The organism is Rhodopseudomonas sp., from assembly GCF_013377015.1.
Classification (GTDB): Bacteria; Pseudomonadota; Alphaproteobacteria; order Rhizobiales; family Xanthobacteraceae; genus JARJEH01.
Map to the genome: position 1 here is coordinate 57,672 of NZ_JACABA010000001.1, position 87,872 is coordinate 145,543.

Annotated in this window: 83 protein-coding genes and 2 pseudogenes (1 of these 85 only partly in view); 36 read left to right on the forward strand and 49 right to left on the reverse strand. The window is 64.5% G+C overall.

From position 1 onward, the window contains the following. On the reverse strand, nt 1–779 hold the 5' portion of the coding sequence (locus HXX15_RS00235) for a tartrate dehydrogenase (RefSeq protein ID WP_296514732.1). Its footprint begins 235 nt before the window's first position; only the first 779 of its 1,014 coding nucleotides appear in the window; it begins with the start codon at nt 777–779; the stop codon falls past the left edge of the window. A gap of 291 nt (nt 780–1,070) precedes the next feature. Between HXX15_RS00235 and HXX15_RS00240 the strand changes: the two genes are divergently transcribed. The 6 genes from HXX15_RS00240 (at nt 1,071) to HXX15_RS00265 (ending at nt 8,187) form a co-directional block, all read left to right on the forward strand. Beyond that, the gene (locus HXX15_RS00240) at nt 1,071–2,321 is read left to right on the forward strand and encodes an ABC transporter substrate-binding protein (RefSeq protein WP_296511435.1); all 1,251 of its coding nucleotides are present in this window, start codon (nt 1,071–1,073) and stop codon (nt 2,319–2,321) included. A gap of 150 nt (nt 2,322–2,471) precedes the next feature. Then, a complete protein-coding gene (locus HXX15_RS00245; RefSeq protein WP_296511437.1) occupies nt 2,472–3,347 on the forward strand; it encodes a branched-chain amino acid ABC transporter permease in 876 nt (291 codons plus the stop codon). A gap of 2 nt (nt 3,348–3,349) precedes the next feature. Continuing rightward, nucleotides 3,350–4,273 (forward strand): branched-chain amino acid ABC transporter permease, encoded by a 924-nt coding sequence (locus tag HXX15_RS00250; RefSeq protein WP_296511439.1) that lies wholly within the window; start codon nt 3,350–3,352, stop codon nt 4,271–4,273. After that, nucleotides 4,273–5,754: an ATP-binding cassette domain-containing protein gene (locus HXX15_RS00255; protein ID WP_296511441.1), complete on the forward strand. Its 1,482-nt coding sequence runs from the start codon at nt 4,273–4,275 to the stop codon at nt 5,752–5,754. Before HXX15_RS00250 ends, HXX15_RS00255 begins: the two co-directional genes overlap by 1 nt. Before the next feature lie 164 nt (nt 5,755–5,918). Beyond that, nucleotides 5,919–6,698, forward strand: coding sequence for an SDR family oxidoreductase (locus HXX15_RS00260; protein WP_296511443.1), 780 nt, complete (start codon nt 5,919–5,921; stop codon nt 6,696–6,698). Between the two features lie 100 nt (nt 6,699–6,798). Beyond that, nucleotides 6,799–8,187 carry a GH1 family beta-glucosidase gene (locus tag HXX15_RS00265; RefSeq protein ID WP_296511445.1) on the forward strand — a complete coding sequence of 463 codons (1,389 nt, stop codon included), beginning with the start codon at nt 6,799–6,801 and terminating at the stop codon, nt 8,185–8,187. Here the strand turns inward: HXX15_RS00265 and HXX15_RS00270 are convergent. Further along, nucleotides 8,184–9,296: an SbmA/BacA-like family transporter gene (locus HXX15_RS00270; RefSeq protein WP_296511447.1), complete on the reverse strand. Its 1,113-nt coding sequence runs from the start codon at nt 9,294–9,296 to the stop codon at nt 8,184–8,186. The two genes, HXX15_RS00265 and HXX15_RS00270, sit on opposite strands and share 4 nt — an antisense overlap. Before the next feature lie 119 nt (nt 9,297–9,415). Between HXX15_RS00270 and HXX15_RS00275 the strand changes: the two genes are divergently transcribed. From HXX15_RS00275 to HXX15_RS00300, 6 genes are all read left to right on the forward strand, one after another. Beyond that, nucleotides 9,416–10,840: an amidase family protein gene (locus tag HXX15_RS00275; protein ID WP_296511449.1), complete on the forward strand. Its 1,425-nt coding sequence runs from the start codon at nt 9,416–9,418 to the stop codon at nt 10,838–10,840. Nucleotides 10,841–10,982: 142 nt separating this feature from the next. Continuing rightward, the gene (locus HXX15_RS00280; RefSeq protein ID WP_296511451.1) at nt 10,983–11,192 is read left to right on the forward strand and encodes a ferredoxin; all 210 of its coding nucleotides are present in this window, start codon (nt 10,983–10,985) and stop codon (nt 11,190–11,192) included. A 76-nt stretch (nt 11,193–11,268) separates the two neighbouring features. Next, nucleotides 11,269–12,468, forward strand: a complete 1,200-nt coding sequence (locus HXX15_RS00285) for a cytochrome P450 (protein ID WP_296511454.1) — start codon at nt 11,269–11,271, stop codon at nt 12,466–12,468. A 111-nt stretch (nt 12,469–12,579) separates the two neighbouring features. Further along, nucleotides 12,580–13,245 carry a sulfite oxidase-like oxidoreductase gene (locus HXX15_RS00290; protein WP_296511456.1) on the forward strand — a complete coding sequence of 222 codons (666 nt, stop codon included), beginning with the start codon at nt 12,580–12,582 and terminating at the stop codon, nt 13,243–13,245. A gap of 118 nt (nt 13,246–13,363) precedes the next feature. Beyond that, the gene (locus HXX15_RS00295) at nt 13,364–13,642 is read left to right on the forward strand and encodes a hypothetical protein (RefSeq protein ID WP_296511458.1); all 279 of its coding nucleotides are present in this window, start codon (nt 13,364–13,366) and stop codon (nt 13,640–13,642) included. A gap of 15 nt (nt 13,643–13,657) precedes the next feature. Continuing rightward, nucleotides 13,658–14,311 carry a fatty acid desaturase gene (locus HXX15_RS00300; protein ID WP_296511460.1) on the forward strand — a complete coding sequence of 218 codons (654 nt, stop codon included), beginning with the start codon at nt 13,658–13,660 and terminating at the stop codon, nt 14,309–14,311. Nucleotides 14,312–14,480: 169 nt separating this feature from the next. Here the strand turns inward: HXX15_RS00300 and HXX15_RS00305 are convergent, their stop codons facing one another. Both HXX15_RS00305 and paaZ read right to left on the reverse strand, forming a co-directional pair. Next, a complete protein-coding gene (locus tag HXX15_RS00305; protein ID WP_296511462.1) occupies nt 14,481–15,503 on the reverse strand; it encodes a zinc-binding alcohol dehydrogenase family protein in 1,023 nt (340 codons plus the stop codon). Between the two features lie 75 nt (nt 15,504–15,578). Next, nucleotides 15,579–17,615 carry a phenylacetic acid degradation bifunctional protein PaaZ gene (gene paaZ, locus HXX15_RS00310; protein WP_296511464.1) on the reverse strand — a complete coding sequence of 679 codons (2,037 nt, stop codon included), beginning with the start codon at nt 17,613–17,615 and terminating at the stop codon, nt 15,579–15,581. Between the two features lie 153 nt (nt 17,616–17,768). On the opposite strand from paaZ, the gene paaG reads away from it, so the two are divergent. The 3 genes from paaG to paaK are packed head-to-tail and all read left to right on the forward strand — an operon-like array spanning nt 17,769 to nt 20,358. Continuing rightward, entirely contained in the window at nt 17,769–18,554 is a 786-nt protein-coding gene (gene paaG, locus HXX15_RS00315; RefSeq protein ID WP_296511465.1) for a 2-(1,2-epoxy-1,2-dihydrophenyl)acetyl-CoA isomerase PaaG, read from the forward strand. Then, on the forward strand, nt 18,551–19,000 hold the full coding sequence (gene paaI / locus HXX15_RS00320; RefSeq protein ID WP_296511467.1) for a hydroxyphenylacetyl-CoA thioesterase PaaI: 450 nt from the start codon (nt 18,551–18,553) through the stop codon (nt 18,998–19,000). The genes paaG and paaI overlap by 4 nt, the downstream gene beginning before the upstream one ends. 23 nt (nt 19,001–19,023) lie before the next feature. Further along, entirely contained in the window at nt 19,024–20,358 is a 1,335-nt protein-coding gene (paaK, locus tag HXX15_RS00325) for a phenylacetate--CoA ligase PaaK (protein ID WP_296511470.1), read from the forward strand. 254 nt (nt 20,359–20,612) lie between these two features. On the opposite strand, the gene paaE is transcribed toward paaK, so the two are convergent. The 5 genes from paaE to paaA all read right to left on the reverse strand — a co-directional run bounded on the left by paaE (nt 20,613) and on the right by paaA (nt 24,445). Further along, nucleotides 20,613–21,701: a 1,2-phenylacetyl-CoA epoxidase subunit PaaE gene (paaE, locus tag HXX15_RS00330; protein ID WP_296511472.1), complete on the reverse strand. Its 1,089-nt coding sequence runs from the start codon at nt 21,699–21,701 to the stop codon at nt 20,613–20,615. A 2-nt stretch (nt 21,702–21,703) separates the two neighbouring features. Continuing rightward, complete coding sequence (gene paaD, locus HXX15_RS00335; protein WP_296511474.1) at nt 21,704–22,207, reverse strand: 1,2-phenylacetyl-CoA epoxidase subunit PaaD; 504 nt, start codon at nt 22,205–22,207, stop codon at nt 21,704–21,706. Then, complete coding sequence (paaC, locus tag HXX15_RS00340) at nt 22,201–22,977, reverse strand: 1,2-phenylacetyl-CoA epoxidase subunit PaaC (RefSeq protein WP_296511476.1); 777 nt, start codon at nt 22,975–22,977, stop codon at nt 22,201–22,203. The genes paaD and paaC overlap by 7 nt, the downstream gene beginning before the upstream one ends. 164 nt (nt 22,978–23,141) lie before the next feature. Then, nucleotides 23,142–23,429, reverse strand: coding sequence for a 1,2-phenylacetyl-CoA epoxidase subunit PaaB (gene paaB, locus HXX15_RS00345; protein WP_296511478.1), 288 nt, complete (start codon nt 23,427–23,429; stop codon nt 23,142–23,144). Between the two features lie 32 nt (nt 23,430–23,461). Then, nucleotides 23,462–24,445 (reverse strand): 1,2-phenylacetyl-CoA epoxidase subunit PaaA, encoded by a 984-nt coding sequence (gene paaA, locus HXX15_RS00350; RefSeq protein ID WP_296511480.1) that lies wholly within the window; start codon nt 24,443–24,445, stop codon nt 23,462–23,464. Nucleotides 24,446–24,576: 131 nt separating this feature from the next. On the opposite strand from paaA, the gene HXX15_RS00355 reads away from it, so the two are divergent. After that, entirely contained in the window at nt 24,577–25,263 is a 687-nt protein-coding gene (locus HXX15_RS00355; RefSeq protein WP_296511482.1) for a TetR/AcrR family transcriptional regulator, read from the forward strand. A gap of 76 nt (nt 25,264–25,339) precedes the next feature. Here the strand turns inward: HXX15_RS00355 and HXX15_RS00360 are convergent, their stop codons facing one another. The 6 genes from HXX15_RS00360 to HXX15_RS00385 all read right to left on the reverse strand — a co-directional run bounded on the left by HXX15_RS00360 (nt 25,340) and on the right by HXX15_RS00385 (nt 30,574). Then, nucleotides 25,340–26,110: an alpha/beta hydrolase gene (locus tag HXX15_RS00360; protein ID WP_296511484.1), complete on the reverse strand. Its 771-nt coding sequence runs from the start codon at nt 26,108–26,110 to the stop codon at nt 25,340–25,342. A gap of 186 nt (nt 26,111–26,296) precedes the next feature. Then, nucleotides 26,297–27,580, reverse strand: coding sequence for a DUF445 domain-containing protein (locus HXX15_RS00365; RefSeq protein WP_296511486.1), 1,284 nt, complete (start codon nt 27,578–27,580; stop codon nt 26,297–26,299). 243 nt (nt 27,581–27,823) lie between these two features. Beyond that, nucleotides 27,824–28,330 (reverse strand): phasin, encoded by a 507-nt coding sequence (locus HXX15_RS00370; RefSeq protein ID WP_296511489.1) that lies wholly within the window; start codon nt 28,328–28,330, stop codon nt 27,824–27,826. A gap of 158 nt (nt 28,331–28,488) precedes the next feature. Further along, nucleotides 28,489–29,088, reverse strand: coding sequence for a GNAT family N-acetyltransferase (locus HXX15_RS00375; protein ID WP_296511491.1), 600 nt, complete (start codon nt 29,086–29,088; stop codon nt 28,489–28,491). Beyond that, nucleotides 29,085–30,167 (reverse strand): alpha/beta fold hydrolase, encoded by a 1,083-nt coding sequence (locus HXX15_RS00380; RefSeq protein ID WP_296511493.1) that lies wholly within the window; start codon nt 30,165–30,167, stop codon nt 29,085–29,087. The genes HXX15_RS00375 and HXX15_RS00380 overlap by 4 nt, the downstream gene beginning before the upstream one ends. Continuing rightward, entirely contained in the window at nt 30,164–30,574 is a 411-nt protein-coding gene (locus HXX15_RS00385) for a hypothetical protein (protein ID WP_296511494.1), read from the reverse strand. The genes HXX15_RS00380 and HXX15_RS00385 overlap by 4 nt, the downstream gene beginning before the upstream one ends. Nucleotides 30,575–30,765: 191 nt before the next feature. Here HXX15_RS00385 and HXX15_RS00390 point away from each other — a divergent pair, with 191 nt between their 5' ends. Next, nucleotides 30,766–31,695 carry an alpha/beta hydrolase gene (locus HXX15_RS00390; protein ID WP_296511497.1) on the forward strand — a complete coding sequence of 310 codons (930 nt, stop codon included), beginning with the start codon at nt 30,766–30,768 and terminating at the stop codon, nt 31,693–31,695. 153 nt (nt 31,696–31,848) lie between these two features. On the opposite strand, the gene HXX15_RS00395 is transcribed toward HXX15_RS00390, so the two are convergent. From HXX15_RS00395 to HXX15_RS00420, 6 genes are all read right to left on the reverse strand, one after another. Beyond that, on the reverse strand, nt 31,849–35,070 hold the full coding sequence (locus HXX15_RS00395; RefSeq protein ID WP_296511498.1) for a cytochrome P450: 3,222 nt from the start codon (nt 35,068–35,070) through the stop codon (nt 31,849–31,851). Between the two features lie 99 nt (nt 35,071–35,169). Beyond that, nucleotides 35,170–36,162: an alpha/beta hydrolase gene (locus HXX15_RS00400; RefSeq protein WP_296511500.1), complete on the reverse strand. Its 993-nt coding sequence runs from the start codon at nt 36,160–36,162 to the stop codon at nt 35,170–35,172. A 132-nt stretch (nt 36,163–36,294) separates the two neighbouring features. Continuing rightward, the gene (locus HXX15_RS00405) at nt 36,295–37,845 is read right to left on the reverse strand and encodes a wax ester/triacylglycerol synthase family O-acyltransferase (RefSeq protein ID WP_296511503.1); all 1,551 of its coding nucleotides are present in this window, start codon (nt 37,843–37,845) and stop codon (nt 36,295–36,297) included. A gap of 61 nt (nt 37,846–37,906) precedes the next feature. Continuing rightward, nucleotides 37,907–38,701: an alpha/beta hydrolase gene (locus HXX15_RS00410; protein ID WP_296511505.1), complete on the reverse strand. Its 795-nt coding sequence runs from the start codon at nt 38,699–38,701 to the stop codon at nt 37,907–37,909. Nucleotides 38,702–38,722: 21 nt separating this feature from the next. Next, nucleotides 38,723–38,980: a DUF6489 family protein gene (locus tag HXX15_RS00415; RefSeq protein WP_296511507.1), complete on the reverse strand. Its 258-nt coding sequence runs from the start codon at nt 38,978–38,980 to the stop codon at nt 38,723–38,725. Nucleotides 38,981–39,098: 118 nt separating this feature from the next. Next, nucleotides 39,099–40,352, reverse strand: coding sequence for an FAD-dependent oxidoreductase (locus tag HXX15_RS00420; protein ID WP_296511509.1), 1,254 nt, complete (start codon nt 40,350–40,352; stop codon nt 39,099–39,101). A gap of 168 nt (nt 40,353–40,520) precedes the next feature. Between HXX15_RS00420 and HXX15_RS00425 the strand changes: the two genes are divergently transcribed. From HXX15_RS00425 to HXX15_RS00445, 5 genes are all read left to right on the forward strand, one after another. After that, nucleotides 40,521–42,119: an ABC transporter substrate-binding protein gene (locus tag HXX15_RS00425; RefSeq protein WP_296511511.1), complete on the forward strand. Its 1,599-nt coding sequence runs from the start codon at nt 40,521–40,523 to the stop codon at nt 42,117–42,119. 186 nt (nt 42,120–42,305) lie between these two features. Continuing rightward, on the forward strand, nt 42,306–43,286 hold the full coding sequence (locus HXX15_RS00430) for an ABC transporter permease (RefSeq protein ID WP_296511513.1): 981 nt from the start codon (nt 42,306–42,308) through the stop codon (nt 43,284–43,286). Between the two features lie 13 nt (nt 43,287–43,299). After that, nucleotides 43,300–44,271: an ABC transporter permease gene (locus HXX15_RS00435; RefSeq protein ID WP_296511515.1), complete on the forward strand. Its 972-nt coding sequence runs from the start codon at nt 43,300–43,302 to the stop codon at nt 44,269–44,271. A 25-nt stretch (nt 44,272–44,296) separates the two neighbouring features. Beyond that, entirely contained in the window at nt 44,297–45,283 is a 987-nt protein-coding gene (locus HXX15_RS00440; RefSeq protein ID WP_296511517.1) for an ABC transporter ATP-binding protein, read from the forward strand. 32 nt (nt 45,284–45,315) lie between these two features. Beyond that, nucleotides 45,316–46,254, forward strand: coding sequence for an oligopeptide/dipeptide ABC transporter ATP-binding protein (locus tag HXX15_RS00445; RefSeq protein WP_296514734.1), 939 nt, complete (start codon nt 45,316–45,318; stop codon nt 46,252–46,254). A gap of 137 nt (nt 46,255–46,391) precedes the next feature. On the opposite strand, the gene HXX15_RS00450 is transcribed toward HXX15_RS00445, so the two are convergent. From HXX15_RS00450 to HXX15_RS00460, 3 genes are all read right to left on the reverse strand, one after another. Continuing rightward, entirely contained in the window at nt 46,392–49,493 is a 3,102-nt protein-coding gene (locus HXX15_RS00450; RefSeq protein ID WP_296511519.1) for a MexW/MexI family multidrug efflux RND transporter permease subunit, read from the reverse strand. A gap of 160 nt (nt 49,494–49,653) precedes the next feature. Then, on the reverse strand, nt 49,654–50,847 hold the full coding sequence (locus HXX15_RS00455; protein WP_296511520.1) for an efflux RND transporter periplasmic adaptor subunit: 1,194 nt from the start codon (nt 50,845–50,847) through the stop codon (nt 49,654–49,656). 1 nt (nt 50,848) lies between these two features. After that, a complete protein-coding gene (locus HXX15_RS00460) occupies nt 50,849–51,550 on the reverse strand; it encodes a TetR/AcrR family transcriptional regulator (protein WP_296511522.1) in 702 nt (233 codons plus the stop codon). Between the two features lie 226 nt (nt 51,551–51,776). Between HXX15_RS00460 and HXX15_RS00465 the strand changes: the two genes are divergently transcribed. After that, on the forward strand, nt 51,777–52,997 hold the full coding sequence (locus HXX15_RS00465; protein ID WP_296511525.1) for a cytochrome P450: 1,221 nt from the start codon (nt 51,777–51,779) through the stop codon (nt 52,995–52,997). On the opposite strand, the gene HXX15_RS00470 is transcribed toward HXX15_RS00465, so the two are convergent. From HXX15_RS00470 to HXX15_RS00490, 5 genes are all read right to left on the reverse strand, one after another. Then, nucleotides 52,998–53,315, reverse strand: a complete 318-nt coding sequence (locus HXX15_RS00470) for a hypothetical protein (RefSeq protein WP_296511527.1) — start codon at nt 53,313–53,315, stop codon at nt 52,998–53,000. A gap of 99 nt (nt 53,316–53,414) precedes the next feature. Beyond that, a complete protein-coding gene (locus HXX15_RS00475; protein WP_296511530.1) occupies nt 53,415–54,260 on the reverse strand; it encodes a VOC family protein in 846 nt (281 codons plus the stop codon). Nucleotides 54,261–54,374: 114 nt separating this feature from the next. Further along, nucleotides 54,375–55,706 (reverse strand): phosphopyruvate hydratase, encoded by a 1,332-nt coding sequence (eno, locus tag HXX15_RS00480; RefSeq protein WP_296511531.1) that lies wholly within the window; start codon nt 55,704–55,706, stop codon nt 54,375–54,377. After that, on the reverse strand, nt 55,703–56,716 hold the full coding sequence (locus HXX15_RS00485; protein ID WP_296511533.1) for a phosphotransferase: 1,014 nt from the start codon (nt 56,714–56,716) through the stop codon (nt 55,703–55,705). The genes eno and HXX15_RS00485 overlap by 4 nt, the downstream gene beginning before the upstream one ends. Continuing rightward, nucleotides 56,713–57,972: a Glu/Leu/Phe/Val dehydrogenase gene (locus HXX15_RS00490; protein WP_296511535.1), complete on the reverse strand. Its 1,260-nt coding sequence runs from the start codon at nt 57,970–57,972 to the stop codon at nt 56,713–56,715. Before HXX15_RS00490 ends, HXX15_RS00485 begins: the two co-directional genes overlap by 4 nt. 163 nt (nt 57,973–58,135) lie before the next feature. Here HXX15_RS00490 and HXX15_RS00495 point away from each other — a divergent pair, with 163 nt between their 5' ends. Continuing rightward, on the forward strand, nt 58,136–59,029 hold the full coding sequence (locus HXX15_RS00495) for a sugar kinase (RefSeq protein WP_296511537.1): 894 nt from the start codon (nt 58,136–58,138) through the stop codon (nt 59,027–59,029). A 167-nt stretch (nt 59,030–59,196) separates the two neighbouring features. Here HXX15_RS00495 and HXX15_RS00500 read toward each other — a convergent pair whose 3' ends face one another. The 6 genes from HXX15_RS00500 to HXX15_RS00525 all read right to left on the reverse strand — a co-directional run bounded on the left by HXX15_RS00500 (nt 59,197) and on the right by HXX15_RS00525 (nt 66,339). Beyond that, nucleotides 59,197–60,477: a TRAP transporter large permease gene (locus HXX15_RS00500; RefSeq protein ID WP_296511539.1), complete on the reverse strand. Its 1,281-nt coding sequence runs from the start codon at nt 60,475–60,477 to the stop codon at nt 59,197–59,199. A 16-nt stretch (nt 60,478–60,493) separates the two neighbouring features. After that, nucleotides 60,494–61,063 carry a TRAP transporter small permease gene (locus HXX15_RS00505; protein ID WP_296511540.1) on the reverse strand — a complete coding sequence of 190 codons (570 nt, stop codon included), beginning with the start codon at nt 61,061–61,063 and terminating at the stop codon, nt 60,494–60,496. A gap of 188 nt (nt 61,064–61,251) precedes the next feature. Continuing rightward, nucleotides 61,252–62,235 (reverse strand): sialic acid TRAP transporter substrate-binding protein SiaP, encoded by a 984-nt coding sequence (locus HXX15_RS00510; RefSeq protein WP_296511542.1) that lies wholly within the window; start codon nt 62,233–62,235, stop codon nt 61,252–61,254. A gap of 105 nt (nt 62,236–62,340) precedes the next feature. Then, nucleotides 62,341–63,561: an FAD-dependent oxidoreductase gene (locus HXX15_RS00515; RefSeq protein ID WP_296511543.1), complete on the reverse strand. Its 1,221-nt coding sequence runs from the start codon at nt 63,559–63,561 to the stop codon at nt 62,341–62,343. 143 nt (nt 63,562–63,704) lie between these two features. After that, complete coding sequence (locus tag HXX15_RS00520; protein ID WP_296511545.1) at nt 63,705–65,201, reverse strand: glycosyltransferase family 39 protein; 1,497 nt, start codon at nt 65,199–65,201, stop codon at nt 63,705–63,707. A gap of 7 nt (nt 65,202–65,208) precedes the next feature. Then, entirely contained in the window at nt 65,209–66,339 is a 1,131-nt protein-coding gene (locus tag HXX15_RS00525) for a glycosyltransferase family 2 protein (RefSeq protein ID WP_296511547.1), read from the reverse strand. Nucleotides 66,340–66,595: 256 nt separating this feature from the next. Here HXX15_RS00525 and HXX15_RS00530 point away from each other — a divergent pair, with 256 nt between their 5' ends. The 4 genes from HXX15_RS00530 (at nt 66,596) to bcsS (ending at nt 69,107) form a co-directional block, all read left to right on the forward strand. Beyond that, nucleotides 66,596–67,399, forward strand: coding sequence for a DUF72 domain-containing protein (locus HXX15_RS00530; RefSeq protein WP_296511549.1), 804 nt, complete (start codon nt 66,596–66,598; stop codon nt 67,397–67,399). 45 nt (nt 67,400–67,444) lie between these two features. After that, nucleotides 67,445–67,906 carry a DUF488 family protein gene (locus HXX15_RS00535; RefSeq protein ID WP_296511551.1) on the forward strand — a complete coding sequence of 154 codons (462 nt, stop codon included), beginning with the start codon at nt 67,445–67,447 and terminating at the stop codon, nt 67,904–67,906. Between the two features lie 96 nt (nt 67,907–68,002). Further along, complete coding sequence (locus tag HXX15_RS00540; RefSeq protein ID WP_296511553.1) at nt 68,003–68,260, forward strand: hypothetical protein; 258 nt, start codon at nt 68,003–68,005, stop codon at nt 68,258–68,260. Nucleotides 68,261–68,384: 124 nt separating this feature from the next. Beyond that, the gene (gene bcsS, locus HXX15_RS00545) at nt 68,385–69,107 is read left to right on the forward strand and encodes a cellulose biosynthesis protein BcsS (protein WP_296511554.1); all 723 of its coding nucleotides are present in this window, start codon (nt 68,385–68,387) and stop codon (nt 69,105–69,107) included. A gap of 24 nt (nt 69,108–69,131) precedes the next feature. Here the strand turns inward: bcsS and HXX15_RS00550 are convergent. Together HXX15_RS00550 and HXX15_RS00555 are read right to left on the reverse strand one after the other, a co-directional pair. Then, a pseudogene (locus HXX15_RS00550) lies at nt 69,132–69,279 on the reverse strand (ABC transporter permease); the annotation flags it as partial. 55 nt (nt 69,280–69,334) lie between these two features. Then, nucleotides 69,335–69,775, reverse strand: coding sequence for a DoxX family protein (locus HXX15_RS00555; RefSeq protein ID WP_296511556.1), 441 nt, complete (start codon nt 69,773–69,775; stop codon nt 69,335–69,337). Nucleotides 69,776–69,877: 102 nt separating this feature from the next. On the opposite strand from HXX15_RS00555, the gene HXX15_RS00560 reads away from it, so the two are divergent. Beyond that, nucleotides 69,878–70,810, forward strand: coding sequence for a LysR family transcriptional regulator (locus HXX15_RS00560; protein ID WP_296511558.1), 933 nt, complete (start codon nt 69,878–69,880; stop codon nt 70,808–70,810). Here HXX15_RS00560 and HXX15_RS00565 read toward each other — a convergent pair. Further along, complete coding sequence (locus tag HXX15_RS00565; RefSeq protein WP_296511559.1) at nt 70,807–71,217, reverse strand: DUF2000 family protein; 411 nt, start codon at nt 71,215–71,217, stop codon at nt 70,807–70,809. The two genes, HXX15_RS00560 and HXX15_RS00565, sit on opposite strands and share 4 nt — an antisense overlap. Nucleotides 71,218–71,248: 31 nt before the next feature. Further along, on the reverse strand, nt 71,249–71,578 hold the full coding sequence (locus HXX15_RS00570) for a DUF4189 domain-containing protein (protein WP_296514736.1): 330 nt from the start codon (nt 71,576–71,578) through the stop codon (nt 71,249–71,251). A 236-nt stretch (nt 71,579–71,814) separates the two neighbouring features. Between HXX15_RS00570 and HXX15_RS00575 the strand changes: the two genes are divergently transcribed. Further along, nucleotides 71,815–72,894 (forward strand): tetratricopeptide repeat protein, encoded by a 1,080-nt coding sequence (locus HXX15_RS00575; RefSeq protein ID WP_296511560.1) that lies wholly within the window; start codon nt 71,815–71,817, stop codon nt 72,892–72,894. Between the two features lie 35 nt (nt 72,895–72,929). Here HXX15_RS00575 and HXX15_RS00580 read toward each other — a convergent pair whose 3' ends face one another. The 9 genes from HXX15_RS00580 to HXX15_RS00620 all read right to left on the reverse strand — a co-directional run bounded on the left by HXX15_RS00580 (nt 72,930) and on the right by HXX15_RS00620 (nt 80,562). Beyond that, the gene (locus tag HXX15_RS00580; RefSeq protein ID WP_296511562.1) at nt 72,930–74,534 is read right to left on the reverse strand and encodes a molybdopterin-binding/glycosyltransferase family 2 protein; all 1,605 of its coding nucleotides are present in this window, start codon (nt 74,532–74,534) and stop codon (nt 72,930–72,932) included. Next, a complete protein-coding gene (locus HXX15_RS00585; RefSeq protein WP_296511564.1) occupies nt 74,531–75,220 on the reverse strand; it encodes an XdhC family protein in 690 nt (229 codons plus the stop codon). The genes HXX15_RS00580 and HXX15_RS00585 overlap by 4 nt, the downstream gene beginning before the upstream one ends. Continuing rightward, on the reverse strand, nt 75,217–75,543 hold the full coding sequence (locus HXX15_RS00590; RefSeq protein ID WP_296511566.1) for an XdhC family protein: 327 nt from the start codon (nt 75,541–75,543) through the stop codon (nt 75,217–75,219). The genes HXX15_RS00585 and HXX15_RS00590 overlap by 4 nt, the downstream gene beginning before the upstream one ends. 25 nt (nt 75,544–75,568) lie before the next feature. Beyond that, nucleotides 75,569–76,771 (reverse strand): VWA domain-containing protein, encoded by a 1,203-nt coding sequence (locus HXX15_RS00595; protein WP_296511568.1) that lies wholly within the window; start codon nt 76,769–76,771, stop codon nt 75,569–75,571. Between the two features lie 198 nt (nt 76,772–76,969). Continuing rightward, a complete protein-coding gene (locus tag HXX15_RS00600; RefSeq protein WP_296511570.1) occupies nt 76,970–77,875 on the reverse strand; it encodes a MoxR family ATPase in 906 nt (301 codons plus the stop codon). A gap of 19 nt (nt 77,876–77,894) precedes the next feature. Next, a complete protein-coding gene (locus HXX15_RS00605) occupies nt 77,895–78,701 on the reverse strand; it encodes a xanthine dehydrogenase family protein subunit M (protein ID WP_296511572.1) in 807 nt (268 codons plus the stop codon). A gap of 47 nt (nt 78,702–78,748) precedes the next feature. Beyond that, nucleotides 78,749–79,234 (reverse strand): (2Fe-2S)-binding protein, encoded by a 486-nt coding sequence (locus HXX15_RS00610; RefSeq protein ID WP_296511574.1) that lies wholly within the window; start codon nt 79,232–79,234, stop codon nt 78,749–78,751. Between the two features lie 141 nt (nt 79,235–79,375). Next, nucleotides 79,376–79,849: a carbon monoxide dehydrogenase subunit G gene (locus tag HXX15_RS00615; protein WP_296511576.1), complete on the reverse strand. Its 474-nt coding sequence runs from the start codon at nt 79,847–79,849 to the stop codon at nt 79,376–79,378. A gap of 173 nt (nt 79,850–80,022) precedes the next feature. Continuing rightward, nucleotides 80,023–80,562, reverse strand: coding sequence for a hypothetical protein (locus HXX15_RS00620; protein WP_296511578.1), 540 nt, complete (start codon nt 80,560–80,562; stop codon nt 80,023–80,025). 437 nt (nt 80,563–80,999) lie between these two features. On the opposite strand from HXX15_RS00620, the gene HXX15_RS00625 reads away from it, so the two are divergent. The 5 genes from HXX15_RS00625 (at nt 81,000) to HXX15_RS00645 (ending at nt 86,265) form a co-directional block, all read left to right on the forward strand. After that, a complete protein-coding gene (locus HXX15_RS00625; protein ID WP_296511579.1) occupies nt 81,000–81,914 on the forward strand; it encodes a branched-chain amino acid ABC transporter permease LivH in 915 nt (304 codons plus the stop codon). A 6-nt stretch (nt 81,915–81,920) separates the two neighbouring features. Continuing rightward, nucleotides 81,921–83,252 (forward strand): high-affinity branched-chain amino acid ABC transporter permease LivM, encoded by a 1,332-nt coding sequence (livM, locus tag HXX15_RS00630; RefSeq protein ID WP_296511581.1) that lies wholly within the window; start codon nt 81,921–81,923, stop codon nt 83,250–83,252. Beyond that, complete coding sequence (locus HXX15_RS00635) at nt 83,252–84,088, forward strand: ABC transporter ATP-binding protein (protein WP_296511584.1); 837 nt, start codon at nt 83,252–83,254, stop codon at nt 84,086–84,088. The genes livM and HXX15_RS00635 overlap by 1 nt, the downstream gene beginning before the upstream one ends. Beyond that, nucleotides 84,085–84,822 carry an ABC transporter ATP-binding protein gene (locus tag HXX15_RS00640; protein WP_296511586.1) on the forward strand — a complete coding sequence of 246 codons (738 nt, stop codon included), beginning with the start codon at nt 84,085–84,087 and terminating at the stop codon, nt 84,820–84,822. The genes HXX15_RS00635 and HXX15_RS00640 overlap by 4 nt, the downstream gene beginning before the upstream one ends. A gap of 324 nt (nt 84,823–85,146) precedes the next feature. Next, nucleotides 85,147–86,265 carry a branched-chain amino acid ABC transporter substrate-binding protein gene (locus HXX15_RS00645; RefSeq protein WP_296511588.1) on the forward strand — a complete coding sequence of 373 codons (1,119 nt, stop codon included), beginning with the start codon at nt 85,147–85,149 and terminating at the stop codon, nt 86,263–86,265. Between the two features lie 281 nt (nt 86,266–86,546). Here the strand turns inward: HXX15_RS00645 and HXX15_RS00650 are convergent, their stop codons facing one another. Next, entirely contained in the window at nt 86,547–87,281 is a 735-nt protein-coding gene (locus tag HXX15_RS00650) for a cytochrome c biogenesis protein CcdA (RefSeq protein WP_296511590.1), read from the reverse strand. A gap of 191 nt (nt 87,282–87,472) precedes the next feature. Here HXX15_RS00650 and HXX15_RS00655 point away from each other — a divergent pair. Then, nucleotides 87,473–87,872: pseudogene (locus HXX15_RS00655) on the forward strand (P1 family peptidase); the annotation flags it as partial.

Here is an 87,872-nt window from a genome sequence, read left to right on the forward strand (position 1 = left end):
AACACCGAGGGAAAATCGCCCGCCGGATTGATGTTGCCGGACGGCGCGATGCCGATGGTGCCGGTGCAGGCCGGGCCGAGATCGGACAGAATGTCGCCGAACAGGTTGGAGCCGACCACGACGTCGAACCAGTCCGGATGCAGTACGAAATTCGCGGTCAGAATGTCGATGTGGTACTTGTCCCACTTCACCTCGGGATAGGACTTCGCCATCGCCTCGACCCGCTCGTCCCAATACGGCATGGTGATCGAGATGCCGTTCGACTTGGTCGCCGAGGTCAGGTGCCGCTTCGGCCGCGACTGCGCCAGGTCAAAGGCGAATTTCAGAATCCGGTCGACGCCGGTGCGGGTCATCACGGTTTCCTGGACCACGAATTCACGATCGGTGTCCGGGAACATCCGACCGCCGATGCTGGAATACTCGCCCTCGGTGTTTTCCCGCACCACCCAGAAATCAATGTCACCGGGCTTGCGGCCGGCCAGCGGCGACGGCACCCCGGGCATCAGCCGTACCGGGCGCAGATTGACGTATTGATCGAACTCGCGGCGAAACTTGATCAGCGACCCCCACAACGAAATGTGATCGGGGATCTTCGCCGGCCAGCCGACCGCACCGAAGAAGATCGCGTCGTGCGATCCAATCTGCGCCTTCCAGTCGTCCGGCATCATCTGGCCGTGCTTTTCGAAGTAATCGTAGCAGGCGAAATCGAAATGATCGAACTGCACCGCAATCCGATACTTCTTTGCCGCCGCCTCGATCGCGCGAAGCCCCTCGGGCATCACTTCCTTGCCGATACCGTCGCCTGGAATCACCGCTATCCGGTATGTCTTTGTCGTGCTGCTCACAGCGGGTTCCTCTCAGGCTCGATCGATGCGCAAAATTTCAGCATCAGCATGTGGACCAAAGCGTGCCGCGGATCAACGCTGCACTGCACATCGGAATTGCGCGCGAGCGTGAAGCGGTTTTGCTTGCCCGCTGTGACAAACCGACGCTAGAGTGGGCTCAGGGCAACTCACGACCCACGGCCTTCAGGCCAAAATAATGAACAATAAAGAGAGGAAAACCACAGCATGATAGCAGCATTCCCTCATTCCCGTTCATGGTCATTGCGCGCTTTGGTGGCCGCGACCGCCCTCGGATTCGGTGCCAGTTCGGCGCTGGCGGCTGACCCGATCAAGATCGGCGTGATCGCGGAAGCGCAGGCGATTGCGGGTGCATCGATCCCGCAGGCCGCGCAGATGGCGGCGGAAGAAATCAACGCCAAGGGCGGCGTCGACGGCCGGATGATCGAGATCGTCACCTACGACAACCATTCGTCGTCGGCGGATTCGGTCCGCGCGTTCCAGCGCGCGGTCAATGAGGACAAGGTCCACGCTGTGATCTCCAGCTATATCAGCGAGGTCGTGCTGGCGCTGATGCCGTGGGCGTCGCGGCTGAAGACGCCGTTCATCACCCCGGGCGCCGCGTCCAATGAAATCACCAAGGCGATCCACGCCGATTACGAGAAGAACAAATACACCTTCCACGGCTATCTGACCTCCGGCGCGCTGGCGCGATCGGTTTGCGACGCCGCCAAGGACCTCTTGGTCGACGCCAAAAAGATGAAGACCGCGGTGATCATGAGCGAAGACGCGGCCTGGACCAAGCCGCTCGACGTCGGCTACGAGGAATGCCTGCCGCAGATCGGGCTCAAGGTGCTCGACCACATCCGGTTCTCGCCCGACACCACCGATTTTACCCCGATCTTCAACAAGATCGAAGGTGCGAAGCCGGACGTGATCATCACCGGCATTTCGCATGTCGGCGTGCAACCGACGGTGCAGTGGAAGAACCAACAGGTGCCGATCCCGATGCTGGGAATTTCCTCGCAGGCCACCAACTCGACCTTCGGCAAGGACACCAACAACGCCTCCGACGGCGTGCTCTATCAGGGCGTTTCCGGTCCGGGCGTTGCGGTGACGCCGAAGTCGGTCCCGTTCGCCGACGGCTTCAAAGCCAAATTTGGCAACTTCCCCTCCTATGCCGGCTACACCTCCTATGACGAGGTGTACTTCATCGCCGACGCCATCAAGCGCGCCGGCTCAACCGATGCGGACAAGCTGGTCGAGGCGCTGGAGAAGACTGATTGGGAAGGCACCATCGGCCGCATCCAGTTCTACGGCAAGGATGACCCGTTCACCCACGGCCTGAAATACGGCAAGGGCCTGATCACCGGGCTGATGCTGCAATGGCAAGACGGCGTTCAGACCAGCGTCTGGCCACCGGAAATCGCCAAGGCCAAGATCAAGTTCCCGGCCTTCATCAAGGTGACCGCGAACTGAGTTCGCAACCACCATCGCCTTCGTCATTGCGAGGAGCGTAGCGACGAAGCAATCCAGTCCGTGCTCGCGATCTGGATTGCTTCGCTTCGCTCGCAATGACAGCGGAAGCGTTCCTTTTCCTCAGTCACAGCGAAAGCTGCGGTTCCCTGTATGCTTGCCCTGCAAATCCTGATCGACGGCTTCGCCATCAGCGCCCTGTACGCACTCGGCGCCACCGGCTTCACCCTGATATTCGGCGTTTCCGGCGTACTCAACCTGTCGCATGGCGCCATCATGGTGTTGGCGGCGGTGGCGGCCTGGGCCGCCTCCAGCATTCTCCACGTCAACAATTACATCGGCGCCACCATCGGGGTTGCGACCGCGCTGGTGGCGTCATTGATCACCTATTTCGCGGTGGTGCAGCCGATCCAGCGCTCGCGGCGAATTCCCAATGAGGAAAAGGAAATCTTCGTCCTCACCGGCACGCTGCTGTGGGGCATCATGATCCAGGAGTTGATTGCCTACTTCTTCACCAACAACGCCAAGACCGTGCTGCCGATCGTCGAGGGCGTGGTCGAAATCCTCGGCGTCCGCACCCCGCAGAACGAAATCTTCACCGCGCTGGTGTGCTGCCTGGTGATCGCCCTGCTCTGGCTGCTGGTCAACCGCACCCGAATGGGCAAGGCGGTGCTGGCAGCTTCGATGAATCCGCGTGGTGTCACCCTGCTCGGGCTCGAGCTCACCAATATCTATGTCGTGGTCTGGGCGATCTACGGCATTCTCGCCGGCATCGCCGGGGTGCTGCTCGGAATGTTTCTTGGCGTCTCCTCCTACAGCGTCGGCCCGCTGACCGCGAGCGCGTTCTCGATCGTGGTGCTGGGCGGGCTCGGCAGCGTGTCCGGCTCGCTGATCGCCGCTTTCGTGGTCGGCTATCTCGAGACGCTGACCGCCTATCTGGTGTCGCCGGCCTATCGCACCATTCCGGCGCTGCTGCTGCTGGTGGCGGTGATGTATATCCGGCCGCAAGGCCTGCTGGGGAGGCGCTGAACATGTCGCTCTTCAAAACGCGGCTGTTCTGGATCGCGCTCGGGATCGTGGTGATCGCCTCGACGCTGCCGCTCTACGTCTCCGGCTACATCCTCGGTCTGCTGACGGTCGCCTATTATTTCGGCGTGTTCGCGATGTCGTGGGACCTGTTGTTCGGCTTCGCCGGCGAGGTCAATTTCGGACCGACCTTCCTGATCGGGGTCGGCGCCTACACCGCCGGGATCATCAATCACGAATATGGGCTGTCGGTATATCTGTGCATCTTCATCGGCGCGATGGCCTCGGTAATCGCCGGCTTCGTGCTGGCACTGCCGGCACTGCGGGTGCGCGGCCCCTATTTCGGGCTGACCACGCTGGTCGCCGTGCTGATGCTGCAGAATTTCATCGTGGTGTTCGCCGACTTGACCGGTGGCGAAATCGGCCTGACCATCCCCGATGTGATCACCATCAACGCCAGCGCCAACTACTGGATCGCGCTCGGCTTCATGTCGATCAGCGCCGCGGTGCTGTACGGGCTGTCGCAGTCGCCGCTCGGCCTCGTATTGCAGGCCTCGGGTCAGGACCCGGTGCAGGCCGGCGCGCTCGGCTTCAACATCGTCAAGCACAAGCTGTTCGCCTTCATCGTCAGTGCGTTCTTCTCCGGATTGGCCGGGGCGATGCTGGTGTTCTACTTCGGCACCGCCTCGGTCGGCACCGTGGTCGACGTCGCGGTCGGCGTGCAGGTGATCGTCGCGGCGGTGCTGGGCGGGCGGCGCACCGTGCTCGGCGCGGCGCTCGGCGCGATCTTCCTGATCGTCGCCGGCGAATTCCTGCGGCCGACCGGCGAACTGGCGACCTTCATTGTCTCGGCGGTCGCGCTGCTCGTCGTATTGTTCTTCCCCGGCGGTTTCCTCGGAGCGGCCATGTCGCGCGAGGCCCGCAGCTGATGGACGCCACCTCAAACTTTGCACCGGTGCTCGAGGTCCGCGGCCTCACCAAGCGGTTCGGCGGCCTCACCGCGGTGAAGAATCTCAGCCTCGAGCTGCGCGCCGGCGAAATCTTCGGGCTGATCGGCCCGAACGGCTCCGGCAAATCCACCGCGATGAAATCGATCATGGGAATCGAACGTCCGACCACGGGCGACGTGGTGTTCCAGGGTGAAAATATCGCCGGCCTGCCGGCGCACAAGATCGCCCGCAAGGGCTTCGGCATGGTATTCCAGCATTCCCGACCGTTGAACCGGCAGACCGTGCTGGAGAACATCATGGTCGCGCTGTTGCCGGACAGCCTGTTGATGCTGTTCGCCGACAAGGCACTGACCGAGCGCGCCGAGTGGATCGCCGAACGCGTCGGGCTCGCCGCGGTGATGCACCGCAAGCCCCCGACGCTGCCATTCGCCGACCTGCGTCGTATGGAGCTGGCGAAGGCGATTGCCCGCGATCCCAAGGTGGTGCTGGTCGACGAGCCTTTCGCCGGGCTGACGCTAGCGGAGGTCGGGATCTTCTCCGAACTGATCAGCAGTTTTCGCGACGAGGGCCGCGCGGTGCTGCTGGTCGACCACAACGTCAAGAGCGTTGCCGCCTTGGTCGATCGGGTGCTGGCGATGTATCTCGGCGAGGAGATCTGCACCGGGCGCGCGGACGAGGTGATGCGCAACGAGACCGTCCGGCGGGTCTATCTCGGCGGCGCGATCGAAACCTCGGCGCGGCCGGAAACCAGCTTCGCCGACAAGGTGCCGCTGCTGCAGGTCGAGAATGTCAGCGTCTTTTACGGCAAGGCGCAGGCGCTGGACAACGTCTCGATCCATGTCCATCAGGGCGAATTCGTTTCGGTGGTCGGCCTCAACGGCGCCGGCAAGACCACGCTGTTCAATGCCATCTCCGGCTTCCTGCCCTATACCGGCGAGATCGTGCGCGGCGGCGAGAGCTTGCGCGGCGTCAGCCCGGCGAAGATCGCGCGCCACGGCCTGGTGCAATGTCCGGAGTCGCGCGAACTGTTCGGCGAGATGAGCGTGAGGGAAAATCTCGATCTCGGCGGCCATCACCTCAGCGACGAAGCTCGCCCCAAGCAGATCGAATGGCTGTTCGAACTGTTTCCGATCCTGCGCGAACGCCAGGGCCAGATGGCGCAGACCCTGAGCGGCGGCGAACAGCAGATGCTCGCGATCGGCCGCGCGTTGATGATGCAGCCGAAGATCCTGATTCTCGACGAGCCGACGCTCGGGCTGGCGCCGGTGATCCTCGAGCAATTGTCAAAGGCGCTGGAGAAGCTGCGGCAGACCTCCGACATCACCGTGCTGCTCGGCGAGCAGAACGTCACCTTCGCGCTGCCGCATGCCGACCGGGTCTATGTGCTGGAGCACGCGCGGATCGTCTGGGAAGGCGACCCCGGCCGGTTTGCGGCAGAGGCCGGCGAAGGATATTTGTGAAATCCGGAAATGGCTCCTGAGGTCGTCATTGCGAGCCAAGTATGGCGCGCAGCGCCGGCCGAAAACGAAGCAATCCAGGGCTGCAAGCGAAGACTGGATTGCTTCGTCGCAAGTGCTCCTCGCAATGACGATCTCTCACGCTTACACCAACTCGAAAGGCAATCATGGACCTGCATCTGCGCGGCAAGCGCGTCCTGATCACCGGCGCCTCGAAGGGCATCGGCGCGGCCGCGGCCGAAGCCTTTGCCGAGGAAGGCTGCCACCTGGGACTCGCCGCCCGCAACGTCGAGCAGATGAACGCGCTGGCCGAGCGGCTGCGCTCCAATCACCAGATCGGCGTCAAGGTCCACGGCGTCGACCTGCGCAAGCCCGACGATCTGGCGCGGCTCGCGGCGGACGCCGCTGACATCGACATCCTGATCAACAATGCCGGCGATATTCCGGGCGGCTCGATCGACAAGGTCGAGGAGGCCGCCTGGCGCCACGCCTGGGACCTCAAGGTATTCGGCTTCATCAACCTGACGCGGCTGGTCTATGCGGGGATGAAGGCACGCGGCGGCGGCGTCATCATCAACGACATCGGCGCCGCCGGCGAGAAATTCGACGCCAATTACATCTGCGGCTCCGCCGGCAACGCCGCCTTGATGGCGTTCACGCGTTCGCTCGGCAGCAAGAGTCTCGCCGACAACATCCGCGTGGTCGGCATCAACCCCGGCCCGGTCGGCACCGAGCGCCATGTCACGCTGATGAAGACCCGCGCCAAGCACCAGCTCGGCGATGAGAACCGCTACCGTGAATTGCAGCAGGGCCTTCCGCTGGGGCGGCCCGCGCATGCGCGCGAGATCGGCGACCTGATGGCGTATCTCGCCTCCGACCGCTCCGGCTACACCTCGGGCGTGATCTTCACGGTCGATGGCGGAATCAGCGCGGGTTGGTCGAACTGACCTTGAAGGTTGACGAAACATCTTGATCCAACGCAACAACGCGGCGCGGTCGCAAGGCGTATCAGTAAACGACCTATTCTCATCGAAGAAGACCGTGGCCATGGCAACAGCGTCCGTCGACAAGCAATCCGTTGATCCCCTCCCTGGCCCGCCTTCGATCCCGCATTTGAGCAAGGACTTCATCTGGGGCGTCTCCACCTCGAGCTTCCAGATCGAGGGCGCCACGCAGGAAGACGGCCGCGGACTCAGCATCTGGGACAGCTATGGCCGGACCGGCCAGGTCCGGAACAACGACACCGGCGACATCGCCTGCGACCACTATCACCGCTACAAGGAAGACGTCGCGCTGATGCGCACGCTCGGCATTCAGGCCTACCGGTTCTCGGTGGCGTGGCCGCGGGTGTTGCCGAACGGCACCGGCGCCGTCAACGAAGCGGGCCTCGCGTTCTACGACCGGCTGATCGATGAATTGCTGGCATCAGACATCGAGCCGTGGCTGTGCCTGTATCATTGGGATCTGCCGCAGGCGCTGGAAGATCGCGGCGGCTGGATGAATCGCGAGTCGGTTGCCTGGTTCACCGACTATGCCACGCTGATCGGCAAGCGCTACGGCCGCCGGGTCAAGCGTTTCGCCACCTTCAACGAGCCGGCGATCTTCAGCCTGTTCAGCCGCTCCTTCGGCACGCGCGACCGCAGTGCCGACGACAAGCTGAACCGCTGGATCCACCACGTCAATCTCGCCCACGGCGCGGCGGTGGACGCGCTGCGCGCGCAGGCGCCGGGGGCACTGATCGGCTGCATCCACAACTATCAGCCGATCATTCCCTCGAGCGCGAGCGAGGCCGACGTCAAGGCCGCGGCGCTGGTCGACGCCTACTGGAACCAGGCTTATCCCGATCCGCAATATCTCGGCGAATATCCGCAAGCGATCCGCGCCGGAATCGAGCCGCATATGCAGCCCGGCGATCTGGCGCGGATTCACCGCCCGCTCGACTGGTTCGGGCTCAATCATTACAGCCCCGTCTATATCAATTCCGATCCGTCGGCGCTGATCGGGATGGGCTGGGGGCCAAAGCCCGCCGAAATTCCGCGCACGCCGATCGACTGGACCATCGAGCCGGACGCGTTCCGCGACACCCTGCTCACGGTCAGCAAGCGCTATGGGCTACCGGTCTATGTCACGGAAAACGGCTACGGCAGGGGTGATGACGAAAAGCCGGATGAGATCGGCGCGGTGGCTGATCCCGGACGGGTCGATTTTCTGCGCTCCTATATCTCGGCGCTCGATGCCGCGGTCGCCGCCGGCGCCGATGTGCGCGGCTATTTCGTCTGGTCGTTGCTCGACAATTTCGAATGGGATTCCGGCTACAGCGTGCGGTTCGGGCTGACCTATATCGACTACAAGACCCAGCGCCGGATTCCGAAATCCTCGTTCAAATGGTACGCCGATGTCATCAGGCTGGCGCGCGGGCTGACGCCTGCGGCCTAGCGCTCCGCCGCGCCGCGCGCACCCTCGCGCGGCTTCGCCGGGATGGCATCAGGCATGTCGTCGATCGCGGCCAGCAACGCCGACACCCGGTTCGCGGAGGAGCGCCAATCGGCAAGCCGCTGATAGTTGTCGACCAGCCAGTTGATCGCGCCCTGCACGGTGACGAACGCCGCGGCGCTCTGGGTGACTTCGCCGAGCGACATCGCCCCGCTGATATATTTCGGGAAACAGAGAAAATACGCGACGACCGGCGCGAACAGAAAATTGGCGTGCGATACCAGCGTGGTGTTGGCCAATTGCCAGCCCAGGTCGCGCCACGACCGCAGCACGCCGCCAAGATGGACCAGCAGGTCGCCCTTGTCCGCGAGCGCCCCGTCGGCGGTCTCGGCGCGACCGCCGCGCATGATCTCGGCGGCGGCACGGAATTCGGCCTCCGCCTGGTTGCGCGATTCGATGATGCCGATCAGGCGGCGGCCGAACACCAACATCAGCACCGTCATCACGCTCGAATAGGTGATGACGCCGAGCACCAGATAGCCGGGGATCGACAGGCTGTGGCCCAGCACCTCGACGTCGATGCTGCCGCCGACGCTCCACAATACGCCGAAGAACGTCACCGATATCAATCCGGACGATATGAAGGCGAGGATCAGATCGACAGGGGCGTCGGTTGCAATCCTGACATCCTCGGCCAAACGATATTCCGGATTCTCGGCTCCTTCGTCGCTGCCGTCGATCGGCATGTCGTGGTTCTTGCTGGACCAAGCGTGAAGGATATCGCGCGTGATCGCTTCGCGCCATTTGCGTTGCCCGGTCATCCGGCCCCACACCGAGGTGGCGGCGAGAATGATGCTGGCGCAGGCCAGCCCTACGAACACTTTGGCCTGGGTCCAGAGTTCGGCTGCGTCGCGTCGCTCCAGCGCGTCGAAGAAATGCCGGTTCCAGAGGTTCAGATAGAACTGCACCAGCAGTTGCAGCAGCATCACGCCCAGCAGCAGTACGATCAGCGCTGTGACCGACAGCACGCCCTCGAACCAGAAACGTCGGGACAGTCTCCAGAACCGCGCCAGACTGCGACCGTTCGACCCGTTGGATGGCGACAGACTCATTGTGCGATTTAAATCCCGAATCGTTGGTCTGTGAAGCGAACCGATTTACCCCCGCCTCCGGGCAGGGCATGCTACCGCGCCGAGCGGATGGCAAGCGGGATAATGGGTGGAGGCGGCGGGTGGCGGCACAACAGGACCTGATTAAAGCAACGGCTTGCGCGGTGGTCGACAGGCTGAACGCGGGCGAAATCACGCCGCTCGACCTGCTCGACGCGCTGGAGGCCAGAATCGCCGAGGTCGACGGCGCCGTCAACGCGCTGCCGACGCGGTGCTTCGTGCGCGCCCGCAAGCACGCCGCCGAACTGATGAAGAAGCCGCTGGGCCAGCGCGGTGTGCTGGCAGGGATGCCGGTACCGATCAAGGATTTGACCGCGGTGGCCGGGGTGCTGACCACGCAGGGTTCGCCAATCTACAAGGACGCGATCCCGGCGCGCTCGGACCTGATGGTCGAGCATCTCGAAGCCAACGGCGCGCTGATCTATGCGAAATCGAACACCCCCGAATTCGGTGCCGGTGCCAACACCTTCAACGAGGTGTTCGGCTTCACCCGCAATCCTTGGGACACGTCGCGCTCGGCGGCCGGATCGTCGGGCGGCGCGGCAGTGGCGCTTGCCACCGGCACGGCCTGGCTGGCGCACGGCTCAGACATGGGCGGCTCGTTGCGCAATCCGGCGAGCTTCTGCGGCATCGTCGGCCTGCGGCCGAGCATCGGCCGGGTCGCGCATACGCCGGTGGCGAAGATCGATCGCAACCTCGGCGTGCAGGGTCCGATGGCGCGCAACGTCGAGGATGTGGCGCTGCTGCTCGATGCGATGAGCGGCGAGCACGCCGCAGATCCGCTGTCGCTGCCGCGGCCCGCGACCTCGTTTCTCGCCGCGGCGCGGTCGCGGCAGCGCCCGCTGCGCGTGGCCTATTCGCCGGACCTCGGTATCACCCCGGTCGATCCGGAAGTCGCCGCCATCACCCACAAGGCGGCGATGCGCTTCGCCGAGGCCGGCGTGATCGTCGAGGAAGCCCATCCCGACCTGCGCGAGGCTCACGACTGCTTCCAGGTGCTGCGGGCCTTCGATTTCGCCATCAGCAAGGCGCCGCTGCTGCGCGACAAGCGCGACATGCTGAAGCCGGAAGTGATCTGGAATATCGAACAGGGTCTGAAGCTGACGGTCGACGACCTGGCGCGGGCCGAGGCGCAGCGCGTAGCGATGACGGCGCGCACCGTCGAGTTCTTTCACAGCTACGATCTGTTGCTGTGTCCCGCGACCATCGTTCCGCCCTACCCGATCGAGAACCGCTACGTCGCTGAATGCGCGGGGCAGAAGTTCGACAACTACGTCGAATGGCTGGGGATCGTCTACGCGATCACCCTGGTGTGCTGCCCGGCGCTGTCGCTGCCGTGCGGTTTCACCTCCACCGGACTGCCGGTCGGGCTGCAGATGGTGGCGCCGCCGCGCGGGGACGCAAGGCTGCTCGCCGGCGCCGCTGTGCTCGAAGACATTCTCGGCTTGCGCGGCACCACGCCGATCGATCCGAGAACCGCGCCCTGACACGACGCTGGCGGATGGAACTCGCGCTGTGGTAATCTGCGCGCGAGGCGCCGGGCGGTGATTTCGCATGACGGAATTGCAACGCTCGATCGCGGGACACGATCCGTCAGACAAGGCGGGCGCGCAGGTAGAGGAACGTTGAATGTCTGGAACCATCAAGATTCATGTCGATCAGGACAAATGCCAGGGCCACGCGCGCTGCAAGGCGCTGGCGCCCAAGCTGTTCGAGCTCGATGAATTCGGCAATGCCCACGAGATCGGTGACGGCACGGTGCCCGCCGACCTGATCGAACAGGCCTGGCTCGCCAAGGCGAATTGTCCAGAAGTCGCGATCGAGATCGTCGAGGACTAAAGCCGGATCGAACTTCCATTGACCTGGCGGCGGCGCCAATGCCCGTGCCAAAACTATGACCAGAGGAAACGCCCGCATGACCGAGCCAAGGCCCGTCACCGATTGGATTCACGACTTCGACCACACCGATCCGCGCTGGACCGAGAACCCGTATCCGATCTGGGACGAATTGCGTTCCGCGTCGCCGGTGGTTCACACCGACCGCTTTCTCGGAGTCTATATGCCGACCACGTTCGAGGCGGTGAAGGAAATCTCCTACGATACCGATCACTTCTCGTCCCGCCGCATCATCGTTCGCAACGAGCGGCCCGAAGTCGTACAGCCGGCGCCGCCGATCACCTCCGATCCGCCCGAGCACAAGCCGGCGAAGCGGCTGCTGCTGCCGCCATTCACGCCTGACGCGGTGCGCCTGCTCGAGCCCAGGGTCCGGGCGATCTGCAACGAACTGATCGACGACTTCATCGAGGACGACGGCTGCGACGCCGCGGCGCAATACACTAAACACATTCCGGTGCGCGCGATCGCCCACATGCTCGGAATCCCCGAGCAGGACAGCGACCTGTTCATCAAGTGGATCCACGAGGTGCTCGAACTCGGGATCACCGACACCGCCACCCTGATGCGGGCGGTGGAAGAGATGAGCATCTATTTCATCGGCCACATCGCCAAACGCAAGCAGCACCCGACCGACGACCTGATCAGTTCGCTGATGAACGCGCGCGACAAGAACGGCCAGCCGCTGTCCGACCCCCATGTGCTCGGCTCGCTGCGGCTGCTGCTGATCGCCGGCATCGATACCACCTGGAGCGCGATCGGCGCGTCGCTGTGGCATCTGGCGAAAACCCCGGCCGACCGCGACCGGCTGCTGGCGGAGCCGGAATTGCTGCCGACCGCGATCGAGGAATTTCTGCGCGCCTATGCGCCGGTGACGATGGCGCGCGAGGTGATGAAGGAGACCGTGATCAGCGGCTGCCCGGTGAAGCCCGGCAACATGGTGCTGCTGTCGTTCCCCGCCGCCAACCGCGATCCGTCGGTGTTTCCCGACGCCGACCAGGTCAAGATCGACCGCAAGGAAAATCCGCATGTCGCGTTCGGGCTCGGCATCCACCGTTGCGTCGGCTCTAATCTGGCGCGGATGGAGATGACGGTGGCGATCGAGGAATGGCTGAAGCGGGTTCCGGATTTCCGATTGGATACTTCGCAGAAAGTCAAATGGTCGGAAGGCACCGTTCGCGGCCCGCGGCAGTTGCCGATCCTGTTCGGCAAGCCGAGCTGACCGGTTGCCGCGCGCGCGATCCCGCGCAGAAGTGATCGCCGGCGATAGCGGCGACGCCGTTCGATATGCCACATTCCGGCGGACCACACCGTCCGCAGGGAGCGAGCGATCATGACCGACGAGGCCGCGCCGCCAGCCGATTCCAAGCTCACCCGCAGCAAACAGCGCTGGGCACGCGAGGGCAAATTCCTCACCGGCGAGATCGCGCGGCCGGAGGCGCAGCGGCTGCCGCCCGGACAGCATCTGACCCGCGACTGGCCGGTGCTCGACCTCGGCCTATCGCCGCAGATCTCTCGCGAACGCTGGCGGCTCGACGTCTATGGCTCGGTCGCCAATCCGCTGTTCTGGGATTTCGCCGAGTTCATGGCGCAGCCGCAGACGCAGCTCACTTCTGACATCCATTGCGTCACCACCTGGTCGCGCTACGACAATCAGTGGGAGGGGCTGACGACCCGCGATCTGCTGGAAGCCTGTCAGCCGCATCACCAGGCGCGCTGCGTGCTGCTGCATTCGCACGATGGCTACACCACTAATCTTGCGCTGGAGGATTTCGCCGCCGAGGACGCGCTGCTGGCGCACAGTTGGTCCGGCGCACCCTTGGAGCAAGAGCACGGCGGCCCGGTGCGGCTGGTGGTGCCGCAGCTGTATTTCTGGAAGAACGCGAAGTGGCTGCAATCGATCGAGTTCCTCGATGTCGATCAACCTGGCTATTGGGAGGTGCGCGGCTATCACAACCGCGGCGACCCGTGGCAGGAGCAGCGATATTCGGGGGATTGAGATGCGGCGTCACCGTCCGCGAGACCGCGCCCTCATTTCTGAGATCAGCATGGTCACGTGCGTTGCGGATTGACGCCGCGCCGCGGCAGGCGCGATAGTGCAAGAAAGGGAGATCTGCATGCCGGCAGTGGCGCGCGTCGATCCGAAAACGATTTTCTCCACGGAGGAATGGGCTCGGCTGACCAGCCGCAGTTCCGCACGCGGCATCTGGCTGGTGGTGCATGCCTGGGGCACCATCGCGGCGGCGATCGCGCTGGTGACGCTGTGGCCGAATCCACTGACCTGGCTGGTCGCCGTGATGATCGTCGGCACCAGGCAGCTCGGCCTGGCGATCCTGATGCACGAAGCCGCCCATGGCGGGCTACATCGCAACCAGGCGATCAACGAATGGATCTGACAATGGCTGTGCGCGGTGCCGGTCGGCGCCGACCTGGCCAGCTATCGCTCCTATCATCTACAGCATCACAAATTCACCCAGCAGCCGGAAGACCCTGACCTGTCATTGTCGGCGCCGTTTCCGATCAGCAAGGACAGCTTCACCCGCAAAGCGATCCGCGATCTGACCGGGCAAACCTTCGTCAAGCAGCGGCTGCCGCAGTTTCTGTCGCTGTTCCAGCGCCAACGCGCCGATGGCGAGGTCTCACACGAGAGTTTCGTCGCCAGCGGCGCCGACAAGATGGCGCGCTTCCTTGGCTTCAACGTCGCGTTGTTCGCGCTGCTCTGGCTGTGCGGCGCAGGCGTCTGGTTCTTCGCGGTCTGGGTGGTGGCGATGGCCAGCTGGCTACCGCTGGTGACGCGGGTGCGCAACATCGCCGAACACGCCTGCACCTCGACCGGCCCCGACCCGTTCAGCCACGCTCGCACCACGCTGGCGTCGCCGCTGGAGCGCTTGTTAGTCGCGCCGTATTGGGTGAATTATCACGCCGAACATCATTTGTTCATGTACCTGCCATGCTACAATCTGCCGGAGGCGCATCGGCTGCTGCGCGACAAGGCACTGCTCGCGCGGGTCGAGGTCAGCCCGGGATATCTCGACGTGCTGAGGCTGGCGACGACGCGGCCTTAAGAGTGCCATCATTCCTGGGCGCGAGCAGCAAAGTTGCGCGCGAACTCGGGATCTTGCGGCTGCGACGCAGCGCTACAGGTGCCCAGTGCTGGATTCCGGGCTCGCTCGGCCCGCGGCCTCGCGCCCGGGAATGACACTGGAAGGCGATGGTGCGGAACGAGCCTGCCTACTACACCGGCCTCAAGATCACCCGGTCGCGCGAGGAGTCGGCGACCCCCAGATAGGCCGCCTTGGCCTGCTGCAGCGGATAGACCGCCGCCGGATTGATCGGGAACGGCCTGAGGTGACCGTCGGCAAAACCCGGCCCCAATTCGCGCAGCACATCGCCGGTGGCGACTGACGAGAACGCCAGCGTGTCGATACCGACATAGGTGTGCTGGCCGCGATAGAATTCGAGAATGTTGAATTGCACGATGCGGTCGACCGCCGCGATCAGGATCTGGCGGCCGCGCAGCGCCAGCGATTTGTGCGCGGCCTGGAAATACGGATCGCCGACGGTGTTGAACACGATGTCGGCGCCCTTGCCGTCGGTCAGCTCGCGCACGCGCGCTGCGACGTCGATCGCGGAGGCGTCGATCACATCGACAGCCGCGCTGGCATGGCCCGCATAGGGTTCGTTCTTGCGCACCACCCCGATCACCCGCGCGCCGCGCCAGGTCGCGATCTGCGTCGCTGCTTGGCCGACCTTGCCGTTGACGCCCATCACCAGCACCACCTCACCCGGCACCGGCATCCCGGCGCGTCGCAGCCCTTCGGTCGCGGTGACGAACGGCACGCCAATTCCGGCGGCCTCCTCCCACGATATTCCGGCCGGCTTCTCCACCAACGCTCCCGCTTCCACGACCAGATGGCTGGCGTGGGTGCCGTCGCGCCGAATCCCGAGATCGCCGGAGGAGCCGAACACGTCGCGGCCGATCCACGCGGCGGGGCCGTCGATCACGCGGCCCGCAAAGTCGCGGCCCGGCGTGCGCGGAAACACCGCATAGGGCATCAGCCCGGTGGCGGCCTTGACGTCGGATGGGTTCACCGCAGCCGCCCTCACCTCGATCAGCACGTCGCCGGCGCAGCCGCGCTTCAGCGTCAGTCGCTCGATCGCGGGCGCGAGCGACGCCGCATCGGCGGCCTTTTCGCGCAGTCGCACGCAGCGTGCCGCGACCGACATCGCCGGGCCGAAACTCTCGGAAACACTCATGCGTAACCACCTTCAGAAACAATCTGCGCCGCGAGCGCGGCGCGGTCGCCTTCTGCCAGATTTCGCGAACCGAAGCTATGCCGCCCGCGCGCTCATGGTCAGCAAATCGTAGCGCGCCACCGGTTCGTTGTTCTGGTTGAACACCTCGACGTCCCAGCGCACCTCGCCATATTCCGGCTTCCGCGCCGGCGATTTCTGCTTCACCGTCAGTTTCACCCGGATGCTGTCGTCGGGCGACACCGGCTTGAGAAAGCGCAGATTGTCGAGGCCGTAATTCGCCAGCAGCGGCCCTGGAGCGGGATCGACGAACAACCCGGCGGCGAAGGCCAGGATCAGATAGCCGTGGGCTACCCGGCCGGGGAAGAACGGGTTGGCCTTGGCCGCGGCCTCGTCCATGTGGGCATAGAAATTGTCGCCGGTGAATGCGGCGAAGTGCTCGATATCGGCGAGCGTGATCGGCCGGCTCGCAGTCTCGATGCTGTCGCCGATGGCGAGATGATCGTAGTCGCGCTTGAACGGATGCTCCGCCGCGAGCGGCGCCGGCGCGCCCTTGATCCAATATCCGGTCAGCGCCGACAACCGTCCTGGCGACGCCTGGATCGCGGTGCGCTGCATGTAGTGATACACGGCGCGCAAGCCGCCAAGCTCCTCGCCGCCGCCGGCGCGGCCGGGTCCGCCATGCAACAGATTCGGCAAAGGCGAACCGTGCCCGGTGGATTCCGCAGCGCAGTCGCGATCGACGATCAGGACACGGCCGTGCCATGGCGCAATCCCCAGCACCATGGTTTCCGCGACCGCGCGGTCGTAGCTGAACAGCGAGGCGACGAGACTGCCCTCGCCGCGCCGCACCAGCTCGATCGCCTGCTCGAGATCGTCATAAGCGATCACGGTGGCGACCGGCCCGAACGCTTCGGTGTCGTGAATTCGCCGCGCCGTCATCAGGTCTCTTGCACGCAGCAGGATTGGCGACAGATAAGCGCCCGCCTTGCTGTCGATGCCCGCGCCGTCGCATTTTTCCGGATCGCCGAACACGATCTCTGCCTCGCCTTGCAGGACCGCGATCTGCGCCCGCACCGACTCGCGCTGGGCGCGGCTGACCAGCGGCCCCATCGCCTTGTCCTCCTTGCGCGGATCGCCGAGTTTCACCTCGGCCAGCCGCGCCTGCAACGCCGCGATCACCTGGCCTTCAAGCGTCCGCGGAACGATGATGCGGCGGATCGCGGTGCATTTCTGCCCGGCCTTGGCGGTCATCTCGCGCACCACTTCGCGAATGAACAGGTCGAACTCCGGCTCGGCCGGGGTGACGTCTGGCCCGAGGATCGCTGCGTTCAACGAGTCGCGCTCGGCGATGAAGCGAATCGAATGCTTTGAAATGCTCGGATGGCTGCGCAGCTTGTCCGAAGTTTCGATCGAGCCGGTGAACGAAATCACGTCCTGGCCGCCGAGGTGATCCAGCAGATCGCCGGTGCCGCCGCAGATCAGTTGCAGCGCGCCCGCCGGCAAGATGCCGGATTCGTGGATCAGCCGCACCAGCGCTTCGGTGACATAGGCCGTCGCGGTCGCCGGCTTCGCGATCACCGGCACGCCGGCCAGCAGCGCCGGCGCCAGTTTCTCCAGCAAGCCCCAGCACGGGAAATTGAACGCATTGATATGCACGGCGACGCCATGCAGCGGCGACAGGATGTGCTGGCCGACGAAGCTGCCGCGCTTGGAGAGACTCTCGACATCGCCTTCGGTGACGAATTTGGCGCCGGGCAGATCGCGCCGGCCGCGCGAGGCATAGGCCGACAGCGTCATCAGCCCACCGTCGATGTCGATCGCATTGTCGCGCCGGTTGGCGCCGGTGTCGGCGGCCAGCGCGTAGAGCGGTTCCTTGCGCTCGGTCAGATATGCCGCGAGCGCCTTCAGCCTGTCGGCGCGTTTGTGAAACGTGAGCTTGCGCAGCGCCGGGCCGCCGACCTCGCGCGCATGCTTGACCATCGCGGCGAAATCCAGCCCGGCGCTGGAGGCCCGCGCGACGATGACGCCATCGACCGCGCTTGGGATGTCGACGAAACCGCCGGTCGGCTCAATCCAGCGATCCAGCGCAAGGCTCTGCAAGGTGATGGTCATCGATCCCTCCCGTTTCTCTTGTTGCGGTCGCGAGGCGGGATTTGACGCCAGCTTCGGCCGTTGACACGATGGTCGCTTCGGCTAATAATTGACTGACCGATCGTTCAATTCAAGAGGCTTTCGAAAGCCCGAGCGTCAGCCAGGGAGAAAAACGTGGACGAAGTCCTGATCGACGATCGGGGGGCATGGCGCGTGATCACGCTGAATCGTCCCGACCGGCTGAATTCCTTCAACGAGGCGATGCATCGTGCGCTGGCCTTCGCGCTCGACGCCGCCGCCGATCCGGCCTGCCGCGCCGTGCTGCTCACCGGTGCGGGGCGCGGCTTCTGCGCCGGGCAGGATCTCGCCGACGTCACGGTGTCCGATGGCGCTGTGCCCGACCTCGGCGTCACCATCGAGACATTCTACAATCCGCTGATCCGTCGCATCCGCGCACTGCGAAAGCCGGTGGTCTGCGCGGTCAACGGCATCGCCGCCGGCGCCGGCGCCAATATCGCGCTCAGCTGCGACATCGTGCTGGCGGCGCGCTCGGCAAAGTTCATTCAATCGTTCGCCAAGATCGGCCTGGTGCCGGATTCCGGCGGCACCTGGTTCCTGCCGCGGCTGATCGGCGACGCCCGCGCCACGGCGCTGGCGATGCTGGCGGAGCCGATCACCGCCGACACCGCCGAGCAATGGGGCCTGATCTGGCGCGCGGTCGACGACAATCGGCTGATCAACGAGGCCGAAGCCCTCACCCACCGACTGGCCGAGCAGCCGACGCAAGGCTTGGCGCTGATCAAGCAGGCGTTGGCGCAATCCGCCAGCAACACACTCGACGCCCAGCTCGACCTCGAGCGCGATCTGCAACGGCAGGCCGGGCGCACGCCGGACTATGCCGAAGGCGTTGACGCCTTCATCGCCAAGCGGGCGCCGAAATTTTCCGGGAGGCCGGGTTGAACGTGAAGGCACCCTTGTCGCCGGATGATCTGGCGCGCGCCTGCGCCGAGGTGATGTGGCAGGACGACTACGCCAGCAAGGGTCTCGGCATGGAGATCGTCGAGGTCAAGGCGGGCGAAGCCACGCTGGCGATGACCATCACCACCGACATGGTCAACGGCCATGGCATCGCCCATGGCGGCTTCATCTTCACGCTGGCGGATTCGGCGTTCGCCTATGCGTGCAATTCCTACAATGAGCGCACCGTCGCCGCCCACGGCAACATCACCTTCATCCGCCCGAGCAAGCTCGGCGCCAGGCTGATCGCCACCGCGAAGGAGATCTCGCGCAGCGGACGATCCGGCATCTACGACATTCGCGTCACCGCGGGCGGCGTCACCATCGCCGAATTGCGCGGCCATTCCCGCTCGATCGGCGGCACGCTGGTGCCGCCGCAGCCCACCTAAGCACCTGACACAGGACGAGCACGATGGCCTCAGGCAATCCGCAAATCAGGACACCGGGCGGCTACACCGCGCTGCTGGACGATGCCGAGCGCGCCTCGCGCGACGAGATCGTGGCGTTGCAGACCAAGCGCCTGGCCTGGACGCTGCAGCACGCCTACGACAACGTCGCGCATTACAAAGCCGCGTTCGACGCCAGGGGCGTCCACCCGTCCGATTTCCGCCAGCTCTCGGACCTGGCGAAATTCCCGTTCACGCTGAAGACCGACCTGCGCGACAACTACCCCTTCGGGCTGTTCGCGGTGCCGCGCGACCAGGTGGTGCGGGTCCACGCCTCATCCGGCACCACCGGCAAGCCGATCGTGGTCGGCTATACAGCGGCCGACATCGAGATGTGGGCGACCGTGATGGCGCGCTCGATCCGCGCCGCCGGCGGCCGCAGCGGCATGATCATGCACAACGCCTATGGCTACGGGCTGTTCACCGGCGGGCTCGGCGCGCATTACGGCGCGGAGAAACTCGGCTGCACCGTGGTCCCGGTGTCCGGCGGCATGACCGAGCGCCAGGTGCAGCTGATCAATGATTTCAAGCCCGATATCATCACCGTGACGCCGAGCTACATGCTCGTCATCCTCGATGAATTCAAACGCCAGGGCCTTGACCCGCGAAAATCGTCGCTGAAATTCGGCATCTTCGGAGCCGAGCCCTGGACCAACGCGATGCGCGCGGAAATCGAGCAGGCGTTCGACCTCGACGCCACCGACATCTATGGCCTGTCCGAAGTGATCGGCCCCGGCGTCTCGCAGGAATGCATCGAGACCAAGGATGGGCTGCATGTCTGGGAAGATCACTTCCTGCCCGAGGTGATCGATCCCGACAGCGGCGAGGTGCTGCCCGACGGCGCCAAGGGCGAGTTGGTATTCACCTCGCTGACCAAGCAAGCGTTTCCGATCATTCGCTACCGCACCCGCGATCTGACGCGGCTGCTGCCGGGCACGGCGCGGCCCGGAATGCGGCGGATGGAAAAGATCACCGGCCGTTCCGACGACATGATCATCCTGCGCGGCGTCAACGTATTCCCGACCCAGATCGAGGAAGTGCTGCTCGGCACCGACTGGTGCGGCGGACATTTCGTCATCGAGCTGACGCGCACGGGACGGATGGACGAAATGACCGTGCTGGCCGAGGCGCGGCCGGAAAGCTGGGACGGCGCCGGGATGCAGCCGCACGCCGAGCGGGTCGCGACCTATATCAAGAACACCATCGGCATCACCGCGCAAATCAAAGTGGTAGCGCCCGACACGCTGGAACGCTCGCTCGGCAAGGCGCGGCGGGTGTTCGACAAGCGGCCGAGGGAGTGAGCGGCACCAAGAATATCGTTCGGTCGAAGTGCTCGACTAACTAACAATCGTCATTCCGGGGCGCGAGCACTTGCGAGCGAGCCCGGAATCCATACACCGCAGTGTCACCTGCTGGCACGTCGCCCAACTCATTCCCGCCAGGGATTATGGATGCCGGACCTGCGCTCCTGCCGGCTTCGCCGTCTGAAGCGCATTCCGGAATGACGAACTTGAGTTCAGTGCGCACGCGAAGAGCGTGACTGTCTCACAGATGCTCACAGGTGATCGTAATCCACCACCACCTTGTCCGTCACCGGCCGGGCCTGGCAGGTCAGGATGAATCCCGCTTGCAGTTCCCACGGCTCAAGCGAGTAGTTCAGCTCCATCTTGGCCTCGCCTTCGACCAGCTTGGCCCGGCAGGTGCTGCACATGCCGCCCTTGCAGGCGAATGGTAGGTCCATGCCGGCGCGCAATGCGGCGTCGAGAATCGATTCGCCTTCCGCCACCGGCACTTCGCGGCGCTTGCCGTCGATGGTCAGCGAGGCAATCGCCTTCGGCGGCGCGCCGGGGACGATCGGCGCCTTCGGCCGCGGCTTGCCGCCGAGGCCCGAGACAAAGCGTTCGACATGGATGCGCTCCTCGGCAATGCCGAGTTCGCGGCAGGTCGCCTCGACCTCGTCGCTCATCCCGGTCGGCCCGCAGATGAAGACGTGGTCGACGGTCGCCGCCGGCACCATCGCGCGCAGCAGCAGCCTCACCTTGTCGCCATCGAGCCTTCCTTGCATGATCGGAACGTCCTGCTCCTCCTGCGAGATCACGTGGAACACCGAGAGCCGCTGCATGTAGCGGTCCTTGAGATCTTCAAGCGCGTCGCGAAACAGGATGCGGTCGGTGGAGCGGTTGCCGTAGAACAGAAAGAACCGGCTGTCCGGCTCGCGCGCCAGCACGCCCTTGATCAGTGACAGGATCGGGGTGATGCCGCTTCCAGCGGCGAAGCCGACATAGATGCAGGCCTCGCCCGGCGTATGCGCTGCGCCGAACCGGCCGGTCGGCGTCATCACATCGATTTCGTCGCCGACCTTCAGCTCTTCGGTGGCCCACACCGAGAACGCTCCGCCGTCGACCTTCTTCACCGCGATCCGCAACTCGCCATCGTCGGGGCCGGAACAGATCGAATAGGAGCGCCGCACCTCCTCGCCATCCATCGTGGTCCGCAGCGTCAGGTACTGCCCCGGCGCGAAGCAGTAGGCCTCGGCGAGCTCGGGCGGAATCGCGAACGACAGCGAGATCGCGTCGCTGGCCTCACGGCGCAGGTCGCTGATGGTAAGCCGGTGGAAACGCGGAATCGATGCGGAGATGTTCATGATCAATGACACTTGAAGTAGTCGAACGGCTCGCGACAGCTCTTGCAACGCCACAGCGCCTTGCACGATGTCGAGCCAAACTCGGACAGCACCTCGGTATCGACCGAGCCGCATTGCGGGCACGCCACCTTTTGCGCGCCGAACAGCGCGCGGCGGCCGGATGCAGGAAGCGGCGGGGCGATACCGTAGGCTTTCAGCTTCTGCCGCCCCTCTTCGCTCATCCAGTCGGTGGTCCAGGCCGGCGCCAGCACGGTGCGGACGTCGGCGTCGGGAATGCCCACGCGCTCGAGCGCCAGTTCGATTTCCAGCGTGATCATGGTCATCGCCGGGCAGCCGGAATAGGTCGGCGTGATCGCGACCTCGACCCGACCGTCTTTCACCGAGACTTCGCGTAGCACGCCGAGATCGGCGATGCTGAGCACCGGAATTTCCGGATCGACCACGGTCGCGGCGGCATCCCAGGCACGTTGCCGCAATTCACTATCGGTGAGCGCGAGTGTCACCATGTCAGCCCCGGGAACGCCCGCTGGGTGTACTGCAATTCGGCGAGCAGATGGCCGAGATGTTCGCTGTGGCGGCCGCCGCGGCCGCCCTGCTGCATCCATGGGTTGGTGGGCTGCGTCAGCGTCGCCTCGGTGAGAACAGCCGAAACGGTCGACTGCCATTGCTCGCGCAAGCTTGCGGGATCGATCGCGATGCCGGCATCGATCAACCCGCGCTCGCCGGCGTCGGCTTCGAACATCTCGCCGGTGAAGGCCCACAGGTGCTCGATCGCCTCCTGCGCGCGGCGATGGCTCTCAGCGGTGCCGTCGCCGAGCCGGATGATCCATTCCGAGGAATGTCGCAGGTGATAGGCGCTTTCCTTCTCCGACTTCGCCGCGATCGCCGCCAGCGTCGGATCGGATGAATTCATCATCGCGCGCCAGTACGGATCTGCGAACGCCGAGTAGAACAATTGCCGCACCATGGTGCGGGCGAAATCGCCGTTCGGCTGCTCCAGCAGCAACAGATTGCGATACTGCCGCTCGTCGCGCAGATAGGCGAGCCGGTCCTCGTCGTTGCCCCGGCCTTCGACCTTGGCGGCGTAGCTGTAGAGTTCGCGCGCCTGGCCGAGCAGGTCGAGCGCGATATTGGCGAGCGCCATGTCCTCTTCCAGCATCGGCGCGTGGCCGCACCATTCGGACAGACGATGACCGAGGATCAGCGCATCGTCGGCGCGGCGCAGCGCGCAGAGAAACAGCGGGTCGTCGCCGATCTGGATCGAAGCAGAGGCCATTTTTGATCAACGTCCTTGTGCGCGATGACAAATTCAGGCGATAGCGGCGTCATTGCGAGGAGCACTTGCGACGAAGCAATCCAGTCTTCGCCCGTGGCCCTGGATTGCTTCGCTCACCGAGCGGCGTTTTGCGCCACCCGGTGGCTCGCGATGACAACGAATGTTCACATGTGTCCGACTTCGTCGGGCACGTCGTAAAAAGTCGGATGCCGGTAGATCTTGGAATCCGCGGGCTCGAACAACATCTCCTTGTCGGCCGGGTCGGACGCGGTGATCGCGTTCGACGGCACCACCCAGATCGACAGGCCCTCTCCGCGGCGGGTGTAGAGGTCGCGCGCCGCCTGCAACGCCAGCGTGGCGTCGGGTGCGTGCAGCGAGCCGACGTGCTTGTGCGCAAGCCCGTTGCGGCTGCGAATGAAGACTTCCCACAGCGCCATGTTCGGCGTGCTCATCGTGACCTCCCTGAGGTGTCGTGAAAGCGGCTTCAGGCCGCCTGCTTGTTCTTGCGCTTCTCGGCGTAGGCAACGGCTGCCTCGCGCACCCAGGCGCCGTCGTCATGCGCCTTGCGCCGCGCCGCCAGGCGATCGCGGTTGCAGATGCCATTGCCGGCGATCACCTGATTGAATTCGTCCCAGTCGATGGCGCTGTAGCTCCAGTGCCCGGTCGTCTCATCCTTGGTCATGCCAGGATCGGGAATGGTCAGGCCTAGATAATGCGCCTGCGGCACCGTGGCATCGACGAATTTCTGCCGCAGCTCGTCATTGGAGAAGCGCTTGATCTTCCACCGCGTCGAGGCGTCGCTGTGCTGACTGGCGACGTCGGGCGGGCCAAACATCATCAGGCACGGCCACCACCAGCGATCCAACGCGTTCTGCGCCATCGCCTTCTGCTCCTCCGAGCCGCGGCACAGCGTCAGCATGATCTCATAGCCCTGGCGCTGGTGAAACGATTCCTCCTTGCAGACCCGGATCATGGCGCGAGCGTAAGGGCCATAGGAGCAGCGGCACAGCGGGATCTGGTTCATGATCGCGGCGCCATCGACCAGCCAGCCGATCGCGCCGATATCCGCCCAGGTCAGGGTCGGGTAGTTGAAGATCGAGGAATACTTGGCCTTGCCCGACAGCATTAGGTCGACCAGCTCCTCGCGCGAGGAGCCGAGCGTTTCGGCGGCGGCGTAAAGATAGAGGCCGTGGCCGCATTCGTCCTGCACCTTGGCGAGCAAAGCGGCCTTGCGGCGCAGCGACGGCGCGCGTGTGATCCAGTTACCTTCCGGCAGCATCCCGACGATCTCGGAATGGGCGTGCTGGGAAATCTGCCGGGTCAGCGTCCGACGATAAGCCGCCGGCATCCAGTCGTTCGGCTCGATCCGCTCCTCGGCGTCGATCCGCGCCTGAAACCGCGCCGCGCGGGTCGCGTCTTCGAGGTTGCGGTCGTCGCCGTCGGAGGTGTTGAGCGCCTGGGTATACATGGCCGATCTCCTCGAGCCCGGGACAACGCGACGGAATATAATTGACCAATTGGACGGTCAATGCAAGTCTCGGAACTGGACACCACGCAGCGCGCGTTTGACGCGCTGCGGTACGAAAGGTTGATCGCAGCATGGCGCGAACGCGGGCGAACGACTACGACCAGAAGCGGCTCGGCATTCTCAGTCGCTCCGCCAAGCTGTTCGCCGAGCACGGCTATACCGGCACCTCGATCACCATGATCGCCGACGCCTGTGGCGTCTCCAAGGCGCTGATGTATCACTATTACAGCTCCAAGGACGCGGTGCTGTTCGATCTGCTGGCCGATCACCTGCAACAGCTCGTCGTCGTCGTGGAAGCCGCCGCAACGTCCGAGGGCGACGCCGAGGCCCGACTGTTCGCAATCTCGGCGGCGTTGCTGGAAGCCTATCGGGGCGCCGACGCCGAGCATCAGGTGCAGATTTCCAGCCTGAAACTGCTGCCGCCGGCGCAGCAAGAAGTGCTGAAGGCGCTGGAGCGCCGGCTGGTCGACGTGGTGTCGGCCGCGATCGCCGCCGCGATCCCCTCCGCCGCGAGCAAGCCCCAGCTGTTGAAGCCGCTGACGATGTCGCTGTTCGGCATGCTGAACTGGCACTATCTGTGGTTTCGCGAGGGCAAGGGCCTGACGCGAGAGAGCTACGCGAAGATGGTCACCGGGCTGGTGGTCGCCGGCGCCGAACAGGCGATGGCAGCAGTCGAAGAGAGCGCGAAACCCGAACGTCTCAATGCGCGCAAGAAAGCCGACAGACCGCGCGCGGCACTGGTTGGGCGAGCCGGCTGAGCGACGCGATCAAACGGCTTCGTCATTGCGTCGCTCTGGTTTGCTTCGTCGCAAGTGCTCTTCGCGATGACACCCCTCACCTGCTCGGATTCGGATAAACCATGCTGCGCCAGCCGGCGCGGTCGAATGGGGCCCATTCGCCTTCCGGCTGCGCCAGGCGCTCGGCGACGGCGTAGACCACCGCCGGATGATGGCCCATGCCGCAATGGCTGCTCTCCACCTCGATGTTCTCCGACATCGCCGAGGGCGTTTCCATGCAGCCCTGCCAGGCGCAGATGCCGTCTGTGCGGCTGAAGATGGCGGTGGTCGGCACCGGCGGCGTCTCCGCCAGCGCGCCGCCGAAATGCGGTTCGGCGTGCTCGGCGCTGTGGCCGCTGGCCATCTCGTAGACCCGCCAGGCATTGGTCGCTTTCGGCGGACCGGCGAACGGACTGCCGAGCGTGATCACCGAGCGCACCCGGTCCGGCATCAGCTTGGCGAGTTGACGCGCATACAAGCCACCAAGGCTCCAGCCGACCAGGCTGACCTTGCGGCCGTGGCTGTCGCTGAGTTCGCGCAACAGCTCGACCATGCCGTCGCGCACGCCAGCACGTAGCCCGAGGTTGCGGCCCTGGCCCCAGCCGCTGACCGCGTAGCCGCGACTTTTCAGGAAGCTGCGCAGCGGCTTGGTCGACGAATCGCTCGCCACCAGCCCGGGCAGCACCAGCACCGGATGGCCATCACCCTTCGGCGCCAGTGACAGCAACGGCAAGGCGCCGAGGAACGCGCCGAACTCGTGGAGTGCCCGACCCTCCAGAAACATCAGAGCCTTGGACGGCGCATGAAGCGCATGTTCAGCTGCGGACATCGAATTCCTCTCGGATCTGTTCTGGGTCCAGCCGCAGCGAAATCCGGGGCCAGCCTATTCGTGCACGAATACTACGCGGAAGTCTCAGGACCGTTCCGCGACCGGCTGATTGTTTAGCAGTGTAGGCAACGATTCGGTGATGACAAGCTGTGCCGATCCCGATCGCGGCGCGCCAGCCTGACTTGCTCACAGCATCCTGAACAGCACCTCAGCCGTGTACAAGACCAGACCTGCAAGCCCGCCGATCAGCGAGCCGTTGAAGCGGATGTATTGCAGATCCTTGCCGACATTGAGCTCGATCACCGAAATCAGCTGGCCCATGTCCCAGCCCTTGACCTGATCGGCGATGAAGCCGGAGACGCCGCTCTTGTGCTCGGAAATGAAGCTGCGCAACACCGCCGCCAGCCCCTGATTGATGTCGGCACGCATCTCGGCATCCGCCGCCAGCGCGGCGCCGGCTTTGACGAACATCTTCGTCAGCTGATGCTGCAGCACATTGCTTTCGCCGGCGGCGCTCTTGTCGATGAAGGATTTGATGTTGTCCCAAACCGTGCGCGCCAGGGCGTCGAGTTCGGGGCGCGCCAGCAGGTCGCGCTTCAAGCCGTCGATCTTGTCGGCAAAGCCCGGGTCGGTGTCGAGCCGCACGGCGAACGCCGTCAGCATATGGTCGAATTCGCCGCGGAACGGATGCTGCGGATCGTCGCGCACCTCGGCGAAGAACGCGCTCGCCGAGGCGACGATCCGCTTCACCAGATAGGCGTCGGCACGATAGAAATTCAGCAGCGTCGGCAATTCGTCGCGGATCTTGCCGCGGATCGCCGCCATGGTGTCGGGCTGAGTCAGTGCGTCATGGGCGACGCGCAAAATCTCGTCGAGCAAGCCGTGATGCCGGCCCTCGCGGATGAAGGCGCGTAGCGTCGCGCCGGCCAACGGCGCAACGTCGATCGACTGCAGCTGGGCAATGATGCGGCGGACGGCGAAAGTCTTCAGGCCGGAGGCTTCGGTGGCGGCCAAGGCTTCGGGCAGCAGCCGAATCACGAAGCGCGCGAGATCGGCGCTGCGCCTTGTCTCGCCGAGCCAATCGGCAACGAAGGCGGCGAAATCGATCTGCCGCAGCTTGGCCTCAACCGGCGCGGCAGCGAGGAAATGCACCTCGACGAATTCGCCGAGCTTGTCGGCGATGCGATGCTGATTGCTCTGGATGATCGCGGTGTGCGGGATCGGCAGGCCGAGCGGCCGCCGAAACAGCGCCACGACCGCGTACCAGTCCGCCAGCCCACCGATCGTGGCGGCTTCGGCAAACGCGGCGATGAAGCCGAACGCCGGATGCACCGGCAGCATGATCTTGGCGAACACGAACAGTCCCAGGCTCGCCGCCAGCACCAGCGCCGCCAGCGCCTTGACGCGCCGCAACTCCGCGGCGCGCGCGGCGTCGTGGGGGCCGGTCAGGAAGGTGACGTTGGCAGGCATGATGAGACTCGTCAGAGACCCCAATACATGAGCTTATCCTCATCCTGAGGAGCGCGCACTTGCGCGCGTCTCGAAGGATGAGGCCTCATGGTTCGAGATGGCGCCAATGCAGCGCCGCACCCGTTGCACCGGCATTGCCAGGCGCCTCCTCACCATGAGGGGGACGCATGTGGCGCATTGCAACCCAAAAAAGAAGGCCCGCATTTCGCGAGCCTTCGAAAAAAGATCGAGTGTGTGAGAAGCTCAGGCGCTCTTGCTGAAGGTCTTGGAGAAATTGTCCTGCACGGACTTGGCGCCGTCGGCGACCAGCTTGCCGAAATATTCGGTAGTCGACTTGGCGCGCGAGATCAGCACTTCACCCTGCGCACGAACCAGATCGGACTGAATCTGAACCGCTTCGTTGACGGACTTCGCGGAAGCAAGCTTGTCGATGCCCGAGAAGAAGGTCTCAGCATCCTGATAGATCGCCTGCTGGATGTTGCGGCTGATCTTGGCGACCTCGCTGACCGAATCGGCAACGGCGGTCTCGATCGCGGCGGTGACCTTTTCCGAACCGGCGTGAATGTCGGCGGCCTTTTCCTTGGCGGTGCCGGCAGCGCGCTTGACGAAGTCACGGGTGGCTTCCGGGACGTCGAGGTTCTGCATGTTCTTGAACGCATCGGTCACCGGTGCGAACGCCTGCTTGACGCTGTTCAGCACGGACTCGGTTTGCGTCTCGGTGTTGGCTTGGGTATTGGTTTCTTCGGTCATCTGTCTCTCCATCCTCGGGGTTGAGCTATGGTCTCACCCCGTCCGGAGTGGCCCAGGGTAGCCCCGATATGGCATGGTTAATTGTGCATTGCAATATAATTGGTGCAACGCATCAATCACAATTGTGTGATTTTTTGAGCAGATTGATCGAATCTTGATCAATGCTGGACCGCATCCGGCAACCCATAGGCTTCGAGCTGCGCCCGCACCAACGCCACGTTGTGCCCGAGCACGACGATGTCGTGGGTCCTCCCTGAGCTGTCCTTGACGTGATCGCGGTGTAGCGCCTCGGCCTTAAAGCCGAGACCTTCGAAGATCGCGATCGCGCCGGACTGATCGACGGTCATCTGCACCACCAGCTTTTCCAGGCCGGCGCCCAGCGCCAGCGCGAAGGTCTCCTGCGACAGCGCGCGCCCGACGCCGAGGCCGCGGACGTCGCTGGAGACCACATTGCGGATTTCTCCGACATGCGGCGACCACGACAGCGGATCGCGCACAAGGGTGCCGCAGCCGACCACCTCGGCGCCGCGCAGCGCCAGCAGGCTGGTGATGGCGCCGCGTTCGATCTCCTTGATCCAGGCCGCCAGCACTTTCGGCTCGCTGATATTGCGCGGCAGGAACAGCAGATCATGGGCCGGGAGCTTTTGCGCGAAGGCGAGGACAGCGGCCTCGTCGGCCTGCGCCATAAGCCGGAATTCGATCTTGCCGGCGTCGGTGAAGACAAAACGCGGATAGGAACGTAGCTCACTCGAACTCATGTCGACCTCTCGCCCAGCCAGGAATCCAGTTTCGGCCACAGCCGCTTGATCGCATTGGCACCCGCCACCAAGCTGACGTGGCCGCCCTTCAGGATCACCTCCTGCTTGTCGGTGGAGCCGATCTTCTGCACCAAAGGCTTGGCGGCATCGTAGGGCACGATGTGGTCGTGCTCGGCCACCGCGTGCAGGAACGGCACCGTGATCTTCGCAAGGTCCACCGGGCGGCCGCCGACCTCCATGGTGTCGTTGTAGAGCTTGTTGTCCCACATCAACTTCTTGGTGATCTGGCGGAAGTACTCGCCGGCGAGCGGCAGCGTATCGGTCGCCCAGCGATCGAACATCCGGTACGACTTGACGAATTCGTCGTTCCAGATGTTTTCCCAGAGCTGAATTTGGCTGGCGGCGCGCGATGCCGGCCGCAGCATTTCGAACGAGGTCAGGATCATTTCCGGCGGCACATTGCCGACACTGTCGACCAGCCGGTCGACGTCGAAATAGCGACGGTCGGAAAAATTGCTGAACAGCTTCATCTCGCGGAAATCCACCGGCGTGGTGAAGCAGATCAGGTTCTTCATCGGCCCGTCGGAAAAGATCGCGCCATACAGCAGCGACAGCACGCCGCCGAAGCAGTAACCGATCACGCTGACGTCGGTCTCGCCGGAATCGCGCTGCACCCGGCGCACACAATCCGGGATGAAGTCGAGCACGTAGTCCTCGATTCCAAGCGATTTCTCCTCCGGGGTCGGCGCGGTCCAGTCCAGCATGTAGACGTCGTAGCCGCTCTTCAGCAGGAATTCGATAAAGCTCTGGCCCGGCACCAGGTCGAGGATGTAGCCGCGATTGGTGGTCGCCATCACGATCACGATCGGCACCCGGTAGATTTCGTCCGCGACCGGCCGGTAGTGATACAGGTTCATGGTGCCGCGTTTGTGCAGCACATCCTTCGGGGTCGCACCGAGCGAAGGTCCCGACGAGGCGATGTATTCGACGCCCTTGATGCTGCGCTGGATCGCGCGCTGCACCTCGGACTGAATCCGCTCGGGGATCGACGACAGATCGAGGCCCGACGGCGCGTTCATTTGCGTGCCGGTTCCGGCGGCCGCTTGGTCCGCGGCGGTTTCGGCGCCGGCGGAACGACGCTCTCGGCTGGCGTGGCATGCTGGGCCGGAGCGGCATGTTCAGCCGGCGTCGGATGGCTCAGGCGCAGCAGCGTCGTGATCTCGGCGAGTTGGCCCTCGATCGCGGCCAGCCGTTCGCCGAAATTGGTCATCTGCGCGCGGCTCGGCAGGTTCATGCTGGTGAGGTACTTCTCCATCATGTCGCCGAGTTGCTTTTGCGCGCCAGCCGAGACGCCGCCGACCTGATTGACCACCTTGCTGAATTCCGGCGACGCCATCGCCTGATTGGCGAAGGCGTTGAATCCCTTTTCCATCTCGCCGAGCATATTGTGCCATAGCGCGACCGGATCGTTGCCTGCGTTCGCCATTGCTATCCTCCTGCGAGATTAGCGCGGCGGCCGGATCGGCCCCGCGCGCTTTTTGCGATCATTCCATACTGTTGCGCCGGAGCGGTCAACAACACAAAGCAATGGTACCGCGCCGCAACAGGGAACCGCTTCTGTAGCGCGGAAATCCATGTCATAGACGTCCCGGATTGCTCATCAGCGAGGAACCGCCCGTGCTTGACGTCCCGCATCATCCGCCCGCGCTCGCCAAGGCCAACGGCATCGAACTCTGCTACGAGGCGTTCGGCGCCGACGACGCGCCACCGATCGTGCTGATCATGGGACTCGGCGCCCAGATGATCATGTGGGACGATGAGTTCTGCCGCCAGCTCGCGACGCGCGGATTTCGGGTGATCAGGTTCGACAACCGCGACATCGGCCAATCAACCAAATTCTCCGGCGGCCGGCGGCTGACCGCCGCCGAGCTGCTGAAGCTGCGGTTCCTGCGGATTCCGGTGGCGTCGGAATACAAGCTGATCGACATGGCGAAGGACACCGTCGGGCTGCTCGACGCGCTGAATATCGAGTCGGCGCATCTGGTCGGTGCCTCGATGGGCGGCATGATCGCCCAGGAGGTCGCGATCAACTATCCGAAACGCGTCCGCACCCTGACCTCGATCATGTCCACCACCGGCAATCCGCGGCTGCCGCAGCCGACCCGCGAGGCCGCGCTGATGCTGATGGCGCCGCCGCCGACCACTCGCGACGAGTATATCAAACGCTTCGCCCAGACCTGGAAGGTGCTGCGGGTCGGCCACTTCCCGCAGGACGAGGCCAAGGACCGCGAGCGCGCCGAGCGCAGCTATGCGCGCGGGCTGAGCCCGGCCGGCGTCGGCCGTCAGCTCCGCGCCGTGCTGGCCTCCGGCAGTCGCAAGGAACGGCTGAAGGCGGTCAAGGCGCCGACGCTGGTGATCCACGGCACCGTCGATCCGCTGGTGCCGCCCGCGCACGGCAAGGACACCACCGCCTCGATCCCCGGCGCCAAGCTGCTGATGATCGAGGGCATGGGCCATGCGCTGCCGATCCCGATGTGGCGCACCATCATCGAGGCGATCGCGAAGAACGCCCAGGGGGAGACGCCGCACGCCATGTCGGTCCCCTGAGCGCGAGCTTCGTTCAGCCCGCATTCGTCATTGCGAGCCGAGGGCGGCGCGACGCGCCATCCGACAGCGAAGCAATCCAGGGGCTCCGGGTACAGACTGGATTGCTTCGTCGCTGCGCTCCTCGCAATGACGGATGGTCAAACCGGATGCCCGCTACCCGCCGGCCCAGACATCCAGCACGTAGCGATTATGCGTGCCGAGCTCGTCGATCCATTTCGCCGCTGCGGCTTCGTCGCCCGCGCTGCGCTCGCGATAGATCGCCGTCAACGCGGCCTTGACGTCGGGCTCCATCTTGCCGCCGTCGCCGCAGACATAGATGATCGCGCCCTGCTCGATCAGGCTCCAGATCTTGTCCTTCTGCTGCGCGATGAGATGCTGTACATAGGTCTTCGGCCCGTCGCTCCGGGAAAACGCGGTGTGCAGTTCGGTGACGCCGTCGGCTGCGAACGCCTTCAACTCGTCGGCATAGAGATAGTCCTGCTCCGGATGGCGACAGCCGAAGAACAGCATCGAGGGGCCGAGCACAGCACCCTTCGCCTTGCGCGCCGCGCGCTCCTGCAGAAAGCCGCGGAATGGCGCCAGCCCGGTGCCGGGGCCGATCATGATCAGCGGCACGCTGTCGTCGTCGGGCAGCCGGAACCCAGCCTTGGTCTCGCGCGCCGTGGCATGGATGGTGTCGCCGACGCGGCGGCTGGCCAGATAGTTGGAACAAACTCCACGATAGCGGCCGCGGCCGGACAGCGCCGGCCCCTCGACCACGGCCACCGTCACGCTGCAGCGCGACGGATCGAGCGCCGGGGACGATGAGATCGAATAATAGCGCGGCGCCAGCGGCGACAGCATTTCGAGATAATTCTGCAGCGGCAATTCGCAGGCCGGGTATTCCTCCAGCAGATCATACACCGACTTGCGCTTGCCCAGCACCTCGGCGCGGTAGCGCTCGGAGGACGACGCATCGTCGCCGACCCATGACAGCAGCTTGGGTTTGGTCTGCGGACAGCGGGTGTGCTCCGCCATCGCGGCGATCTGCTTGCGGGTGGCGATCTGTTGCAACTCGACGAACTCGGTCAGCAATCGCCCAACCGAGATCGCCTCGCCGGTCGGCAACTGCGCGCGGCGGCCTTCGGCGACCCGCAGCCGGATCTGGTCGGTCGGCGAAAACCCGAAACGGCGCGCGACCGCGTCGACCAGCGCCGGATCGTTGCGCGGCATCACGCTGAGATGATCGCCGACGCGATAGCTGACATGTTCCGGCAGCGCGATCTCAATGTGGCGGGTGGAGCGTTCCGAACCCTTTTGCAACTCGCTGTTGGCTACGAGCTTCATCGGCAATGCACCGCCGGTCATCACAATCGAATTGACGCTCGACTGCGCCACAGGCTCGATCCGGTACAGCGGCTCGTCGTCCGGGCCGCGGTCGAACTGGGCGTCGATGCCGAACTCCTGCACCGCCAGCGGACGCAACTTCACAAACCATGACTCAAACTGGCCTTCGAGATCATCGCGGGCGTCACCCTCGCCGCGGACATAGGCGTTGCGACCGCCATGGGCCTTGAGCTGGTCGTCGATGTAGCGCGGCACAGACTGATAGGTCGCGGTCCAGTCGCTGTTGCCGCAGCCAAACACCGCGTAGCGCAGCTTGGTAAACGCGTCCTTCGGCAGGTCGCTGCCCAGCCATTTGACGAATTGGGTGGCGTTGTCCGGCGGCGCGCCGTTGTAGGAGGCGCAGAAGATCAGCACGCCGCCCTCTTGCGGCAGCTTGCCGACATAGTCGTCGAGCGGACCGAGCCGGGTCGCGAAGCCGTTGACCTCGGCGAGATCGGCCACCCGCGTCGCGAGTTCCTCGGCGGTGCCGAGATTGGAGCCGTACAGCACCAGCAGCGGCGTGTTGTGGCCTGGCCGTGCCCGCGGCACCGCGACCGGCTCGGCAGACGCCGCCGCCGCACGCGCCGCGACCTGGCCGACGCTGCTGCGATCCTTGTCGCTCCGCGGCCGCACCTTGATCTTGAAGCCGTCCGGTTTGATCGTCAGCGTCTCCTTCAGCACCATCTGGTAGCGGGTGTGATCGATCAGCTTGAAGCGCTGCAGGATCATGCCGAGCGCCAACGCGGCCTCATGCATCGCAAAGCCGCGGCCGATGCAGGCGCGCTGGCCGTTGCCGAACGGCTTCCAGGCATTAGCCGGCCGTTTCGATTCGGCCTCACGAGAGAAGTTTTCCGGGTTGAAAGCGTCCGGATTCGGTCCCCATATCTTCGGATCGCGGTGCAGCGCCAGCACCAGCACAGTGACGAAGGTACCCTTGCGCAGCTTGTATTGCCCGCCAATGGTCTCGTCCTTGATCGGCGCGATGCCGTAGGCCGGCGCCGGCGGCCACAGCCGCAGCGTCTCTTTCAGGATCTGGGTGATGTAGGTGAGCTGGGTGACCTGCTGATAGGTTGGGCGCACATCGGTGTCGGCGCCGAGCACGCGATCGACCTCCTCATAGGCCCTCTTCAGCACCTCGGGATGCTTCATCAGCGCGTAGATCGCGCAGGATAGAAGCCCGCTGGTGGTCTCATGGCCGGCGATCAAGAAGGTGTTGATCTGGTAGCGGATGTTGACGTCGTCCAGCTGCTCGCCGGTGGCGCGGTCGACCCCGCTCAGCATCGCGTTGAGCATGTCCTTCTTGCCCTCGGCGGCCTCCGCGGCCTTGCGGCGTTCGGCGATGATCTCGTCGACCATCGAATTCATGAAGGCGACGTCCTCAGCCAGCGTCTGCCGCCGCTTCTTCATCCAGAAATTTTCCAGCGGCAGCCCGCGGGTCATCATGATGGTCTCGAGCGAGCGCACCAGCGACTCTACGAACGGATGGTAGTCGCGGCGATAGAACGAGTTGAAGCGATAGTCGAAGCCGCACAGGCCGATGGTATCGAGCGTCAGCGCGGTCATGTCGTGGACAACGTCGATCTCGTCGTCGCCGTTGAGGCGTTCCCATTTCTTCACCAGCTGATCGGCGATATCGACCATGCTCGGATGGTACGACTGCATCGCGCGGTTGCCGAACGGGGTCAGCAGGATGTTGTGCGCCTTGCTCCAGTTCGGCTCTTTGGTGTCGGCGGTGAACAACCCGTCGCCGCCGACCGAGCGCACCCGCCGTAGCGCGCCCCGCACCGCCTTGTCGAAGCGCTTCTCGTCGGAGAGTTCGTTGACCAGATCGTAGCCCGAGACGATCACCAGCGGCGCGCCCATCATGTCGAGCCAGAAGATCGGCCCGAGCTCCTTGGTCAGCCGCGCCAGATGCTGCACCGGCGCGGTCGGGTCCAGCGACAGCATGTTGCCGACCACCGGCTTCTTCGGCGGATGCGGGATCGGATCGAGCTTGTTGGTCGATGGCATCGCGAAACTTTCTCCTGCTGGCTTGCCGCTGATGCTGCCTCATCCTGAGGAGCGCGCCCCTTGGGCGCGCGTCTCGAAGGATGGGCCGCGATTGACAGTCTAACCGAACCTCCGTCTTCGCCATTCGATCAGCTTGGCGCTGACCTCCTCCGGCTTCTCCTGCTGGGTCCAGTGGCCGCTGTCGCGCACCAGATATTTCTCCAGGTCCGGCACGATCTTCTCCATCCCGTCGGCGGCCGACGGCGGCAGCACTGCGTCGTTCTCCGCCATAATCATCAGCGACGGCACCCGCACGGTATGGTCGAGCCCGGCCGAGCGCTCCCAGTTGCGCGTCATGTTGCGATACCAGTTGATGCCGCCGGTGAAGCCGGTTTTCGTGAACGTATCGACGAACACCTGCTTCTCCTCGGCCGACAGGATCGGCGCGCGCGGATCAAACTTGGCGTCATAGGCTGCGACCATCTGCGGAAACGCCAGATTGGTCTTCGGCGCGGCGCCGACGCCCGCGGTCGGGGCTTCGGCTGGCGCCGTCGCCTTTTGCGGAACCGGCTTCTTCATGAAGGCGTCGAACAACTGCTCGACCCGACCGCCGAAGATCCGGTCCGGCTCCTGCGATTCATTGAACTGCACGATATACATCTTGTCGCCGAACCGCTTGCGGAACAACTCGATCGGATCGGCCGGGGCGCGATCGGTGTGCGGCGTGTTGATGCCGACCACGCCGGCGACGCGGGCAGGATGCCGCAGCGGCATCTGCCAGACCACGAAGCCGCCCCAGTCGTGGCCGACGAAGATCGCCTTGTCGATCTTGAGATGATCGAGCAGCCCGACCAGGTCGCCGGTGAGGTGTTCGAGGTCGTAGTCCTCGACCGCCTCGGGCCTGCTGGTCGCACCGTAGCCGCGCTGGTCCGGCGCGATCACCCGGATGCCGGCCTCGGCCAGCGCCTTGATCTGGTGCCGCCACGAAAACGCGATCTCCGGCCAGCCGTGGCACAGCACCAGCGGCGGCGCATCGGTCTTCGGGCCGGCGTCGTAATAGCCCATCCGGATGCCGTTGACGTCGGCGAATTGCAGCGGCGGCATTTCAAGCATATGGAGTTCCGTATCTAATCGTTGTTCGGTTTATTGATTCCATGTTCGTCATTCCGGGTTCGCTCGCAGCTAACGCTGCGCGCGCCCCGGAATGACGGCTCATTTCGACAAGCATCCGTTCGCCTCGAAACATCAGCTCGCCACGCTTTGCGCCGCCGGCGGCGCGGCGTAGGCGGCCTGCAGCACGGCCAGTTCCTCGGGCAGCGTGTCGGCCATCCGCTGCACATGCGGAATGATGTTGGCGCCGGAGATGAAGCCGAAATCAAGCTGGTCGCGATAGCTCTGCACCGTGATGTTGAGCGCCAGACCGTGGGTCGAGATCGACACCGGGAAGATGTGCAGCAATTCGGCGCCGGCCGCATACAGCGTCTGCCGCGGCCCCGGCACGTTGGACACAGTGATGTTGGCGGCCGGCGGCAGCACGTCGGACAGGTTGGAGCGGCTGTAGAGCAGCGCCAGGATCTGCACCATGATCGGCGCGCCCAGCATCGAGACGTTGGAGATCTGCGGCATCAGTGCCCGCAGCGGATGCGACATTTCCTTCGACTTGGTCGATTGCGCGATGATGGTCTCCAGTCGTTCCTTCGGATCAGCGATATGGGTGGCGATCGAACAGATCATGCCGAACACCTGGTTGTTGGCGTCGGTGTTGCCCTCCTCGCGCAGCGAGATCGGCACCGCCGCTGTCATCGCCTTGGCCGGCAGTGCATTGTGTTCCAGCAGATAGCGCCGCACCACGCCGCTGGACAGCGCCAGCACCACGTCATTGAGCTTGCCGCCGGATTGTTTCGCCAGCGCCTTGGCCTCCGACAGCGACACCGAGACGCCGGCGAAACTGCGTTCCGAGGAGATCGACTTGTTGAGGATGGTCGGCGGCGATGCCATCGCGGCGATCTGGTCGCGCGATTTCGGGTCGGTGATCTTGCCAACCACGTCCGATACGCTTTTCAGCATGGTCGGCAGCGCGCCCGCGAATTTCACCGCGGCCTCGATCTGGTACATCGCATTGTCGAACAGGATCGAGCCGAGGTCGCTCTTGCCGGAGCGCGGCAGGTCGATGCTCTTGGCGTTGGACGCCGCGTCCCACGGCTTGCTCCACAGCGCCTGGTAAGAATCGATGAAATTGGCGGCGATGTCGCGCGGCTCCGGACCGGTCTTGGTGCGCGCCGCCGGCGGCGGCACCTCGCGCGGCACTGGCGTCACGTCGTAGATCATGCTGGTCAGCGCCGCGCCGGCGCCGCCGTCGATACAGGCATGGTGCATCTTGGAATACAGCCCGATCTCGTTGTCCTGCATACCTTCGAACACATAGAACTCCCACAGCGGCCGGGCGCGGTTCAGCAGCTTGGCATGCATCCAGCCGACGATCCGTTCCAGCGTGGCGCGGTCGTGCGGCGCCGGCAGGCTAGAGCGGAAGATGTGGCGGTCGATATCGAACTGATCGTCCTCGACCCAGCTCGGATGGTCGATGTCGAGCGGGGCCTTTTCCAGCCGCGCTTTCAGGATCGGCGCCAAATGCAGCCGCGAGGCGATCATCGCCTTGAAGTCCTCGAAGAAGTCGCCCGTATAGCCATCCGGCAGCCGGAAGATCGCCATGCTGCCGACATGCATCGGCATTTCCGGCGTCTCAAGGTACAGAAACGACGCGTCCATCGAGGACAGCTTCTTGCCCGCGTCAGCCATGGATCCCTCCCAAGATCATTTCGACGAGGCGCCTTGGCGGCGCTCTGGACGTCAGCAGCTATCAGTCTGCAATTACCGGCGGGGCATATGCAATGGCAAACGGCCCGGATCGATCAAATTGCCGGAACTGGCCTTCAGGCTGCGCCAGCCGGTCGGCCACCGCCCATAGCACCGCGGGGTTGACGCCAAGGCCAACATGGCTGGCGAGATGGACCTCGATGTTCTCGGCGGTCGGCGACGGCCGCAGCAGGCAGGTGCGCCAGTTGACGATGCCGTCGGTCCTGGAAAAGATCGACGTGGTCGGCACCGGCAGGTCGCCGGACAGTGCCTGGAGGTCCTCGAGCTTGACGTCCCTCAGCTGCTCGCCCGACAGCACTTCGTAGATCTTCCTGGCGTTGGTGGCGGTGATGTCGCCGGCGAACGGACTGCCCATGGTGATCACTGATCGCACCATGTCGGGCATATGCAGCGCCAGATCGCGGGCATAGATGCCGCCGAGGCTCCAGCCGATCAGGCTGACCTTGCTGCCGGTCGCGCCGTGGATACCGGTCAGCCGCTCCCGCAGCTGCGCGCGCATCCGGTAGACGCCGCCGGTATTGCGTCCGAGTTCCCAGGCATTGGCCTGATAGCCGAGGTGTTTCAGATAGCGCCGCAGTAGCAACGTCGACAGGTCGCTCGCCAGCAGCCCCGGCAGCACCAGCACCGGATGGCCGTCGCCTTTCGGCGCCTGCATCAGCACCGGTGACAGCAACACGCTGGCGTTCAGTTCGAACAGGCTGCGCGCTTCCGCCAGCAACAGGCCGAGGCTCGGCGGCCGCAGCCGGCCCGCGGCGGGCGCGCTAGGATCGTCCGACATCGTCGCCCGCGATCGACACGATTATTTCTTGTCCTTGCTGGTCAGCGCGCCGCCCAGTCCCGTCATGCTGACGAACATGTCCTGAAACCGCTCGGCGAGCTTTGGGTCGAAGGTGAACCAGCTCTGCATCAGCGCTTCGGGCGAGACCTTCTCGATGTTCGCCATCATCTGCTGCTGCATCTTGTCCATCACCGCGGTCTGCATCGGCTGCACATCCGGAAGTCCGAAGAATTGCCGCGCCTCTTGCGGGGTGCAATCGATCTCGACGTTAACTTTCATATCTGCTCCTGAATCACGTCTCAGCGACGCTCATTGGAGCATCCTGAACACAACCGCCAGTATCACCGCGACCGCCGTTACGATGCAAGCGATCTGACGCGGCGACCCCCGGCCCGGTTCAGCCGAACCGCTCGACCGTGAACGGTCGCAGGTCAGCGAACGGCTGCTCGCCGGTCATCGCCTCCGCCAGCAGCCGGCCGGTGGCCGGCCCCAGCGTCAGGCCGTGATGCTGGTGGCCAAAATCGAACCACAGGCCGGGGTGGCGGGGCGCCTGGCCGATCACCGGGAGCATGTCCGGCAGGCACGGCCGCGCGCCCATCCAGGGCTTGGCATCGACGGCGTCGCCGAGAGGAAACAGCGCCCGCGCCTGCGGCAACGCGCGTTCGAGCTGCACCGGTGTCGGAGGTGCGTCGCGACGGGCGAACTCCGCGCCTGTGGTCAGCCGGATACCGCGATTCATCGGCGCCAACAGGTAGCCGCGATCGGCGTCGAGTACCGGATGGTTGAGCACGGCGTTGCAACGCGCCGCCAGATGCAGGTGATAGCCGCGCTTGACGCCGAGCGGGATTTTGTAGCCGAGCGGCCGGAACACCAGGTCCGACCACGGCCCCAGCGCCACCACGACTTCACGGGCGACGATCGCGCTATCCGCCGCAACGATCCGCCAGCCGGCGCCGTCCTGCTGCAGCGACCGGGCGTCGCCAACGAGAAACCGCCCGCCTTTGCGGACGAACAGCGCCGCATAGGCCTTCACCAACGCGCCGGGATCCGGGATGAAGCCGGGCGCCGGCCAGTGGATCGCGCCGGCAAATTCGCCCGACAGATGCGGTTCGCGCGCGGCGATCGCGGCGCCATCGAGAATGTCCGCTGCGACGCCGAAACGTCTGGCGAACGCCAGCTCGGCGATGTTCTTCTCCATGCTCGCCTCGGCGCGGAACAGCTTGATCCAGCCGGTCCGCCGCAGCAGGTCCGGAACGTCGGCTTCCGCGATCAGTGCCTCGTGCTCGAGCAGGCTGCGCTGGATCAGCGGCAGCGCCGCCATCGCGCTGCGCAGCGCGCGTTCCGGCGAGGACGCCAGGAAATAGCGCGCCAGCCAGGGCAGAAACTCCGGCAGGCCGGACAGGTGATAATGCACGTCGGTCGAACGATTGAGCGCATAATGCAAAATGTGTTTGATATCGCGCGGGAACATGTAGGGGAACACCGAGGCGCATTCGATCAGCCCGGCATTGCCATAGCTGGTCTCCTCACCGGCGAGATCGTGCTTGTCGATCAGCACTACGTCGCGGCCGCGCTGCTGCAGATGCAGCGCGGCGCAGACCCCAACAATGCCCGCACCGAGCACCGCAACATCGGCTCTAACTTGGCTCATGGGTCTTAGATAGGGCCTGAGCTGGCGTCGCGCAAACCGACCTGTCGCGGCACACACCTCGACGTCGAGCAAATTTCCTTGCGCGGCTGTTAAACTCCGTCAACAATGCTCTCAGGCTCGCGACTTCAACACCTGCCAAAACACTTGCCAAGCGGAGAACGGGACCCGATGACGATACGCGCGACTTCCCTTGTTGTGACCGCCGCCTGCCTCATCGCATGCGCGACCGTGCCAGCTTCGGCGCAGACTCTGCGCTACGCCAACCAGGGCAATCTCACCTCGCTCGATCCCTACACGCTGAAGGAAACCACCACGATCGCGCATCACGCGCATATCTACGAGGGACTGGTCACCCGCGACAAGGAGCTGAAGATCGTCCCGGCCCTGGCGGAAAGCTGGGAAACACTCGATCCCAAGCATTGGCGCTTCCATTTGCGTAAGAACGTCAAGTTCCACAATGGCGCGCCGTTCACCGCGGACGACGTGGTGTTCTCCGCCGAGCGGGTCCGGACGAAGGGCTCCAATTTCCTCTCCAACGTTCCGGCCGATGCGAAATTCGTCAAGGTCGACGACAATACCGTCGACGTGATGCTCGATTCGCCCAATCCCATTCTGACCTCGCAATGGGATTCCTGGTACATCATGAACAAGAAATGGTGCGAGGACAACGACTCGGTGGCGCCGACGCCGGCGTCCGCGACCTCGCCGAGCTACGCCTCGCTGCACGAGAACGGCACTGGGCCGTTTATGATCGAGAGCCACCAGCCCGGCGTCAAGACGGTGTTCAAGGTCAATCCTGACTGGTGGAGGAAGCCCGAGCACAATCTGAAGGAGATCGTCTTCACCCCGATCAGTTCCGCCGCAACGCGGGTCGCAGCCCTGTTGTCCGGCGAGGTCGACGTGATCGAGCCGGTGCCGATCCAGGATATCCAGCGGGTGAATGCGAGCGACTCGGCGACGGTGATGACCGGGCCGGAGCTGCGCACGATCTTTCTCGGCATGGATCAGAGCCGCGACGAGCTGCTTTTTTCCAACGTCAAGGGCAAGAACCCGTTCAAGGACATCCGCGTCCGCGAGGCGTTCTACAAGGCGGTCGATATCGAACTGATCCGGACCCGGGTGATGCGCGGGCTGTCGACACCATCGGCGCTGATGATCGCGCCGCAATTGTTCACGCTCTCGAAAGAGTTCACCCGGCCCAAGACCGACCCTGAGGGCGCCAAGAAGCTGCTGGCCGAGGCCGGTTACCCGGACGGCTTTGAGGTCACGATGGATTGCCCGAACGATCGCTACGTCAACGACGCGGCGATCTGCCAGGCCGTGGTTGGCATGCTGGCCCGGATCGGCGTCAAGGTCGATCTGCTGGCGCAACCCAAGGCGCTTTACTTTGGCAAGGTGCTGCAGCCCGGCGGCTACAAGACCTCGTTCTTCTTGCTGGGCTGGACCCCGGCCTCGTCGGATTCCCACAACGTACTGCATGACATCATGGGCTGCCGCGACGACGCCAAGGATGCGACCCGCGGCGAGGCCAATCTCGGCGGCTACTGCAACAAGGAGCTGGACGCGCTGGCCGACAAGGTTCTGATCGAGACCGACAGCGCCAAGCGCGATCAGATGATCAAGCAGGCGTTCGAGATCGGCATCAAGGACTATAGCTATATCCCGCTGCATCAACAGGCGCTGGCTTGGGGCGTGTCCAAGAAGGTGAAGCTGACGCAGCGCGCCGACAACCAGGTGCTGCTGTATTGGGCAACCTTGCAGCCATGAGACTTGTTATTCCGGGGCACGAGCCGAGTCAGCGGTGCGTGAGCCGGAATCCATAGCCATTGCCGGGCGTATGGATTCCGGACCCGCGGCTTCCGTCGGCGGCGCCGGCGAGATGCGCGTCCCGGACTGACGGCGGCCACCTCTTCGGCGCTTTCGGATCGCCGCGCCAACCAGTGAAAGGATCCCATGCTCGCTTTCACGTTGCGCCGGGCACTTCAGGCCGTGGGCGTGATGATCGCGGTCGGCATCATCTCCTTCGTGATGTTCCGCTTCGCCGGCGATCCGGTCAATCAGCTGGTCTCGATCGACACCTCCGCCGCACAGCGCGCCGAGATCCGCAAATCGCTCGGGCTCGACGATCCGGTGTTGGTGCAGTTCGCGCGCTATTTTGCCGATGCCGCGCAATTCAAATTCGGCGTCTCCTATCAATTCCGCCAGCCTGTGGCCCAGTTGTTGAAAGAACGCATGCCGGCGACGCTGGAACTGGCGAGCGTCGCTACCGTGCTGGCGATGACGTTCGGGATCATGATCGGGGTCTATACGGCACTCCGCCGCAACTCCTGGCTCGCCGGCGTGCTGCAGGCGATCTCGCTGATCGGCATCTCGCTGCCGACCTTCCTGATCGGGATTCTACTGATCTATCTGTTCGCCGTGGTACTGGGCTGGCTGCCCTCGTTTGGTCGCGGCGACGTGGTGCGGATCGGATGGTGGACCACGGGACTGCTCACGGTGTCGGGACTGAAGGCCCTGATCATGCCGTCGATCACGCTCGGCCTGTTCCAGATGACGCTGATCATGCGGCTGGTGCGCGCCGAAATGCTCGAGGTCCTGCGCACCGACTATATTCGTTTCGCCCGCGCACGCGGCCTGACCACAAGGGCGATCCATTTCGGCCATGCGCTGAAGAACACCCTGGTTCCGGTGATCACCGTTGCCGGGCTGCAGTTTGGCTCGGTAATTGCTTTCGCTATCATCACCGAGACCGTGTTCCAATGGCCGGGGATGGGGCTATTGTTCGTGCAGGCGGTACAGAGCGTCGATATTCCGATCATGGCGGCCTACCTGCTGGTGGTGTCGCTGATCTTCGTCACCATCAATCTGGTGGTGGATATTCTCTACACCATCGTCGATCCGCGGCTGCACCACACCATCAGCCGCGGCGCCTGAGAATGAGATCTTCATGACCGACGCTTTCGTCCCGAACGCTGTCGACAAAGAACCGCTGGCCGGCTCCTGGTCAGATCGGGTATCCGCGCGCGTCGCGGCAAACGACGTGTTCTATGCCTTCCGCACTTCGCCACTGGCTATCGTCGCAGCCGCGGTGGTGCTGACGTTCTTCCTGCTCGCGCTCTTCGCGTCCCAACTCGCAGTGCAGAACCCGTTCGATCCCGCGCAACTCGAACTAATCAATTCGCGCATCGCGCCGTTGTGGACCGCTGACGGCCAGCGCCCGTTCCTGCTCGGCACCGACGAACAGGGTCGCGACTTGCTCTCGGCGATTCTCTACGGGTTGCGGGTCTCGCTGCTGGTCGGCGTCCTCGGCGTCGGCTTCGCGGCGACGCTCGGCATCGTGCTGGGCCTGATCGCCGGCTATGTCGGAGGCTGGATCGACAGCCTGATCATGCGGATCGCCGACGTGCAGCTGACCTTCCCGGCAATCCTGATCGCGCTGCTGATCGACGGCGTGGTGAAATCCGCGCTCGGCAACAAACTCGACGAACGCACCATGCTGGCGGTGCTGGTGTTCGCGATCGGGCTCAGCTTCTGGGTCCAATACGCCCGCACCGTGCGCGGCTCGGTGATGGTGGAAAAGACCAAGGACTATGTCGCGGCGGCGCAGCTGATCGGGTTGCCGGCCCACAAGATCATGCTGCGCCATGTGCTGCCGAACGCCATGGGGCCGGTGCTGGTGATTGCCACTATCAACCTCGCGCTCGCCATCATCACCGAGGCGACGCTGTCGTTTCTCGGCTCCGGCATGCCCGACACCATGCCGTCGCTCGGCACCTTGATCCGGATCGGCAACAACTATCTGTTCTCCGGCGAATGGTGGGTGGTGGCGTTCCCCGGCTTCGCGCTGGCGGCGCTGATCCTGTCGATCAACCTGCTCGGCGACTGGCTGCGCGACGCGCTGAATCCCAGACTGCGATGACGCGATCACAGCGAGACCCGGCCACATGACCCACCCCGTGCTCTCGGTGCGCAATCTGCGGGTCGAATTCCCGACCCGCCGCGAGCTGCTGCATGCGATCGACGGCGTGTCGTTCGACATCGCGCGCGGCGAGGTGCTGGGCGTGGTCGGCGAATCCGGCGCCGGCAAGTCGGTCACCGGCCTGGCGGTGATCGGCCTGATCGATCCGCCAGGACGGATCAGCGGCGGCGAGATCTGGTTGTCGGGAATGCGGATCGACAACCTGCCGCCCGAAGAGCTGCGCCGGGTCCGCGGCAAGCGGATCGGGATGATCTTCCAGGATCCGCTGACCAGCCTCAATCCGCTGTACCGGATCGGCGACCAGCTGGTCGAGACCATCCGCACCCATCTGCCGCTGTCGCCGGCTGCGGCGCGCAAGCGCGCCATCGACCTGCTCGCCGAGGTCGGGATTCCCGGGCCGGAGAAACGCATCGACGCCTATCCGCACGAGTTCTCCGGCGGGATGCGGCAGCGCGTGGTGATCGCGCTGGCGATCTGCGCCGAACCGGAGCTGATCATCGCCGACGAGCCGACCACCGCGCTCGACGTCTCGGTGCAGGCGCAGATCATCGCACTGATCAAGCGGCTCGGCCGCGACCACGGCACCGCGGTGATGCTGGTGACCCACGACATGGGGGTGATCGCGGAGACCTCCGACCGCGTCGCAGTGATGTATTCCGGCCGCATTGCCGAGATCGGGCCGGTGCGCGACGTGGTGCAGCACCCGCTGCATCCTTATGCCAAGGGCCTGATGGGCGCGATCCCGACTTTGGCCAGCGAGTCGACGCGGCTGGTGCAGATTCCAGGCTCGATGCCGCGGCTGTCCGCGATCCCGCCGGGCTGCGCGTTCAATCCGCGCTGTGATTTTGCGTTCGAGCGCTGCCGCGTCGAACGGCCGGAGCTGATCCGACAGGGCACCCAGGACGTCGCCTGCCATCTCTACGACCGCGACTCGAAGGAGCACGCGGCGTGAGTGCGTTCGTCAGGGTCAACAATCTGCATCGAATGTTTGACGTCTCGAAGCCGTGGCTGAATCGCCTGATCGAGGGCGGCGACAAGGAATTTCTCAACGCGGTGAACGGCGTCTCGTTCGAGATCGCGCGCGGCGAAACCTTCGCGCTGGTCGGCGAGTCCGGCTCGGGCAAGACCACGGTGGCGCGGATGGTGGTCGGGCTGCTGCCGCCGTCCTCCGGCGACGTCATGATCGATGGCGTGTCGATGAGCGATCCGGCGCAGGCGCAGGCGCGCAGGCAGTTGCGCCGGCGCATCCAGATGATCTTTCAGGACCCCTATGCCAGCCTCAATCCGCGGATGCGGGTCGACGCCATCGTCGCCGAGCCGATCCGCGCTTTCGACCTGATCCAGGGCAACGCGAATATTCGAATCCGCGTCGGCGAATTGCTGACGCTGGTCGGGCTGCATCCCGATAATGGCCAAAAGTTTCCGCACCAGTTTTCCGGCGGCCAGCGCCAGCGCATCGCGATCGCACGCGCCCTTGCCTCCGAGGCCGAATTCATCGTCTGCGACGAGCCGACCTCGGCGCTCGACGTCTCGGTGCAGGCGCAGATCCTGAACCTGATGCGCGATTTGCAGGACAAGTTCGGACTGACCTACCTGTTCATCAGCCACAACCTCGCGGTGGTGCGGCACATGGCCAGCCGGATCGGCGTGATGTATCTCGGCCGCATTGTCGAGATCGCCGAGGGTCGCGAATTGTTCGATCATCCGCGGATGCCCTACACGCGGATGCTACTCGGTGCAGTGCCTGACCTGGCGATGAGCGGCCGGGCGCGAATTCCGGTGCAGGGCGAGATCCCCAACCCGATCGATCCGCCATCCGGTTGCGCGTTCCACCCGCGCTGCCCGGAAGCGTTCGACCGCTGCCGCATCGAGATGCCGGAACTGATCGACGGGGTAGCCTGCCACGCGGTGAACCGCGCGTGAGCGCAGCGACATCGGAAGCTTTCAAGTTCGTCATTGCGAGCGAAGCGAAGCAATCCAGGGTGGGGCCGCAGACTGGATTGCTTCGTCGCAAGAGCTCCTCGCAATGGCGAACACGAAAGCCTGATTCTGGACCCGCCTCAGCTCGGCTTCAGCGACGGCGAGGCATGCTCCATGTCGAAATCCTCGATCTCGCGGGTACGCTCGGATTCGGCCTGGGCGCGGTGATCGGTGGCGATTGCGACATAGACCGCCGGCAGCACGAACAGCGTGAACAGCGTGCCGATCGACATTCCCGACACCACGACGAGGCCGATCGAGAACCGGCTCGCCGCGCCGGCGCCCGAGGCGGTCAGCAGCGGCAGCAAGCCGGTCACCATCGCCGCGGTCGTCATCAGGATCGGACGCAGCCGGACCCGCGCCGCCATCTCGATCGCCGAACGCTTGTCCAGCCCTTCGTGGAGTTGCAGCTCCTTGGCGAACTCCACCATCAGGATGCCGTGCTTGCTGATCAGCCCGATCAGCGTCAACAGCCCGACCTGGGTGTAGATGTTGATCGTCGCTACGCCGAAGAACAGCGGAATCAGCGCGCCAGAGATCGCCATCGGCACGCTGATCATGATCACCAGCGGGTCGCGCAGGCTCTCGAACTGCGCCGCCAGCACCAGGAAGATAATGATCAGCGCGAAGCCGAACGCGATCGCGAGCTGATTGCCTTCGGTGGTGTATTGCCGAGCGTCAGCGAGATAATCGTGGCTGAAGCCGGACGGCAGGTTCTTGGCTTGGCTTTCGAGGAAGTCGACCGCCTGACCGACGGTGACGCCGGGCATCGGCACCGCCTGGAAGGTCGCGGCGTTGAGCTGATTGAAGTGGGTCAGCGCATTGGGATCGGTCGCGGTCTCGATCGAGACCAGCGTCGACAGCGGCACCTGCTGACCGGTGTTGCTCGGCACATAGAATTTGGCGAGCGCCTCCGGCGACAGCCGCAGGTCGCGCGGCACCTGCGGGATCACCTGATAGGAGCGGCCCTCGAGGTTGAAACGGTTGGTATAATTGCCGCCGAGCAGCGTCGACAACGTGGAGCCGATCTGCGCCATGGTGATACCGAGATCGTTGGCCTTGGTGCGATCGATCTTCACCCGCACCACCGGCTGGTTGAAATCGAGATCGCTGTCGGAGACGATGAACAGCCCGCTCTTGCGCGCGGCAGCCTTCAGCTTGAGCATCTCCTCATACACCGACTGGAAGCCGTTGGTGGAATTGATCACCATCTGCACCGGCAGTCCGCCCGGCCCGCCTGGCAGCGGCGGCAGGTTGAACGCGAACGCACTGACGCCCTCGATCTTGCTGAGCTCCTTCTGCACCAGCGGCTTCAGCTGGATCGACGAGCGCTTGCGTTCGTCCCACGGCTTCAGCAGCATTCCGGCGATGCCGTTGCTGGGGCCGGCGGTGCCGTCGATCACGAAGCGCAGATCGGTCTCCGGGAAACCGGCGAACACCTTGTCCATCTTCTCGCTGTAGAATTCGGTGTAGTCGATATTGGCGTATTTCGGTCCCTTCAGCACCGCGAACACGATGCCCTGGTCCTCTTCGGGCGCCAACTCCTTGGATGAGTGCTGATACAGGAACACCACCAGCCCGAGAATCACCACCGCGAACATCGCGGTGATCGGGCGGTAGTCGAGCGAGCGATCGAGCTGGCGTCCGTACCAGCGGGTCATGGCGCCGAACACCGCGTCGACCTTCTTGGCGAACCAGCCCTGGTCGTGTGGCCTCAGCAGCACCGAACACATCATCGGCGACAGCGTCAGCGCGATCACCCCGGACACGATCACCGCGCCGGCGAGCGTGAAGGCGAATTCGCGGAACAGTGCGCCGGTAAGGCCACCGAGAAATCCGATCGGCGCGTACACTGCGGCCAGCGTAATCGTCATCGAGATCACCGGCGTGACGATCTCGCGCGCGCCCTGCAGCGAGGCCTGGACCGGGCTCTTGCCCTCCTCCAGATGTCGATGGATGTTCTCCACCACCACGATGGCGTCGTCGACCACCAGACCGATCGCCAGCACCATCGCCAGCAGCGTCAACAGATTGATGCTGAATCCCATCATCAGCATCAGGCTGCAGACGCCGATCAGCGACAGCGGAATCGTCACCACCGGGATGATTACCGAACGGAACGACGCCAGGAACAGGAAGATCACCACGATCACGATGCCGACCGCCTCGATCAGCGTCTTCTCCACCTCGTCGATCGACGAGCGGATGAACTTGGTCGAATCGTAGGCGACTTTCATCTTCATCGAGGGCGGCAGATTGCGCTCGATATCCGGAAACAGCGCGCGCACGCCGGTGACGATGTTGAGCGGGTTGCCCTGCGGCGTCGCCTGCACGCCGATGAAGATCGCGCGCTCGCCGCTGAACGCGACGCTGGCGTCGGTGCTCTGCGCGCCGAGTTCGACGGTGGCGACGTCCTCCATCCGGACGAAGCCGCCGTCCTTGGCCTTGACCGTCATGCGCTTGAACTGTTCGACGTTCTGAAGATCGGTGTTCGCGGTGACGTTGGAGACGATAAAATAACCCTTAGTCTGTCCGGCGGCAGCCTGGAAATTGTTCGCACGGATCGCCGCGGCAACGTCGTCGGGCGACACGCCGCGACCGGCCATCCGCGCCGGATCGAGCCAGATCCGCATCGCGAAGGTCTGCCCGCCGAGAATGTCGGCCGAGGCGACGCCGTCCACGGTCGACAGAATCGGCTGCACCACGCGCGTCAGATAGTCGGAGATCGCCGAGCCCGTGAGCTCGCTGCTGGAGAAACCGATATACATCACCGCGGTGGTCTGACCGGTCGACTTCAGAATGATCGGATCGTTGGCCTCTTTCGGGATCAGATACTTGACCGAATTGACCTTCGACAACACCTCCGTCAGCGCCTGGTTGGGATCGACGTTGAGCTTGATGAACACCGAAATCAGGCTCTGGCCCTGCGTCGAGGACGAGGTGATGTAGTCGACGCCTTCGGCGGCCGCCACCGCCTGCTCGATCGGCGTGGTGATGAAGCCCTGCATCAGATCCGGCGAAGCGCCGGGATACACCGTGGTGACGGTGACCACGGTGTTCGACAGCTTCGGATATTGCCGGATCGGCAGCGTGGTCGCGGCTTTGAATCCGATCAGCAGGATCAGCAGGCTGACCACCAGCGACAGCACCGGCCGCTTGATGAAGATATCGGTGATGGCCATCGCGGGCGCTCCGTAACGGCACCGTCACGTGCGACCATGATCGGCGCGCGCAAGGATGCGATAAAGTTCATCGAAACCGGACTACGACGCCGCCGCGCCCGGTTTCACTGTCAACGCATGATCGCCCCGGAACGACGCGCCGCGCAGTTCCGGGCGCGGCTTAGTTCCGCGGCGCTTTCGCCGGTATCGGCGGTGCCGGGTCGGAGGAAATTTCGACCGCGGCGCCGGACTGCAGCTTGAGCTGACCAACCGCGACGACGCGGTCGCCGGCCTTCAACCCGCTGACGATTACCGCCCGGCCCTTCGCACGATCGCCGGTCCGCACGAAGGTGCGCACGGCGGTCAGATTGGTCTTGCCGTCTTCGGACTTGTTTTCGGTGATCAGATAGACCGAATCTCCATACAGCGTGTAATCGACCGCGGTTTCCGGCACGGTGATCACCGCCGGCTTGTCGGGCAACACCACCGTGGTGGTCGCGAACATGCCGGGCTTCAGGATCTGATCGGGATTGTCGATCGTCGCCTGCACCCGGATGTTGCGGGTATCGGTGTTGATCTGCGGCTCGATGGCGGTGAGCTTGCCTTCGAACACCTTGCCCGGATAGGCGTCGACCGCGACGCGCACGATCTGGCCGACCTTCAGGGTGCCGCTGTCCTTCTCGGTCACGGTGAAGTTCGCATACACTGCGGACAAATCGGTCAATGTCACGATCTGCGTCCCGGCGGTCAGGTACTGGCCGACTTCGGCGTGACGAACGCCAAGCACGCCGTCGAACGGCGCGCGCACCAGCTTCTGCGAAATCACCGCCTCGGTCTTGGCGATCCCGGCCTGGGCCTGGTCGAACGCCGCCTGCGCGTTATCGACGGTCGCCTGCGGCCCGAACTGGCGCGCCGCCAGCTGCTTGGCGCGGTCCAGCGCCAACTCCGCCGCCTTGGCCTGAGCCTTGAAGCTGGCGAGATCGCCTTGCTCGGCCCCATCGAACAGTTGCACGAGCGGCGTGCCGACCTTCACCGTCGAGCCAGCGGTGAACATGATGTCGGTGATGCGGCCGTTGACGTCGTTGGTGACGTTGACTTGATGCACGGCGGCGAGATCGCCGACGGCGGTCAACAGATTCGGGATCACTTCGGATTTCGCTTCGGCCACGGTCACGCTGACCGGCGGCGGTTTGTTGCCGGCGAAGAACTGCGCGATCATGTGACTCCGGAACGCATTGAAGCCGACCAACCCGCCCACCAGCAGCGCCAGCAGCAGCCCGACGATGATGAACCAGCGGGTCATCCGAACCGGGCGCGGGCGCGGCTTCTCGGTGCTGGCGCGGATCGTCCCTGGGGATTCTGTCGCAATCGTCATGTCATGCACTTTCTCTAGCTACCGCCCGCATTTGGTCCGGCGACAATTCGCGGTCCAGATGCCCGGCAATCGCTGCTTCGTTCAATCCAATTCCACGCAGGATAAATTCACAGGTCTGCCGCTCCAGATCGACGGCGTTGCCGTAGGTTAGACACGGCACCGTGGGCAGTCGCGAAAGCGCGGCCATCAGCACCGTATGATGGGCAAACCAGAAAAGGTTCAACGGTTCCCGCCCGACCCGCGATGCGTCTCCCGACGCAACCGCGCGCTCCAGCGACGCCGTGAACACAGGTCCGATCAAATTCCCTATTTTTTCGTAAAGCAGCCGGGCGAATTCTCCATCGTCGACCAGACTGGTCATCATCAGCCGCAGCCGCTGGGCTTCCTGCTGCTCGGGCAGATCCGAGGCATGCAGAAAATGCCCGACCATTCCGCGCACCAGCACCACCAGGGTTTCGGTCGAGGGTTCCAGCGCCAGCAAACCGTTTAGGCCCGGGTCTGCCTCGCATTCGTCCGCCAGGATCTCCGCATAAAGCGCTGACTTGGTCGGGAAATGCTTGAACAGCAACCCCTCCGAGATCGACGCCGCGGCGGCCACACTCTTCGTTGTGGTTCCGGCGAATCCGTGGCGGGCAAAGCACCGCTTTGCCGCGCTCAGGATCAACTCCCGGCGCAAATCGCTGGTCATGCGCAGTGTGCTCATTGTCGTGAGTAAGCACTCACCTTTGGCAAAGTCAATCGGGATTGCTGCAGCGCACTAAAACGTGAGTAGTGCGACGAGCTCAATTCATTGGCCCCCACTCGGCTGATACGGAGGAAGAGGTCAGACGGTAATTTGGCACCCTCGCCGCGGAGGAAGTTCGCGGCGCCGGCCGAGGCCGTTCCGGCAGCGTCGTGAATCGCCTATAGAAGACAAAAAAGGGGATGACATGGAAGCGGCCCAAGGTGACCTCGCGGCAGCGTTCGATCTGGCGCGGCTGACGCCGGAGTTCTACGCCGACCCCTATCCGACCTATCATGCACTGCGAGCCCACGAGCCGGTCAAGCGGCTGGACAATGGCGGTTACTTCCTCACCCGCTACGACGATCTGGTCGCCGCCTACAAGAACACCGCGCTGTTCTCGTCCGACAAGAAGCGCGAGTTCGCGCCGAAATACGGCGACTCGCTGTTGTTCGAGCATCACACCACGAGCCTCGTCTTCAACGATCCGCCGGCCCACACCCGCGTCCGCCGGCTGATCACCGGCGCGCTGTCGCCGCGCGCGATCGCCGGCATGGAGCCCGATCTGGTGGCGCTGGTGCAGCGGCTGCTCGACCGGATCGCAGCCAAGGGCAGATTCGACCTGATCGAAGATTATGCCTCGGCGATTCCGATCGAGGTGATCGGCAATCTGCTTGGTGTGCCGAACGACGAGCGCGGTCCGTTGCGCGACTGGTCGCTAGCGATTCTCGGCGCGCTGGAGCCGGTGATCAGCGCCGAAGCTTTCGCGCGCGGCAATCAATCAATTCGGGATTTCATCGCCTATCTGGAAATCCTGGTCGAGCGCCGTCGGGCAACCCCCGGCAATCCCGACCGCGACGTGTTGACCAAGCTGATCCAGGGCGAACCGGGCGGCGAACAGCTGACCGCGAAGGAATTGCTGCATAACTGCATCTTTCTGCTCAATGCCGGTCACGAGACCACCACCAATCTGATCGGCAATGGACTGGTCGCGCTCGCCGCCAACCCCGAGCAGAAACAGCGGCTGATCGACAATCCGGCGCTGATCCGGACTGCGGTCGAGGAAATCCTGCGATACGAGAGCTCGAACCAGCTCGGCAACCGCATCACAACAGCCGACGTCGAGATCGGCGGCGTCGCGATGCCGAAATACACGTCGGTGACGCTGTGCATCGGCGCCGCCAACCGTGACCCGGCGCAATTTCCCGATCCCGACCGGTTCGATATCGCGCGGGCGCCGAACCGGCATCTGGCGTTCGGCACCGGCGCGCATCAATGCGCCGGCATGGCGCTGGCGCGGCTGGAAGGCGCGATCGCGATCACGCGGTTTCTCGCGCGGTTTCCCAACTACCAACTCGATGGCGCGCCGGTCCGCGGCGGCCGGGTCCGGTTCCGCGGCTATCTCAGCGTGCCCTGCGTGGTGAAATAGTCAGTCCAATAGCGGCAGCCCGGCGCAAGTCATTTTGCCGGTGCGCGCATCGATCACCAGATAGCCGTCGATCGGACTGCCGTTGGGATTCCTGTTCGCCGGAACTACGACGTGAAACTCCCAGACCGGTTTGGTCGCCTTGCCGCCGCACCGCTTGCTACCACCCGTCAGCAACTGGCTGGCGACGATATTTTGCGCGACGTCTGCCGGGGTTCGCCCGTAGGGATCGCCCTGCAGAATCGATATCGCCGCAGCGCGCGCCCGGCCTTCGGAGAGAACGTCGGCGGCCTGCGCTGTCAGCGGCGGAGCGACAAGCATGACTGCAGCGACAAATCGAATGAGCAGCGGATCCATCGGGTTTCCTTCCGTTTCTGACCTGTGCGCTTCCGCGCCGACTCGAAATTGTCTGACTAGAGATCATTCCAATCGCGCCGCCGGCTGTACCAGCAGCGTGGGAATCCCGCAGGTCGAGCTGCGCACCGTGACCACGCGGGTGCCTGGCTTGCGGCCGGCGCGCGGCTCCGACACCAGGACCCCGGCATGGAGAAGTCGCGCGCGGGTGGCGTCGATATCCGCGCAGCGCCAGCTCATGCCCCACAATTTGTCATGGTTGACGTCGGAACCCGCCACCGGGCGGTGCACGACCTCAACCACGAGATCGCCGCAGCGAAAGAACATCAGCCGGCCCCAATCCTGATGCGAGCGGTCGAGCGCCATGTCGAGCCCGAGCCGCGCTCCGTACAGTGCCGCGGCGCGTTCGGGGTCGGCGGTCGAAACCACGATGTGATCGAGCCCGGTGATCGGCGCCACGCCGGTGGTCGGCGAAAACGGACGCTCCGATGCCAGTTCAAGAAAGAACAGCCTGACGCCGCGCGTCGCATCCGTCGCGGCGCGGGTCCGCTTCCAGGACAGCGTGGCGCCGGACGCGGCGTCGTGGCTTTCGACCTCGGCAATAGCGTCGGGCTTCAGCGCCACCCGCTCCAGCCGGCGATGCATCTTCGCAACGTCGCCGACGCGAAAGCAGATGCTGGCGAGCCCCTCGCCCTGGAACTTGATGACGTGGCGAATACGCTCGGCGATCGGGCCGTCGCCGGCCGGCGCCATCAGTTCCAGCGTCATGTTGCGCAGCGTGAACAGCACGGTCTCGGAGCCATCGCCGCTGCTGCGCCAGGACGGCGCTCGCGCCAGCAGCAATTCATAGGCGGCGGCTCCCGCCGCGAGATCGCTAACCAGCACGACGACGTGATCGATTGCGGTGATCATCGGACGGCTCCCCTCCAAAGGCTTGTTCTTGTAAAAACGATCGAACCAGTCGGCGCGAGCGACGCTATGCAATTGATTCAAACTCGCGAGACTGATCGCTCCGCTAAAGGCCACTTACACCGACGTGGATTCTAGGCCGTCGTTGGTTACCTTTTTCTGCACTGGACGAAAACCGAGCGCGGCGCCGCCGGCGAAACTGGCGTCCGGCCCGATCGCTTCCTCGATCCGCAAACATTCGTTCCACTTCGCCATCCGCTCGGAGCGCGAAAACGAGCCGACTTTGAGCTGCCCGGCGTCCCAGCCGACCGCAAGATGCACGACGGTTGTGTCCTCGGTTTCGCCGGAGCGCGCCGACACGATGGTGCCGAACCGGGCCTGCCTGCCGGCGTCGAGCGCCGCGCGGGTCTCGGTCACGGTGCCGGCCTGGTTGGGCTTGATCAGCACCGCGGTCGCGGCGCCGCTCGCGGCGGCCTCGGCAACCCGTGCCGCGTTGGTGACCAGAAAATCGTCGCCGATCACCTGGCAACGATCGCCATAGGCCGCGGTGAAAGCGCGGAAGCCGGCGGCGTCGTCCTCGGCCAGCGGGTCTTCTATGGATACGATCGGATAAGTATCAAGCCAGCGGCCGAGCATCGCGATCATTTCGTCGGTGCCAAGTGCGCGATCGTCGAGCGCCAGCGCGTAGCGGCCATTTTTGCCGAACTCGGATGCGGCAACGTCGAGCGAGATCGCCACTTGCGGCCCCGGCTCGAGGCCGGCCCGTTCGATCGCCCGCACCAGCGTATCCAGTGCCTCCTCGTTGCTGGTGAACGCTGGCCAGTAGCCACCCTCGTCGGCCACGCCCTGCAGCTTGCCTGCCTGTTTCATCAGGCTGCCTGCGGCGAGATAGACTTCCGCGGTCCATTCGATCGCCTGCGCGAACGACGCCGCGCCGGGACACATCACCATGAAATCCTGCACGTCGACGCGCCGCGCCGCGTGCGCCCCGCCGCCGAAGATCTGGATCTCCGGCAGCGGCAGGCGCACCTTGCGGCCCTGCGCCAGATGCATCCAAAGCGGCACTTTGGCCGCAGCGGCCGCCGCGTGCAGCACCGCCATCGAGGTCGCCACGATGGCGTTGCCGCCGAGGCGGGCCTTGTTGGCGGTGCCGTCGCGCGCGATCATGATCGCGTCGATCGCGGCCTGATCGGCAGCGTCCTGCCCGATCAGCGCCTGCTCCATTTCGCCGTTGACGGACGCCACCGCGCGGCCGACATCGAAGCCGCCGAGCTTCTTGCCGCCGTCGCGCAGATCGACCGCCTCGCCGCTGCCCATCGAGGCTCCGGCCGGCGCGATGGCGCGGCCGGTGGCGCCGCCACGCAAACTCACATCGACCTCGACGGTCGGCCGGCCGCGCGAATCCCACACCCGGCGGCCATGCACCGCCGCAATTGTCGTATTGGTCATCGAAGCACTTCCCTTGCCCAGGCGTCGCTGATCGCCGCGAGTTGCTCGGGCTTCGCCACAATCAAATGGCGCGCGACCCTGCGGACCCGCGCTTTGTCGCTCTCATCGGTGATGTATTCGACCGGCGACTTGCCGTCGACCCGGGCCAGAAACAGCGCCGGCAACAGCGCCGCGGCGCGGCGCTCCAATTCGTGCTTCGGCTCCCAATCGATCTCGGCGCGATAGGCCGCAGCGAGCGCATCGAAACAGCCGAGATACCCGGCCGCGGACGATGGCGTCCACAGGCATTTCAGCAGCATGTGATTGAGACAGAACGCCAGGTCGAAAGCGGGGTCGCCATACCAGGCGCATTCGGCATCGAGCAGTATCGGGCCATGCGGGCCGACGAGGATGTTCTTCGGACTGACGTCGCCATGCACCAGCGCGATATGGGTTGCCAGCGTGGCGCGCGACAGCGCCATCAGCGCCGGCGCCAGATCGGGATGGGCCTCGGCGGTGGCCTCGAGATAGGGCTCGAGCCGGATCGCGTGAAACAGCGCATCATTGGCAAAACGCCGCGCCACGGTTTGCGAATGCGCGGTGGCGGCATGAATGGCGCCGATGGTGCGCCCGACCGCCGTGGCGAAATCCGGATCGCACTGCCCCGCCGCGAGTCGCTGCTTCCACACCGGATGATGTTCGGGATCGAGATAGTCCATCGCGAACGCGCCGAGCTCGGGATCATGCGCCAGCACGCGGGGCACAGCGTCGGGCACCACCTCGGCGGCGGCGCGTAGCCAGTCGACCTCGCTGGCGTTGCGCGACACCGGCACGGTCCAGTCCCGCGCCACCCGCAGTTTCGCCAGCGCGCGCTTCACCGCGAACACCGCGCTGCCCGCTTCCACCTTCCAGATGTCGGACGCCACCCCGCCGGTCAGCGGCGTGAAGCGCGGCGTGATGCCGGGTTCGATCAGTCCTGCATCACGCAGAAACGCCGCAACCGCGGTTTCTTCGACTGCAGCAAGAATCACGGGAACAGGCCCCTCATATTTTTCGCGGCGCGGACCTTTTCCACGCCGATCGCCATCGCGGCGGTCCGGTGCGGAACGTTGTCGGCGTTGGCGCGCGCTATCATCTGGTCGAAGGCACGATCGAGGATCTGATATTCGCGCCGTGTCACCTCTGCCTCTTCCCAAAACAGTTGCTGCAGATCCTGCACCCATTCGAAATAGCTGACGATGACGCCGCCCGAATTGCACAGCACGTCCGGGATCAGGAAGACCTCGTCGCGGCGTTGTGCCAGCACCAGGTCGGCATCCGGCGTGGTCGGTCCGTTGGCGCCCTCGGCCAGCACCCGGCATTGCAGCTTCGCAGCGGTCTCAGCGTCGATCACCCGCTCCATCGCCGCCGGGACCAGCACGTCGCAGCGCAGCGTCAGGATCTGCGTCGGATCGAACTGCAGCTCGGTGGAAAATCCGGCGATGCTGCCATGCGCGGTCGCGTGCCGCATCAGCGCCGGAATATCGAGCCCGGCCGCGTCATACAAAGCTCCGGTGTGATCGCTGACCGCGATCACCTTGAGCCCGAATTGCTGCAATTCCAGCGCGGCGTAAGAACCGACATTACCGAACCCCTGGATCACCGCGGTGGCCCGGTTGAGATCGATCGCCAGCTCAGCCATCACCCGTTTGGCCAGATGCGCGACACCGCGCCCGGTGGCTTCGCGCCGGCCCAGCGTGCCGCCCGACGCCACCGGCTTGCCGGTGACGATCTCGGTGACGGTGCGGCCCTGATACATCGAATAGGTGTCCATGAACCACGCCATCACCTGTTCGTTGGTGCCCATATCGGGCGCCATCACGTCGGTGTGCGGGCCGACGAACGGGATCATCTCCTGCATATAGCGGCGCGATAGACTTTCGAGCTCGCGCTTCGAGATCGTCGCCAGGTCGACCCGGATGCCGCCCTTGGCGCCGCCATAGGGCAGCCCGACCAGCGCGCATTTCCAGCTCATCCAGATCGCCAATGCGGCAACCTCGCCGATACCGACACTGGGAGCGAAACGGGTGCCGCCCTTGGTCGGGCCGAGCGTCAGATGGTGCTGGACCCGGTAGCCCTCGAACACCTCGACCGAACCGTCGTCGCGGTGGATCGGGCACGACACCGTGATCGCCCGCTTCGGCAGCAGCAGCCGGTCGCGCTCGTCCATCGGGATCCCGAGATGATTGGCGATCACGCCGAACTGCCTGGCCGCCATGTCGAACACGTCGCCGGAATAGATCGACATCGCTCGTCCTCCCTGGGGCTTCTACGGACCACGGCGCAACGCCCCGAGGCCGCCCCATCGCTATCCCAACCTCCGCCCGGTTGCGAATAATTTCAGCGAATGCAGTGCAATAAGCGGTGCTAAGGTATAAGAGCCGGGTCGGAATCGTAGCAGTGGATCATTCATGCAGGCTCTCTTCATCGGACAGACCTATATCGACGTCACCTTCATCACCGACCACATGCCGACCGGCGACGAAAAGCACGTGGCGTCCGATTACGCGGTGTCGTTCGGCGGCAACGCCGTCACCGCGGCGTTTTGCTGCGCCAAGCTCGGGATCGTGCCCGACTTGATTGCCACCGTCGCCAATGACTGGCTGGGGCGGATGTTTCAGGACATGAGCGCGAAATACGGAATCGAGATCCATCCGCGCAAGGTCAATTCTTCCTCGCTGTCCTTCATTATGCCGAAGGACGGCAAGCGCGCGATCGTGCGCTGCCGCGACGACGAGCATATCCATCCGTTTCCGCTGCTCAACCTCGGCCAATGCCGGGCACTGCATGTTGACGGCCACCAGCCTGACGCCGCGATCCATTACGCCAAACTGTGCCGCGAGGACGGCATCCTGACCTCGCTGGACGGCGGCGGGCTGCGCACCAACACCCACGAGCTCTTGGAATTCATCGACGTCGCCATCGTCGCCGAGCGGCTCTGCGAGCAGATGGATCTGACGCCGGAGAAGATGCTCGACTATCTCAAGAGCCGCGGCTGCCGGGTTGGCGGCGTGACGCAGGGCGAGCGCGGCCTGCTGTGGTACGACGAAGCCGGGACGGTCCGGACGCTGCCGGCGCTGCCAATCCCGCGCGCGCGCGTACTCGACACCAATGGCGCCGGCGACGTGTTCCACGGCGCCTACGTCTATTCCTATCTCGCCATCCCGGAGAAAAGCTGGGCCGAGCATTTCGAATTCGCCCGCGCCGCCTCGACCTACAAGATCCAGCGGCTCGGCAACGAGGCCGGCCTGCCGACGCTGGCCGATATCGAGGCGGTGAAGCAGGAGTTCGCGGCCAACGTTTGAAACGCGAGGCGCCTGAGTTTTGCCCACCTCTTCCATAGGGAGAGGTCGACCGGCGCAGCCGGTCGGGTGAGGGGTTTCGCCCTCTCGATAGGCATTACCCCCTACCCCAACCCTCTCCCCATGGGAGAGGGAGCGCGATGCCGTCTCGGCGACGATTCGATCACGTCCTACTTCAGCATCCCCATCGTCCGCGGCAGCCAGAGCGTCAACTCCGGGATCAGTGTGATCGCGATCAGCGACATCAACAGCGGGATCAGCCACGGCAGGATCGCCACCGTCGTGCGTTCGATCGACAGTTTGGCGATCCGCGACAGCACGAACAGCACCATCCCCAACGGCGGATGCAGCAGGCCGATCATCAGGTTCAGCGTCATCACCACGCCGAAATGAACCGGGTCGATCCCGACCTTCAGGATGATCGGCATCAACACCGGCACCAGTATGCTGATCGAGGCGATCGGCTCGAGGAAGCAGCCGACCACCAGCAGCAGCACGTTGATCAGCAGCAGGATGATGTATTTGTTGTTGGTGAGATTGAGCAACGCCTCGGCGCCGGCCTCGGTCAGCCGGGTCGTGGTCAGCACCCAGCCGAACAGCGAGGCCGCGGCGACGATCAGCAGCACGCCGGCGGTGGTCTCGATAGTGTCCATCGAGACCTTGTAGAACTGCCTCAGCGACAGCGAGCGGTACAGAAATATCCCGAGGATCATCGCCCAGGCACAGGCGGCGATCGCCGCCTCGGTCGGGGTGAACCAGCCGAAGGTCATGCCGCCGATGATGATCGCGGGCGTCAGCAGTGCCGGCAGCGCGGCGACGAAGCTGCGCCCCAGCGTCGCCCAGCGAAACGCCTGGTCGCGGCCCATGCCGTAGCGCCGGGCGCAATAGCTGACATAGATCATCATGAAGATCGTCATCACCGCGCCGGGGATGAAGCCACCGAGAAACAGCGCGCCGATCGAGACGTTGCCCATCATGCCGTAGATCACGAACGGCAGCGACGGCGGGATGATCGGCCCCAGCGTGGCGGAGGCCGCGGTGACGCCGACGGAAAATTCGGTCGAATAGCCGTGGTCCTGCATCGCCTTGATCTCGATGGTGCCGAGGCCGGCGGCGTCGGCGATCGCGGTGCCGGACATCCCGGCGAAGATCACCGAGCCGAAGATGTTGACGTGGGCGAGCCCGCCGCGCATCCAGCCGCAGCTCGCCACCGCGAAATCATAGATCCGGTTGGTGATGCCGGCGGAATTCATCAGATTGCCGGCGAGAATGAAGAACGGCACCGCCAGCAGCGGGAAGCTGTCGAGGCCGCCGGCCATGCGATGCAGGATCACGAAGTCGGGGATGCCGGCGATAAAGTGGGTGTAGAGCAGCGACGCCAGCCCCAGCGAAATGAACACCGGCACGCCGACGATCAGGGCGGCGACGAAGACGACGATGGCAACCGGCATTCGCTCGACCCTACTGTCAGTCCGCGGGAATCTGTTCGGTGACGTCCGGCGCCCGCCGCCAGCCGTCGCGCGCGTTGTGCCATACGGTCTGGATCTGCCGCACCAGCATCATGAAACAGCCGAGCCCGACGCCGCCATAGACGATGCTCATCGGCAGTTCGATCACCGTCATGGTCTGCTGCTGCATGCGCTCGGTGATGGTCACCGAGAAATAGGCCAGCAGGCCCATGAAGCCGAGGGTGACGAAGTCGACCAGCGCCAGCAACGCCGCGCGCAGCGGACTGGGCGCCATCAGGTTCGACAGCAGTTCGACGGCGATGTGGGATTTCTTCCGGGTCACCACCGCGCCGCCGATAAAGGCCAGCCACATCAGCCCGTAGCGCGCGATCTCTTCGGTCCAGGACAGGCTGTCGTTGAGGACGTAGCGGGTGAAGAACTGCAGGAACACGATGATCGCCAGCGCCCAGAACAGCACGAAGGCGATCCAGTCCTCGGGATGATGCGAGATCACCACCTCCTCGTCCTGCGCGACGATCAGGCGGACTTCATCGGGCGGCGGCGACTTCGACTTGGCGTTGCTTATCATCGGCGCTGGCCCTCATCGGAAGTCTCGATCGAAAAGCGGCTACCAAGATCAGTCAAATTCGTCATTGCGAGGAGCCCTTGCGACAAAGCAATCCAGGAATTTCGTGCACAGCGCCCCTGGATTGCTTCGCACAACGGGCGGCGCTGCGCGCCGACCCGTTGGCTCGCAATGACGGACTTGACTGCTCGTTACTTCATCGCCTGCAGCGCGTCATATTGTGCCTGGGTCCAGCCGGCGCCGGCCGAGGCGTCATTGTGCAGCGGGATCGCGGCCTTGCGGAACGCCTCGCGGTCGGGCTCGACGACGGTCTTGCCGAGCTTCTTGAACTCGGCCGCCAGCACCTGCTCGGAGGCGCGGATCTTGTCGGTGGCCTTGGCGGCGGCTTCCTTCAGCACCTCCTGGAAGATCTTCTGCTCGTCGGGCGTGAGCTTCGACCAGACTTGGCTGCCGACGATCGTTACCAGCGATTCGGTGATGTGGCCGGTCAGGATGATGTGGCTCTGCACCTCGTAGAACTTCTTCGCCATGATGGTCGGCAGCGGATTTTCTTGGCCGTCGACGGTGCCCTGCTGCAAGGCCAGATACACTTCGGCGAAGGCGATCGGGGTGGCGTTGGCGCCGACCGATTTGGTGAACATCAGAAACAGCGGCGCCGGCGGCACCCGCAGCTTCATGCCTTTCATGTCTTCGGGCTTGGTGATCAGTTTGTTGGCGGTGACGTGGCGTTGGCCGTAGTAGGTCAGCGCCGCGACCTTGTGCTTGGTCTTGTCGTCATAGCCCTTGGCGATCTCGGCAAACAGCGAGCTGTCGCGATAGGCCTTCCAGTGATCGAAATCGCGCAGGATGAACGGCGCGCCGGTGATTGCGATCGGCTTGTAGATCGAGCCGGCGAAATTCACGCCCGTATAGATGATGTCGACGGTGCCGAGGCCGAGACCCTCGTTGATCTGGTTCTCGTTGCCGAGCTGCGAGGCCGGGAAGACCTGGATCTCGTATTTGCCGTTGGTGCGCTTCTTGATTTCGTCGGCGGCCCACAGCGCCTCGGTGTGATACGGCTCGGCGATCTCGTAGACGTGCGCCCATTTCAGCTTGGTCTGCGCCGATGCCGGCGCCGACATCGCCGCGAAAATGATTGCCGCGGCCACAGCAAAGCGACTTGTCCAGCTGGACATGATCATCCTCCCCGCATTTCAGTCGAGACCTCGTTGACGGGTCTTCGGTCGACAGGCTCGCTTATTAGGCGGGGGGATGCAAGTGGGCGCTGGCGCGAACGGGTACTACGCCATCGCCTTTTTCAGATCGAACGCCGGATCGGCGGCCTGCTCGGGGGTGATCGAGCGGTTGGCCGGCAGCATCTTACGGCCGAATACGTGGTCTGCGGCCCGGTTGACGGATTCGATCCCGATCAGCTTGCCGGCCTTGTAGCAGAACGCCGAAAACGAGCGCTCCGCGACGTCGCCTCGCACCACGACCTGGTCGAAGCCTGCGGTCAGGCCCGCAATCTGCAGCTTGTCGTCGCCCTGGTCGCTCCAGAACCACGGATAGCCGTCATATTTCTTCGCTTCGCCGGTGAGCCTGGCCGCGACGCAACGCGCTTGGTCGGTGGCGTTCTGCACCGATTCCAGCCGCATCTTCTCGCCGAACCGCTCGCTCTGGAACAGCGAACAATCGCCGATCGCCGAAATATTCGGATCGGCGGTCAACAGCTGCTCATCGACGATGACGCCGGAGGCGACGGGCAGGTCGGCCGCCTTGGCCAGTTCGACATTCGGAATCACGCCAACGCCGACCACCACCAGATCCGCCGGAATCACCCGGCCGTCGCTCAGGCTGACGCCGGTGACGCGACCGCCCTCGCCTTTGATCTCGTTCGCCTGCACGCCGTAGTGAATGCGGATACCCGCGGCGGTGTGGCGGTCGTGAAAATAGGCAGAAATTTCCGGCGTCACCGCGCGCGACATCACCCGCGGCGCCAGTTCGACGACGTCGACCTCGAGCCCTTTGGCCCTGGCGGTCGCGGCAAATTCCAGTCCGATGAAGCCAGCGCCGACCACCACGGCGTGCTTGCGCTGCGCCATTCGCAGCCGCACCTGCTCGCTCTCGTCCATCGTGCGCAGATACAGCACATCCGCCAGCGTCGCGTTCGGCACGTCGAGCATCCGGTTGCGGGCGCCGGTGGCGAGCACCAGATGGCCGTAGTGCAACGCCGCGCCGGAATGCAGAAACAGCGTGTTGGCGTTGCGATCGATCGAGGCCGCGCGATCCGGGATCAGTTCGATGTTCTGCTCGGTGAAGAATTTCTGCGGCCGGAACATCAGCGAATCCGGTGCGCCCTCGCCCTTCAGATAGGCCTTCGACAGCGGCGGGCGCTGATAGGGCAGATGCTTTTCGTCGTTGATCAGGCAGATGCGCCCGGCAAACTTGGCCTGGCGCAGCGATACTGCGACTTGAAAGCCGGCGTGTCCGGCTCCCACGATCAAGACCGGTCCTGTCATCATCATGCTCATGTTGTTGGCGCGGCGGAAAACGCGCGTGTCGCGCGATGGAAAGCGGCCAGCCTGTAGCACAAACCGGGCCGCGTTTGTCAGCTTCTTGCGACCGCGCTTAGACTAAAGGACCCCCTCGCCGCGACCATCGCCGCTCAGCGCGGCGGCGGCGAGCGATCCAGCACTGCTGCGGTCGCACCTTCAAGCGTGTCGAGTTCGACGGAGTCGACCACCAGCGGGCCGCGCATCCTCGTGACCACGCCGACGTTTTCGATTCTGGCGAATTTTGCCAGCAGGTCCTGCCGCGCCGGTGCATTGTCGGCTCCGACCAACAGCAGCTTGCCGGAGAGCTGCGCGGGATCCGGTTCCGGCACGTTGATCCAGCGGTAGCGTTCGGTGCGCTGCGCCACGCAAGTTTCCTTGGGCAGATAGAAGGCGAGCCACCCGACGGTGCCGTAGTCGTCGGCCAGCACGCAAGTCGCGCCGACCCGTCGCCGCGTCGTCTCGATCTCGCCCGCCATCCGGGCGACGCCGACGCCGACGCTGCGCGCGCTGGCGTCCCGCATGTATCCAGTCAGCAAGCCGGTGTTGGCCTGCACCGCCATCATCATGAATATCAGCACGCCGGTCGGCAGCGCCCAGCGCCGACAAGAATCGACGAAGCGCTGCTGGCGCGGCGGCCAATGCACAACGGTCGCGGCGACCGCGGCGGCGACCGCGGCGGCCGGATAGATCGGGCTCAGCCAGTTCGCCTCGACCCGGCTGTGGGTCGCGTGCCAGACGAAATACACCACGATGGTCCAGACCATCGCATTGATCAGAACGCGCGCCGCCGAAGTCCCGGCATTACGGCGGAGCAAGGCATAGAGCCCCATCGCGCCGAGAATGAACACCAGCGGCGTCGCCAGAATGAACTGGGTCGGCAGCAGCTCGGCGATATATCCGGGCCTGAACGCATTGATGCGAGCCCGGCCGAATTGCTTGATGAACGACATCCACTGGTGATCCGCGTTCCACAGAATCACCGGGGCGAACATCGCCAACGAAATCAGCCCGCCGAGATAGGGCCATGGCGACAGCAGCCAACGCCGTAAACTCGGCACCCAGAGCAGCCAGATCAGGATCGCCGGCCCGAAAAACAGCGCGGTGTATTTCGATAGCAGCGCGGCGCCGACCGCGACACCGACGGCAAGCCACCAGATCCCGCGCCCACTCGCCAGCACCTGCGCCAGGCCGTACAGCACGAAGCTCGACGCCACGATCAGCGGCGCGTCCGGCGTGACGATCACGGTGCCGGCGGCGACCATCATGGTGGCGTTGAGCAGGATCGCGGCGCTCGCCGCCACCCTCTGGCCGCCGAACAGCAGCTCGGCGGCGCGCCAGGTCGCCCAGCTCATCGGCAGCGCCAGCAGTACCGAGACCAGTCTGACGCCGAATTCAGTATCGCCAGCGATCATGGTGCCGAGCCGGATCACCACGGCGACCATCGGCGGGTGATCGTAGTAACCGCCGGCGAGGTGCTTCGACCAGGTCCAGTAATAGGCTTCGTCGAATGTCAGCGGCGTCAATGCCGCCGCGCACAGCCGCAGCGCCACCAATCCGACGACGATCAGGATCGTGCCGCGCACCAGCCGCCGCTCCATCAGGTCCATCGCGATGCTATCGCTTGCGCCAGACGAACAGCCCCGACATCGCGTAGTTCCAGACCACGCCCATCAGTGCACCCGCCGCGCCCGCGAGCCACCAGATCGGCTCCTGATTGTAGACCGAGAAAGCAACACCGACATTGGCGACCAGGCCGACGCTGCACACCAGATAGAACAGCAACAGCCCGCGCAGAATGCCGAGGCCCCGCAGCCGCTGGTCGCGATAGGTCAGGAAATTGTTCAGCACGAAGTTGCTGGTCATGGCGAGGATCGCGCCGCAGGCCTGCGATTCCGGGAACGGCAATCCCACGATCTTGAGGGCGATGAACAACGCCAGAAAATGCACCACCACGCCGATCGAGCCGACGGTAGCGAACAGCAGGAAGCGCAGCGAGACAATGTCGTTGGTGAATTTCGCCAGCAGCAGGCCGAGGAAATCCAACGCCACCATGGAGTCGAGCTTGCTCTCGCCGTGCAGCCGCGCCCCGAAGGTGAACGGAACCTCCACGATCCGCAGAGTGCCGCGCGCAGTCGCCACGATATCAAGCAGGATTTTGAAGCCCTGGGTGGAGAGCTGCGGCGCCAGCTGCTCGAACCGGTCGCGCCGGATCATGAAGAACCCGCTCATCGGATCGGCGATCTCGACCCGCAGCACCCGCTTGGCCAACGCGGTCGCCAGCGCGCTGACGCCGGCGCGCTGCTTGTTGAAGCTGTCGGCGCTGCCGCCTTCGATGTAACGGCTGCCGACCACGAGTTCGGCGGCCCCGCTTTGCAACAGGCCCAGCATCTTGGCCAGCTGGGTTTCGTCGTGCTGCAGATCGGCGTCCATCACCGCCACATAGGGCGCGCTGGAGGCGAGAATGCCCTCGATGCAGGCGCCGGACAGGCCGCGCCGGCCGATCCGCCGCAAGCCCCGCCCGCGCGGGTCGCGCTGCCCCAGCTCGCGCACCAAATCGGCCGTTCCGTCGGGCGAATTGTCGTCAACGAAGATGACTTCCCACGCCACCCCGGCCAGCGCGGCATCCAGCTTGCGGAACAGCTCCAGCACGTTGTCGCGCTCGTTGAAGGTGGGAACGATGACCGACAGCAGCGGGCAGCTCGCCAGCGCTTGTGTTCCGGTGTCCGGTCTGATGGCTTGATTCATGGCGCCAGCGTATAGCCACGGCATCACGCGATGCCAAGGCGTAGGCCGAACCAAACTAGCTTGGAACCTGGAAAACCGGGAAAACGGGTGGAAAAGCACCCCAGAAATGCCAACGACCACGAACAACAGGTGCGCGTACATCCGGCGCTGCCAAGCTATTCAGTGGTCGTCCCAGCGCCGGTGCTATGAAGCATCAACGTCGCCGTTGAATGCAAGATAGGGACGACCCGTCGGTTCCGCAAGGGGGAAGCTGCAAATGACCAAAAGCACCGGCAACATCCGCATTGGCGTCGGCGGCTGGACCTATCAGCCCTGGCGCGGGGTGTTCTATCCCGAAAAGCTCCCGCAGCGGCAGGAATTAGAATACGCCGCCTCCAGGCTGACCTCAATCGAGATCAATGGCACGTTTTACGGCTCGCAGAAGCCGGAGAGCTTCCGCAAATGGAAAAACGAGGTGCCGGACGGCTTCGTGTTCGCGCTGAAGGGGCCACGCTTCGCCACCAATCGGCGGGTGCTGGCGGAGGCCGGCGACAGCATCAAGCGGTTCTACGAGTCCGGCGTGCTCGAACTCGGCGACCGGCTCGGCCCGGTGCTGTGGCAATTTGCCCCGACCAAGAAATTCGACGCCGCCGATTTCGGCCATTTCCTCGAACTGCTGCCGCGGACGCTCGACGGCCGCGCGCTGCGCCATGTCGTCGAGGTCCGGCACGACAGCTTCTGTGTGCCGGAGTTCGTGACACTGCTGCGACGGTTCAAGACCCCGGTGGTGTTCGCCGAACACGCCAGCTATCCGGCGATCGCCGACCTCACCGGCGACTTCGTCTATGCCCGACTGCAGAAGGGCAAGGACGGCGTCAAGACCGGATATCCGCCGAAGGCGCTCGACGCCTGGGCGAAGCGGCTTGCGACCTGGGCCGACGGCGGCGAGCCCGGCGACCTGCCGCGGATCAACGCCACCAAGCCGAAGCAGCAGAAACGCGACGTCTTCGCCTACGTCATCCACGAGGGCAAAATCCGGGCGCCGGCCGCGGCAATGGAATTAATCAAGCGCCTGAAATAATCTTGAAAAAATCTTGGGCCGCATCCCGCGCATCGGAGCACCTGAATGGCCAAAGCCAAGAAACTGTTCACTGTCGGCTATGAGCAGACCCCGGCCAAGGCGGTCCTCGACGAGTTGCAGCACGCCGGCGTCAAGCTGTTGGTCGATGTCCGCGCCGTCGCCGCCTCGCGCCGCCCCGGCTTTTCCAAGACCCAGCTCGCCGCCGGCCTCGACGAGCGCGGCATCGGCTATCTGCATCTGCGCGGGCTCGGCACCCCGAAGGACGGCCGTGACGCCGCGCGCGGCGGCAAGTTCGATCAGTTGCACCGGATCTATGCGGCGCACCTGAAGACGCCGCAGGCTAAGGAACAACTCGACGAATTGTCGGCCTTGGTGCGGAAAGCCGGGCCGATCTGCATCCTGTGTTACGAGCGCGATCACCGCCAATGCCACCGGCAATGGATCGCCGAGATCATCGCCGAACGCGACGGCGTCAAGGTGGACAATCTGTTGCCGTCGCAAGATTGAGTGCCGTTGGCCCCGACTGGTGCTCGCCTTGCGCCGGATCAATTCGGCGGCGTCGGCGAGGCTGTTAGTGTTCGATGCGCAACAAGGGAACCGGTGATGGACAAGCTCGATTTCATGAACGGCCAGATCAGGGCATTACTCAACTTCGCGACCGCCGTGATCAAGTCGTATCCTTCGCCCGAGATTCTCCAGCATCATTTCGAACAGGTCGCGCGCACCGACCCCACCTCGCCCGAAGGCCTGTCGATCTCCGAGGCCTATGTCGACGGGATCGCTGATATCGATCGCCAGCTCGCCGTCGCGCTTGAACAAGTCATCCAGAACGCGCACCGCCGTGAGGCGAACCCGGATTGAAGTTTCGCCAATCCGCTGGACAGACCGCAAGACCGCGGCTTTAATACCAACATTGCTGACGATAGGTATTTTTGCGTAAGGATTTATTGCGGTGCGTTGCGTTGGGTTGGCGCGCGTGGTGTGCGTGGCCACGGCCATTGTGGCCAGTGGTAGCTTTTCGATTGCCCAGACCGCTGCAATCGATCCTCCGCCTGTTGACGATCTCAGCGGCGGCACCAGGCCGGAACAATTGCTGCTGTTCGGCGGATTCGATCTGTGGCGCAACAGTCTGGCCGGCTATGGCGGGCTGCAATGGGCGGCGAGCGATCTGAACAGCGATGGCTTCATCGTCCGGCTGTTGATCGCCGACAGCGCAGAGCGCTACCGCACCCCGACCACCACCTTCACCACCAATATTTTCCGCGCCTCGCTGCTGCCGGGGTGGCGGTTCAAGCGCGGCGAGTTCGAAATCAAATTGTTCGCAGGATTGGACCTGGAACATCAAAAGCCGATGCCAGATGTCGTCGGCGCCAGGCCGCGCGGCATGACCCCCGGGCTGCGGGTCGCCGCCGAGACCTGGCTGGAGCCGGTTCCGGAAATCATGCTGGCGACGTCGTTTTATGTCACCACGATCGGGTCCGGCTATGGCGCGCGCGGCGCCGCGGGCTGGCGGCTATGCGATCGATTTTGGATCGGCCCGGAACTGTCCGGTTCGGCCGACGAATTCAGCCGGCAAACCAAGGTCGGGGTACATCTGACCGGGCTGCGGATCGCCGAACTCGAATGGTCGGTCGCGGCCGGCTATCTCAACGACAGCTATCATCGCAGCGGCCTCTACGCCCGGATCGGCGTGCTGACGCGGCAATAGAAACCGCCCTTCTGAACCATGCCGCTAATCCAGCGTGCGCCTGAACCGCGTCATCGCCACCAGCATCAGCGTCGCCAGCGCCAGCGCCAGCGTATCGTAGCGCAGATTCACCAGACTCGAGCCTTTCAGCATGATGGCGCGGACGATCCGGATAATGCGTCAGCGGCGGGCAAGGTCGTTCGCGCCTGAAGATCGTGCGGCGCCGCCTTAGCGACCCCGCCGCCGAATTACCGCGAGTGCGCACCGCTCAGTTCGCTGAGCTGGATCGCAGAGCGCGGCAGGCGGAGCGCGAAGGCGCCGTCGCCGAGCAGCGCCTGCACGACCAGCGCCACCACCCAGAATGCCGGGTATTCCCAGCCGCCTTTGGCGTTGTCGAAGAAGAACCCGGCCGCCCCATGCACGGTGAAGATCGCGCCGAGCAGGATCGGCACAATCGCGATCGCCACGACCCGGGTCCAAACGCCGAGGATCAGCGCGATGCCGCCAAGGACTTCCGCGGCGATCACCACATAGGCGAGTTCGGGCGGCAGTCCGACGCTGCCGAAAAACTTCGCCGTACCAGCCGGGGTGAAGGTGAACAATTTGAGGCTGGCGTGGGCGAGGAAAAGGACGCCGAGGCTGAGGCGCAGCAACAGCGCGGCATAGGGGGCGGTTCGGGTATCGATCATGGCTGTCTCCTGAAAGTGGTTGCGAAACCTATGATCTATTCCTTCTGATGTGATAATATGGCACCGTGGAAATACAGTTCACACCAAGAGAGTGAAATAGCCATGCTGGATCGGCTGATGGGGCTCGAGGTGTTTGCGAAGGTCGCCGCGTCCGGCAGCCTCTCGTCCGCGGCGCGGGCGATGGGGATGTCGCAAACCATGGTCACCAAGCACGTCGCCGCGCTCGAGGCGAGGTTGGGCGTCAAGCTGTTTCACCGCACCACAAGGCGGCTGTCGATCACCGAGGCCGGTCGCAATTACCTCGAATCGTCCGAGCGCATTCTCGCCGAGATCGAAACAGCGGATGCCGCCGTCGCGGCGGATCGGCTCGAAGCCCGAGGTTTGCTGCGGCTGAACGCGCCGGTCTCGTTCGGCGCGCGGCAGATCGCCCCGCTGCTCCCCGAATTCGCCGCGCGTCATCCGCTTGTCGGCGTCGAGCTGGGCCTCAACGACCGTCTGGTCGATCTTGCCGACGAAGGCTGGGATTTGGCGATCCGGATCGGCAGTCTGAGCAACTCAAGTCTGATCGCGCGGCGAATAGCGCCGTGCCGCACCATCGTATGCGCGGCGCCGTCCTATCTCGAAGCACGCGGCGTCCCGCGCAAGGTTGCGGACCTCACGGATCATAATTGCCTGGGATACACGCTGTCGCAGCGGGCCCGGTTCGATCGCTGGGTGTTCGGCGCGCGGGGAGACGTCAGCGTGCAGGTGTCAGGCAATCTGCGCGCCAACAATGGTGACGCGTTGCGGGCCGCCGCAGTCGCGGGGCAAGGCCTGATCTATCAACCGACCTTTATCGTGGCCGACGATTTGCGATCTGGCAGCTTGGTCGCTCTCCCCCTGGACCAGCCGACCGCCGCGCTGGACGGGGTCTATGCGGTCTACCTGCCGGACCGCCACCCGGCCGCCAAGCTGCGCGCATTCATCGATTTCTTCGCGACCCGTTTCCTGCCCGAGCCGCCATGGGATCGGGGCATCGTCGCGCGCACCACCTAGCTGTGGAATTTCAGCCCGTCGACGATCTTGTCGATCACCTTGCGCTCGGCGCGGAGCGCCAGGCCGACCAGGTTGAGATCGGCGCGCAGCACCGCTGCGACCGCGGCGCGGTTGGCTTCGTCGTGGGTGGTCTTGAACATCTCTTCGGTGTAGATCGCCGGCTTGACGTTGCGCGAAAGCGCCCGCTCCAGGGCGCGGGTCAGCGCCGCGCGGTCGGCGCCATAGATCAGGATCGGCTGCCCAATCAGCGCATGGTATTGCGTGCCGGAGCCGTCCTGATAGGGCTCGCCGATGCATTCCGGAAACGCAGCGGCGATGCCGCTGGTGAGAAACGCCGCGACGTTGAGCTTCTGCCAGGCTTCGAGATCGGTGCGGATCACAACCGCGATCTTGGTGTCGAATTGCATCTGAACGAATTAGCCCGGATCGAAAGCGATGTCAGCCTTTGGCGTCGCAGGCCCAGGCCCGGATCACGCATTCCTTGCCGCCGAATTCGTAGCACTTCTTGGTCGCCGCGTTGAGCGAACTGGAGATCTTCGGCATCACCGCGTAGCCGTGGGCTCCGCAGGGATTCTTCAGATCGACCGCGAAGGCGGCACAGGAGCGCTTCATGGTGAGCAGGGTGCAGTCGCCCTTGCATTGCTTACGCGCCGCGTCGATCGCCGCCTTCGGCGCGGGAAAATCATAGGCCTGGCCATAGGCGCCGCATTGGCCGATGGCGAATGCGCCCGCCGCCAGCGACGGCGTCACAACTCCCGACAGAGCCATGATCACCGCGATCAGAACCGCCGCGCCACTGCGCAAAGCCAGCCAGAATCTCAAAATCCCCTCCCCCGAGGTCATCCCGGCGGCAGACTACGCGGAGGACGTTTCAACTTGGTGAATGGAACCCACACATCCGATCGGCGTACCGCTCAAGACAGAGCGGCCAACGATTCCGGTCAATGATTGGCCGCCGAGACGGTGATATTTTGCGCATCGTCCGCCGATTCTGGAGACCGCTCATGGACTGTCGCAAATCAACACTCCTGCTCGCCGCGATCATGATCGTTCCCGGCATAACGCCGCTGTCGACCGCGGCGGCGCAGTCATACGACCAACTCAAAGCCTGGTGCTTTGGCGAGGCGACCGACGATCAGACCCTTCAGGGATGCGACGCCGTCATCAAGCAAAAGCGCGAGACCCCGAAGGGGATTGCCGCCGCGCTCGCCAACCGCGGCGGCGCCTACTACAAAAAGGACGAATTCCGCCGCGCGCTCGCGGATCTCGACGAGGCGATCAAGCTCGACCCCACCAACGCTGTCGCCTTCAACGCGCGTGCGGACGTCTATTTCAACAGCAATCGATCCGAATTGGCGTTCCGCGATTACGACCAGGCGATTCGCCTCGATCCCAACGTCGCGGCCTTCTTCAACAACCGGGCGAACGCCTATGACGAAAGCGGCCAGTACGACCGCGCGATCGAGGATTATAGCCGAGCAGTCGCACTCAGTCCGACTAGTGTCAATTCGCTGAGAAATCGCGGCGCGACCTTCTACAGGAAGGGCGAATACGATCGCGCCTTGCAGGATTTCGACGCGGCACTCGCGATGAAGCCCGATGACGCCGACGCCTTCGACAAGCGCGGCGTTACCTATGCTGCCAAGGGCCAGTTTGACCGCGCGATCGAGGACTACGACCGCGCCATCACCATCAATCCGAACGCCGCCCTAGCGTTCAACAATCGCGGCAGCGCCTTCATCGCCAAGAAGCAATACGATCGCGCCATCGAAAGTTTCAGCCGGGCGATACAGATCACGCCCCGCTTCGCGATGGCCATCAGGAATCGTGGCGCCGCTTACGCAAACAAGGACGACTATGATCGCGCCATCCAGGACTACGACCTGGCGATCCAGATCAACCCGAAATACGCCAGCGCCTACCGAAGCCGTGGCAACGCCTATTGGGCCAAAGGACAGCTCGACCGCGCCATTCAGGATTTCGACGAGGCGATCCGGCTCAATCCGAACGACACCGATGCGAAAGCCCGGCGCGACGAGGCGCTGAAGGCGAAGGACGCGGCGCAGAAGCCGAAGGCGGAATAGCCGTCACGATCGCCGCGCCGGACTGCGCTGCGGGATCACCCGCGCCGCGCGTCTTCCAGCGCCTGCGGGGTGTCGATGTCGAGGAAGGCGCCGTGGCCCTCGACCGGCACTTCCGCCACCGCTTCGCCGTGTTTGGCGATCAGATGCCGCGCACCGATGTCGCCGCCGAGCGTCATCAACTCGGCGAAGAACCGCCGCGACCACAGCACCGGATTGCCGCGCCGGCCATCGCTGACCGGCACTGCGATCAGCCCGCCGCGATCCGGCGCGAAGGCTTCGATCAGCCGGTCGATCAGTTCGGCGTCGATCAGCGGCATGTCGCCGAGGCAGACCACCGCGCCGTCGGCCGTCTCCGGCACCGCGGCGATCCCGGTTTTCACCGACGAAGCCAGGCCCTGTGCAAAATCCGCATTGTGCACAAAGCTGACCTTCAGCCCGCTCAGCGCCTCTTGAACCTTGTCGGCCTGGTGCCCGGTGACGACGATGACGCTGGACGCTTTCGACGCCAGCACCTGCTCGGCGACGATCCGCACCAGCGGTTTGCCGTTCAGTTCAGCCAGCAGCTTGTTCGGCCCGCCCATCCTGGTCGAGCGGCCCGCCGCAAGGACGATCGCGGCGACCTCGCGGTTGCCGTCGGCGGCGAGCGGCACGCGCGGCTGCGGCCTGGTGACGATTTCCATCAGCAGGCCGCCGACGCCCATTCCGGTGAGGTCGGCGCGGCCGACCTTGAGGCCCGCGAGCAACCGCATCAGCACCCAGTCGAAACCGTTCTCCACCGGCGAGCGCGCGCAACCCGGCGCGCCGAGCACCGGCACGCCGCGCGCACCGCCGATCAGCAGCAGATTGCCGGGATCGACCGGCATGCCGAAATGTTCGATTGCTCCGCCGATCTGTTCGATCGCCGCCGGGATCACGTCGCGGCGGTCGGCGATCGCCGAGGCGCCGAACACGATCACCAGTTCGGCGCCGAGCCCGAGCAACTCGTTGATCGCCGATGCCAGCGCGGCTTGCTGATGCGGGACGCGGCGCTCGGCGACGATCGACGCACCCGCCGGCGCCAGCCGCTCGGCGGTGACGCGCAACGTCTTCTCGATCACCTTCGGCGCCAGTCCCGGCAGCAGCGTCGAGACCACGCCGACCCGCTTGATCACGAATGGCGCGATCCGCAGTGCGCCGCCGACGGCCGCCGCAACCGCCGCGTCGCGCAGCTCGCCCGCGACGCCGAACGGAATGACCTTCACTGTGGCGATCATCTCGCCTTCGACCACCGGCTTGAACGCCGGCAGCGTCGCAAAGGTGATCGCTTCGTCGACGCCGTTGATGCGGTCGACCACCGCGCGGTCGATCACCAGCACGCCGGCGATTGCGGCGAACAGATTGGCGCGGCCGGTGAAGGCGCGCTCGACATGGACACCGGCGCCTGCAACGGCGCGGGCGACATCGGCGGCGGCAACATCCTCGGAGACGTCGCCGGCTTCCAGCTGCACCACCACGATTTCGGCGACGCCGGCCTTGGTCAGCGCGTCGACCTCCCCGGCGCCGATCGTCGTCCCCTTCTTCAGCAGCAGCGAGCCTTGCCGCAGCGTATGCACGGTGACGCCGCCGATCGCATCCGCTGGACGGAGCGGACCGAACTTCATGCCGCTGCCTTCGGCAATCGCAGTGTCGCGGTGATCTCGGCCATGATCGAGACCGCGATCTCCGATGGCGACACCGCGCCGATCGCCAGCCCGATGGGCGCGTGAATCCGCGCGATGTCGGCGTCCGAGGCACCCTGCGCCTTCAGCCGTTCGCCGCGCTTGGCGTGGGTCTTCTTCGAGCCCAGCGCGCCGATGTAGAAGCAGTCGCGCGCGAAGGCGTGGAGCAGCGCCGGATCGTCGATCTTCGGATCATGGGTCAGCGCCACGAAGGCGGTGTAGTGATCGATGTTCAACGGCGGCAGCGCAACGTCGGGCCATTCGGCGATCAGCGGCACGTCTGGAAAACGCTCCGGACTGGCGAAGGCGGTGCGCGGATCGACCACGGTGACGTCGTAGTCCAGCGACCGCGCCAGCGGCGCCAGGGCCTGGCTAATATGCACCGCGCCGACGATCACCAGCTTCGCGGTCGGCGCGTAGACATTGAGGAACAGTTTCTTGCCGTCGACCTCAATGCTGGCGCTCTTGCCCATCCGGAGCTGCTTGCTCAATTCGGCATGCAGCGGGTCGGCGGCGACCTCGACGGCCTTCACCAGCCGCTGCTCGCCCGACGCGGTATCAGTGACCACGATCGCCGGACGGCGCGCGGCGCGTTCGGCATTCAGCTCAGTAAGCGTTGAGAGTTTCACGCGCCCACCTTCTCGACATATACCCGGATGGTGCCGCCACAGGACAGCCCGACTTGCCACGCGGTCTCGTCGGCGACGCCGAATTCCAGCAGCTTCGGCTGGCCGCTGGCGATCACGTCGAGCGCTTCGGTCACCACCGCGCCCTCGACGCAGCCGCCGGACACCGAGCCCAGAAAGGTGCCGTCGTCATTGATGACGAGGCTGGAGCCGGCCGGGCGCGGCGCCGAGCCCCAGGTCTCGACCACGGTGGCGAGCGCCACGCCGTGACCGGCCTTCTGCCAGTCCTCGGCCGCCTGCAGAATATCCTGATCGCGATTGAGCATGGCGGTCTCGCTTTCGTTGGGTGGTTCAGGCGGCGGGGCGGATCGCACTGAAATGATGCGGCGGCGGCGCCGACGACAGCGCCTCGATCAGCCCTTCCATCGAGGTCAAATTATGTACCGGGCGGAATTCGTCAACGTGCGGCAACATCATTTTGATGCCTTGCGCCCGGGCCTCGAAGCCGCCGAACCGCAGCAGCGGGTTGAGCCAGATCAGCCGGCGGCAGGAGCGATGCAGCCGGTCCATCTCGAACGACAGCTTGTTGTCGGCCTCGCGCTCCAGCCCGTCTGAAATCAGCAGCACGATCGCGCCCTGTCCGAGCACGCGGCGACCCCAAAGCTTGTTGAAGGAGTGCAGTGACGCCGAAATCCTGGTGCCGCCAGCCCAGTCCTCAACCGCCGAGGTGCAGCTCGCCAGCGCCTCGTCCGGATCGCGCGCCCGCAGCGCCCGGGTGACATTGGTCAGCCGGGTGCCGAACAGGAACACCGAGACGCGTTTCCGCGCGTCGGTGATCGCGTGGAGGAAATGCAGGAACAGCCGCGTATATTCGCTCATCGAGCCGGAGATATCGAGCAGCGCCACGATCGGCGCCGGCTTGTCGATCAGGCCGAGCCGGCGGATCTCGACGATGTCGCCGCCGGTGCGCAACGATGCGCGCAGCGTCCGGCGCAGATCGACTTTCAGCCCGCGCGGATCGACCTGAAACCGCCGGGTGCGCAATTCGGCCTGCGGCAGCCGCATATTGGCGATGGCGCGGGTGACCTGCGCGATCTCGGCGGCGCTCATCTGCGCGAAGTCCTTCTTCTGCAGGATCTCCTTGTCGGAGACCGACAGCCGCAATTCCTGTTCCTGCGCCGCCGGCGCCTCGCGCACCGCGGACTGCGACAGCGCTTCTTGCACCCGGCGCGACGCCGGCTTCGGCTTCTTCTTGGCGTGATCCGGCAGCGGAATCGAATCCAAGAGATGCTTCCAGTCCTCCGCGGCGCGGAAGAACAGGTCGAACGCCTGCGCGAAGATCAGCGCGTGCTCGTGCCGCTTGACGAAGATCGCCTGCAGTGTGGTGAATAGATCGGCGCGGTTGCCGATCTCGATCAGCTGGATCGCATTCAGCGCATCGATCACTGCTCCCGGCCCGACCGGCAGCCCGGCGGCGCGCAGCGCACGCGCAAAGCCGATCACATTGTCGGCCATCTGCCCGGTCGGCGGATTGAGGTGGTCGATGTCGGTCATGGGCGGAAACTCGATCTGAAAGCACGCCAGTCCAAATCTTGCTTCGTCATTCCGGGGCGCGAGCAGCATAGCTGCGAGCGAACCCGGAATCTTGCGGTGCGGCCCTGTGGCGAGATTCCGGGTTCGCTCGCAAGGGCTCGCGCCCCGGAATGACAAATTTGACTTCAGTGCTCAATGACATCCGACATAGCGAAACAACTACTCGCTCGTCGCTTCCTTCAGCACCTTTTCCAATGCCGGGCCCTGCATCTTGGCGATGTCGTCCTGGTATTTCAGCAGCGCGCCGAGGGTGTCGCCGACCACCTGCGCGGTCAGCGCGCGGGCGTCGAGTTCGGTCAGCGCGGTGGCCCAGTCGAGCGTCTCGGCGACGCCGGGCGATTTGTAGAAATCCTGCTGGCGCAACGCCTGTACGAAGGCGACGACCTGCTGCGACAGTTTGGCGGAAATCCCCGGTACGCGGGATTTGACGATCGCCAATTCGCGCTCGGCGTTGGGATAGTCGACCCAGTGATACAGGCAGCGCCGCTTCAACGCGTCGTGGATTTCGCGGGTGCGGTTCGAGGTCACGATCACGATCGGCGGCGCCGGCGCCTTGATGGTGCCGAATTCCGGGATCGTCACCTGGAAGTCGGAGAGGATTTCCAGCAGATAGGCTTCGAACGCCTCGTCGGCGCGGTCGAGTTCGTCGATCAGCAGCACCGGCGGGCCGGCGACGTCAGGCTCCAGCGCCTGCAGCAGCGGCCGCTTGATCAGATAGCGTTCGGCGAAGATGTCGCTGGAGAGCTGCTCGCGGTCGGTATCGCCGGCCGCTTCGGCGAGCCGGATCGCGATCATCTGCGCCGCGCTGTTCCACTCATATACGGCGGAGGCGACGTCGAGGCCTTCATAGCATTGCAGCCGGATCAGCTTGCGGCCGAGCGCGCTCGCCAGCACCTTGGCGATCTCGGTCTTGCCGACGCCGGCCTCGCCTTCGAGAAACAGCGGCCGGCCCATCCGCAGCGCCAGGAACACCACGGTGGCCAGCGACCGTTCGGCGAGATAGCCGTGGCTGGTCAGCAGCGCGAGCGTGGCATCGACGGAGTTGGGGGGCGCCGATGTTGTCATGAGCAAACCGATCGCAAGGTCATGCCTTGCCGTTGGCGGCATCGACGGCGCGCTTCGCCAGCACGCCGATCAGATGCGCGCGATATTCGGCGCTGCCGTGCAGGTCGCTGTTGAGGCCCTCAGCGTGAACGTGAATGCCGTCGAGCGCCTTCGAATTGAAGCGCTTGCTCAGCGCCTCCTCGAACGCGGTGACCCGGAACACGCCGTCGGCGCCGGCGCCGGTGACCGCGAAGCGGACGTCCGACGGCCGCTTGGCGACGAACACCCCGACCAGCGCATAGCGCGAGGCCTGGTTGCGGAACTTGATGTAGGCAGCCTTCTTGGCAATCGGAAACATCACCTTGGTGATAATCTCGTCGGGCTCCAGCGCGGTGGTGAACAGGCCCTGGAAGAACTCTTCCGGCTTCAGCCGGCGCTTGTTGGTGACGATGGTGGCGCCGAGCGCCATCACCGCGGCGGGATAATCCGCGGTCGGATCGTTGTTGGCGAGCGATCCGCCGATGGTGCCCTTGTGGCGCACCGCGGGGTCGCCGATCAGCGACGCCAGTTCGGCCAGCGCCGGCAGCGCCTCGCCGACGATCGCGGAGGTCGCGACCTCGGCGTGTTTGGCGGTGGCGCCGATCACCAGCGAGCGGCCCTTGATCTCGATGCCGCCGAGCCCGTCGATATGGGACAGGTCGACCAGATGCGGCGGGCTCGCCAGCCGCTGCTTCATCACCGGCAGCAAGGTGTGACCGCCCGCGATCAGCTTGGCGTCTTCATTCTTGAGCAGCAGATTAGCCGCCTGCCGCACGGTCGCCGGACGATGATATTTGAATTCGTACATGAAGCTTCCTTGGGCATTCCCCGGGGATTCGCACTCGCCTGGCGTAGTCAGGCGAGATCGGAATTCGCCATCGCCTTGGCGCCGGCGGCGATCGACAGCACGATGTTCTGATAGCCGGTGCAGCGGCACAGATTGCCCTCGAGCTCCTCGCGAATGGTGTGATCGCCGAGATCGTGGCCCTTGCGATGCACCAGATCGACCGCGGTCATGATCATGCCGGGGGTGCAGAATCCGCATTGCAACCCGTGATTCTCGCGAAACGCTTCCTGCATCGGGTGCAGCGGCGCGCCGTCGGCGGCGAGGCCCTCGATGGTCCGGACCTCGTGGCCGTCGGCCATCACCGCCAGCGTGGTGCAGGATTTCACCGCCTTGCCGTCGAGATGGACGACGCAGGCGCCGCATTGCGAGGTGTCGCAGCCGACGTGGGTGCCGGTGAGCCGGAGATTCTCGCGCAGGAACTGCACCAGCAGCGTGCGCGGGTCGACATTCGCGGTCACGGGATTGCCATTCACGATCAGGGAAATCTTGGCCATCGGCCCTCTCTTCATTCGCGCTGCCGCATTGCACGGCAGAACGTCATTAAAATCATTCCAACGGCATATTATGGGTCATCCCGGCAATGAGCAACCTCGCGCGCGAGAGCCCTGACCGGGATCGGCCTGATCCTTGCGCGATCAAGAACTCTTGATCGCGTCGGCGTCGGCTTGCACCGCCTTGGAAAAATTCGCAAAAAATTCGTCGGCGAGCTTCTTCGCCGAGCCGTTGATCAACCGCTGCCCGAGCTGCGCCAGCTTGCCGCCGATATGCGCCTCGACATCGTAATGCAGCAGCGTGCCGCCGTCGTTGTCGGTCAGCCCGACGGTGGCGCCGCCCTTGGCGAAACCGGCAACGCCGCCCTCGCCTTCGCCGGTGATCTTGTAGCCGTTCGGCGGGTCGAGATCGCTGAGCGTCACCCGACCCTTGAAGCGCGCCGAGACCGGCCCGACCTTCAATTTGGCGACCGCGCGGAATCCCTCAGCGTCTTCGGTCTTTTCCAGCTCCTCGCAGCCCGGGATGCAGGCCTTGAGCACAGCGGGATCGTTGAGCGCGGTCCACACCGCCTCACGCGGCGCAGTCAACTGGACTTCGCCGCTCATTGTCATGGCCATGGAGTTCCTCCCCGATCCGCTGCCACCTTGACCGGCGGCCTTCTACCGTCAGTTAAGCATGCCTGCCGCAAAAGCAAAAGTATTGCTGCAATGCGCCGGCGTCGTAACATGACCGCTCCAGCGCCAGCCAGCGCAGGATATGGGGCGCGCTGGCGAAGGACGTCAGGCGTCGATCAGGAATTTTGCCGGGCGGAGGGATAGTCCGACGGCTCCGTCAGCCGGTTCTCTGTCGCTCGGGTTTCGGCAGCCGATTCGGATTGAAACGGCGGCTCGACCAGTAGCAGAATCGCGGTGCCGAGCATCAGCATCAATTCGGTGGCGTGCAGCCGCAGCGCGGCCACCTCGCCGACCTTGGAGGCCATCAGCATACTGGCGAAGCTGATCACGCTGCCGATGGTCAGCGCGAATGCCAGCGCCTCGTCGCAGCCGCCGGCCTTGCGGATCGAGGCCCTTGTGGTCAGCACCACGAACACTGCGAAGAACGCGACCACGGTGAGCTTTCCCACCGCCAACAGCCACGCCATCCGGATCGTGCCGGGCGCCGACAGATGCAGATAATCGCTGATGAACAGCGCGACCGCGATATTCGGCCGGTCGTACATCCCCTGCATCGGCGAGATCATGATCTTGAAGGCGACGATCAGCCAGGTCGGGATGAAATACGACGCCAGCAGCGCGCCGTTGAATGTACTGATCCGCCAGTTCGTCGTCATTGCCATGTCCCGCACACGTCCACGGCAACTCCTTCAGGAGCGCTGGCGGACCGGGCGAGCTAAACCCGCTCAACTGCGACGGGCAATCTAAACGCTTTGTTAACACTAATGGCGGATTCGCCCGGGACCTCCCCCGGGCAGGCACGATAATTGCTTTGAAACAGAGGGGCCTGCGTTGCGGCGCGACCTGGCAACGCCGAATTCGGCGCGGCAACGATCGGGCGGCGGCAATCGTGCCGGGACCGGACGAACCGTCCGCAAGGGAAGAAAGTCGCAGCGGTGCGCTGTTGCCGCTCTAGGTGCGCACTGTTAGAAAACAACGAGCGACGCGACATTCCGGCTGCCGGGGCCCTCGACGTGTCGCGCGTATTCCGCAAAAGTGGGGACCGCTTTTCCGCCGGAATCACGAACTCCCCGAACCTCCAACACGGCAGCGCATGGACTATTTCGCTCAGCAACTCATCAATGGCCTGGTGCTCGGCTCGATCTATGGGTTGATCGCGATCGGCTACACGATGGTCTACGGCATCGTCGGCATGATCAATTTCGCCCATGGCGACATCTTCATGATCGGTGGCTTCATCGCGCTGATCAGCTTTTTGATCCTGGTCTCGTTCGGCCTCACCTTCGTGCCGGTGATCCTGCTGATCGTGCTGTTGGTGTCGATGGCGATCACCGCGCTGTATGGCTGGACCGTGGAGCGGATCGCCTACCGGCCGCTGCGGCATTCGTTCCGGCTTGCCCCGATGCTGTCGGCGATCGGGATGTCGTTCGTGCTGATGAACTATTCGCAGATCGCCCAGGGCGCCCGGGTCAAGCCGGTGCCGCCGATTATCACCGGCGGCTATACTCTGTATGAGGCCGACGGCTTCGTGGTGCGGCTGTCGAATGTGCAGATCGTGGTCGTCGTCACCACCATCGTGCTGCTGGCGATCTTCACCTGGCTGGTGGCCAAGACCCGGCTCGGCCGCGACATGCGCGCCTGCGAACAGGACCAGACCATGGCGGCATTGCTCGGCGTCGACGTCGACCGCACCATCTCGATGACCTTCGTGATCGGCGCGGCGCTCGCCGCGGTCGCCGGCATGATGTATCTGTTGTATTATGGCCTGGTCGACTTCTTCATGGGCTTCGTCGCCGGGATCAAGGCTTTCACTGCGGCGGTGCTCGGCGGAATCGGCTCGCTGCCCGGCGCGATGCTGGGCGGACTGTTGATCGGCCTGATCGAGACCATGTGGTCGGCCTATTTCTCGGTCGAGTACAAAGACGTCGCGGCGTTCTCGATCCTGATCATCGTGCTGATCTTCCTGCCGACCGGCCTGCTGGGCCGGCCGGAAGTCGAAAAAGTCTGACCGCGCATGACAACGCCTGCCCCGGCCGCTACCGCCGCTGTCGCCGCCAAACGCGGCCTCGGCGCCGCATTCATTTTCAAAAAAGCCCTGATCAGCGCCCTGGTGGCGCTGGTTTTGTTTTCGCTGATGATCGGCGTCCGTACCGAGGCCGGTCCCGAAGGCCAGCTGATCTACTGGACCCGGTTCGGCGATCTCGGCGCCATGGTCGCCACCGTGTTCTTCGGCAGCATCGCGATCGAATTGCTGCGGCAATGGTGGGGCCCGATCGAGACCGTCCGGGTGATCCCGCCGCGAGTAACAAGCTCACTGGCGCTGGCGCGGCGCGCGATCGCACCGATCCTGCTGATCTTCACCTTCCTGGTGCCGGTGATCTTCTACGACCAGCGCTACATCCTCGATCTCGGCATTCTCGTGCTGACCTATGTGATGCTGGGCTGGGGCCTCAACGTGGTGGTCGGCCTCGCCGGCCTGCTCGATCTCGGCTACGTCGCGTTCTACGCCGTCGGCGCCTATTCCTACGCGCTGCTGGCGACTAACTTTGACCTCTCGTTTTGGGTCTGCCTGCCGCTGGCCGGGATTCTGGCGGCGTTCTGGGGCGTGCTGCTCGGCTTTCCGGTGCTGCGGCTGCGCGGCGACTACCTCGCCATCGTCACGCTGGCGTTCGGCGAGATCATTCGCCTCGTCATCATCAACTGGCAAAGCCTGACCGGCGGACCGAATGGCATCAGCGGGATTCCACGCCCCTCATTGTTCGGGATTCCGCTGTCCAATACCGATGACGGCCTAGCGGCGCTGCTCGGCATCGAATATTCGCCGACCCATCGCATCGTGTTCCTGTTCTATCTGATCCTGGCGCTGGCGCTGTTGACCAACTGGGTCACGATCCGCTTGCGCCGGCTGCCGATCGGCCGCGCCTGGGAAGCACTGCGCGAGGACGAAGTCGCTTGCCGCGCGCTCGGCATCAACACCACCACGACCAAGCTCACGGCGTTCGCCACCGGCGCGATGTTCGGCGGGTTCGCCGGCGCGTTCTTCGCCACCAGGCAGGGCTTCATCTCGCCGGAATCCTTCACCTTCCAGGAATCCGCGCTGGTGCTCGCCATCGTCGTGCTCGGCGGCATGGGCTCGCAGCTCGGCGTGGCGCTGGCGGCGCTGGCTATGATCGGCGGCTTCGAGCTGTTCCGCGGTCTCGACCAATACCGCATGCTGGTATTCGGCGTCGCGATGGTGCTGCTGATGATCTGGCGACCGCGCGGACTGATCGGCCACCGCGCGCCGACCGTGTTCCTCGAACATAGTCAGACGATCTCGTCCGACCTTGTGAAAGAAGGCCGGTGATGGCCGACAATCACATCCTTGCCGTGGACAACCTGTCGATGCGGTTCGGCGGCATCGTCGCCGTCAACGAGCTGTCATTCGCCGCCCAGCGCGGCAAGATCACCGCGCTGATCGGCCCCAACGGCGCCGGCAAGACCACGGTGTTCAACTGCATCACCGGGTTCTACAAACCGACATCCGGCACGATCCGTCTCACCCATGACGACGGCAAGAGCTTCCAGCTACAGCGGCTGAACGATTTCCGGATTTCCAAGATCGCCAAGGTGGCGCGCACCTTCCAGAACATCCGGCTGTTTCCCGGCATGACCGCGCTGGAAAACCTGATGGTGGCGCAGCACAACGCGCTGATGCGCGCCTCGGGCCTGACCTTTCTCGGCCTGATCGGCGCGCCGTCCTGGCGCAAGGCGGAGAACAGCGCGATTGAGCTGTCGCGGTTCTGGCTGAAGCAGATCGGCCTGCTGGAGCGCGCCGACGACGCCGCCGGCAATTTGCCCTATGGCGACCAGCGCCGGCTCGAGATCGCACGCGCGATGTGCACCGAGCCGGCCCTGCTCTGCCTCGACGAGCCCGCCGCCGGCCTCAACGCCCGCGAAAGCGCAAGCTTAAGCGAATTGCTACTGTCGATCCGCGCCGATCGCGGCACCTCGATCCTGCTGATCGAACACGACATGAGCGTGGTGATGGAAATCTCAGACCACATCGTGGTGCTGGACTACGGCGTCAAGATCGCCGACGCGGCGCCGCAAGCGATCCGTGACGACCCGAAAGTGATCGCCGCCTATCTCGGCGTCGAGGACGACGAGGTCGACGCCGTCGAGCAGGAGTTGGGACTGTGAGCGCCGCCCCCCTGCTCGCCATCAAGGGCCTGCGCGCGTCCTACGGCAAGATCGAGGCGCTGAAGGGCGTCGATCTCGACATCAAGCCCGGCGAGATTGTGGCGCTGATCGGCGCCAACGGCGCCGGCAAGTCGACGCTGATGATGACGATCTTCGGCAAGCCCCGCGCCCGCGCAGGCTCAATCGAATTCGACGGCACCGACATTACCGAGGTGCCGACGCATCAGATCGCCCGTTTGCGGATCGCGCAGGCCCCGGAGGGCCGCCGAATCTTCCCGCGGATGAGCGTGGCGGAAAACCTGCAGATGGGCGCCGACGCCACCGACAGCACCGAAGCCGAGCGCTCAACCAGTCTCGAGCGGGTGTTCAAGCTGTTTCCGCGGCTGCAGGAACGCCTCACGCAGCGCGGCGGTACATTGAGCGGCGGCGAGCAGCAGATGCTGGCAATCGGCCGCGCGCTGATGAGCCGGCCGCGCCTGTTGCTGCTCGACGAGCCGTCGCTCGGGCTGGCGCCACTGATCGCGCGGCAGATCTTCGAGGCGATCCGCACCCTCAACAAGCAGGACGGCCTCACCGTGCTGATCGTCGAGCAGAATGCCAACCACGCGCTGCGACTGGCCCATCGCGGCTATGTCATGGTCAACGGCTTGATCACGCTGAGTGGCAGCGGTAGCGAATTGCTGCAGCGCCCCGAAATCCGCTCCGCCTACCTCGAAGGTGGCCGCGGCGGCTGATTCGATATCAGTCATTCCGGGGCGCGCGCCGCGACAGCGGCAAGCGAACCCGGAATCTCGCGCCACGCCGCAACGCCTCATTCGCCGCGAAATTCCGGGTTCGCCCGGCCTGCGGCCGTCCGCCCCGGAATGACGCCGACTGCGACGCGCGTCGTCGCCGATACCGCGCGACCGGCTGCGGCAAGATGCGGCAATCGGATGACAAGCTGCACGAAAATTGCCGATGACTTGGCCTGAAAATCAGCCGACAATGGCGGCGAGCTTCGCGTTCGGACCTTCCGGGCGCGCGCTGACGTCTGGCAAGATCATCGCAAGGAAAGTTTCATGACACCACTCAAGCTCCTCGGATTGGCCTTCGGAGCCTCGCTGGCGCTGTCGACGACGGCGCTGGCCCAAGACATCAAGGTCGCAGTCGCTGGCCCGATGACCGGCAGCGAATCCGCATTCGGCCGGCAGATGCAGAACGGCGCCGAACAGGCGGTGGCCGATCTCAACGCCGCCGGCGGCGTGCTCGGCAAGAAGCTGGCGCTGCAGACTGGAGACGACGCCTGCGATCCGAAGCAGGCGCGTTCGGTCGCCGAAAAGATCGCCAGCGACAAGGTCCCGTTCGTCGCCGGCCATTTCTGTTCGTCGTCGTCGATCCCGGCGTCGGAAGCCTATGCCGACGGCAACGTGCTGCAGATCACCCCGGCTTCGACCAACCCGCTGTTCACCGAGCGCAAGCTCTGGAACGTGCTGCGGGTGTGCGGCCGCGACGATCAGCAGGGTCTGGTCGCCGCTGACTACATCGTCAAGCATTTCAAGGGTAAGAACGTCGCCATCCTCAACGACAAGACCACCTACGGCAAGGGTCTCGCCGACGAAACCAAGAAGGCGCTGAACAAGGCCGGCTTCACCGAGAAGATGTTCGAGTCCTACAACAAGGGAGACAAGGACTTCAACTCGATCGTGTCGCGGCTGAAGCGCGACAACATCGATCTGGTCTATGTCGGCGGATATCATCAGGAAGCCGGCCTGATCCTGCGCCAGATGCGCGACCAGGGCCTCAAGACCGTGCTGATGGCGGGCGACGCCATGAACGATAAGGAGTTCGCCTCGATCACCGGCCCGCTCGCCGAAGGCGCGCTGTTCACCTTCGGTCCAGATCCGCGCCTGAAGCCGACCGCCAAGGCGATCGTCGAGAAGTTCAAGGCCAAGAACATCGATCCGGAAGGCTACACGCTCTACACCTACGCCGCGTTCCAGGTCTGGTCGCAGGCGGTCGCCAAGGAGAAGTCGACCGATCCGAAGAAGGTGATCGCCGCGATCAAGGGCGGCACCTGGGACACCGTGCTCGGCAAATTGTCGTTCGACGCCAAGGGCGATATCAAGGTGATCGACTACGTCGTTTACAAGTGGGACGCAAAGGGCAACTACGCCCAGATCGACGCCAAGGCGATGTGAGGCCGCTGGCTGAAGTATCATGAGTTTCAAACGCCCCGGCTCGCCGGGGCGTCTTTTTTTGCCGAGGCTTGGGAGCGAGGCACGCGCCGGGCAATACGCAGCTGCTGTCATCGCCCGCGAAAGCGGGCGACCCAGTATTCCGTAACGCGGATGATAGCTCGCATGCGCTCGGGAATACTGGGTCCTCCGCTTTCGCGGAGGATGACAGCTGAGAGCGGTCGAGCGCCCGCGGCAAAAAACGTTGAGCGGGGAGCACCGGGTGCACCCAAACTGGGACGCCGCTACCCGAAATTCGCCAGCGCGGGAAACGTCTCCAGCAGCCAGATGCTGACATTGCTCACCGCGCCGGTGAGAAATCCTACTCCGGTCAGCACCATCAGGGCGCCCATCACGTGTTCAACAGTGGCAAGATGCCGCTTCATCCGCGCGAACACGCTGGAAAACTGCTCGATCATGAAGGCCGCCAGCAGGAACGGAATGCCGAGCCCGGCGGAATATACCGCGAGCAGGCCGGCGCCCTTGGCCACTGTCGCCTCGGCGGCGGCGACCGACAGGATCGCCGCAAGGATCGGACCGATGCACGGCGTCCAGCCGAACGCGAACGCCAGCCCCATCGCATAGGCGCCCCACAGGCCGACCGGCTTTGGAATCGGCAGCCGGCCTTCGCGCATCAGGATGCGGATCCGGGTCAATCCCAGGAAATGCAGGCCCATCAAAATGATGACGATGCCGGCGACGATCGAGAGCTGCGCCGACCAGGCCCGGATCAGGCTACCGACCAAGCTGGCGCTGGCGCCCAGCGCCACGAATACCGTCGAGAAGCCGAGCACGAACATCAAGGCCGAGATCATCACCGCGCGTTTGGAGACGGCATCGGGCTCGTCGGCGGCGACATGCTCGATGGTCGCGCCGGTCAGATAGATCAGGTATGGCGGCACCAGCGGCAGCACGCAGGGCGACAGGAAACTGACCAGGCCGGCGATCAGCGCAGCGGGGATCGAGACATCGTGAATCATGGCGCTAATTGCACCGCGCCAGCGCCCGGATGCAAGGCCCGGCGCATGGCCGCTCCGCACGTTGTGATGGCGCGTGACAACTTGACCGCCGTCGTGCCCTGCGATCAGCTGCGGCGCAACAGGACCGAATGATGAAAAACCTTCTCACCGACATCGTAGGCGTCAGGGTCGGCCACGCCGACGACGCCGCATTGGCATCCGGCGTCACCGCGATCCTGTTCGACCAGCCCGCGGTGGCCTCGATCGACGTCCGCGGCGGCGGCCCCGGAATTCGCGACGGCGCCCTGCTCGATCCGGTCAACACCGTGGAGCGGATCGATGCGTTGACGCTGTCCGGCGGCTCGGCGTTCGGGCTCGATGCCGGCGGCGGCGCGCAGGCCTATCTTGCCAAACAAGGCCGCGGTTTTGCGATCGGCGGCGTGACGATTCCAATCGTGCCCGGCGCCGTGGTGTTCGACATGATGAACGGCGGCGACAAGCAATGGGGCCGGTTCTCGCCCTATCGCGACCTCGGCTACGCCGCCGCGATCGCCGCCGGCGAAGACTTCGCGCTCGGCAGCGTCGGCGCCGGGTTCGGCGCCACCACGGCGA

Coding starts and splice junctions, on each gene's coding strand:
- HXX15_RS00540 (WP_296511553.1), top strand. CDS start 68,003: ATGGACAAGCTCGATTTCATGAACGGCCAGATCAGGGCATTACTCAAC.
- HXX15_RS00270 (WP_296511447.1), bottom strand. CDS start 9,296: ATGAGTCTGTCGCCATCCAACGGGTCGAACGGTCGCAGTCTGGCGCGG.
- HXX15_RS00500 (WP_296511539.1), bottom strand. CDS start 60,477: ATGCCGGTTGCCATCGTCGTCTTCGTCGCCGCCCTGATCGTCGGCGTG.
- paaD (WP_296511474.1), bottom strand. CDS start 22,207: ATGGTGACACTCGCGCTCACCGATAGTGAATTGCGGCAACGTGCCTGG.
- HXX15_RS00430 (WP_296511513.1), top strand. CDS start 42,306: ATGCTCGCTTTCACGTTGCGCCGGGCACTTCAGGCCGTGGGCGTGATG.
- HXX15_RS00465 (WP_296511525.1), top strand. CDS start 51,777: ATGGAAGCGGCCCAAGGTGACCTCGCGGCAGCGTTCGATCTGGCGCGG.
- HXX15_RS00395 (WP_296511498.1), bottom strand. CDS start 35,070: ATGCCATCGACCAACAAGCTCGATCCGATCCCGCATCCGCCGAAGAAG.
- HXX15_RS00490 (WP_296511535.1), bottom strand. CDS start 57,972: ATGTCGATCTATTCCGGCGACGTGTTCGACATGGCGGCCAGGCAGTTC.
- HXX15_RS00470 (WP_296511527.1), bottom strand. CDS start 53,315: ATGCTTGTCGCTCCGCCGCTGACAGCGCAGGCCGCCGACGTTCTCTCC.
- HXX15_RS00605 (WP_296511572.1), bottom strand. CDS start 78,701: ATGTACGAATTCAAATATCATCGTCCGGCGACCGTGCGGCAGGCGGCT.
- HXX15_RS00565 (WP_296511559.1), bottom strand. CDS start 71,217: ATGCAATTCGACACCAAGATCGCGGTTGTGATCCGCACCGATCTCGAA.
- HXX15_RS00245 (WP_296511437.1), top strand. CDS start 2,472: ATGCTTGCCCTGCAAATCCTGATCGACGGCTTCGCCATCAGCGCCCTG.
- HXX15_RS00610 (WP_296511574.1), bottom strand. CDS start 79,234: ATGGCCAAGATTTCCCTGATCGTGAATGGCAATCCCGTGACCGCGAAT.
- paaK (WP_296511470.1), top strand. CDS start 19,024: ATGGCCTCAGGCAATCCGCAAATCAGGACACCGGGCGGCTACACCGCG.
- HXX15_RS00445 (WP_296514734.1), top strand. CDS start 45,316: ATGTTTGACGTCTCGAAGCCGTGGCTGAATCGCCTGATCGAGGGCGGC.
- paaB (WP_296511478.1), bottom strand. CDS start 23,429: ATGAGCACGCCGAACATGGCGCTGTGGGAAGTCTTCATTCGCAGCCGC.
- HXX15_RS00400 (WP_296511500.1), bottom strand. CDS start 36,162: ATGCTTGAAATGCCGCCGCTGCAATTCGCCGACGTCAACGGCATCCGG.
- HXX15_RS00555 (WP_296511556.1), bottom strand. CDS start 69,775: ATGATCGATACCCGAACCGCCCCCTATGCCGCGCTGTTGCTGCGCCTC.
- HXX15_RS00260 (WP_296511443.1), top strand. CDS start 5,919: ATGGACCTGCATCTGCGCGGCAAGCGCGTCCTGATCACCGGCGCCTCG.
- paaZ (WP_296511464.1), bottom strand. CDS start 17,615: ATGACCATCACCTTGCAGAGCCTTGCGCTGGATCGCTGGATTGAGCCG.
- HXX15_RS00280 (WP_296511451.1), top strand. CDS start 10,983: ATGTCTGGAACCATCAAGATTCATGTCGATCAGGACAAATGCCAGGGC.
- livM (WP_296511581.1), top strand. CDS start 81,921: ATGACAACGCCTGCCCCGGCCGCTACCGCCGCTGTCGCCGCCAAACGC.
- HXX15_RS00475 (WP_296511530.1), bottom strand. CDS start 54,260: ATGATCACCGCAATCGATCACGTCGTCGTGCTGGTTAGCGATCTCGCG.
- HXX15_RS00435 (WP_296511515.1), top strand. CDS start 43,300: ATGACCGACGCTTTCGTCCCGAACGCTGTCGACAAAGAACCGCTGGCC.
- HXX15_RS00495 (WP_296511537.1), top strand. CDS start 58,136: ATGCAGGCTCTCTTCATCGGACAGACCTATATCGACGTCACCTTCATC.
- HXX15_RS00370 (WP_296511489.1), bottom strand. CDS start 28,330: ATGACCGAAGAAACCAATACCCAAGCCAACACCGAGACGCAAACCGAG.
- HXX15_RS00515 (WP_296511543.1), bottom strand. CDS start 63,561: ATGATGACAGGACCGGTCTTGATCGTGGGAGCCGGACACGCCGGCTTT.
- HXX15_RS00600 (WP_296511570.1), bottom strand. CDS start 77,875: ATGACAACATCGGCGCCCCCCAACTCCGTCGATGCCACGCTCGCGCTG.
- HXX15_RS00620 (WP_296511578.1), bottom strand. CDS start 80,562: ATGACGACGAACTGGCGGATCAGTACATTCAACGGCGCGCTGCTGGCG.
- HXX15_RS00365 (WP_296511486.1), bottom strand. CDS start 27,580: ATGCCTGCCAACGTCACCTTCCTGACCGGCCCCCACGACGCCGCGCGC.
- HXX15_RS00650 (WP_296511590.1), bottom strand. CDS start 87,281: ATGATTCACGATGTCTCGATCCCCGCTGCGCTGATCGCCGGCCTGGTC.
- HXX15_RS00525 (WP_296511547.1), bottom strand. CDS start 66,339: ATGAATCAAGCCATCAGACCGGACACCGGAACACAAGCGCTGGCGAGC.
- HXX15_RS00460 (WP_296511522.1), bottom strand. CDS start 51,550: ATGAGCACACTGCGCATGACCAGCGATTTGCGCCGGGAGTTGATCCTG.
- HXX15_RS00305 (WP_296511462.1), bottom strand. CDS start 15,503: ATGAGTGTTTCCGAGAGTTTCGGCCCGGCGATGTCGGTCGCGGCACGC.
- HXX15_RS00255 (WP_296511441.1), top strand. CDS start 4,273: ATGGACGCCACCTCAAACTTTGCACCGGTGCTCGAGGTCCGCGGCCTC.
- HXX15_RS00295 (WP_296511458.1), top strand. CDS start 13,364: ATGCCGGCAGTGGCGCGCGTCGATCCGAAAACGATTTTCTCCACGGAG.
- HXX15_RS00415 (WP_296511507.1), bottom strand. CDS start 38,980: ATGAAAGTTAACGTCGAGATCGATTGCACCCCGCAAGAGGCGCGGCAA.
- HXX15_RS00575 (WP_296511560.1), top strand. CDS start 71,815: ATGGACTGTCGCAAATCAACACTCCTGCTCGCCGCGATCATGATCGTT.
- HXX15_RS00645 (WP_296511588.1), top strand. CDS start 85,147: ATGACACCACTCAAGCTCCTCGGATTGGCCTTCGGAGCCTCGCTGGCG.
- HXX15_RS00590 (WP_296511566.1), bottom strand. CDS start 75,543: ATGCTCAATCGCGATCAGGATATTCTGCAGGCGGCCGAGGACTGGCAG.
- paaA (WP_296511480.1), bottom strand. CDS start 24,445: ATGTATACCCAGGCGCTCAACACCTCCGACGGCGACGACCGCAACCTC.
- HXX15_RS00420 (WP_296511509.1), bottom strand. CDS start 40,352: ATGAGCCAAGTTAGAGCCGATGTTGCGGTGCTCGGTGCGGGCATTGTT.
- HXX15_RS00240 (WP_296511435.1), top strand. CDS start 1,071: ATGATAGCAGCATTCCCTCATTCCCGTTCATGGTCATTGCGCGCTTTG.
- HXX15_RS00635 (WP_296511584.1), top strand. CDS start 83,252: ATGGCCGACAATCACATCCTTGCCGTGGACAACCTGTCGATGCGGTTC.
- HXX15_RS00455 (WP_296511520.1), bottom strand. CDS start 50,847: ATGACGATTGCGACAGAATCCCCAGGGACGATCCGCGCCAGCACCGAG.
- HXX15_RS00625 (WP_296511579.1), top strand. CDS start 81,000: ATGGACTATTTCGCTCAGCAACTCATCAATGGCCTGGTGCTCGGCTCG.
- HXX15_RS00450 (WP_296511519.1), bottom strand. CDS start 49,493: ATGGCCATCACCGATATCTTCATCAAGCGGCCGGTGCTGTCGCTGGTG.
- HXX15_RS00360 (WP_296511484.1), bottom strand. CDS start 26,110: ATGTCCGCAGCTGAACATGCGCTTCATGCGCCGTCCAAGGCTCTGATG.
- paaE (WP_296511472.1), bottom strand. CDS start 21,701: ATGAACATCTCCGCATCGATTCCGCGTTTCCACCGGCTTACCATCAGC.
- HXX15_RS00425 (WP_296511511.1), top strand. CDS start 40,521: ATGACGATACGCGCGACTTCCCTTGTTGTGACCGCCGCCTGCCTCATC.
- HXX15_RS00580 (WP_296511562.1), bottom strand. CDS start 74,534: ATGAAGTTCGGTCCGCTCCGTCCAGCGGATGCGATCGGCGGCGTCACC.
- HXX15_RS00405 (WP_296511503.1), bottom strand. CDS start 37,845: ATGGCTGACGCGGGCAAGAAGCTGTCCTCGATGGACGCGTCGTTTCTG.
- HXX15_RS00290 (WP_296511456.1), top strand. CDS start 12,580: ATGACCGACGAGGCCGCGCCGCCAGCCGATTCCAAGCTCACCCGCAGC.
- HXX15_RS00530 (WP_296511549.1), top strand. CDS start 66,596: ATGACCAAAAGCACCGGCAACATCCGCATTGGCGTCGGCGGCTGGACC.
- HXX15_RS00250 (WP_296511439.1), top strand. CDS start 3,350: ATGTCGCTCTTCAAAACGCGGCTGTTCTGGATCGCGCTCGGGATCGTG.
- HXX15_RS00570 (WP_296514736.1), bottom strand. CDS start 71,578: ATGGCTCTGTCGGGAGTTGTGACGCCGTCGCTGGCGGCGGGCGCATTC.
- HXX15_RS00440 (WP_296511517.1), top strand. CDS start 44,297: ATGACCCACCCCGTGCTCTCGGTGCGCAATCTGCGGGTCGAATTCCCG.
- HXX15_RS00505 (WP_296511540.1), bottom strand. CDS start 61,063: ATGATAAGCAACGCCAAGTCGAAGTCGCCGCCGCCCGATGAAGTCCGC.
- HXX15_RS00520 (WP_296511545.1), bottom strand. CDS start 65,201: ATGGACCTGATGGAGCGGCGGCTGGTGCGCGGCACGATCCTGATCGTC.
- HXX15_RS00265 (WP_296511445.1), top strand. CDS start 6,799: ATGGCAACAGCGTCCGTCGACAAGCAATCCGTTGATCCCCTCCCTGGC.
- HXX15_RS00535 (WP_296511551.1), top strand. CDS start 67,445: ATGGCCAAAGCCAAGAAACTGTTCACTGTCGGCTATGAGCAGACCCCG.
- paaC (WP_296511476.1), bottom strand. CDS start 22,977: ATGGCCTCTGCTTCGATCCAGATCGGCGACGACCCGCTGTTTCTCTGC.
- HXX15_RS00510 (WP_296511542.1), bottom strand. CDS start 62,235: ATGTCCAGCTGGACAAGTCGCTTTGCTGTGGCCGCGGCAATCATTTTC.
- HXX15_RS00285 (WP_296511454.1), top strand. CDS start 11,269: ATGACCGAGCCAAGGCCCGTCACCGATTGGATTCACGACTTCGACCAC.
- HXX15_RS00375 (WP_296511491.1), bottom strand. CDS start 29,088: ATGAGTTCGAGTGAGCTACGTTCCTATCCGCGTTTTGTCTTCACCGAC.
- HXX15_RS00560 (WP_296511558.1), top strand. CDS start 69,878: ATGCTGGATCGGCTGATGGGGCTCGAGGTGTTTGCGAAGGTCGCCGCG.
- HXX15_RS00355 (WP_296511482.1), top strand. CDS start 24,577: ATGGCGCGAACGCGGGCGAACGACTACGACCAGAAGCGGCTCGGCATT.
- HXX15_RS00380 (WP_296511493.1), bottom strand. CDS start 30,167: ATGAACGCGCCGTCGGGCCTCGATCTGTCGTCGATCCCCGAGCGGATT.
- HXX15_RS00595 (WP_296511568.1), bottom strand. CDS start 76,771: ATGACCGACATCGACCACCTCAATCCGCCGACCGGGCAGATGGCCGAC.
- eno (WP_296511531.1), bottom strand. CDS start 55,706: ATGACCAATACGACAATTGCGGCGGTGCATGGCCGCCGGGTGTGGGAT.
- HXX15_RS00385 (WP_296511494.1), bottom strand. CDS start 30,574: ATGGCGAACGCAGGCAACGATCCGGTCGCGCTATGGCACAATATGCTC.
- HXX15_RS00410 (WP_296511505.1), bottom strand. CDS start 38,701: ATGTCGGACGATCCTAGCGCGCCCGCCGCGGGCCGGCTGCGGCCGCCG.
- HXX15_RS00615 (WP_296511576.1), bottom strand. CDS start 79,849: ATGGCCATGACAATGAGCGGCGAAGTCCAGTTGACTGCGCCGCGTGAG.